Origin of the sequence: Solwaraspora sp. WMMA2065 (genome assembly GCF_030345075.1) — a bacterium.
Classification (GTDB): domain Bacteria; phylum Actinomycetota; class Actinomycetes; order Mycobacteriales; family Micromonosporaceae; genus Micromonospora_E.
Genome location: NZ_CP128361.1, coordinates 632,131 through 746,889 on the forward strand (window position 1 = coordinate 632,131; position 114,759 = coordinate 746,889).

The window sequence follows — 114,759 nt, forward strand, 5'->3', positions numbered from 1 at the left end:
CGGACTGCGGTCGGGATCCGGGCCGCCGGTGTCGTCCGGCCCGTCGTCGACCGGCCCCTGCCCGCCACAGCGGTGCGCCGGATCCGCTGACGCCTCGGCCAGCGCGGCGACCTGCCCGATTAGCGGATGGTCGGCCGGCAGGCGGGTGCGGCACAGGTCGATGGCGAGCGACAGGCTGACGTCGGACTCGGCGAGCCGGCCGCAGTCGCGCTGCATCGCGCCGAGCCGGGCCAGCATCTTGATCCCGGCCGGATGCCCCTCGCCGTACACCTCGCGGTGCAGTTCCCAGGCATCCTCCAGACGGTCCCGGGCGATGTCGCACTCGCCGCGAGCGAATTCGACGGTGGCGAGGTCCGCGTGGGCGGCCAGGACCCGGAGCGACTCGGGGCCGTCGATGGCGCAGAGTTCGTCGATCACCTCGCGGTACAGGTGCGCGGCGCGGGCGTCGCTGCCCACCCGGTGCAGGACGGCGGCGAGGGTGGCGGCGGCCCCGATGGTCCGCTCGTCCGCCGTGCCGTGCAGTCGCTGGTTCGCCGAGTACGCGTACGCCGCCCACGCCCGCGCCGCCGGCGCCTCGCCGAGCGCGACCGTCACCCGGGCCAGCAGTCCGGCGGCCTCCGCCTGTTCAGCGCTGGCGTGTGCGGGACGCGAGTCAGTGTCGGCCAACGCCGTGGCCAGCAGATTACGCGCGCCCGGCAGGTCGCCGACGCTGATCAGGCCGTGCGCCTGCGTGGTGATTTCGCCCAGGCCGAGAGACACGTCCCATCGTGCGTGTCCGACGACGGTCTGTACAAGGGTCTGATGTGGGACAGTTCGCTCATGATGGCGGATTGTTACCGGCCAGATGCTTGACTAACGCTTCGCTGATGATCCGCAGTTGATCGACCTGTTCCGGGGTCAACTGGTCGAACAGGTGTTGCCGGACCGCGTCGACGTGGCCGGGCGCGGCGGCGCTGAGGGCGGTGAAGCCGGGCTCGGTGAGCACCGCGAACTGCCCGCGCCGGTCGGTCGGGCACTCCTCACGGCGGACCCAGCCGAGCTGCTCCAGCCGGGACACGGCGTGCGACAGCCGACTGCGGGAGGAGTCGGTTGCGTCGGCGAGCTCGCTCATCCGCAGGGTGCGCCGGGGTGCCTCGGAGAGTCGGACCAGGATCTCGTAGTACGCGTGCGGTATCCCCGCGCTCGCCTGCAGTTCGCGGTCCAGGGTCGCGGCCAACGTCCTGGTGGCGTAGAGGTACGCGCGCCAGGTGCGCTGTTCGTCGTCGTCGAGCCAGCGGGTCATGACCACCATCATACCCGTAGTGGTTGAGCGTTGAACTAACTCGCGCTAGCCTTCACGACATGGGAATCCACCGTCTCAACCACGCCGTGCTGTACATCTCGAACCTCGACCGGAGCCTGGCGTTCTACCGGGACGTGCTCGGGTTCTCCGTCGTGCCGATGACCCCCGACGGCTTCTCCGGCGTGGTCTTCCTGCAGGCCCCCGGCTCCACCAACGACCACGATCTCGGCCTGTTCGAGATCGGTGGCCACGCCGCGCGGTCCGGCGCGGGTCGCGGCATGGTCGGCCTCTACCACCTGGCCTGGGAGGTGGACACGCTCGACGAACTCGAGGCGCTCGCCACCCGGCTCGCCGCCGCCGGCGCCCTGGTCGGCACCTCCGACCACGGGACCACCAAGAGCTTGTACGGCCGGGATCCGGACGGGCTGGAGTTCGAGGTCGTCTGGTTGGTCCCCGCCGACCGCCTCGACGAGCAGGCGATTGCCGCCCGCAAGCGGATCCGGCCGCTCGACCTGGCCCGGGAGAAGCAGCGGTACGGCGCCCGGACCCGCGGTGGCGTCGGCGTCTCGGTGCCGGGCTGACCGCGTAGCGAGCCGGAGCCGGCCCGCTGACTCCGGCTCCGACCGGCGACGGCGGCTCGGCCGGCCCCGCCCGCGCGGGCCGCGACCCGGGCCGGTAGAACGGACGCCATGACAGTCGAGCCGGCGGGGCGGGTCCCGCACGACCTGTTGCTCCGCCACCTGAGCACCTGGGTTCCCGCCGCGCTGCGCCAGGCCCGTCGCGCCACCTTCGTTCAGGCGTACCAGGGCCCGCCGGGCACCACCGCGGACGCTGCGCTGCGCGCCGTCGCCGACCACCCGGAACTGGTCACCGGCCGGCACCTGACGGTCGTCACCGTCACGTCCTCCGGTGCCCAGCCGGACCCGACCGGGCTGCCGGCGGCGGTGACGGCCCATCTGCTGCCCGGCGGTCCGGAGCTGCTCCCGGTGGCCGTGACCGCCGCTGCGGCCGCCAACGCGCCGCTGTTGTGCCACCTCGACCTGGCCGGTGGCCCGTTGCCCGGACCCGTCGTGTGGCGCGCGTCGACGGCCGGCCGCCCGGCCGAGCTGCTGGTGGTCGGAGCGGCTTCACCAGCTGAACTGCGCCGGGTGCTGACCGCAGCCGGCTTTCCGCTGGTCAGCGTCGTCGAGCTGGTGCCGGCCGGGGTGGCCGGGCAGGTCGACGGCGGCACGTCGTACCCGGTCGCCTTCGCCACCGGGTCCGGCAAACGCATCGAGGCGTTCAAGGAGGCGCTCTGGGAGGTCGGTCCGGCGGGGTGGGGGCTGCGTGCCGCCGACGATCCGCAGGCGACGGCCGTCGCCCGGCAGGAGCCGGACGCGGCCGTCGCCGGGCAGGAGCCGGACCACTGGCTCGCCTCGCTGCGCGACCGGCTGTACGCCCACCTCGTCGAGTGCGGCTCCCGGACCGTCGCCGAGCTGCGCAGCTTCACGGTGACCGGGACGGTCCACCGGGCCTCCGACGCCAACCGGGCGCTGGCCGGTCTGCTCGCCGCCGACCAGGTGCGGCGCTGGCCGGCGGACGGACGGTTGGCCGGCGACGTAAAGATCACCCCGACCGCCCCGGCTGCTGGCGGGCGTACTCCGTCCACCGCCTGACCAGCAGCGACGCGCCGGTGGCGAGCACTCCGACGCTGAACACCATCTGGACGCAGACCGCCGCGCGGGCGAGTTGGCCTTTGGCGTGTACGTCGCCGTACCCGATGGTGGTGAGCGTGCCGATCGCGAAGTAGAGCGCGTCGGTCTTCGTCGTCATGTCGATGAACTGAGCCGGGTCGCTGAACGAGATGACCAGGTCGGCCAGCGCGAACACGACCACTCCGCCGACCAGCGCGATCGCCAGCCGGGTGAGGCGTACGTCGGACGGATCGGCGGTGATCTGGTCGCGGATCTGCTGTAGCACCAGCGCGGCCACCAGTGTCACGCCGACGACGGTGATCACGGCGCGGACCGCGAGATGCATCCCCGTCACCCCCGGCTCCACCGGGACCAGGTAGTAGAGCAGGACCATCAGCAGGCAGATGGCGGTGGTACGCCGTACCTCGGCCCGGCGGGGATTCCGAGTACGGGACAGGGCATCATCTCCAGCTATATCGGACATAATATTATTATTCCTGCAGATCGAAGGCTCGGCGGGCGATCCCGCCGAGCCTTCGATTATTGTCCTGCGCCTGCGCCTGCGCGCTCAGCTACGCGACTTGTCCTGCCTCCATGAGAACGGGCCGGGCAGGTCGTACCGGTGCGCCTTGGCCCGCGAGTTCCACGACCATCGGCCGATCCGGATGGTCCAGGACGAGAACCCGTTCTCGGTGAAGTTCAACTGGAGCGGGCCGAACCGCTTCCGCTTGCGGAACATGACGCCCATCGCTCGCGCTCCCTCCGTCGACCGTCAGCAGGTGGGCTGCTCAGTTCCCCGTCGCGTCGATCGGCAAACCCGACCGTCCACATGCCTGGTTAGCGGGACTCCCAGGCGTCCGGCTTCAGCGTCAGCTTGCGGACGTGCGCCGGCATCCGGCCGGTGAGTACCTCGGCGAGGCTGACCTCGTCGACCACCTCGCGCAACGCGGCGCGTACCGCGATCCAGAGCCGGGGCAGGTTCTCCGCAGCACCGGCGTACCGGGTCTCCTCCGGACGTAGCCCGCGCACCCCGGCCAGCGGTCCGTCCACCGCCCGCAGGATCATGCCGATGGTGACGTCCCCGGGCGGTTGGCTCAGCGTGTAGCCACCCTCCGCGCCGCGCTGTGCCCGGACCACCCCGCCCCGGCGCAGGTCGGCCAGCACCGCCTCGAGGAATTTGCGCGGCATGTCCTGCTCGGCGGCGATCGCCTGGGTGGACATCAGCGTCGGGTACGCGGCAGCGAGGATCAGCGCTGCTCGTACCGCGTAGTCGCCGCGCGCGGAGATCTGCACGCCACCATCATGCCGGTTGCCGCGACCCGGTCGGTCACCGGTGGGCGTTCCAGCAGGTCGGCGCGGAAGCTCCCCGGACTGCACCCCACCTCGCGCTGAAAGAAACGGCCGAAGTTCGTCGGCTCGGGGAAGCCCAGCCGCGCACCGACCTGGGCCACCGGCAGGTTGGTCGCCGCGAGTAACCGCTTGGCCTGCAGCGCCACCCGGTCGTCGATCACCTGTTTGGCGGTCCGCCCGGTCACGGTCAGGCTGGCCCGGGTGAGGGTGCGGACCGCGCAGGACAGCCGTTCGGCGTACTCCTCGACCCGTCGGCTACGCGCGTGGTCCCGCTCCACCTCGGCCCGGAACCGCCGGAAGGTGTCCCACCTCGATGAACCCGCCCCGGTGGCTTCGTCCGCCCATGCGGGATAGTCACCGGGGCGATCATCTGTGGTCGGGGTATCGAGCGCTGGCGGGGAGTCGTACGGCAGCAGGGCGACCCGCAGCAGCAGGACCCGCAGTTCATGGCGGAGGAGTTCGTCAACGAGCGCCGTCCGCCGGGGCCGCTGGCTGTCCACGACGAGTTGGCTGACCTCGTTGATGATGGCGTCGGCGTCCTCACCGGTGAGCTGCCAGTGGGCGCGGGAGGTGGGCCGGTCCGGCATGCCTGGTGCCGCGGTCCATCGCACCAGGATCGCGTCCAGACCGTGCTGTCCGCCGGCCCGAACCACCTGCCCGGCGTGGGCCCACAGCAGGGTGCCGGGTCGGCATGGGTGGGCGACAAAGTCGATCTCGTGGCTGCCGTGACCGGCGGTGACCAGTAGCAGTTCGTCGTGGGGGAGCAACCGTGGTCGGGGTGGCACGTCGGCAGTCAGACTGTTACCGAGAGTAGTTGCGCTGATCGCTGGCCTCAGGGGATCCGGGTCGGACATCCGGCGGGCGAGCTGATCGGGCTGAACCATCGGTTTCGACGGTAACCGCAGCGCGCCGCAACCGCATCCCGACCACCGGCGGATCGTCGCGTCGTCCCAGCGGAGGCGCCGGGGTGCGCCGGTGGCCGCACCAGCGGCGGGAGTACGGCGCATCGCCGTACTCCCGTCACGCGAAACAGCCGCAGTCCCCGCCGGGTCGGGCGGAGTCGGGCCGTTCCGATCAGCGCCCGGCCAGCAGCCGGTTCACCGCGGTGTCCACGTCCAGGTGGTCGGACTCGTGGCCGCGGGGCACCACCACGTAGGTGCGGCGCAGAAAGCGGACCAGCACGCTGCGCGGCACCTCGAACAGCGCGTTGCCATCCGGGGAGCTCAGCGCGAGCGCCACGAAGTCGCCCCGGGGAGTCGTCCAGGGCCAGACCCGGACATCACCGATCCCGGCCGGTTCGTCGAGACCGGTCACCAGAAGCTCTCGGGCGAACGACCAGCTGACCGCTTCACCGCCGGCCGACTCCGCGTGGAAGAGTACGTGGACCGCGTACGGATCACTCGGTTCGTAACGCAGGCTGGCTCGTACCGGCAGCGCGGTAGCGTCAGGCGCGATGAGCCGTAGTGACGTCTCGACCTCGACGGTCGTTGGTCGGATGACACTCATGGACGTTCTCCCCCCGGCACCGCTGCGGGACGCCCGCCCCGCTTTCCCCATACTCCGGCCTTGCATTTGACTACGCTCCGTCTATCGCTGATCTCACCCAGTAGAGGGAAGCGGTTCCGGGATGCACCAAAAATGTCCATCTTGGGTGTCTTGTCCGGTTCTGCTTGGGTACTGGGACGTGCCCGGCGTCGGGTGGTTCAGACGTCGACTCACTCCGGTAACGTCCAGTGGTGCCCTGTGGTGACGGGGCGGGCGACAATGAGGGGCAAAATGGCCATAAAACCCTCCTCCGCCAAGCGGATGACCGAGAATTCAACACCGGGTCATGCGTCGTACGACCCGGCGGATGAGACTGTCGGACACGCCGAGTCGGGGGGAGACCAGGTGGGCAGTGACCCGATCGGACGTCCGAGTGGGCGCGGCGCTCCGGTCGCTGTCACCGATCGTCCCGAGCCGGAGGCACCGCGAACGTTGTCCGGGCTGCGCCAACGGATTCGGGTGACCCTCGCCCTGATCCGCTCCAATCCCACTGGCCGGATCGCCTTGAAGGTCGGCGTCGGCCTGCTCGGTGCTCTGATCGTGGTCCTCGGCCTGGTGCTGATCCCGCTACCCGGGCCGGGCTGGCTGATCGTCTTCGGCGGACTGGCGGTCTGGGGCGTGGAGTTCCACTGGGCCAAGCGGCTGCTCGCCTTCGCCCGACGGCACGTCCAGGGATGGACCCGGTGGGTTACCCGGCAGAGCTGGCCGGTGCGGCTGGGCATCGCCGGGGTGGGCCTCGTCTTCGTCGCGGTCGTGGTGATCTTCTCGCTGAAGGTCGGCCTCGGCATCGACGTGATCGCCAGCTTCCTGCGCTACCTCGCCACCACCTGAGCCGACCGCCACCCGGATGTGCGCCCGGGCGGGACGATCGGGTACAGTCATCCACGCTGAGGGCGATTAGCTCAGCGGGAGAGCGCTTCGTTCACACCGAAGAGGTCACTGGTTCGATCCCAGTATCGCCCACCATTTTTTGCACGAGCGGGGCCGGCAGTGGCGGCCTTGTCACGAGGAATCCGCGCACGGGCGGTCCGATCGGTTCGGCGTATGGCGTGCCGATCCCCTGATCCGGCGGTGATCCGCCGCCGGACCGGTGTCCCGGTCCATCCGCACTGATTGACGGGCCGGCGGCACGGTGTCGTACGGGTGGCGACCACCCTGCCCGCCCGGCTGATCAGTCCACAGGCTGCTTCGAGGGTGCGCGTCGACGATTGACAGACCACGCTGGTGTTGGCGAGACTGGACAGTGTATCGATTTACTGCGCACGGCCTGGCTGATTCCGATGGTGCCGTCCCGGTCTGCGGGGACTCGTCCTGCTCCGAAGGGAATTGATGATGAAGCTCATGCGGGTCGGCCCAAAGGGCAGCGAGCGACCGGTACTCCTCGTCGGGGGCCGTCACTTCGATCTGACCAGCGTCACCGCCGACATCGACCAGGCCTTTCTCGGCGGTGACGGCATGAACCGGGTACGCGTTGCCCTGGCCGCCGGGGATCTTTCAGAGGTCGATGTCCGGGGTGCCCGCGTCGGTGCGCCGATCACCAGGCCGGGCACGGTGGCCTGCATCGGGCTGAACTACTCCCGGCATGCTGCGGAGTCCGGCACCGCTCCGCCGGCCGAGCCGGTCGTCTTCCTCAAGGCTTCGAACACCGTGGTCGGGCCCTACGATGACATCGTGATCCCGAAGGGTGCGGTGAAGACCGACTGGGAGGTGGAGTTGGCGGTCGTCATCGGCCGGCGGGCACGTTACCTCGCGTCACCCACCGAGGCGGGCGACGTCATAGCGGGGTACGCCGTGTCCAATGATCTGTCCGAGCGGGACTACCAGATGGGTGATGCCGGCGGCCAGTGGGTCAGGGGCAAGAGTTGCGAGTCGTTCAACCCGCTGGGACCATGGCTGGTCACTGCCGATGAACTTGATGATCCGCAACGCCTCACGCTGCGCAGTTTTGTGAACGACCAGCCTCGTCAGCATTCCACCACACAGGACATGATTTTTGATGTGCGTCACCTGATCTGGTATCTGAGCCAGTATCTGGTGCTTGAGCCAGGTGACGTCGTCAACACCGGTACGCCGGAGGGTGTCGCGTTGTCTGGCCAGTTTCCCTATCTGCGCGTGGGGGATGTGGTGCGGGTCGGCATCGAAGGGCTGGGCGAGCAGCGCCAAGTCTGTCGCGCCGCCGATTGACTCCGCCGTCCGCCGTCGGTGCCGGTTATCGGAGCCGATGCTGGGCGCTTCTGCAAATACGCCCGATCTGACCTGCGGCGCCGGGGTCGGAAGCGACGCGAGGACGCCGCGCCGCCCGGGGTGTGAGCCCCCGGGCGGCGGCCGGCTTCAGGAGTGGGTAACGGTGATATCGAAAGTTCGGGTTTGCCCGTAGTTGTCGCCGCTGCACGGCGAAGAGTTTGAGCAGTTGGCCTGGGTGTAGGCGCCGGCTTTGAAGTAGGCGCCGGAGAAGTTTCTGGCGATGGTGGTCTGCAGGACGCCGTTGTAGTACGCCCTCACCTGCCCGCCACTGACCACGAACTTGGCCTCGAAGCGGGTGCCCAGCTGGTAGTTGCTGGTAACCAGCTTGTGATGGGTGTCATTGTCGTTGGTGACGTAAAGGCTGGTGCCCTCCAATCGGAAGACCGTGACGTCGTCGTCCGAATCGTGGATCTGGGCCACGACCACATGTGGCTTCGTCGATGGAAGCCTGTCGAACGCGGCGTCCACGACCATCGTGTGTGTGCCGGAGGTCGACGACCAGCTCGCGTGGGCGGCTCCGTTGTTCGCCATCTCACGCAGCTCCGACCGAGCGTAGCTGGAGCCGCCTGTGGTCACCCCGTTGACGGGGGAGCGGAACTGGACCGACTGGCACGAGTCCGCAGCGACGAAATAGGGGGAGATCTGAAAGTCGTTCAGGGCGGGTTGCTTGATTTCGGTCGGGCTGTCGGAGGAGCCGGTCGGCAGCGTGATCTTCCAATTGGTCAGGTCGAGTACGTCTGCCGGGACGGTGCAGTCGCCACCGCCCCCGTCGGCGCCGTAGACCTGCATCTCGGTGATGCTGTTCCAACTGTTGGCCGTGTTGCCGTAGCCAACGACGCGTACGTACCGGGCCGACCGGTCGGTGAAGTCGTGGTCCTCGACCTGTAAGGTGCTGCCGCTGCTCTGTCGCTGGGGGACGACAGTGATCCAGGAACTGGCGTCGGTTGAGGTCTGAACGGTGTAGGTGGCCCGGCGTTGGTCGCCTTTGTGCCAGGCGATGCCGACCGATCCGATCTGCTGGTTGGCACCGAGGTCGAGTCGGAGCCAGGAGCCGTCGCCCTGGGCGGACCAGCGAGTGGAGAGGCTTCCGTCAATGGCGTTGGCTGGCACGTTGCCGTCGTGGGAGCTGGCAGTCGCTGCCGTAACGGGCAGGCCGGTCGTGGCGTGCGCGGACAGTGCGGTCAGTGTGGAGCTGGCGACGACCACGGCTACGGGCAGCGCGAGGATTGCGATACGTCTCATTAGGGGTCCTCAGTAGTGAGAGTTCCTATATGTGAACTACGTCGCACTAGTGCCGAGTGACCATAGAAGAAGATGACTGGATGGTCAACGGCGTATTTCGAAGTTGTTAGATCCGACCCGTCAGGCCGGCGGTGGTCGCTGCCCGGATTGCGTCCGCGAGTTCACTGGCATGCGCCTCGGTCAGCTCGCCGTCGGTGACGCAGACGCCGATCGCGTCGTGCGGGCCGAGCTTGGCCGGGGCGGCGACCGCCACGCCGCGGCCGCCGTTCGGGCCGGCCGGCACCTGGTCGACAGCATGTCCACGCTCGACCACCCGCCGGAGCTCTTCGCGGAGCGCTGCGAGAGCGTCGGGAGGCAGGGTTGGTGAGGCGGACAGCATCCGTGCCAGTGACTCGTCGTCGTCGGCCACTCGGGCCAGTACGACGCGGCCGATCGCCGTGGCGTACGCCGGGGCCGGCCAGCCCGTCCGAAGCATCGGTGCCACGTCGACCTCTTCCCGCGTCAGCAGGGCGACCATGTGGCCACCGACCAGCCGGCCCAGTTGCACGGTGGTCTTGAGCCGGCGGTGCAACAGGTCCACGACCGGGGTGAGCCGGCGGACCGCGCGGTCGGTACGCAGGTAAGCTGCACCGGTCCGCAGTGCTTGGACGCCCAGCCCGTAGCGGGATCCTGCGGTGTCAGTCTCAACCCAGCCGCGCTGCACGAGGGTGTGGAGCAGTCCGTGCATGCTGCTCTTGGGGATACCCAGGGCGCGGGCGAGTTCCACGAGGGTGCGCCGGTCCGCGGTGGCGGCGAGTAGCTCCAGCAGCTCGACGGTGCGGTCTGCCGATTTGACCCGGGGGACGCCGCCTGTCGTCATCGTGGTACCCCTACTTCCTCACTTCCGGTACCGGGCCCGTCGAGGTGCGGACCACCAGCTCTGGGCGGAGCAGCAGCGACTGGCTCGGGCCGGATTCGGTGTTGTCGATCCGGTCCCGCAGGTGCCGGAACGCGGCTGCCGCCATCTCCGCGACCGGCTGACGTACGGTCGTCAGTGGTGGTGCGGCGAGGTCGGCGAGCACGATGTCGTCGAAGCCGACGACTGAGATGTCCTGGCCTACCCGGAGCCCGGCGTCCCGGATGCCGGCGCTGATTCCGAGGGCGCACATGTCGTTGATGGCGACGATGGCGGTGGGGCGGTCCGAGGTCCGCAGCAGCGCGTTCGCGGCGGTGCGACCGAGCCCGGCGGCGTCGAGATCTCCGTAGGGCTCCTGCTCTGCGCCACCGGACCAGACGATCGTTTCGGCCGGGTCCAGGCCGGCCTGCTCGAGTGCGTCGGTGAAACCCCGGAACCGTTCCCGGCGGTTCACGCTGCGCAGCGACCCCGAGACGAAGGCGATGCGTCGGTGGCCGAGCTGTAGCAGGTGGGCGGTGGCCAGGTGGGCGCCCACCACGTTGTCGACGCTGATGTTGACCAAGGTCCCCGGGTCACCGGCCTGAGCGGTGCGGTCGAACGCGACCAGGCTGAGCCCGGTCTCGACGAGTGGCAGTACGTGATCCAGCGAGGGCAGCGAGGAGCAGAGGACGACGCCCCGGATGCCGTCGGCCCAGAGCTCCTCGAGGTAGCGCCGTTCCCGGTCGGGTTCCCGTTCGCTGTTGCAGAGCAGGACGTGGTAGCCGTCGCTCAACGCGGCCCGTTCGAGGTAGCGGGCGAAGCTGCCCCAGAACGGATTGGCGACCGACGGTACGACGAGCCCGATCACCTGGATCCGGCCGGTGCGCAGTTGCCGGGCCGCCCGGTTTGGCCGGTAGCCGAGCCGGTCGATCGCGGCGGCCACCCGGATGCGGGTCTGGGGGAGCATGCGGCCGGGGCGTCCGTTGAGGAAGTTCGACACGGTGCTGGGCGAGACGCCCGCCTCGCGGGCTACCTGGTAGATCGTCACACCGCTCACGTCGCGTGCTCCCCCTTGTTGGCGATCTGAACCAGCCGAGTGTAGAGGTTTACCAGCTCGTGACCGCCCCTGGGCCTACCAGTAAAGCCGGTGTTTCGGTGCCGTGTCTAGCCATTGACATGTCTGTACCTCGCTCCTAGCCTTGCTGCAACGATCCACCAGTAAATCGATGCAAAGTCCTTCCTGCCACGAGCTAGATCGTGGTGTCGCAGCTACCCAGAAGCGGCGGAGCGCGCCGCGGGAGAGAAGGCCAGGATGACCAGAACCCGGGGGAGTCGGACCCGTGCGGTGACGATGGTGCTCGTCGCCGCGCTGCTCGCCACCGCGTGTGGCGGACCGGCGGGCACAACGGAGGGCGACGACCAGGCCAGCGGCACGATCCGGCTGTTGACGCCGATCTTTGAGGGCGCCGACGGCAAGACCGTGCTGGAGGAGCAGCTCGACGCGTTCAAGGAGGAGTACCCGGACATCACCGTCGAGGTCGACTACACCTCGTACGGCAAGCTGAACGAGAAGCTCACCACGTCGATCGCAGGCGGTCGGCCGTACGACGTGATGCTCATGGGGGTCGGTTGGATCCCGCCGTTCGCAGCCAAGGGCGCCCTGGCCGAGTTGGACGAGAACCAGCAGGAGCTCGCCGAGCGGTACAACGAGCGGGTCGTCGAGCCTGGCATCTACCAGGGCAAGGTGTACGGCCTGCCGATCATGTTGGACACCCGGTTCGGTCTGTACCGCAAGGACATCTTCGCCGAGGCGGGCATCGCCGCCCCGCCGAGCAACTTCGCCGAGCTGCGGGAGATCGGGCGCCAGCTGACCGTGCGAGACGCACGCGGCAAGCTTACCCGCGCCGGCGTGGACATCCTCTCCAACGATCTGCGCCAGACGTTCCTCCCGCTGATGTGGGCCAACGGCGGCGAGCTGTGGACCTCGGATGGGCAACCGGCCTTCAACAGCCCGGAGGCGGTCGGGGCGTTGCAACTGATGGCCGACATCATCCTCACCGACAAGAGCGAGGACTTCGGTTTCACTCAGCCCGGTGCCACCGGCCTGCCGCTGGCCCAGGGGCGGGCGGCGATGATGGTGGGGCACAACAACCACCTGCTGGCGATCGAGGAACAGGCACCGGAGCTGATCGAGGAAGACAAGATCGGCTTCTTCATGATCAGCAACGAGCGTCCCGCGATGTTCCAGGGTGGGACGCTGGCAACGGTCTCGGCCAAGTCGCAGCGTCCGGCGGCGGCCAAGGCGCTGGTCAGCTTCCTCACCGACGAACAGGCGTCGCTCGCCGCGAACGAGCAGCGGGGTAACGTGCCGGCCCTCAACAGCCTGTCCGACTCCGATTACGTACAGCGCAACCCGGCCGCGCAGTTCGCCATGGCGAACCTCGACGCCGCCTACTCCGAAGGCGGTGTGCCGGCCTGGTTGGAGATCCGGGGCGACTTCAAAGCGGCCATCGAGTCCGTCCTGCTGGGCCAGAAGGACCCGCAGCAGGCACTCGACGAGCTGGTGGCCAAGGCCCAGGCAGCGATCGCCAAGGGCTGACATGACCAGCACCCTCGAGACCGTGAGCGTGGCGTCCGCGAGTCGGGCGCCACGCCCGCCCCGCCGTCGCCGAAGGCTGGGTGCCGAACGTCGCCGCGCGGCGTACCTGATGCTGGCCCCGTCGGTCATCCACCTGATCTGGTGGATCGGCCTACCCGTGGTGGCCACGTTCGGCCTGGCCTTCACCGACTACGACATCATCGCCGGCACCGTCGAGTGGGCCGGCCTGGACAACTTCCGTCAGATCTTCGCCGACGACATCTGGAACCTGTCGATCTGGCACACCGTCGTCTTCACCTTCTTCACCGTTCCGGTGGCGATGGCGATCGCGGTGGTCATCGCGGTGCTGCTCAACCAGCGGATCAAGGCGCTGGCCTGGTACCGCGCGGCGTTCTTCATGCCGCACATCACCGCCACCGTCGCGATCGCACTGGTCTGGATGTGGATGTTCGAGCCCAACCTGGGACTGTTCAATCTGCTGCTGGGCTGGATCGGGGTCAACGGGCCGGCCTGGCTGTCGGACCCCGACTGGGCGATGCCGGCGGTCATCCTCGTCAGCATCTGGAAAGGCATCGGCCTGAAGATGCTCATCTACCTGGCAGCGCTGCAGAACATTCCGCACGACCTGTACGAGGCGGCGAATCTCGACGGTGCCTCCGGCCCCCGCAAGTTCTTCGCGATCACCCTGCCGTTGCTGAAACCCGCCACGTTCTTCGTCTTCATCGTCTCCATGATCGACGCGTTCCAGGTCTTCGACCAGGTGTACGTGCTGACTCCAGACGGCGGCCCGGCGAACTCGACGACCGTCATGACGTACGAGATCTACCGGACGGCGTTCGGCGAGTTCGACATCTCGGCGGCCTGTGCGCAGAGCGTGGTGCTCTTCGCCTTCCTGCTCGTCCTGACGGTGATCGGGCGCCGACTGACCGGGAAGGACGGCGATGAAGCGTAAGTTCGACGCCCGCTGGGTGCTGCACCTACTGCTTGGCCTCGGCGGACTCATCATGGTCGTTCCGTTCGTCTGGATGATCCTGACGTCGCTCAAGAGCCGCGCCGACATCGCCGCCTACCCGCCACAACTGCTGCCGACCGAATGGGTGTGGAGCAACTACCAGGCAGCACTGGACTACGCCCCGTTCGGGACGTACTTCCGCAACAGCCTGCTGATCGCCATCGGGCACACGGTGATCAACCTGATGCTGGCAACGATGGCTGGCTACGCGCTGGCCCGGGTTTCGTTCCGGGGTCGGACCGTGCTGTTCATGGCCATCCTCGCGATGATGATGATCCCGACCTACACGAAGATCGTCCCGCAGTATCTGATCGCCAAGGGGATGCCGTTCTTCGGCGGCAACGACCACCTCGGCCGGGGCGGCTACGGCTGGCTCGACTCGTGGTGGGTCCTGATCGTTCCGGGCGCGCTCACCCCGTTCGCGATCTTTCTGTTCCGGCAGTTCTACCTCTCTCTGCCCCGTGAGCTGGAGGAGGCCGCCCGAATAGATGGTATGGGGGAGTTCGGGATCTTCGCCCGGGTGATGACCCCGTTGGTGAAACCAGCCGTCGCGACGGTCGCCCTGGTTACCTTCGAGAACAGCTGGAACAACTTCCTCTGGCCGCTGCTGGTCACCACCCGCGACGACCTGCGGGTGATCCAGGTCGGTCTGGCGGCCTTTCAACAGGCCGAGCGGACCGAATGGTCCTACCTGATGGCCGGATCGACGCTGGCCACCGTACCGATGATCGTGCTGTTCCTGTTCGCCCAGCGGTACTTCGTGCAGGGCTTTGCCACCGCCGGAATCAAGTAAAGGGGTATCTCGATGAATATCGATCTAGCTGGGCGTCGGGCCCTGGTCACGGGTGCCGGCCACGGTATCGGAGCCGCTATCGCCGTAGCACTCGCCCGGGCCGGTGCGGACGTGGCCGTCCACCACGGACACTCCGCCGGTCCGGCCGCCGAAGTGGCCTCGGCCATCGAGACGCTGGGTCGCAAGACTGTCGTCCGGCAGGCCGACCTCACCCGGACCAGCGAGGTGGCCGATCTTGTCGGGGAGGCCACCAGCTTTCTCGGCGGTCTGGAGATCCTGGTCTGCAACGCGGGTGGAATGGTCGGCCGCAGCCCGGTGGCGGAGATGACCGACGAGCACTACGCCCAGGTCGTTGATCTCAACCTGGGTGCCACCTTCCGAACGGTGCGGGCCGCGATCCCGCACCTGCGGGCCGCCGGTACGGCGGGGCGGGTGATCACCATGTCGTCGTTGGCTGCGCACAACGGTGGCGGTGCCGGATCAGCGGTCTACGCGGCGGCGAAGGCGGGGGTGCGGGGCCTGACCAAGGGGCTCGCCAAGGAGTTGGCGACGACCGGGACCACGGTGAACGCGGTCGCCCCGGGATTCATCGGCGGCACCGCCTTCCACGAGACGTTCACCCCGGCACAGACTCAGGAAACGATCATCGCCGGGGTGCCGCTCGGTCGTGGCGGCCGGTCCGAGGACGTCGCCGGCGCAGTCGTGTGGCTCGCCTCCGAGTCGGCCTCCTACGTCACCGGGGCGACGATCGACATCGACGGTGGAGCCTGGTTCCGGTGACCGTGCCGACGCCGACCCTGCGTCCGCCGGTACTCCCGCCCGAGCGGGGCGGTTGGTGGCACGCGTACGTCTGCCCCGCGCACGGCGTGGAACTCGATCACGACCGGCTGCTCGACGGTGAGTTCCCGGATGCCGGCGCGCGGTGCCGCCACGGCTGCCGGATCGACGATCCGTCGGTGCGGGGTGGTTGGACCGTCCTGGCGCATCAGGCGAGTGCCCGGCGCATCCGGTTGCTCGCCCGGTCACCCCGGGACGACGACCGCCGCACGGCTGTCGACCTGCTGACCGCGTACGCCCGCCAGTACGCGGCACTCGGCGCGGCACCGCACGACGGAGCCGCCGGCTGGATGCTGCGTGGTCGGCTGTTCCATCAGGCGCTGACCGAGGCGATCTGGGCGGTGACCATCGGCCAGGCCGCCGCAGCGCTGCGGGCGGGCGGTGAACCACTGCCCATGGAGGTGAACGAGTTGCTCCAAGCCCTCGTCGAGGCGGCCGGGCAGGCCCGCCAAACGCTGGTCGACGCCGGCAAGTTCGAGTCCAACTACACCGCGTGGCTGATTGCCGCCGGCGCGGTCTGCTCGGGCCGCCCCGACTGGCTGACCGGTCGGCACGGGCTGTGTGACCACGTCTCGACGGCGATTCGTCCGGACGGGTGGGAGTGGGAGGCAGCCACCTACTACCACGGCTTCGTCCTGCGGGCGTACCTGTTGACGCTGCAGTCACTGCCGCAGACTCCGGTGCCACCGCAGACGCAGAGCCGACTCGCCGCCATGGCCACGGTGCTCGAGACCCTGGCCACCGACGGAGGTCTGCTACCAGCCCTGCACGACGGCCCGTACGACCGGCCACCGGCCCGGTACGAGCTGGACGAACTCCGGGAACTGCTGCCCCTGCTGGACCGGGGGCCGACGGAGCCGCAGCCGGTGACGATCTTTCCCGACGGGGGCTATGTGGTGCTGCGTGGATCGGGGCTGCACGCTGTCGCCGACTTCGGCCCGCACGGTGGCCCGCACGGGCACCGCGACAAGCTGGCCCTGTACCTGTACGGTGCCGACACTCCCTGGCAGCCCGACCCGGGTCAGGTGCCGTACGGCCACCGTGGCTGGCGGCACCACTACGCCTCGACCGCCGCCCATCCCACCTTCGCAGTCGACGGGCTCGAGCAGGCGGAGTGCACCGGGCATCTGATCGGGTACGACAGCAGCTCGGTCGCCATCGGCTGTGACACCGCGTATCCCGGGGTGACCGCCCGGCGCCACCTGACCCTGCGCGGCGGTGTGCTGGTCGACGAGCTGCGGGTGGAGACCGACCGGCCCCGCCGGATCAGCGCGCAGCTCAGACCGGATGTCGACCTGGCAATTCGGGCTACCGCCGACCGCACCCTGGAAACGGTCTGGCCCGGCCGGCAGACCCTGCGCGGCCGGCACACCGTCTCGGTCGACGCCGATGTCGTCTGCCGCCCCGGACCCGGACCGGCGGACGACCCGCAGCGTGTCCGCCGCTGGGTCGACTGGACCGCGAACGACGCGACCACGGTGACGTTCCGATCGATCTACCGGATGGAGAGCTGATGCAACCCCTGCTCATCGGTGACCGCCTCGGGCAACTGCGCGCGGCGCTCACCACCACCCACGCCGCCCAGTGGCGGCGGCTGTACGAGCAATGCGCCTGGTACCGCGGACAGAGTCCGCCCGCCGAGCATCCGACCGCGAGCATCACCTACCTCGGCCCGGCCGCGATGAACCTGGCCCTCGCCTACCGCCTCACCGGCCAGCCCGGCTACCTGCTCGAAGCCCGCCGCTGGATCGGTACCGCCGTGTCCTACCCGCACTGGGGCAAGGCGAAGATGCCCGACCACGACCTCGACGCGGGTTGGCTGCTGCACGGGCTGTCCCTGGCGTACTCCTGGCTGCGCGACGACCTGCCCGACGACGAGGCGGCGGCGCTGCGGGCGAAGCTCGCTCTGCAGGGTGAGCGCCTGTACGCCTTCGCCGTCGAGACCGAAGGCTCCTGGTGGTCGTCGAGCTACTGGCAGAACCACAACTGGATCTGCTACGCCGGTCTGGCCGCCGCCGGATACGTCCTCGACGAACCACGATGGAGCGACCGGGCACGGGAGAACCTCGCGACGGTGCTGGACCTGATGCCGGGCGACGGATCGGACTCCGAGGGTGTCGTCTACTGGCGGTACGGCGTGCCCTGGCTGGCCATCCACGTCGACCTGCTGCAACACGCTGAAGGCATCGACTGGTGGCGGCGCGGCGACTTTCTGAGTCGCACCTTCGAATGGCGGCTGCACCAGTGCGCCCCCGGCTTCGAGGAGAACATCGACCACGGGGACTGCCACGACCGCCGGTCCGGGCACAGCGTCGCGCTCTACTACAAGCTCGCCGCCGCGTACCGCGACGGCCGCGCCCGCTGGCTCGCCGACCACGTCGCCGATCGGCACTTCTGGCGGGAGGCGTACGCCTCCGGCGTCAGACCGGGCGTGATGCCGGAGGCCGGCTACGAACTGCTCTGGTACGACCCGCAGGTGCCGGCCGTGGAACCCGCCGACACGGTGCCGACCTCCGCTCATTTTCCCGACCTCGGACAGGTGACCGCCCGTACCAGCTGGCAGTCGGGCGCGGCCTTCGTCAGCTTCAAGGCGGCCCCCGGCGGGGGACACACCGCATGGGACACCGCCGAGCGGTTCCGCCGGGACAAGGGCTGGCAGACCCTCAACGCCGGTCACCACCACCCCGACGCCGGGGCGTTCGTGTTCGGCGCGCACGGCGAGTTCCTCGCCGTCGACGACGGGTACTGCAACCGTAAGCGGGCCGCCTACCACAACCTCGTCCTGGTCGACGGGCAGGGTTGGGCCGGCGAGGACCGCTACCAGGTCTACCAGGACCTGCCCCACGAGCGCCAGGCCCGCCTGCGGGACGTGCTCACCGGGGACGGGCTGGTGCACGCGACGGCCGAGTCTGCCGCGATGTTCGATCCGGCGCTCGGCGTCCGGCGCGTCGACCGGACACTTGTCTTCACCCCGGCCGGCCGGCTGGTCGTGCTCGACCTCCTCGCCGCCGACCAGCCACGCGAGTGGACCTTTCTGCTGCATTCGGACTGGCCGGCCGAGCTCGTCGGCGGCGACATCGTGCTCCGGTCCGGACCGGCGCAGGCGTACGTCCGCCAGGTCGTCCCGGACGCCGCCACCGTCAGTCAGGCGACGACGGAGATCGAGGCCAACCCCACCGGCAGTACGCCGAGTCTGCGGATCGTCCGCACCCTGCACACCGTTCGGGTCCAGGTGGCGCCGGTCGTCCGTACCCGGATCCTCACCAGCGTCGAACCGACCTGCGCGCTGGCCCCGCGCGCGGCCGTCGCCGAGCCGGTGGGCTGTGTCGAAGGAGTCGGGGTGCGGTTCGGGACCGACGGCGAGACGGTGCTGCTGGCGCCGGCCGACCGTCGGATCGACGGCGCCGACGTGCGGGCCGCCGCCGCCGCGGTGATCCTGTTGCCTGGCTCCGCCGACCGCCCGGCACAGGTGGGGGTGGTCGCGGCGACCCACGTGGACGTCGCTGGTCGCGATCTGGTACGCAGCGACGAACCGGTGACCGGGGTGCTGCCGTGGCCGGCCTGAGCGCCGCGCCGTCCGCCACCGGACGGGGGACGGCCCGGCGCCGAAGCGAGGTGGCGGCCGTCCAAGGTGGCTGGGCGGCCACCACGTTGCGGGTGCTGGAGTTCGGCGCCTACCCGGCGCTGGCGGGCTGTGCCCTGCTCCTGTTGAGTCTGGGCGTCGTCACCTGGCTTGCGGCGCTGGCCGCCACGGCACACGCGCTGCAGCAGTGGCGTACGGATGGACGGGCCCGGCCGTTCGTCGGTGCGCTGGCCATGTTCGGGCACTACTGGCGGCGGCTGTGGCGGCACTCGATCCTGCCCACGGTTGCCGCTGCGCTGTTGGCGGCCAACATCGTCTTCCTGGCCACCCGTTCAGGTGCCTACGCCGCAGCCCTGCTGGCCCTGCAGATCGGGCTGATCCTGGCACTGGTGCCGTACCACCTGGCACTGGCCGTCACCGCCGCCGGTGACCCCGACGGGGAAGCCGGACGCTGGGGACGTGCCGCGCTGCTGTTCGCCTTCGCCGCTCCCCGACGTGGGTTGGCCCTGCTCGCGGCTGCTGTCGCGGTGCCGCTCGTCACCGCGCCGCTCGCCTTCGGGCCGTTGCTGCTCGGTGCCACTCTGCCGCTGCTACTCGGCCTGCGGCTCGCGGACAGCACACGACGACGAGGCACCGTCACGGCGTGGGTCGGTACGACCGGCGACCGGTCCGATGCGGCTGTCGCGCGGGCGACGGAGCGTAACGGCAGACCCAGGGAGCGGGTTCGATGACCCTGACGATCCGTCCCGCCGCCGAGTGTCAGTTCGATCTGGTCTCTCTCGGTGAGGTGATGCTTCGTCTCGATCCCGGTGCGGGCCGGGTGACCGCACGCACCTTCGCCGTCTCGGAGGGCGGTGGCGAGTACAACGTCGCACGTGGGCTACGCCGGGCCTTCGGCCTGCGGACTGCCGTCGTCACTGCTCTGGCCGACAACGAGATCGGCCGGCTCGTCGAGGACCTGGTACGTCAAGGGGGAGTGGACACCTCGTTGATCCGGTGGGTGCCCTACGACGGAGTCGGCCGTACCGTCCGTAACGGGCTCAACTTCACCGAACGTGGCGAGGGTGTGCGCGCCGCGGTTGGCACCTCGGACCGCGGCCACACTGCGGTCAGTCAACTCGGCTCCGACCAGATCGACTGGGACCACCTGTTCGGCACCCTCGGGGTCCGTTGGCTGCACACCGGTGGCATTTACGCGGGCCTGTCCGGTGCCGCCGCTGAGACCGCATCCACCGCCACCGCCGCCGCCCGCCGGCACGGCACAGTTGTCTCGTACGACCTGAACTACCGGTCGAGCCTGTGGCGCGACATCGGCGGCCAGGACCGGGCCCGACTCGTCAACCACCGCATCGCCCGGACGGTCGACGTGCTGATCGGCAACGATGAACACTTCCGTACCGTTCTCGGCGCCGGCCGATCGGACTCCGGCGTGGACCATTGCGAAGGCCGGTGGGAGGTGCCCGGCGACCGGGTCCGTCCCGACCTGGGCGATGTCCAGACGTCGCTGGAGCAGGTAGCCCGGAGCTACCCCGATCTGTCGATCGTGGCGGCGACGTTGCGCACCGTGCGGTCCGCCTCGGTCAACGACTGGGGGGCCGTCGCCTGGTCCGCTGACGCCGGCCCCGTCGCAGCCCGGTACCGACCGGGTCTGGAGCTTCTGGACCGGGTCGGCGGCGGCGACGGCTTCGCCGCTGGCCTTGTCTACGGCCTGCTGCGGCTCGGCGACCTGCGCATCGGTGTCGAGCTCGGTGCGGCGTACGGCGCGTTGGCGATGACCACGCCGGGGGACGCATCGATGGCCGCTCTGGCGGAGGTCGAGGCATTGGCCGCCGGATCCAACGCCCGGGCACTCCGCTGAGTACCACCCGTCGTACGAGTGTCGTCCCAGGGCGAGGGCAGCCGGTGTCCTCCTCGGGGGACGCGCCGGCCGGCCGCCGGCGCATGCGGTGGTCGTCCGGCCTGCGGATCATGGTCGCCGACACGTTCCTCATGGGGCTCGGCTTCTACGCCCTGGTCCCGCTGCTGGCGTACCACCTCCTGAACGACCTGGGGCTCAGCATCGCGCTCACCGGGTTGCTCGCCGGGGTACGGTCGGCCAGTCAGCAGGGCATGATGCTCTGGTCGGGGATGCTGGCCGACCGGTTCGGTCACCGTCGGGCGATCTGCGTGGGTGTGCTGCTGCGTGCCGCCGGCTTCGCCGCGTTCGGTGTCGTGGACGCCGTACCCGGACTTGCGGTCGCCTCGGTCCTGGCCGGCCTGGGCGGATCCCTCTTTCACCCGGCCAGCTATGCCCTGTACGCCGAGCTGACACCGGCGCCGTTGCGTACCCGTGCCTACGCCGTGCGGGAGATGGCCAGTAACGCGTCCTTCGTCCTCGGGCCCGCACTCGGTGGCCTCCTCGCGGCCACCAACTTCCCGGCACTGTGCATCGTCGCGTCCAGCCTGTTTCTGCTCGCCGGTGCGATCACCTGGATCGGACTGCGACCCGACCCTCCTACCGCCGAAACGTCGGTACGGATGTCCTCCCTGCACCGGTTGCGGACCGTTGCCCGAGATCGCGGGTTTCGACGGTTCGTTGTGGTCAGTGCCTTCGCATGGGCGCTGTTCAGTCAGCTCTACCTCGCCGTGCCGGTGCGGGTCGGGCAGGTTCTGCCGGGAGCGACGTCGCTGGGCCTGGTCTACACCGTCGCGGCGGTCGTCATGGTCGTGGCGACCGTCCCGTCGACCCGCCTTGCCGAGCGGTATCTGACGACGGGCCGGACGCTCGCCGTGGCCACGGTCATGCTCTCTGCCGGTCTGTTGCTGCTGGGTGTGCTGCCGGGACCGGCTGGAGTGGTCACCGGTGTCGTCGTCTTCACGCTCGGGCAGGTCCTGCTGCTACCGACGGTCAACGGCACCGTTTCGCGGCTGGCCCCGCCGGGCGCGGTCGCGTCGTACTTCGGTGCGAACGGACTGGTGCTCTCCCTCGGTGGACTGATCGGCAACCTGGGCGGCGGGTGGCTGCTCGACCTCGGCGACGACACCGTGAACTGGCTACCGTGGACGGTGTTCGGCGGCTGGGGCGCGGCGGCTGCGGTCGCTTACCTGTTGGTGCTCCGACCGTCGACACCAGTCAGGAGCGATTGAGCGTCGATGCGGCGGCCCACCTGGCCGGCCGCACCGGCGCTCCTGCACCCCGACGGTCCGGACCGGGTGCAGCCGTACGCTGACTAGTACTTCGGGCTGGGACCGAAGCGGTTCGGGCCGGGGGTGCCGTCCTGCACGGTGAAGATCAGCATCACGAGGGGGCCGATAAGCGGGATCGGCGAGATCAGCACCCACCAGCCGGATCGTTCGGTGTCGTGCAGGCGGCGGACGGCGACCGCCAGCGAGGGCAGTGCGAGCGCGAGGAGGGCAACCACATAGAGAATGCCGAGGTTGCCTCCGTCCAAACCGGTCCCCAGCAGGAGGTCGAGGATCGACCCCACGATGGCGACGGCGGTCGAGAACAGGACGAACCACCAGTACTCGGCGCGGCGAGCCCGGCCGCTGAACCCTACGTACCGGGTCAGGGCCGAACGGACAGCTTCGGTGAACGACATGACGTTACTCCAGCATTGTGGACATACGAGCAGCGGTGCGGCATCAGGGTACGCGAGCGTCCGCCGCGCTCTGGCGTCTGATCCGTCAAACCCTGTCCGGGATGATCTCCCCGCACATCGAGCCCTCGGTCCCTTCGGTCGCAGCGTCGATCTCGAAGGTGTTCACCTGGATGCTGGGAACACCGCCTCGCCGTCTGCTGGTGCTGATAGCTTGTCCACCTTCTCCGTACTCCGCTGTACCAAACGTTCTTGCACGGCGGGCCGTTTGCTGGTCGACACCGCCCGGGTCGCGTCCGCCGAGGTCGCCCGGTGCGCACCGCCGGCTGCCGGGGTGGCCGCGACGCTCAGGCCGACCCGGTGAGGTTGTTGCACTCCGGGGCAAACCCGAGGTGCTTCCGAGGACGTGATGCCACAGGTGCATCTCGATGCATCTCTGGCATCAAGCTTAGCTGGTACCCCGACCCGGTGAGGTGACACTGCATCCACCGGCTGATGACCGGCAAGAGGAACGACGTCGACCCGGTCGAGGTCGAGCGGTGGATCACCGCCCGCATCGCCAAGCACAAGGGCAACCCGTCTTCGTCGAGCTCGGCAAGCGGCTCGCCGCCCGGCGCGAGAAGTACGCTCACGCGCAGCAGGCCAGTCTTGAATTCCTCAAGAAACTCTTCGCCCTCGCCCGTGACACCGTGGCTGCGGAAAAGGCCGCCGCCGAGGTTCCGCCCGAGGAGCAGGGGAAAGCGGCGCTCACCGAACTCTTCGAATCCCTCAAGGGCGAAGACACCCCCGATCATCGTCGATAACGAGGTCGACGAGGTCGACGAGGTGGTCCGCGCGGTCCGTTTCAGCGGATGGCAGGACACCTACGAGGGTGACCGTCTGGTCCAACAGGCACTGCGGAAGACCCTCTACATCAAGTTCAGGATCCGCGACAACGCCGTCTTCACCCGCGCACTCGACTACATCCGCGAGTACTATCAAGGCACGCCTTCAATAGAAGACTTGGTAACTACTCGTCTTGTCGTAGCTGGGGTTATCTGGCGCGGCGACAACCAGTAGCGTGGCAGGAGGTGCGATCCGGGGTGTGATCGCGTTTCCGTGCGACGAGGAGGTTCGGGATGGACCCCATGCCTGGGTTGACCTTCGGGCAGCGTCTGAAGGTCTACCGTGAACGATCCGGCAAGACCCGGGCCGTGCTTGGTGGCCTCGTCGGTCGCAGCGCCGAGTGGGTCAAGGCAGTGGAATCCGATCGAATCCTGCCGCCGCGCGTACACATGCTGGACCGCATCGCCCGCGTGCTGAAGGTGGATGTATCCGTGCTGGTCGGTGAGCTGGGCGGCCGCTCGGCCGTGGTGAACGGACCAGAGCATCCCGCACTGGCGTCGGTCCGTGACGCCGTGAATCGCACGGCACTGTTCAATGACGTCGCGCCACCGCCGCTGAACGAGATCCGCGAACGCCTCGCGGCGGCGTGGCGAGCACGCCATCAGGCGGCTGATCACCGTACGGTGCTGGGTGCACTGCTGCCCGAGCTGTTGCGGGATTTACAGCGTGCGGCGCTGACGTACCAGGGCGACGAGCGACGGCAGGCGCAGGCGCTGCTGTCGCAGGTGCTGGGGCTGGCGCAGATGTTCCTGGCTTACCAGCCGGCGGCGGAACTCCTGTGGCGCGTCGCGGACCGTGCGATGGTCGCGGCTCAGGAGTCGGGGGATACCGAAGCATTGGCGTGCGCCGGTTGGTTTCTATGTCAGGTGCACCGGGATGCAGGAGACTGGGACACCGCTATGGCAGTGACGCTGGATGTCGTTTCGACATTGAAACCCCAGATGGCCGAGTCGAGCGCGAACTTGCTCGCGTTGTGGGGAGCGCTGAACTTCGAGGCCGCCTACACCGCCGCCCGTGCCGGCGAGGAGGGCCGTGCCTGGCGGTACTGGGACCGCGCCGACCAGGTTGCTCAGCGACTTCCACAAGGCTTCTACCAGCAGCAGACGTCGTTTTCCCGGATCATCATGGGCGTGCATGCGGTGACGGTGGCCGTGGAGCTGCAGAAGTCCGGCGAGGCGGTGCGGCAGTCACGACGAATCGATCCTGCGGCAATCCCGTCGCGGCCCCGTCGAGCCCGACATCTGATCGAGGTAGCCCGTGGCCATCACGGCAAGGGCCACACCGAGGCGGCTGTGGCAACTCTGCGGCAGGCGTACGAGTCGGCGCCGGAGACGATTCGCTTCAACGGCTACGCCCGGCAGATCACCCTCGACCTGCTCGACGGGCCACGGGCGATGCGGGATGAGGCCCGTGACCTTGCGCTGAAGGTTGGCTTGCTCGCGTAGCTCGCCGTGAGCGCCGGCAATCACGACGAGCGGTGTTGACTGCGGCGACGCGGTACCAGGTACCGTCTGGCATGGCGGCGCGCCGGGAGGTAGAGGCCCCGACCGCGCCGCCGCCCAGCCTCTACCTGGGGAGACATCATGGATACGTTCGGATCACGGCTGCGGACATTTCGCGAACGCAGCGGTAAGACCCGGGCCGTGCTCGGCGGCCTCGTCGGCCGTAGTGCCGAGTGGGTCAAGGCCCTCGAATCCGGTCGGTTGCTTACCCCCCGGCTGCCGATGCTGCTGCGGCTCGCGGAAGTCCTGGACATCGACGACCTGTCCGTGCTGACGGGAGATCAGTCTCTTCCTGTAGCCTCAGTCACCCGTGCCGGCCACCCCGCCATCGACAGCATTGCTGCGGCAATGCACCGAACCACCCTTCCGGTCGGTGATCCGTTGGCGGCCGCTGCCCTTCGTGCTCGGGTGGACCAGGCGTGGATCGCCTGGCATCACGCCAGTGCTGAGCGGACTGCGGTTGCCGCGCTGCTGCCCAGGCTCCTTGTCGATGCCCGGCTCGCGGCACGTCTTCTCGACGGCGCCGATCGTCGACAGGCTGCGACCGAACTGGCTCGGGTCTACCATCTGGTGCAGTTGTACGCGGCGCACCAGCCACAGCCACAGCTGGTCTGGTTGGCGGCCGACCGGGCGATGCTGGCTGCCCAGGATGCGGACGACCCTGGCGCGATAGCTGCTGCCGCCTGGTATTACGCCCACGTGTATCGCTCCGATGGGCAGCCCGACGCCGCCGAGCAGGTGCTCGTGGACGCTCTCGATCTGTTGGACGGCAGCGGTGGTGACGATCAACTAGCCAGGTGGGGACAGTTGCAGCTGGGCTTGGCCCTGGGCCATGCGCGAGCCGGCCGGGCAGGGCAGGCCTGGCGCTACTGGGATTCGGCGGATTCCGTCGCACGTCGGCTGGGTACCGGGTACGTGCACCCGTGGTTGATGTTCGGTTCGGTGGTCGTCGACGCTTTCGGGGTGACTATCGGAATCGACCTTGCACGCCCGGGCGAGGCGGTGCGCCGGGCGACGGGGGTCGATTACTCGGCTTTACCGTCACGGACCCGGCGGTCCGGTGGACTGATCGACGCCGCTCGGGCGCATCTGATGCGACGGGACGAGGTAGCGGTGGTGCATCTTCTGGGCCGGGCCCTGCGCGAGTCGGTAGAAACTGTCCGCCACCAGCCGCACGCCCGGGGCATGGCCATGGAATTGGTAGGGCGAACCGGCGTGGTGGGCGAGGACGCCCGGGAACTCGCGCTGGCGATGGGAATCGATTGGTAGTTGTACCTGGGGTACAGATTGTCCCTCTTGGATGACCGGCCTGCTCATAGCGTGGTGTGTGGGCCCGACGCCGTACCCGCGATCGCCCTTTTCGCGCGTCGGGCCCGCCTAGCGGCGGCGGCCCAGGGCCGACACGGAGAGCCACCCCGGGTCGCCGCCCTCCACACGCCATGAGGGGGACATCGTGCTCGGAAAATGGTTTCAGCGGCCGGACGTCGTGATCGACGTGGTCTACCCGGTGCCGGGTCGTCGCCGGTACGCCGACCGGTGCGCGCCGCCGGACCGGCGGCCCGCCACCCGTACCGATCGGGCGGAGCGCCGTGGCGGTAACGCCGGCCGGCACTACCTGCCGTGACCGGGCCGGAGCCTTCCCGACCGCCGGAGCCGCTGCGGCCGCCCGGGTCGCATGAGCCGGCGCATGAGCCGTGTCGGCCTGCGTGGACGTGCGCGGTGTGCCCGGACGGCACGCCGTGGCCGTGTTCCCCGGCGCGGGTGCAGCTGACCGAGGCGTACGCCGTCGACCCGATCGGTCTGGCGGCGGACCTGGCGGCGATGATGCCGCGCGCCGCCGACGAGGCCGGCATCGTCGACCCGGCGGAGCTGCACGAACGGTTCGTCTCGTGGACGTTCGCCGGCGCGGCCGCGCCGGCACCCGAGGTGAAGCGGCGGTGACGGTCGACGGTGGCGCCGTACGGGTCCGTGACGACCTGCCGATCGGTCGCCGGGTGGCGCAGTGGCGGGCCCGGCGGCGGATGACCCAGCAGGTGTTCGCCGACCGGATCGGCAAGTCGAAAAGCTGGGTCGACAAGGTCGAACGCGGTGCCCGCCGGTTGGACAGGTTCTCGGTGATCCACCAGATCGCCGAGGTGCTGCGGGTCGACCCGGCCGAACTCGTCGGCGCGGCCGGGTCGACGACCCCGCCACCGGGAGTCGGTTCGGCGGCGCCCGGGGTGGAGGCGGTGCGCGCCGCCCTCGCCTGCTACGACATCTTCGGCGTTGCTGCCGTCGCCGACACCGGCACGGCACCGCCGGATGTCGGAGCGACCACCCGGCGGGTCGAGCATGCCTGGCTGGCGTACCGGCACGCCCACTACCCGCAGCTGCTGCGAATGCTGCCCGACCTGCTCACCGCCGCGCGGCGGCGGCACGCCGCCGACCCGGTCGGTGGCGCGCAACCGCTGGTGCAGGTGTACCGGATCGCCTCGTCGGTGCTGGTCAAGCTCGACGAAACCGACCTGGCCTGGTTGGCGGCCGACCGGGCGATGACGGTCGCGTCGACCGCCGGTGATCCGCTGCTGGCGGCGACGGCGGCGGTGCCGCTGGGGCAGACGCTGCGGGCGGTGGGCCACGGCAGGTTGGCGATGTCGGCGACGATCGCCGCCGCGCACCGACTCGACCCGGCCGGCCCGGCCGACGACGGTCCGCCGCCGCGGCTGTCGGTGTACGGCACGCTGCTGCTGCAGGCCGCGTTGGCCGCCGCCGAATGCGACGACGCCGCCGCCGTGCGGGAGCTGACCGGGCAGGCCGGAGACGTCGCTGACCAGATCGGCGACGGTCATGACCACCAGTGGAGCGGGTTCGGGCCGACGGCGGTCGAGCTGGCCCGGGTGGCGGCGGCCGCCGACCTCGGCGAGGCGGAAGAAGCGGTACGCCGGCATGCCGCGCTCGTGCGGCGTCCCGCCTGGCGCGGGTTGCCGGCCGAGCACCGGGCGGCGTACCTGGTCGACGTGGCGCGGGCGGCACTGCAGTCCGGTGACCTGGTCACGGCGGGCCGGTCGCTGGTCGACGCCGACCGGGTCGCGTCCGCCGAGGTCCGGCTGCGGCCGTCCGCCCGTACGGTGGTCGCCGAGGTCGCCCGGTGCGCGCCGTCGGCTGCCGGTGTGGCCGGGTTGGCCGCGACGCTCGGGCTGACCCGGTGAGGCTGTTGCACTCGTCCGGACCGCTGCTCTAGGGTCGCGCGGAAAGCGCTTGCCGACCCAGCGAGGAGGGCGCGTGCCGGCGACCAGTCCGAAGATCCACAGCGGCATGTGTTCCGTCACCCTGCGGCAGCAGCCGGCTTCGGCAGTGCTGGACGTCGCCGCACGGGCCGGCCTGCGTCGCGTCGAATGGGGCGCCGACGTGCACGTACCGCCGGGTGACACCCGCACCGCGACCTCGGTGCGCGACGCCGGCCTGGACCGGGGCGTCGGGGTCGCCTCCTACGGCTCCTACTTCCGGGCCGGCTCCGACCCGGACGAGGACTTTCCGGCCGTACTCGCCAGCGCGGTCGCGCTCGGCGCACCCCGGATCCGGATCTGGGCCGGCACGCTCGGCTCCGCGCAGGCCAGCGCCGACGAGCGCCGCGCGGTCGTGACCGCCACCCGGGCCGCCGCGCATCTGGCCGCCGACGCCGGCGTCACCCTCGCCTTCGAATACCACTCCGGCACGTTGACCGACACCGCCGAGTCGACGCTGCGGCTGCTCGCCGACGTCGACCATCCGGCGGTACGCACGTACTGGCAGCCGCCGCTCGACCTGCCCGACGCCGCCGCCGTCGACGACCTGCGGCAGGTGATGCCCTGGGTCGACGCGGTGCATGTCTTCTCCTGGTGGCCCGGCTACCAGCGGCTGCCGTTGACCGCCCGCGATCGACTCTGGCGCGACGTTCTCGCCGAGCTGCGCGGTACCGGCCGCGACTTTGACACCCTGCTGGAGTTCGTGATCGACGACGATCCCGACCGGGTCGCGATCGAAGCGGCGACGCTGACCCGACTGATCACAACGGACCGTCGTGCCGGCTGAGCCAGACCCGGCGGCAGCAGCGGCAACGGCCGGGCCCGGACCGCTCGCCCGTCGGTGGGCGGCGCTGGACCCGCAGCTGCGGACGGCAGCGCTCGGCCGGGCACGGCAGGTGTACGACATCGGCGGCACCGGCCGGGCGGCCTGGCCGCACGTCGACGACGTCACCGAGCGGGCCATCGTGGCCGCCGCCGAGGCCGACCGGGGCACCGCCTGGCCCCGACTGCTGCTGTCCGACTACGCCCGCTACTGGCGCGACGGGGTCCGGACAGCGTACGAGCAGCCCGCCGGTGGGCTGCGGCGGCGTACCGCCACAGCCGCGCTGGCCGCCGCGCTGCACGGCCAGCCCTACCTCGACGAGGCCGCCGACGGGCTGCTGCAGCTCTGCGAGCAGACCACCTGGTGCTGGGCCGCGCACGAGCAGTTTGCCGCCGACCGCCGGCACGTGGTGCCCGACGTCGACCGGCCGTACCTGGACCTCGGGGCCGCCGAGACGGTGGCCGTGCTTGCCTGGGCCGACCTGATCCTCGGCGCGACGCTCGACGAGCGCACCCCGGGGCTGCGCCAGCGGATCCGCCGGGAGACCCGCGCCCGGGTGATCGAGCCGTTCCTGGGCAGCCGTGACTGGCACTGGCTCGGCCTGGACGGGCACCTGCACAACTGGAACCCGTGGATCCACGGCCATCTGCTGGCCGCCGCGTTGTTCCTGGTCGACGACGCGGACATTCGGACCCAGGTGGTCGACCTTGTCGTCGACGGGCTCGACCGCTACCTCGGCTCGCTGCCCGCCGACGGCGGCTGCGACGAAGGGTACGCGTACTGGTGGAACGGCCCGGCCCGGCTGGCCGAAGCGCTCGACCTGCTCGACCGGGTCCTCGACGGGCGGTTGGATCCGTGGCGGTGGGCGCCGCTGCCGCAGCTGGCCCGCTACCCGCACCGGATGGCCCTCGGCGGCGGCTGGTACGTCAACGTCGGCGACGGCCCGGCCCGGCCGAGCGACGCGCAGCCGTGGCAGGTCCTGCACCGCTGGGGCCGGGCCACCGGCGACCGGCAGGTGATCGACTTCGCGGCCAGTCACCGTACCCTGGGCGAACCGGCCGTGACGGTCGCCGCCGGGCTGGGCCGGGCGGTACGCGGGCTGACGGATTCGCGGTGGTTCACCCAACCACCGACCGCTCCGCCGCTGCCGGTCACCACCTGGCTGCCCGACCTGCAACTACTGGTCAGCCGGGAACGGGCCGGCAGCTCGGCCGGGCTGACCGTCGCGGTCAAGGGTGGGCACAACGACGAGAACCACAACCACAACGACGTCGGCTCGTACCTCGTCGCCCTGGACGGGTGCCCGGTGCTGGTCGACCTCGGCCAGCCCACCTACACCGCGATCTCGTTCACCGACCGCCGGTACGAACAGTGGGTCACCCGCAGCCAGTGGCACAACCTGCCGGTCGTCGGCGGTCACGGTCAGGCCGCGGGCCGCGACTTCCGGGCGTCGGCGGTCGCCGTCGACACCGGTGCCGACGCCGACGCGCTGCGCCTCGACCTGGCTGGTGCCTACCCGCCGGAGGCCGGCTGTCGGTCCTGGCGGCGGCAGGTGCGGCTGGACCGACGCCGGTCGACGGTGACCGTCACCGAGCGGTGGCGCGTCGACGACCCGACCGGGCTGCGGCTGCACCACGTCCTCGCCGGCGAGCCGCTGGCCCACGTCGCCGGGCGGCTCGCCGTACGGGCCCTGGCCGGCGGGATCCTCATGCTGACCTGGGAACCGCAGCTCGGTGCCGGTCGGCTGGACCGGCAGCCGGTCGACGACCCGCTGCTGCGCGACGTCTGGGGCGACGCCGTGCACCGGCTGGTGCTCACCCTGCCGGCCCAGCGGACCGGCTCCGTCACCGTGACCGTCTCCGGAGGTCCCGAATGAACGCCGATGACCAGGCTGCCGAGGAGCAGATCGCCGACGACCGGCGGCTGTCCCCGTACACCGGTTACACCCGCGCGCACTGGGGGGCGGCCGCCGACCGGATGCTGCTGGCGCTGCGTCCGTACGCCTCGCCCGACCACGCCCGGATCGACCTGCCCGGCCGGCCGAGCGCCTACGGCCCGGACAGCGACTCGCTGGAGGCGTTCGCCCGGTCGTTCCTGCTGGCGGCGGTGCGGCTACGCGGCGAGGCCGGCGCCGACCCGCACGGGCTGGCCGACTGGTACGCCGCCGGGCTGCGCGCCGGCACCGACCCGACCTCGCCGACCGCCTGGCCCCGCCCCGACCGGCTGGACCAGGCCAAGGTCGAAGCCTGCTCGATCGCGCTCGGGCTGCACCTGACCCGCCCCTGGCTGTGGGACCGGCTCGACGAGGCGACCCGGCAGCGGACCGTCGACTGGCTCGGCAGCGTCGTCGGGCAGCGGTACCCGCCGATCAACTGGGTGTGGTTCCAGATCGTCGTGGAGACCTTCCTGCGCTCGGTCGGCGGCCCCTGGTCGACTGAGGACATCGAATCCGGGCTGCGGGTGCACGAGTCGCTGTACCGGGCCGACGGCTGGTACTCCGACGGACCGGAGCGGTCCTACGACCACTACGTCGGCTGGGCGTTGCACGTCTATCCGCTGCTCTGGGCCGACCAGGCCGGTGAGCTGTGCCCCGACGGGCTGCGTCAGGCGTGGCGTCAGCGGCTCGCGGCGTTCCTCGACGACGCGGTCCGGCTGATCGGGGCCGACGGGTCGCCGCTGATGCAGGGCCGCAGCCTGGCGTACCGGTTCGCGGCGGCCGCACCGCTGTGGGTCGGGGCGATGACCGGCGCGACCGAGGTGGCGCCGGGGGTGTTGCGCCGGGCGGCGAGCGGGATGCTGCGTCACTTTCACGACCACGGGGCACCGGACCGGCGTGGCCTGCTGCCCATCGGCTGGCACCATGAATGGCCGGCGATGGCCCAGTCGTACTCGGGGCCCGGGTCGCCGTACTGGGCGGCGAAGGGGATGCTGGGGCTGGCCCTGCCGGCCGATCATCCGGTGTGGACGGCGACCGAACAGCCGTTGCCGGTCGAGCGGGCGGACCTGCTGGTGGCGGTGCCGACGCCGGGCTGGCTGGTCACCGGCACCCGCCGTGACGGTGTGGTCCGGGTGGTCAACCACGGCACCGACCACTCGGTGCCCGGCGACGAGCGCGCCGACTCGCCGCTGTACGCCCGGCTCGGCTATTCGACGGCGACGATGCCGCCGCTGACCGGGGCCACCGTTGGCGACCCGTCGGACAATTCGGTCGCCGTCGTCGACGCGACGGGCCGGCGCAGTCACCGCAACGGGTTCGTGACGGTCGACTGCCGGCTGGTCGACGGGGTCGGTTGGGCGGTGTCGCGGGCCGACGCCCACTGGGTCGACACCGACGATGACGCCGGCCCGGACCACGGGTCCGGCCGGCGGGGCCGGCTGCGCCGGGGCCCGGTGGTGACGGTGGCCTCGGCGGTGCGCGGCCCGACCGAGGTGCGGCTGGCCCGGGTCGACTCCGCCGACGGTCTCGACGGCGGCACCGGGCTGGAGTTCAGCGGCTGGCCGGTCGCCGGTGACGTACCGCCGCCGGCGCGTACCGGCGACGACCCGCCGGTGTCCGTCGTGGCCGGTGCCGCGGTGACGTCCCGGCTGGTCGGCCTGACCGGCTTCGAGCATGCGCTGGTACGCCGCGAGCGGGGTACCTCGCCGCTGGGTGATCAGGTGGCGGTGCCGGTGTTGCGGACCGCCGCCGCGCCGACACCCGGCCGGGTGTACGTCGCCGCCGTGACCCTGACCGGCGCCGGGGGAGACCCGGCCGACGCGGCGGTGCCGGTGGTGACGGTGACGGCCGGCGGCGCGGGCGACTCGGTCGACATCCGCTGGCCGGACGGTCACGCCTCGACGCTGCTGCTGCCGGCCGCGCCGGGGTGAGCTCAGCGGGTCGGCCGGGGCGTGGACGAGTCACGGATCACCAGTTCGGGGGTGATCAGCACCCGTTGCACGGGGCGGCGTCGGCCCTCGACCAGCCGGGCCACCATCAGCTCGACCGCCACCCGGCCCACCTGGCTCTTCGGTGGGCGGACGGAACTGAGCGCCGGCTCGGCCAGGTGTGCCACCTCGTCGTCGTAGGAGACCAGGGCGAGCTGGTCGGGGATCGGCACGCCCTGCTCGGCGCAGTACTGCGCGACCGACATGGCGTCCGGGTCGCCGTGCACGATCAGCGCGGTGACGCCTTCGCGGCGGCACCGCCGCAGCACGTCGCCGATGATCCCCCGGTGCCCCGGGGAGTCCAACGCGACCGCCTCCCGGATGACCAGGTCGGCGGGCAGGCCGAGGTCCGCACAGGCCAGCGCCCAGCCCTGGGCGAGGTGGGCGGAGGTGGGGCTGCCCTTGGACAGCACCAGCCCGATCCGGCGGTGACCGTGTTCGTGCAGGTGCCGTACGGCCATCTCCAGGCCGAGGGCGTGGTCGCTGCGGACCCATTCGAGCTGGCGCAGGGTCGGGGTCCACCGGGGGGCCTGCCGTTCCACCAGGATCGTCGGCACCGGCAGGTTGCCGATCCAGGCGATCATGTCGGCGGTGCCGTCGGTGTCCAGGCTGGGTGCCAGCAGCAGACCCTGCACCTGCTGCGCGTCGATCAGCCGGGTGATCTGCCGGCGGTCCTCGGTCGGGTCGTAGCTCGACCCGCGCAGCTGGATGTGCACGCCGAGCGAGGCGGCGGCGCTGCGGGCGCCGGTGACGATCTGCGGCCAGTAGTAGTCCAGTGACGGCACGACCATGCCGATGGTGAACCGGGTCGGTGCCACCCGGGGCCGTCGCGGTGCGGGCCCGAGCTGGGTGGGCAGCGTGGCGCCACCGTGCACCCTGGTCAGCAGGTTGCTCTCGGCCAGGGCGGCGATGTCGCGCCGGACGGTCAGCTCGCTGACCCCGAGCAGCGGGGCGAGGTCGGCCACTCGTACCGAGCCGTGTCGGCGCAACTCCTCCAGCAGCCGCTCCCGGCGCTGCAGGTTGAACATCCGATCCGCCGGCATGGGCACTCCCGTCCATGTTCGTTCGCGAACGTTTCCGACCGAATGAGATCGGCTGGTAGCGAGCATGTTCACCGAAGGTTAACCATGTCACATCGGCGAATCCAGCAGGTCCCCACGACGTCGGACGTCGGCCGGAGATTCGCCACCCGAGGAGACACGTTGACGGTGCACACCCCGCCGCAGGCGCTCGTCGTGATGGACCGGGACTCCTACCGGGCCCACTTCGACGAGGCTCGGCTGGAGCGCCTCGGCCGCGTCGTCGTCCTGGCCGATCCGGTCTGGGCCGACGAACTCGACTCGCCTGCCGTGCGCGCCCGACTGGCCACGGTCGAGACGCTGGTGACGTCCTGGGGAGCACCCCCGCTGACCAGGCAGCGGCTGGACACCGCGCCGGCCCTGCGCGCCGTCTTCCACGCCGCCGGCAGCGTCCGCTCCCTGGTGACCGACGAGGTGTGGCGGCGCGGCATCCAGGTCAGCACCGCCGCCGACGCCAACGCCGTGCCGGTCGCCGAGTACACCCTGGCCGCGATCATCTTCGCCGGCAAGAAGGTGCCGTTCATCGCCGCCGACCCCGACCGGGCGTACCGGGGATGGAGCCACCACCACGGGCACGGCGACCTGTCCAACTACCGCCGGACCATCGGCGTCGTCGGCTTCTCCCGGATCGGCCGGCGGGTCGTCGACCTGATCGGCTGCCTCGACTCGGCCCGCTGCCTGGTCGCCGACCCGTACGCCGACCCGGCCGAGGTCGCCGCAGCCGGCGCGACCCTGGTCGAGCTGGCCGAGCTGCTGCCGCACAGCGACATCCTCACCCTGCACGCGCCCGAGCTGCCCAGCACGCACCGCATGATCGGCGCGGCCGAACTCGCGCTGCTGCCCGACCACGCGACCGTGATCAACACGGCCCGGGGCAGCCTGGTCGACCCGGCGGCGCTCGCCGCCGAGTGCCGCTCCGGCCGGCTGTACGCGATCCTCGACGTCACCGACCCCGAACCGCTACCCGTCGACGCCGCCCTGCGCGGCAGCCCGAACGTCATGGTAAGCCCGCACCTGGCCGGTTCCCTCGGCACCGAGATCCACCGGCTTACCGACCACACCCTCGACGAACTCGTCCGCTGGACCGTCGGGGAACCGCTGCATGCCGAAGTCACCCCGGACGCGTTCACGTTGCACGCCTGACCGGCCGGGCTCCGTACCCCCACGAAACCCCGCACCCTCCGCAAAAGGAGTCACCTGATGAACCGACACACCGGCAGGATGAACCGACACATCGGCAGGGCGGTGGCCGCCGCCACCGCACTGGTTCTCGTCACCGCCGGCTGCGGCGGTGGCGACGAGCCGGCCGTCGGCGACGACGGCCGCGAGATCCTCACCATCGCCCTGTGGAACTACGACAGCACCCCCGAGTTCGCGGCCCTGATCGACGGGTTCGAGGCCGCCCACCCGGACATCGATGTGCAGCCGGTCGACATCCTCGCCGACGACTACTCCGAGAAGGTCACCACCATGCTGGCCGGCGGTGACCAGACCGACGTGCTCACCATGAAGAACGTCACCGACTACTCCCGCTACGCGCTGCGTGGCCAGTTGGCGTCGGTCGCCGACGAGGCGGCCGACCTCGACCAGAGCAAGTATCTCGGCCTGGAGCCGTTCGACCTCGACGGGGACTACTTCGCGCTGCCGTACCGGCAGGACTTCTGGGTGCTGTACTACAACAAGGCCATGCTCGCCGACACCGGCGCCGACCTGACCAGCCTCACCTGGGCCGAGTACGCCGACCTGGCCAAGCAGCTGACCAGCGGCAGCGGCCAGGACACCGTCTACGGCACCTACCACCACACCTGGCGCTCCATCATCCACTCGACGGCGGCGGCGCAGAGCGGCGGCGACCTCGTCGGCGGCGAGTACGGCTTCCTCAAGGACCGCTACCAGATGGTGCTCGACCTGCAGGACGCCGGTGCCACCCTGCCGTGGGCGACCGCGTCGACGCAGAAGGTCCAGTACCACACGATGTTCTCCACCGGGCAGGCCGCGATGCTGCCGATGGGCACCTGGTACGCCGCCCGGTTGATCGAGGAGAAGAAGGCCGGCGACATCGACGTCGACTGGGGCATCGCCCCGCTGCCGCAGGTCACCGAGGGCGGCCCGGTCACCACCTTCGGCTCGCCGACCGCGTTCGCGGTCAACAACAAGGCCCGCAACTCCGAGGCCGCCCGGACCTTCGTCGCCTGGGCCGCCGGCCCCGAGGGCGCGGCGGCGATCGCCAGCATCGGCGTCTACCCGGCCTACTCCGACGAGACGATCACCGAGACCTACTTCGGTGTCGACGGCATGACCAACGACGAGGTCGCCCAGGCGGCGTTCCAGCCCGACGAGGTGATGCTGGAGATGCCGGTCAGCGAGAAATCCTCCGATGTGGATGTCATCCTCACCGAGGAGCACGAGCTGATCATGATCGGCGAGCGGTCCGTCGACGACGGGCTCGCCGAGATGGGCGAGCGGGTCACCTCCGAGGTCGACTGACCCGCACCATGGCGATCCACACCCCGATCGACACCGTACGCACACCGGCACCCGGCGGTCCGCCGCCGGGTGCCGGTGCGGCACGTCGGCTGCGCCGACGCAACACCCTGGCCGGCTGGAGCTTCATCCTGCCGAACTTCGTCGGCTTCGCCGCGCTCACCCTGGTGCCCGTCGTCGCCGCGCTGGCGCTGGCCTTCATGGAGTGGAACTCCTACAGCACCCCGGAATGGGTCGGGCTGGACAACTTCCGCCGGATGGTGGGCAGCGAGACCTTCTGGACCGCGCTGTACAACACCACCTACTACGCGCTCGGCCACATCCCGTTGACCCTGGTCGCCGCGCTCGGCTTCGCCGTACTGCTCAACCGGGCGCTGCGCGGCGTACGGTTCTTCCGTACCGCGTTGTTCTTCCCCTACATCACCGCGCTGGTCGCGGTGGCCGTGGTGTGGAACATGCTGTTCAACCCCGACGCCGGGCCGGTCAACCAGCTGCTGCGGGCGATCGGCGTCGACAACCCGCCGGGCTGGACCACCTCGACGACCTGGGCGATGCCGGCGGTCATCATCACCAGCGTCTGGCGGGACATGGGCTACTACATGGTGCTCTACCTGGCCGGGCTGCAGACCATCCCGGCCGAGCTGTACGAGGCGGCCCGCACCGACGGGGCGTCGGCCTGGCAGCGGTTCCGACACATCACCGTGCCGTCGCTGCGGCCCACCACCTTCTTCGTGCTGATCATGCTGACCATCTCCAGCTTCAAGGTGTTCGACCTGATCCAGGTGATGACCGAGGGCGGTCCGGGCCGCGCCACGCTGGTGCTGTCGCAGCTGATCTTCCGGGAGGGGATCACCCAGGGCCGGTTCGGCTACTCGTCGGCGATCGCCATGGTGCTGTTCGTGGTCGTCCTGGTGATCACCGTGGTCCAGTTCCAGCTGCAACGGAGGGGGGAACGATGAGCCTCGCCGTGCTGCGCCGGGCCGTCCTGCAGGTGCTGCTCACCGTCCTCGGCCTGGCCGTGCTGGTGCCGTTCGCCTGGATGCTGGTCTCCTCGGTCAAGCTGGACTCGCAGGTGCTCACCGTGCCGATCCAGTGGATTCCGCAGGAGTTCCACTTCGACAACTACGTCCGCATCTGGGACCGGATCCCGCTCGGCACCTACCTGTACAACTCGATGTTCCTCAGCGTCACCATCACCTTCCTTCAGGTGCTCACCGGCAGCTTCGCCGCGTACGGCTTCGCGAAGATCAGCTTCCCGGGCCGAGACCTGCTGTTCCTCGCCTACATCGCCACGATCGCCGTGCCGTGGCAGGCGTACATGGTGCCGCAGTACATCATCATGGAGCGGCTCGGCCTGGTGAACACCCACCTGTCGCTGATCCTGCTGCAGGCGTTCGGGGCGTTCGGCGTGTTCCTGATGCGGCAGTACTACCTGACCATCCCCGACGAGCTGACCGAGGCCGCCCGCATCGACGGCCTCAACGAGTACGGCATCTGGGCGCGGATCGTGCTGCCGTTGTCCAAGCCGGCGCTGGCCAGCCTGGCGCTGCTCACCTTCGTCAACACCTGGAACGACTACATGGGACCGTTCATCTACCTGACCAGCAACGACCTGTGGACCGTACAGATCGGGCTGCGGACCTTCATCGGGCTCTACGAGGCCGAGTACGCGATGATCATGACCGGTTCGGTGCTGTCGATCCTGCCGATCCTGCTCGTCTTCCTGTTCGGCCAGCGCTACTTCGTGCAGGGCATCGCCACGAGTGGGTTGAAATGACGGCGGCCGGGGTGCGGCAACCCGTCCGGCAACCGCTGCGGCCCTCGCTGGCCGCGCGGGTCAACGTCGGCGCGGACACCTGGTCAACGATCTGGTCACTGGTGCACCGGGTGCTGGTGGTCAACCTCGGGCTGGCCATCACCAACCTGCCGCTGCTGGTCGCGCTGGCCGTGGTCGCCCAGCCGTGGCGCTACCCGGTCTTCTTCGGGCTGCTGTCGGTCAGCATCGGGCCGGCGGTCGCCGCAGCGTTCGGCTACCTGCGGCAGGCCGAGGACGACGACCGGGCACCCGTACGTGAGTACTTCCGCGCGTACCGGCGGAACTTCGCCGCAGCGACGCGGCGCTGGGCGGCGGCGACGGTGCTGGTGGCGGTCCTGGTGACCGACATCGTCTGGCTGCACGACGCCGGCGCTGCGGCGGTGCTCGTACCGCTGCTGGTGGTGCTGACCGTGCTGGTGGCCGCCACGACGGTCCTGCTGCTGGCCCTGGTCGAGCTGGCCCCGGACCTGGGCGTGCGCGCGGCCGTCCGGGCCGCGGCCTGGACGGCGGTACGCCGGGCGCCGCTGGGCCTGCTCAGCCTGGTCGTGCTGCTGGCCGCCCTGCTGTCGGTCAACCAGGCGCCGCTGCTGGCGCTGGCGACGCTGCCCGGCTGTGCGCTGCTGGTCGTCTGGGTCAACAGCCGCGCCGCACTGTCCGATGCCCTGCCCCTTGAATCGCCTCGGACGTACTAGCGTCGAGGGCGTGCGGAGTAACGATGAGAGCTACGAGCCGCTGACGGTGGCGGGGCTGGGCGTGCGGCTCGTCGGCGCTGACGAGGCGCGACGGTGGCGGTTGGTGGCGGAGTTCCTTGAGGAGCACCGCTGGGAGCCGGCGCAGGAGCGGGCCGCTTTGCTGGAGCAGGAGCCGGCTGTCACCGGTGACGAACACTGGGACGTGTTCCTGACCGCGTTGACGGAACACCTGGCGACCAAGGATGGTAGCAGGGCACCGGCATGGGTGGAAACACGATCACTGCGCCGGTTCTGGTTCCCGTTCAACACGCGGGCCGCGCGGGTCGACGCGGTGGTGCACGCCCCGGCAGCGTTCCGCCGTCGTGGGGTCTACGTCCACTGACCTAAACTTTGGCCGTTTTGCTGGCTTTGGGTGGGTCGATCTGGGTGATGGTTATCTCGTAGGTGACGTCGCGGGTGCGTTGTGTTCGTCGTTGTCGTTTGGTGCGGGGGCCGGTGCGGGTGCGGGTGGGCCGGTTGCGGGGTTGGGCGGCGATCGCGGTGAGCAGGGTGGTGGCGGGGTCGGGGTCGTCGTGTCCGCAGTTGACGCAGGGTGCGGAGTCCTGGCTGGCGAGGTGTGCGCGGGTCAGGGCGAGGACGGTGGCGAAGCTGACCGCGTCGGGGTCGATGTTCAGGTCGACGGCGGTGGTCACGGCGAGTCGGACGAGGGCGTTGTAGACGGTCAGTAGCGCCCAGAGTTCCTGGTGGGCCAGTTCGGGGGTCTGTCCGCGTGGTCGGGTGCCGGGTCCCCGCAGGGTGGTCTTCAGTCGTCCGTAGGTGAGTTCGATCTGCCATCGTTCGGCGTAGAGCGCGGCGAGGGCGGTGGCGGGGTGACGGTGGTGGTCGAGCAGGGTGGTCAGGACGCGGTAGCGACTGTGGGTGGTGCGGCCGGCGCGGTCGCGGGTGGTGACGGTGAACTCGACCAGACGGGCGAGTGTCGGACGGAGTCGGGGCAGACCCCGGTCGGCGCGGGTGGTGCGGCGGCGGGACAGCATCGCGTCGGACTCGGCGAGTCGCACGAGCGCGGAGCCGTCCGGGAGGACCTCGACCAGGCGGGCGGGCAGGCTCCGCGCGCCGTTCTTGACCCGCCACAGCAGGTGCGCCCCGGTGGCGGCCGCCCGCGTCCAGCGGTCCATGGAGAAGAAGCCCCGGTCGGCGAGGTTGATGGTGCCGGGTTGGAGTTGGCCGATCAGGTCGTCGGCGAGGGCCTGTTCGCTGGTCCCGGAGGAGGCGATACGGGCGGCGAGGATCCAGCGGATGCCGCAGGCGACCAGGGCGACCATCCGGGCTTGCGGGAACCGGCCGCCGGTCGGGGTGGTGAACCCGGCCCGGATCCGCGCCGTGTCGGCCAGGTCGAACACAGTGCCGTCGATCGCGGTGACCAGCAGACCGAACGCGTACGACTCGGGCCCGAACGTCGGTGTGGACCGGGCGCCGGTGGTGAACACCCGCTGGTGCACCGCCGCGGGGAGTCTGCCCCGGGCCTTCGACACCGCCGCCGCGGTCGGGGTGCCCTCCACCCGGGTCCGGGGGATCCGTGAGGTCACCCGTGCGGTCACCACCGTCGTGCTCTCCCGCCGGAACAGGCACAGCCCGAGCACGATCATCACCGTGACCGCCCCGGTCAGCACCCGCCGCCGGGCGTCGACGTGCCCCACTACGGCCTGCGCCCGCTCGATCAGTGCGGCATCGGCCAGGAGCGGCCACAACCGGCCGGTCACCTGCTCGTCGAGGGTCCCGACACCGGCGGGCCCGGCGATCACCGCTGCCCGCAGCGTCTCCCGCTGATCGGCGGCCTGTCGCACCGCACCGGCGGACAGCATGGCAGAATCCGACACCGAAGCTCCTGGTTGGAACATGTTGATCTAGTCAATCCATGTCCTACCAGGAGCTTCTTCACGTCCCGCACCCGACCCACACTCACCCCGAAACCGGCGCTATCACCCACAAAACGACCAAAGTTTAGGTCAGTGGGCCGTGCGTAACTCGACGATCTAGATATTGATCGATATTGGTACTGGTGGGCACGGGCTTTATTGTGGCGCTGCCATCAAGACCAGCGGAGATGGTGCTCGGCGCAGTGTCGTGTTCGGCCGTTGGGTGTGATCGAGGTTGTTCAGACGGTGATCCGGTCTCCGTGGTCCAGGACGCGACCCGCAGTGGTCCGTCGGTCGATCCCCGCCGGAGTATCGTCTGAGCTGATGGCGGTTGTGGATATCGGTTCGCGGAAGGCCATCGACGTTTTCGATCTTGGTGGTGACCGTCATGCCGCGTATCGTCGACCCACGTCTCCCGGCCACCCTGCGTGCGCTTCGTGAGCAGGCTGGCCTCTCTCTGCGTGATCTTGCGAAGCGGGCGTACTCAAGTCGGTCTCACCTGCATGACATTGAGCAGGGGCGCAAGTCGCCGCCTCCGGATCTGATGGTGCGTCTCGATGAGGCGCTGGGCGCGGGTGGACATCTCGCCGGGATGGTGCGTGATGATCCGGCGGGTCTGTCGGGGGAGGAGCAGCAGCGACTCCGCGCTGCCATCACGAGGCCGCGTCGGATCGACGCGGGAACGATCGACTCCCTGGCGGCGGTGCTTGCTCATCAGCGGCGGCTCGAAGACGTGGTCGGGTCGGCGGCGGTGGTCAGACCGGTGCTTGCGCAACTGTCAGCCATCGAACAACTCGTCAACGGTGCCCGGCGCGACAAGCACTGGCCGCGGCTCGTCGATGTCGCTGGCCAGTGGGCTCAGTTCGGCGGCTGGTTGTCCGCTGCGACCGGCGATCATGCGAGCAGTCGCGCGTGGTATCTCCGTGCTATGGAGTGGGCTACGGAGGCAGGCAATCCTCACCTGACGGCTACATCGCTGAGTATGCGTGGGCACCTCGCCTGGATGCGTGGCGAGACAGCCGCCATGGTGGAGCTGTCGCGTGCCGCTGCATGGCAGCCGGCCAGCCCTGGTGTACGGGGCGTTGCTGTTCAGCAGGAGGCTCGCGGTCTAGCAATTCTGGGTGACGCTGAAGGCGCTGATCGACAGCTCGACAACGCTCAAGAGCTGACAGCCCGAGCCGCTGACGCACGAGACCGCGAGCCTGACTGGCTGTACTTCCATGATCCGACGTACCTGATGATGCAACGAGGCTTGGCGCAGCGGTACTTGCGCCGATACGACCGCGCGGTGGAGCTGTTGCAATCAGGCTTGGATCAGCTGCCCGGCGAGGTGCGTCGATCGGACTGGGTCGGTTGGTACGTGTGCCAGTTGGCTGCGACACATGTGGCGGCGGGTGATCGGGACGTCGCTGCATCGTGGATCGCGGAGGCGCGAGAGATTGCTGACTCGACGGGGGCGAAGCGCCTCGCTGGGGAAGTGGCACAGGTCGAGCGGGAGATCGATTGCTGACCGCTGTCTGCCGGTCTGCGGACGCCGGTAAGACACGCACACTGTAGACCTTCACTTCACGTGCCGGGCAGGCTACTCGCAGAGGTTGCGCCGTCGCCTCCCGTATCGGGTGGTGAGTTCGGCGGTGGCGCGGCCTCGCGTTAGCTGGGCCCGGCGTCGCATCCCGTGATCGCCCTTTTCGCGCGTCGGGCCCGCCTGCTGGGCGGCGGCTCCGGGGTTGTCGTGGAGAGCCACCTCGGGTCGCCGCCCTTCCAACTCTTGTTGAGGGGGCAGCGTGTTCGGGAAGTGGTTTCAGCGTGCGGACGTGCCGGTGGATGTGGTGTATCCGGTGCCGGGTCGGCGGCGGTTCGCCGACCGGACGGTGCCGCCGCCGGACCGGCGGCCGGCGACTCGTACGGATCGGGCGGAGCGCCGGGGTGGTAACGCCGGCCGGCACTACCTGCCATGAGGACACCCGGAAGCGGCAAGGAGCCGGTGCATGAGCCGGTGCGGCCGTCGTGGTGTTGCGCGGTCTGTCCGGACGGGACGCCGTGGCCGTGCCCGCCGGGCCGGACGCAGTTGGCGGAGGCGTACGTGGGTGAGCCGTTGGCGTTGTCGGTCGACGTTGGCGAGCTGCTGACGACCGCAGCCGAGGAGGTCGGGATCACCGATCCGGCCGAGTTGTACGAGCGTTTCGTGTCCTGGACCTGGATCGACGCGGGTAGCAGGCGATGAGCGTGGCCGTCGGGCGTCGGATCGCGCTGTGGCGGGTACGGCGGCGGATGACCCAGCAGGTGCTCGCCGACCGGGTCGGCCGGTCGAAGAGCTGGGTGGAGAAGGTGGAGCGTGGTGTCCGGCGGTTGGACCGGTTTTCGCTGATCCGGCAGGTCGCCGAGGTGCTGCGGGTCGACCCGGCGGAGTTGGTCGGCCCGGACCGGCCAGCGGAGGCCGGTGGGGCGGTCGACGGGTTGGCGGCGGTCCGAGCGGCGCTGGCCAGCTACGAGGTGTTCACCGCCGCCGACGGCGGACCGGCAGGGGAACGCGAGGTCACGCAGCGGGTGGAGCATGCGTGGTCGACGTACCAGCATGGGGATTATCCCCGGTTACTGCGGACGGTGCCGGAGTTGCTGGACGCCGCCCGGCGGGTGCACGCCACCCGGCCTGCGCCTGGGGGCGGGGTTGTTGGTGCGGGCGTACCGGATTATCGCGCTCGTGCTGGTGAAGGTGGGTGAACCCGGGCTGGCCTGGTTGGCGGCCGATCGGGCGCTTGCCGTGGCCGGCATCGGTCGAGTGCGGCACGGTGTACGGGACATTGCTGGTGCAGGCCGGGTTGGCCGCTGCCGGCTGCGGCGAAACCCGGAGTGTCGACGAGCTGCTCGGCCGGGCCGCTGACGTCGCTGGCCGGATCGGCGACGGGCTGGACCACCGTACGGCGAGCTTCGGCCCGGCGGCCGTCGAGCTGGCGCACGTCGTGGCGGCCATGGAGTCGGGCGACGCCCGGCAGGCGGTACGCCGACACGAAACGGCCACCCGGCGGCAGATATGGCGCGGGCTGCCGGCGGAGCACCGCGCTGCGTATCTGGTGGACGCCGCGCGGGCGTACCTCGACGTCGGCGACTTCACGGCGGCGGGACGGTGGTTGGTCGAGGCGGACCGCGTCGCACCGGCTGAGATCCGCTGCCGGCCCGCCGTCCGTACGGTCGTGGCTGAGATTGCCCGGTGCGGGCCGGACACGGCCGGTGTCGCCCGGCTGGCGACGGCGCTCGGCCTGACGACCGGCGTCTCGTGACGAGGGAACCTGTATGACCCTCAACCCGCCAGTTTTACGACAGTGCAGGTTCCCTCGTCGGCGTCGGCCGGGCAGTGTCACCGCGTTCCTCGGTGAGGTGGAAGGCACTGATCCATGCCTCGGTACGCGCGCGTTCGGTCGCCAGCGCGGCGTCGTCCCCATCGTGTAGTTCGCTGCGGACGTCGTCCCAGTCGTGGAACTCGGTCATTGCCTCTCCTGCCACTTCGCCATCTTGTACCACCTTGACCAGTTGTCGGCCTTGTTGCCGGATGGTCAGGCCGTGAGGAACTCATCGCGATCGGCGAGGCCAAGTGGCAGGAGACCGTCGGCACCGGCCACCTGCAACGCCTGGCGCACATCCGTAGCCTGTTGCGTGGCCGCGACAGCGTCCGGGCCGACCGGTGCCGGCTGCTGCTGTTCAGCGGCGGCGGCTTCCTGAGCGAAGAACGTCAGCTCGACCGTCCGGCCTGACCCAGCACCCGGAGCAGGTCCTCGACCAGGTCCTCGGCGCTGGCGCGGCCCTTTCCGTCGGCTGCCAGGTGGCCGGTGATGGCCAGGTCGGCGGCGCCGTGCGCCAGCGCGCGGACCAGAGCGGCGGCCCGTTCCGGGTCACCTGCGGGCAGGGCCCCGGCCGCCTGGGCCTCGGCGGTCAGCTCGACGAGTCGCCGCCAGGTGGCGCCGGCCCGCTCGTGCAGGTCGGCGGAGGCGTGCATCGACCACCCGTAGACCAGCGCGAACCGTCGCGGATGGTGCTGTGCCCAGCGTACGTAGTCGAGCAGGACGTGTCGCAGCAGCGCGGCGGCCTCGGTCCGTGGCGTCGGTGTCGCCGTCATGACCCGTTCGAGCCGGTCGAATTCCTGGATGGCGACGGCCTCCAACAGCGCCTGCTTGTCGGTGAAGTGCTTGTACGGCGCGTTGTGTGACACCCCGGCCCGACGTCCAACCTCCCGCAGGGTGACCCGCTCCGGGCCGCCCTCGTCGAGCAGTGCGGTCGCTGCGGCGACGAGGTCGTCCCGGGTGCTCATCGTCCGATCCTAGATCAGGTTGACGCTGTCAACCTGGGCGACGTAAGGTCAGGTTGACAACGTCAACCTGTCGAAGGGTTCACTCTGATGAGAACCGTCGTCATCACCGGGGCCACCACCGGCCTCGGGCTGCGCGTCGCCGGGCGGCTCGCCGCCCAGGGCTGGCACGTCGTGCTCGGTCACCGGGCAGAGAGCCGGGGAGAAGCGGCGGCCCGGCAGATCCGTCGCCGGACCCCTGCGGCGAGCCTCGAACTGCTCCGGATCGACCTGGCCGACCTGCGATCGGTCGCCGACGCGGCCGAGGAACTGCGCCGGTCCGGGCAGCGTCCGCCGCTGCATGCCATCGTCGGCAACGCCGGCATCCAGGTCATCGACGGGGTACGCCGGTCCGCCGACGGCTACGAGCTCACCTTCGCCACCAACCACCTCGGTCATCACCTGCTCGTCACCGGGCTGCTGGATGACCTGGCCGCCGGGGCCCGGATCGCGATCGTCAGCAGCGGCACCCACTGGCGGGAGAAGAGCATGGGCTTCCCGGAACCGCGCTGGACAAGTGCCCGCGAACTCGCCGACCCGTCCGACGCCGACGCGACCCCGACGGCGGGCCGGGTCCGCTACTCCACCTCGAAGTTGGCGAACATCTACTTCGTCTACGAGCTTGCCCGCCGACTGGACGGGCGGCCGATCAGCGTCAACGCGTACGACCCGGGGCTGATGCCCGACACCAGCCTCTCCCGCGACTACCCGACGCTCGTCCGGACCGGCTTTCGGATGGCCGCTCCGCTGATCAGCGCATTACTGCCCGGCGCGCGCAGCTCCCGGGCCTCCGCCCGGCACCTGGCCGACCTGGTCGCCGACGCCCGGTTCGAGGGCACCACCGGTGCGTACCTGGAGGGTCCGAAGATTGCTCCATCCTCACCCGAGTCGTACGACGTCGCCCGGGCGCGGCGGCTCTGGGACGACAGCGAGCAACTGATCGACCAGGCGCTCGCCCGCCGTTGAGTCGGGTGGGGCCGGTCCGGGTCGCCTCACCAGCTGCCATGTTACGGTTGATGTTCGGGAAGTCCTGAACATTCGTGATGATGGCGTTCTTCGATGGTGGCGGTCCTCATGATGGGGCGTTCTCGGCGAGGAAGGAGATGCACGTGGATCCGGACGCCGGGCGGCGGTACGCCGAAGAGGTCGGTGTCGCCCTCGCCCAGATGGGCACCACCCCTGCGTTCGGCAAGTTGCTCGGCTGGCTGCTGATCTGCGACCCGCCGGGCCAGACCACCGCGCAACTGTGCGAGGCGGTCGGGCTGTCCAAGGCATCCGTCTCGGCCGGGATGCGGGCGCTGGAGCAGTCCGGCATGGTGCGCCGGGTGCCGACCAGCGGCCGGGGCCACGCGTACGAGATGCACCCGGACGCCTTCGCCCGGGCGATCGACCCCACCGACAAGATGCGCACCTTCATCGACCTGATGCAGCGTGGCATCGATCTCGTCGGCGACGCGGACGCCCCGGAGGCGGACCGGCTCCGGCACACCCGCGACTTCTACACCTTCATGATCGAACGGACGCCCGCGCTGATGGAGGAGTTCCGGCGCCAGACCAAACGGGACGTGTGACGGTGCGGGTCCTGATCGTCACCGTCGGATCCCGCGGTGACGTCCAGCCGTACCTGGCGCTCGGCACCGGGCTGCGGGCGGCCGGTCACGACGTCACCCTGGCCACCTGCGCCCGATTCCGGTCCTTCGTCACCGACCACGGCCTGGCGTACGGTCACCTCGGCGACGAGATCCTGCAACTGCTCGACTCGGCGGCGGGTCGCGCCGCGATGGAGGACACCACCGGACTTCTCGGCTCGGTCAAGACCAACATCCGGCTGGCCCGGCGGGCCAACCCGATCAACCGGGGCCTGCTGGCCGATGTCTGGCAGGCGGCCCGCCAGGCCGACCCGCAGGTGATCGTCTACCACCCCAAGGCGCTGGCCGGCCCGCACGTCGCCGAGAAACTCGGCGCGCCGGCGGTGCAGGCGGTCCCCGTTCCGATGTCCGTGGCGACCGGCGACTTCCCGCTGATCGGCGCACCTGCGCTGCCGCTCGGCCGCGCGTACAACCGGCTCACCTACCGGCTCGTCGGTGCCGGCTACCGGATGTACGACGGCATGGTGAACACCTTCCGCCAGGAGACGTTGTGCCTGGCCCGACGTAGGGGTGCGGCCCTGGCCACCCGGCTGCCCGACGGGCGGCCGATCCCGGTGCTGCACGCGGTCAGCGGTCATGTGCTGCCGCGCCCGGCCGACTGGCCCGGGCACGCCCAGCTCACCGGATACTGGTTCCTCGACGATGCCACCGGCTGGCAGCCACCGGCCGAACTGGTCGACTTCCTCGACGCCGGCGACCCACCGGTGTACGTCGGCTTCGGCAGCATGGCCGGGCGGGATCCGCAGCGCCTCACCCGCGTCGTCGCCGAAGCGCTGCGCCTGGCCGGCGTACGCGGCATCGTCGCCACCGGCTGGGGCGGGCTGGACGCGGCTGGCCTGCCGGGCAACGTCCTGCCCATCACCCAGGCACCGCACGACTGGTTGTTTCCCCGGGTGTCCGCCGTGGTGCATCACGGCGGTGCCGGCACCACCGCCGCCGCGCTGCGCGCCGGCCGGCCCTCAGTGATCTGCCCGTTCATCCTGGACCAGTTCTTCTGGGGTCGGCGAGTGGCGGCGCTCGGCGCGGGCAGCGCCCCGGTTCCGCAGTCGACGATCACCGCGCAGCGGCTCGCGGCCGCGATCCGCCAGGTCAGCACCGACGTCGATGTCCGGGATGCGGCGGCCGGGTTGGGGCGGCGGCTCACGGCCGAGGACGGCGTCGCGAGCGCGGTGGCGCGGATCGAAGCCGCAGCGGCGTGACCGACCCCGAATCGTCGACGTTCACGGTCCCGAGTCGGGTTCAGGCGCACGATGAACCAGATCGCGTGCACGGCCCGGTCGCTGCGGCTCTCCAGCAGGTGCGGGCGGGACGAGTCGAACACCATGCTGTCCCCGGCGCCGAGCACGACCTCCTGGAAGCCGACCTGGCAAGGTCAGCTCACCCTCCATGATGTAGGCGTGCTCGTGGCCGGTGTGCCGCTGGACCCGGCCGGACACACTGGACTTCGCCCCCGGTGGGTAGGCGACCGCGACGGGTTGCCGGCCCCAGTTCGAGGACGGCGAGTTCATCGAGTCCCGTCGTCCCTGAGGGTTCGTGATCTGCTTCTGGCCACCACGCGTCAGGGGCGAAGGTGTGCCCGTATGCATAGCCGACTACGTCGGTGCTGATCTCCACGACGATGGTGGAGAAGCCGGGCCGGGAGGACTCCTCTAGAGGTCTACGAGATGCGGGCGATAGTGAGGCAGGTCGGCTGGAGCGGACGGACGTGAACAGCGGCAGTGCCGTGGCAACGACCTGGCAGGCATCAGTCTGGTTACCTTCGACCAGCAACAAGAGGCCGAGGCGGACGCTGTAGTAGGCGCGGCTGCGCTGGGACTTGAATCATCCATCCACAGCGGATCGCATCGCACTGGCGGCCTGCTCGGGTCGGTGAGGGGGTGTCGTGTACGGGAAGTGGTTTCAGCGTGCGGATGTGCCGGTGGATGTGGTGTATCCGGTGCCGGGTCGAGCGGCGGAGCCGCGTCGCCGCAGGTCCGGGAGGTGTACGGGACGTTGCTGCTGCAGGCCGGGTTGGCCGCCGCCGGCTGCGGTGAAACCTGCAGCGTCGACGAGCTGATCGCACAGGTTGATGAGGTCACCAGGCAGATCGGGGACGGCCCGAACTACCTGCAGGCGAGTTTCGGACCGGCCGCCGTCGACTTCAAAGCGGGGGGACGGTAGTTGGTCGAGGCGGACCGCGTCGTACCGGCTGAGATCCGCTGCCGGCCCTCCGCCCGTACCCTCGTGGCGGAGATTGCCCGGTGCGGGCCGGACACTGCCGGCGTTGCCCGGCTGGCGACGGCGACCGGGCTGACGACCGGCGCCTCACGACGAGGGAACCGCTATGCCCCTTGAACCGGCGGGTTGAGGGTCATGGCGGTTCCCTCGGTGGCGTCGGCCGCCGTGCCGAGTACGCGGATCTGGTCGCCGGGCCGGATGACGCCACCGACCACGACGCGGGCGTAGAGGCCACGCAGCCGGGCCTGGCGACCCTGCTCACTCCAGACCAGCTTGTGCGCGTCCCGCCCGTAGCGGTTGGCGAACTTCGCACACCCGTTGTGCGGTTCGGCCGTCACCTCGATGACCGCCTCGTCGCCGACCGCCAGCCGGGTGCCGGCGGGCAGTGCGTCGGTGTGCAGGTCGAGATCGGCGAAGAGCTGGTCGCCGGCCAGCCCCCAGTGCTGCGGGTCGTCGCCGGCGACCAGCCGGACGAGCCGGGAGTTCATCACGGTGAGCTGCCGATCCGGGTGCGCCGACCCGTCACTGGTCTTCGAGCTGCCGCGCTGCGCCCAGCTGTCGCCCACCAGCCCGTCGGTGATGTCGAGCGTCCCTTCGGCCAGCAGCTCCCGCTCGTCGACGGCTGGCCGGCGGACCACGAGGTCCAACCTGCCGGAGCCGCGTGGGGAGCGGGCCACCTCCGTGAGCCCGGCGGTGAGCTCGGCGGCGGGCAGGTGACGGGGCGCCGTGGTGTGCGCCGTGGGCCGGTCCATGCCCGTAGTGTGCCAGAGCTTTTTCGCGTCGTCGCCTGCTGTCTGGCCGACCGCGTTCCCGCCGACTGAAGCTTCGTGATCGGTTCTGTTTCTTTGTGACCACCTTGCGCCGCCGCGCAGGGCGGCCGGCTGCGGTTACTGGCACCACGATGCCAACCGGGACTACCTGAGGGCGCACCTGGCCCGTGCGGTGTGGTCGATTGTGATCGGACGCGATCGAGTCTGTTCATTCCTGTTATTGACTGGTGTCTTTCGATCGATTTACTGTCGCGAGACCAGCCGTGCATCGGACAGAAACATGCGGTCGGCAGAAGGAGACATTCATGGGACGTGGATCGGCCGTCGCAGCCCTGCTCGTGCTCGGGATGATCGCGCCAGCTCAACTGGTCGGTGGTACGTCTACCGCTGCGGCTGCACCTGCGGCTGCGGCGACCGTCGACATCACCGTGGACGCGAGCCTCGTCGCGGCCGACAACGTCAACGGCCTGACCTTCAAGGGCTTCGGTGTGCTGAGCGCGAACAGCACCAGCGCCGTGCTGATGGACTACAAGGCCCAGCACCCCGAGACCTACGCGCGGCTGCTGCGGGTTCTCTTCGGGGGCGACCGACCCGTCATGAGCCACGTCAAGATCGAGATGGGCAACGACCGGAACAACTCGACCGGACCCGACCCGGCCACCATGCGCCGGGAGACCGAGCCGGCGAACGTGGCCCGGCACCCGGGCTTCCAACTGGCCGCCGACGCCAGGAAGGTCAACCCCGACGTCAAGGTCAGCATCCTGCGGTGGAACGCGCCGGCGTGGGCGAACACCAACGACAAGATCTACACCTGGTACAAGAACACCATCCTGGCGGCCTACCGCGAGTACGGCTTCATGGTCGACTACGTCAACCCCGGGGTGAACGAGCACACGGCCGATCTCACCTGGACCAAGCAGTACGCGAACCAGGTGCGCAGCGACACCACCGGCTACGTCAGCGACGATCCCGCACTGGCCGGCTTCCGTCCCGGCGAGGCGCAGCTCTACCACCAGATCCAGGTCGTCATCTCCGACGAGGTCGGCATCGGCAGCTTCGGCGGCGCGATGGTCGGCGACGCCGAGCTGCGCGACGCAGTCGCGGTGGCCGGCTACCACTACAACACGAACGACGACGGTCAGCAGAACTTCACCCGGCTTGCCGAGCAGTTCGACAAGGAAATCTGGAACAGCGAAGCGCAGGCCACCTTCAGCAACTCGTCCTTCCGACAGAACAACAACACGGCAGACCCGACCGTGCCGGGCACCGGCATCGGCGGCACGGGCAGCGCGCTGGAGATGGCCAACACCATCGTCAAGGGCTTCGTGATGTCGCGGCGGACGCACTTCGTCTACCAACCCGCCATCGGCTCGTTCTTCGAAGGCGGTCAGTACTCCTTCAAGGAGCTCGTGTCCGCCCGCGACCCGTGGTCAGGGTGGATTCACTACGACGCGGGACTCGCCGTGCTGCAGCACTTCACCAGCTTCGCGCAGACCGGTTGGGAGAACGACTCCAACACCGCCGGGGTCTGGCGGGCTGTCCCGCAGGCCAGCGCCTCCACCGCCACCGGCACCAACCCGGTCGTCGGGCGCAACGGTCAGCCCAACTACCTCACCATGGCCGCGCCGGACCGGTCAAACTTCTCGACCGTGATCGTCAACGACTCCGAGTACGCACGGACCTATGAGATCACGCCGGTCGGCTTCGATCTAGGGGTCGACCCGAAACTCGCCGTCTGGCAGACCCGGGCTACCGGCGGCGGCGAGGCGTTCGACGCCAACTACAAGCGCCACGTCGCCGATGCGGTACCCGGCGTCACCGGCGGCTACCAGGTCAGCGTCGAACCATACTCCATCGTCACCGTCACCTCGCTCGACGTCACCGCAGATCCGGAGTGGGCCACGCCGCTTCCGGTCGAGGGCGAGCGCACGGTGCTCGACGCCGACCCGGAGCACGGCGTGCTGTGGGCCGACGACTTCGACTACGTCGGCCGGACCGTGCCGGTGATCGGTCCGGGTGGCGTCGTCACGAGCCAGACCGAGAGCTTCATCGACTCCCGTGGCGGCGACACGGGCGCCATCCCGCTGTACACCTGGGACCGGAACGGTGCCTTCGAGACGGTGCGGACCGGCGACGGGAACAACGTGCTGCGCCAGCAGATCGACCGGGCGACGACCGGTGTCGGCGGTGCCTGGAACAGCGCCGATCCCGTCACCGGCGTCGGTGATCTGCGCTGGACCAACTACCAGGCGGGCGTCGACGTGCGGTTCGACCGGGGCCCGGCGTCGGACAACTACGCGGCCATCGGCGCGCGTTCGACCGGCGGCGGCAGCTCACACAGTCTGAGCGGCACACCCTATGCGTTGCTGCTGGCCTCCGACGGGACCTGGCAGTTCCGCCGTACCGGTAGGACGATCTCCGGCGGGACCGTCGCCGGATTCGACGCCACCGCCTGGCACCGGTTGGCGATCCGGGTCGCCGGTCACCAGATCACCGGCTTCGTCAACGGCGACCAGGTGTTCAGCTGGACCGACGACCTGCCGTACCTGTCCGGTCGCGTCGACCTCGCCAGCGGCTTCCACCACACCCGGTTCGACAACCTGACGATCGAGCGGGTGCCGGGCCACCTGCCGTACTACCGCGAACTCCTCGACAACCTGGAGATGAACGACCTGGCCGACCCGCCGGCCGCCCGGCTCGCCTACAGCGGAGACTGGCGGCACGCCAACGGCGGCAGCATGTACGAGTATCATCGCTCGTCGTCGACCAGTCGGGGGCCCGGTGCCTCCCTCGCGTACACGTTCACCGGTTCCGGGATCGACGTCATGGGAGTCAACGACGGCAGCGCCCGGCTCGACGTGCGGGTCGACGGCGAACTCGTCGCGACGAACCTGCCGACCAGGTCCGTCACCAACTTCCAGCAGACCGTGGCCGTGCGAGGACTGCCGTGGGGTCGGCACACTGTGACCTTTGAGGTGATCGCCGGGACGCTGGTGGTCGACTCGGTCGGTGTCCTGGGGACGCCGGCAACCGAGCCGGCGTCGAGCGATGCTGTCAGCCAGGCGTTGGCGGTAGCCTCGCGGATCGAGCGGACCGAGGACTTCACCGACCGGGACTGGGCGCTGCTGCAGTCCACCATCGCGATGGCCGGTCGTGCGGTGGCTGACCCGGCGGGTTATCGGCTCGACGGGGAGGGCGCCCGGCAGATCGTCTCCCGGCTTCAGGCGGCCAGCTACCCGCTGGCCAATCGGGTGGCCGCGCTGCCGCAGGTCTGGCGGGCGACCTTCCTCGGCCAGGTGCCGGGCGACCTGCCGGCGACGCTGCCCGCCGCGCTCACCGACGGCACCACCCGGGATCTCGCGGTGACCTGGGATCTCGACGGACTCGACGTCAGCCAGGCGTGGACGACGGTCGCCGTCCGGGGCAGCCACGGTGGTGCCACCACGACCGCCTGGGTCGAGGTCGTGCCGCCAGGGCTGAGGTACTTCGCGGACGTCAACGGGACCGCAACCGGCACCCTGGGCTACAACTCGCCGGCCCACGCGGCGGTCGCCGAACTGCTGGGCGACGATCTGCGCAACGGCGCACCCGACCAGGTCCTCGAAGGCGATGCGACCTGGGGCCTCGGGGCGTACAACGCCGCCGGCGACCGTGACATCCGGTACAAGGGGATCGTCGCTGGTGACTACAGCAAGACGACCACCACGGGGGTGTACACGGCCAACCAGGTGGGGGCGATCCTCAGCTACACCTTCACCCTGCCGGCGGGTCGCCACACGATCGTGGCGGGCAGCCACTCCTGGTGGCCCGGCAACAGTCGCGGCTACGACGTGTTCCTGGACTATGACGGTGCCGCGCACCAGGTCGGAGCGCAGGTCACCCTCGACACCGCCACGCCGTCGAGGGTGTTGAGCTACGACATCGACCTGGCCGCGGCCGGACCGGTGACCATCCGGCTGCGGGCGACCAACAACCAGTCGCCGATGCTGTCGTGGGCCGCTGCGGTCGAGGGGGTCTACTCCGTGTCGTACGACGTCAACGGCGGCATCGGCACGGCACCCGAGGCGCGCAATGGTTTGTTGCGGACCGATGCTGGTCTGGACGCGCCGGGCACCGGTCTGCGCAGGCCCGCGTTCGAGTTCGCCGGTTGGAACACTGCCGCCGACGGCAGCGGCACCACGGTGACCGCCGCGACCGAGGTGTCGGCCCTGGCCCAAACCGCGGCGACGCTGTACGCCCATTGGACGCCGGTGGTACCCACCTGGGAGCCGTCGCAGGTTTACACCGAGGGTGATCTCGTGTACCACGCCGGCCGTGCGTACCAGGCCCAGTGGTGGACGAGGAACCAGGTACCGGGTGCCACGCAGCGGGGTGCCTGGGCCGAGCTCGGTGCCTACCAGCACTGCGGCAGCGATTTCTACCCGGAGTGGACGTCGTCGTGGATCTACACCGGCGGCGAGACCGTCGAGCATGACGGGCAGCTGTGGACCGCACAGTGGTGGACGCGGGACCAGCAACCTGCCGCCTCCGGGTGGGGCCCCTGGAAACGGGTTGGTGCCTGCTGATCCCGCTCCGCCCGCCCGTCCCGCGCCGATCATGTCTGCCGGCCCCGGCCAGCTCGTCGACGGCCGGTGTGAGCGCGGTCCGGGCGCGGCGCAGCACCGTACGGTCGTCGAGGGCGATCGCGGCCTGTGCGGTGAGGCACCACAACGCCTCGGCCAACGGGTCGCGCGCTGGGTCCGGGGTCTGCCGCAGCGCCGTCGCCGCGTCGGCCGGCCGGTCCCGCGTCAGCAGCAGGACCGGGCGCGCCCAGGGCCGGTAGCGACCCCAGCCGGTGTCGTCGTCGAAGCGGATCGCCTCGCCGTGCCAGACCAGCAGGCACAGCAGCGCCAGTGGGAGCAGATCCCGTTCACTCTATCGATGTTGCCAGTAGGTGGATCTGTTCGGCAAACGCGAGTATTCGCAGATGCCGGAGACGAGGTGAGGACGCCCTGGAATTGATCTTCGAATTCGGCGTCCCCTTCGTGAAGAATACTCTGATGGTCCAGGTCTCACCGCCGTTGTCGCGCGACCCGTCACGTCGCGCGTCACGCACTTCACCGTAACGGCGGGTTTGAGCGGGCGGTCCTGGGGCAGATCAACCGACTGGACACCGTACGCGAGTGAGAGGAGCCGCAGATGGCGACGACACTGCAGGGCAAACGGGTCGCCTTTCTGGCCGCCGACGGGGTGGAGGAGGTCGAGTACACCCAGCCACGCGAAGCGGTCGAGGCGGCCGGTGCCGCCGTCGAACTGGTGTCGGTCCAGCCGGGCGAGATCCGGGCCTTCAACCACCTGGACAAGTCCCGGACGTACCCGGTGGACCTCACCGCGGACAAGGCGGATCCGGATGCCTACGACGCGTTGGTGCTGCCCGGCGGGGTGGCGAACCCGGACCTTCTGCGTACCGACCCGGACGCGGTCGGCTTCGTCCGGGCGTTCTTCACCGCAGGCAAGCCGGTCGGGGCGATCTGCCATGCGCCGTGGACGATGATCGAGGCCGGGGTGGTGCGGGGCCGCACCATCACCTCCTGGCCGAGTCTGCGTACCGACCTGACCAACGCCGGGGCGACCTGGGTGGACACCGAATGCCAGGTGGACAACGGTCTGGTCACCAGTCGCAAACCGGACGACCTGCCAGCGTTCAGCGCCAAGCTCGTCGAGGAGATCGCCGAAGGTGGGCACTGAGCCTCCTCGGTGGCCATCAATGACCGACGGCAGCCGGTACGGGCGCGTCGTTGAGCCCGTACCGGCTGCCGGTCCGCCGCCGTGAGCCCGGCGGCGCGTCGGTGACCCGCGACGACCGCGGGGGTGGCGTCAGCGCCGGTCCACCGCGCCGGCGGGGGACAGGTGCCGGGCGTACGCCTCGGTGGTGAAGAACGCCGGCAGGTCCTCGCCGAGCGCCGTCTCCTCGACGATCCGGGCCGCCGCCTCGGCGCGGTCGCGGTCCGGACCGTCCCGCCCGTCGACCAGCGCAACCAGCTCCCCGGCCAGGACCGACCGGACTAGGTCCTCGGTGACGCATCCACCGTCGGCCAACGGGGTGCCGTGGTGCAGCCACTGCCAGACCTGACAGCGGGCGATCTCGGCGGTCGCCGCGTCCTCCATCAGGTTCCACAGGGCCACTGCGCCGGCACCGCCCAGCCAGGCATCGACGTACCGCAGCGCCACCGCGACGTTGGCGCGGACCCCGGCCGCCGTCACCTGGCCGGGCGTCTTGTCCACGGCCAGCAGGTCGGTCGCGGTCACCGCCACCTCCTCGCGCAACCGGTCGACCTGGTGCGGACGGTCGCCGAGCACCGCGTCGAAGACCTCCCGGCAGGTCGGCACCAGGCCCGGGTGGGCCACCCAGGAGCCGTCGAAGCCGTCGCCGGCCTCGCGTTGCTTGTCCGCCCGCACCTTGCCCAGCGCGGCCTCGTTGACCTGCGGGTCCCGGCTGGGGATGAAGGCGGCCATCCCGCCGACGGCATGCGCGCCGCGTCGGTGACAGGTCCGCACCAGCAGTTCGGTGTACGCCCGCATGAACGGCACCGTCATGGTCACCTCGGCGCGGTCCGGCAGCACGAAGTCCGGCCACTGCCCGAAGTTCTTGATGATGCTGAAGGTGTAGTCCCACCGGCCGGCGTTCAACCCGGCCGAGTGCTCCCGCAGCTCGTACAGGATCTCCTCCATCTCGAACGCGGCGGTGATCGTCTCGATCAGCGTGGTCGCCCGGATGGTGCCCTGCGGCAGGCCGAGCCGGCGCTGGGCGAGGACGAACACGTCGTTCCACAGCCGCGCCTCGCGGTGGCTCTCCAACTTCGGCAGGTAGAAGTACGGCCCGGCACCGGCGTCGAGCTGCCGGTGGGCGCAGTGGAAGAAGTACAGCCCGAAGTCGACCAGGCTTGCCGAGATCGGCCGCCCGTCCACCACGATGCCCTTCTCCACCAGGTGCCAGCCGCGTGGACGGACCACGATCGTGGCCGGCTCCTCGCCGAGGGCGTACCGCTTGCCGCGCTCGTCGGTGAAGTCGATCCGCCGGTCGAGGGCGTCCATCAGGTTCAGCTGCCCACCGATCACGTTGCGCCAGGTCGGGCTGGTGGCGTCCTCGAAGTCGGCCAGCCACACCTTCGCGCCCGAGTTCAGCGCGTTGACGGTCATCTTCCGGTCGGTCGGTCCGGTGATCTCCACCCGCCGGTCGACCAGCCCGGGTGCGGGCGGGGCGACCCGCCAGGTCGGGTCGGTGCGGATGTGTTCGGTCTCCGGCAGGAAGTCGGGCAGCTGGCCGGAGGCGTACCGGGCCCGCCGGGCGCGGCGGGTGTCCAGCAGCGCCACCCGCCGGGCGGCGAACTCGCCGTCCAGGGCGATCAGGAACTCCAGCGCCTCGGCGGAGAGCACCTCGTCGAACCGGTCGGCCATCGGACCGAGAATCTCGTACCTCACGCGAACTGCTCCTCCTCGGTCGAGCCGCGCAGCGCGGTGGTCTCGCCGGCCGGGTTGAGCACCGTCGAGATCAGGTCGAAGTAGCCGGTACCCACTTCCCGCTGGTGTTTCACGGCCGTGTAGCCGGCCGGTTCGGCGGCGAACTCGCGCTCCTGCAGCGACACGTACGCGCTCATCCCGTCACTGGCGTAGCCGCGCGCCAGGTCGAACATCGAGTAGTTCAGCGCGTGGAAGCCGGCCAGGGTGATGAACTGGAACTTGTACCCCATGTGGCCCAGCTCCCGCTGGAACTTGCCGATGGTCGCGTCGTCGAGGTGCTTGCGCCAGTTGAACGACGGCGAGCAGTTGTACGCCAGCAGCTGGTCCGGGTACTCGCGCTTGATCGCCTCGGCGTACCGGCGGGCGACCTCCAGGTCCGGGGTGCTGGTCTCCATCCACAGCAGGTCGGCGTGCGGCGCGTAGGCCAGGCCTCGGGCGATGCACGGTTCGATACCGTTGCGCACCCGGTAGAAGCCTTCGGCGGTGCGCTCGCCGGTGACGAACGGCCGGTCCCGCTCGTCGATATCGGTGGTGAGCAGGGTGGCGGCCTGCGCGTCGGTGCGGGCGATGACCACGCTCGGCACGCCGGCCACGTCGGCGGCCAGCCGGGCGGCTTCGAGGGTACGGATGTGCGCGCCGGTCGGGATCAGCACCTTGCCGCCCAGGTGGCCGCACTTCTTCTCGGCGGCCAGCTGGTCCTCCCAGTGCACCCCGGCCGCGCCGGCCGCGATCATCGCGGTCATCAGCTCGTACGCGTTGAGCACGCCGCCGAAGCCGGCCTCGGCGTCGGCGACGATCGGGGCCAGCCAGTCGGTCGCCGGGCCGTCCCCGCCGCCCGGCCCGGCACTGTCGGGTCCGGCGCCGTCCGCACCGCTCTCGGCGGTGCTGATCTGCGCTGCCCGTAGCAGCGCGTTGTTGATCCGGCGGACCACCGCCGGCACCGAGTTCGCCGGGTAGAGGCTCTGGTCGGGGTAGGTGTGCCCGGCAAGGTTGGCGTCGGCGGCCACCTGCCAGCCGGACAGGTAGATCGCCTTCAGCCCGGCCCGGACCATCTGCACCGCCTGGTTGCCGGTGAGCGCGCCGAGGGCGTGGACGTGGTCCTCGCTGTGCAGCAGCTGCCACAGCCGCCGGGCGCCGTGCCGGGCCAGGGTGTGCTCCTCGGTGATGGCGCCGCGCAGCCGCACCACGTCGGCGGGGCGGTAGCTGCGCCGCACCCCGTGCCAGCGCGGGTCGGTGTCCCATTCGTGTCGCAACTGATCCACTGCGCTCTGCACGGTCTCCACTGCGGTGTGCATCGTCGTCTCCTTCGGGTGGCGTGCGACCAACGGTCACACGACGCAGGCGACTGGTCGAGAGACGGAAGTAGCCAATTACTGAAAAGTCGTCGGCCCATTTTGCCAACTTGCAAAAGCATCTCTTCGCAGCCCTGCTAATGCTGGCCGGGCGCGTGTTAACGTTGGCGGATCGCAGCCGGGACGAGCGTGGAGGTGAGGGCGATCGCCAAGACCTTCGCCGGTGCCAGACTGCGCCGGATGCGTGAGGACCGGGGAATCAGTCAGACCGAGTTGGCCCGGCAGCTCAACATTTCACCGAGCTATCTCAACCAGATCGAGCACGATTCCCGGCCGTTGACCGTCGCGGTGCTGATGCGGATCACCGAGGTCTTCGGCGTCGACCCGACCAGCTTCGCCCCGCACGACACCCCGCGACTCGTCGCCGGGCTGCGCGAGGCGCTCGGCTCCCGCACTGGCATCGGCGACCTGACCGAGTTCGCCTCCCGGCTGCCCGAGGTGGCCGAGGCGGTGCTCGACCTGCACCGTCGTTACCAGCAGGCCGACGAGCAGCTCTCCGAGCTCGTCGGTGACCGGGAGCGGGTCGGCCACAGCCCGCACGACCAGGTCACCGAGTTTTTCTACCGGCGGCAGAACTACGTCCCGGCGGTCGACGAGGCCGCCGAGCGGCTGTCCGACCAGATCGGCATCCGCCGGGGCGAGGCGCGGGCGGCGCTGCGGGACCGGCTGGCGCAGCGACACGGCGTACGGATCTCCCGCGACGACGCCGACTCCCTCGGCGGCGAGCTGCACCGCTACCGGCCGCAGACCCGCACCCTGCACCTGTCCACCTCGCTGCGACCCGGACAGGAGGCGATCCGGATGGCCGCGCAGATCGCCCTGCTGGAGTACGCCGACGTGATCGACGAGATCATCGAGGAGGAGAGGTTCGATGACGTCCAGACCCAGATCCTCACCCGGGTCGGCCTGGCGAACTACTTCGCCGCCGCGCTGATCCTGCCGTACGAGCGGTTCCTCACCGCCGCCGAGACCCGTCGCTACGACATCGACCTGCTCGCCGAGCACTTCGCGATGGGCTGGGAAACGGTCTGCCACCGGCTGAGCACCCTGCAACGGCCCCGCTCGCGCGGGGTACCGTTCTCGTTCGTCCGGGTCGACCGGGCCGGCAACATGTCCAAGCGCCAGTCGGCGACCGGGTTCCCGTTCTCCCGTACCGGCGGCACCTGCCCACTGTGGAACGTCTACGAGGCGTTCGGCTCGCCGGGCCGGGTGGTCACCCAGGTCGCCGCGATGCCGGACGGCCAGCGCTACCTGTGGATCGCCCGGACCGTCATCCGCCACCACGGCGGCTACGGTCAACCCGGCAAGGTGTACGCGATCGGACTCGGCTGCGAGACCCGTCATGCCGGTCGGCTGGTCTACTCGGCCGGGATGGACCTGCACGCCGCCGACGCCGCCACCCCGATCGGCCCCGGCTGCAAGACCTGCGAACGGATGACCTGCCCGCAGCGGGCCGCCCCGCCGATCAGCCGGCGGCTCGACGTCGACGAGAACCGCAGCACCTTCATTCCGTACCCGCTGCGGGACTGACCCGTACCGCCGGGGGACCGGACGGCGTGACCGCGCCGTCCGGTCCCGCAGCGGACACGGCGCAGATTCAGGAGACCCCGATCCGCTGCCACTGCTGGTTGCCGCCGGTGCCGCAGGTGTACTGGATCACCCGGGCGCTGTCGGCGGTGGAGTACCCGGCGACGTCGAGACACTTGCCGCTGTGCCGGGCCACGATCCGCTGGTAGCCGGAGCCCGCGTCGACCAGTTGCCACTGCTGGTCGGTGCGGCCCGGCTGGCAGGCGTACTGGGCGACGGCGGCGTGGTCGGCGGTGGAGCCGTTCGACACCGTCAGGCAGCGGTCGCTGTGTCGGGCCACCAGCTGGTGGTAGCCGGTACCCAGGTCACGTAGTAGCCAGTGCTGGTTGCCGCCGTTGTGGCAGCCGTACTGGGCGACGCCGGCGCCGTCCGTAGTGGACTCGTTGAGCACGTCGAGGCACTTGCCGCTGTGCCGGGCCCGCAGCGTCTCGTAGGCGTACCCGCCGCCGACGCCAGTGACCTGCCCGGTCGCGGTGTCGATACTGATCTGTGGATGCCAGGCCATGCTCAGCGACGTGTTCGACGGGAAGGTCAGCGGTAGCCAGACGTAGCGGGACTCGTTGACCCGGCCGCCCCAGGCGCTGGCCCAGCGGTCACCGAGGTACAGGTACGAGGTGGTGGCGGTGCCCTGCACCGGCAGGACGTAGGCCGGCTGCGAGCCGTAGGTGATGCTGTCACCGAACGTGGTCGGGGCGGTCCAGGTGCCGGTGATGCTGTAGGCGGTGGCGTACCGGGCCTGGTTGGGCTGCCAGCCGGTGGCGCCGGAGGTGACCAGGAAGTAGACGCCGTTACGTTTGAACATGGCCGGCGCCTCCCGGTAGTTGCCCGGCCACAGGGTCTGCACCAGGGCGGCGACGCCGGTGTAGTCGGGGGTCAGCCGGTAGATGTTCAGGTCCGCGTTGACCCGGGTCGAGGAGATCAGGTACGCGGTGCCGTCGTCGTCGCGGAACACGGTCATGTCCCGCGAGTCGTACCCGAGCGGCCGGAAACTGCCCAGGTACGTGTAGTCGCCGTCGACGGTGTCGGAGGTGGCCACCGCCACCCGGGCCTGGCCGTAGTCGACGCCGTTCTCCCAGTGCATCCAGAGCACGTACTTGCCGGTGGCCGGGTTGTAGAGGATCTTGGGGCGCTCGATGTTGGCGACGGCGAGCTCCGGGCTGCTGGACTGTCGCAGCACGTGGTTGCGCAACTCCCAGGTGCGCAGGTCGGTTGACCGGTAGACGGAGACGTACCGGAAGGTGTGGTCGTCGTGGCGGTTCTCACCGAACCAGTAGTAGTACCCGCCCACCTTGATCATGCCGCCGCCGTGGGCGTGGACGCCGGCGCCGGTGGTGTCGGTGAACTGGGTGGCATTGGTGACGGTGACCGGTGCGGCGGCGGCCGGTGCGGCGGCGAGCGCGAGCGCGGCGACCAGCATGAGCGGGACGGACAGGGCGGCGCAGGCGGTGCGGACCAGGCGCCGCCGCCAACGGCGGGGGTGTTCCCCGGGGCGGGGTGCGGCAGGCATCGGCTGCCTCCTTCGGGGTGGCCGGATGTGGCGTCGCGGACGTACGGCACCACGTGTGTCGATCCAGACTAGGCGTAAAAGCGATATGAATCGATGGCATGGCTCGCTGGTCACCTGTGGATCGTCGTACGGTCGTACCGACCGCCGACCAACCGACGCTCGATTCTCGACTCTCAACCTCGACCACGATCCTGACAGGAGCATCCGGTGTCCGACGCCCCGAAGACCGCGAACACGGCCGAGCCACTGCACCCGCTACTCGCCGACCGGTGGAGCCCGCGTGCCTTCGACCCCGAGCACCGGCTCACCGACCGGCAGCTGACCGCGCTGCTGGAAGCCGCCCGCTGGGCACCCAGCTGCGGAAACAGCCAACCCTGGCGGTTCGGCGTGGTCCGCCGTGGCGACGCCGCCCACGTCAGCCTGCTCGCCGCGCTCGACCCGGGAAACCGGGTTTGGGCGCACGCCGCCGCCGCGTTGATCGTGGTGGCCGCGCAGACCGTCGCCGACAGTGGCGCGAGCCGCCCGTGGGCCGCCTACGACACCGGACAGGCGGTCGCGCACCTGTCGATCCAGGCCCAGCACGAAGGGCTCGCCGTGCACCAGCTCGCCGGCTTCGACGCCGAACGGGTCGCGGCGCTGCTGCCCACGGCGGCGGTCACCCCGCTGGTCGTCGTCGCCGTCGGTCGCCGGGCCGCCACCATCGAGCTCGACGAGCCGCTCGCCACGAGGGAGCGCGCCGCCCGGCACCGGCTGCCCGTCGCCGACCTGCTGCTGTCGGTACGCCCGTCGTCGGTGCCCGACCCCGTGTGACCGTCACCCCGGTTGACCTGGGTGGCTAGCATTTCGCGGGACCGGTGCGCCGAGCCGGCCGAGTCGGGCGCCGACCGAGAGCTGCGGAAGGGGAACCGTGTCACGGGTCCAACAAGGTATACGCAACGCCGCCTATGCGATAGCCGAGGGTGGCGATCCACGTCAAATGGCCATGGCCGAGCTGCGCCGCCGTGGCAGTGCCGGCACCGGCGGGGCCGGCGGCGGTCAGCCGGTTGAGGACGGGATGGACCCGGTCGACTTCCCGGCGGCCCGTGACCTCGGTGGGAGCATCGACACCGTCATGGAACAGCGCCGGGTGCCGCTGGACGACGCGGGGGAGGTGCTCAACCGCAGCGAGCAGCGGCGCGGCGAGGGCGGGGCGGCGCACGTCATCTGCCCGATGGTGATTCCGCGCGGCCGTTCGCTGCTCACCATGCTGCCGGTGTCGCTGCTGCTGGTGCTCGGCGTACTCGGCTCCGCGGTGGTCTCGGTCGCCGGTGGCAACCTGTTACTCAACCCGTTGTTCGGGATCCACTACTGGGTGCTGTCGCTGTTCGCCGTCGGCTTCGTCTGGTGGCGCCAGGGCATGGTGATGGTGCCGGACGGCTGCGCCGCGTTGATCACCCGGTTCGGCAAGCTGGAGCAGGTCGTCGGCCCCGGCCGGGTGATCCTGCTGAACCCGTGGAAGCGGGTGTCGTACATCGTCAACACCACCCGCGAGTACCCGTTCAACGCACCGGTGCGTGAGGCCCCGACCAAGGGCGGCGTGAAGGCGTCCATCGACCTGTTCATCCAGTTCCGGATCAGTGACCCGGTGGAGTTCGTCTACACCCTCGGCGCGGTCCGCGGCTTCGAGGAGAAGCTCAGCAACGCGGTCAGCGAGACCATCCGCAGCCTGATCTACGAACAGCAGGCCGCCGACATCTACAACATGGTCGGCGAGGACACCGGCCGCCTGCTGGAGCAACTCAACCAGCAGTTCCTCCCGGCGGTCGAGCTGACCAACGCCAACATCACCCACGCCGAGCCGTCCGACCGGGAGTACCGGATGGACCTCGCCGCGCCCGAGATGGTGCGGGTCGCCAAGGACGCCTACACCCACCAGTACGCGTTGCAGCTGCGCAAGGAGCAGGACGAGGGCGACCTGACCAAGGAGCTGGCCACCCTGCACGAAACCCTGTCCGGCATCCAGGCCGAGATCGCCCAGTACCAGGCGCAGATGGACACCGCGGTCGAGCGGGAGACCAACCGCGCCGAGGCGCTCGCCCGCCAGCGGTACGTGCTGGCCGAGTCCGAGGCACGGGCCAACGCCGCCCTGCTGGAGGCGCAGGCCCTGGACATCCGGGCGGTCACCGCCGCCGAAGCACCGGAGATCCTCGACTACCGCTACCAGCGGGAGGTGCTCGACACCCTGGAGGAGGTCGCCGACCACCTGCCCCGGCTGGTGCGCATCGGCGGCTCCACCGACCCGGACGGCGCGGTGGGCGTGGACCTGCTGAAACTGGCCCGCGAACTGGTCGGCGAACGAGGTGCCGAACTGTTCAGCGAGACCGACATGGCCACGATGCGCACCCGGCTGACCGAGGTCGCCGCCCGGATCGCCGAACGCGAGCCGGAGATCGCCGCACTGCGCGAGGCCGACCAACCGACCGTTCCGGGCACCGACGCCGGCGTTTCCCTGGCCCCCGGTGCGCCGGAGCCGACCGACGACGAGACGGAGGCACAGCGGTGATGAGCAAACTCAGCGGCGGCAGGTCGGTCATCTCCGAGGCGGTGGCACCGTGGAGCGAGCTCGCCCAGCTGCTGCGCGGCGGTGACGCGGGCAGCCTCGTACCGGTGGTGATCCCCAAGCACCGGCGCCGGCTCGGCTGGATGGTGCCGCTCTGGCTCGGTCTGCTCGCCCTGCTGTCCGGCGTGATGTTCACCCTGAACGGGGCCGACGGGCTGGTCGGCGCCGCGTACGGCGCCCTCGCCACAGCCAGCTATCTCGCTGGCGTGGCGCTGCTGCTGCTCGGCGCGCTCTGGTGGTGGCGGTCGTCCATCGTGGAGATTGAACAGGGCACTCATGGGGTGCTGACCCGCTACGGTGCGGTCGTGCGCACCCTGGAACCGGGCCGGCACTACCTGTGGCATCCCTGGTCTCGGGTCGACTTCGTCGTCGACGTGGCCACCGAGATTCCGTACTCGGCGCCGGTGATGGCCTGCCCGACCCGGGAGAACGTGCCGCTGCGCTCGATCGAGTTCTTCATGAAGCTGCGGATCACCGACGCGGTGCTGTTCGTCCGGGCCATCGGCGCCGGCAACTTCGACCTGGTGCTGTCCAGCGCCGTGCAGGACGCCATCCGGCAGCGGGCCCGCCAGGTGCAGACCGAACGGGCGTACGACCTGCGTGGCTCCGACGTCGCCGACATGCAGGAGCTGCTCAACCGGCAGCTGTCCCGCTACGGCGTGCGGATCACCGGCTGCAACATCCCCGACGTGCAGCTGCCCACCCAGTACCAGCAGCACCTGGCCACCCGGGAGCGGGTCGCCAAGGAGCACGCCGCGTACGAGCAGGAGTGGGGGCTGACCCGCAAGCGGCGCATCGACAGCCTGCAGATGGACATCGAGCGGGCCAAGAAGGTGCGTGACGCCCGGTTCGTCGAGGTCAAGGCGGCCCTGAACAAGGCCCGTGAGCAGGTCGCGCAGCTGTTGGAGGAGCAGGAGACCAACGCGCAGCGGGTCCGGTTCGAGATCGAGACCCGGGGCCGCAGTGGGCTGATCGCCGCCGAGAACGAGGCCAAGGCGCAACGCCGGCTGGCCCAGGCGTACCGGGACAACCGGGCGGTCCTGCAGTACGAGCTGGCGCTGCGCCGGCTGGAGGTGGGCGCTGCGCTCGCCGGCAAGGCCCCGCAGCCGGTGGTGGTACGCACCGACGGTACCGGCGGCGGGGACGTCTCGGCACTGTCCACCCTGCTCACCGCGCAGTTGCTGCCGCGTACCGTTGCGTTGCCGGCCCGCGGCGCCGCCGCGAGCGCAGACGACGCCGACTGACAGACCCGATCGACTCGCGATCGGCGTGACCGGGCGGTCGGACCGGAAACGGTCCGCCCGCCCGGTGGCTCGGGATCAGGCGAGGGCGGCGCTGATGTTCTCCGCGTTGGTGCGGAACACCGTCAGCAGGTCCAGGTCGTCACCGGGGTAATTGATGATGTCGACCCTGGCGGCCCCTTCGACGTCTGGGTTGGCTCCGGGCAGGTGCGCGTTGGCCAGCACCACGGTCGGCTCTGCCGCAGTCAGTTCGGCCAGTTGGCTCGCGGTGACCGGCTGCGGGCCGTAGGTACCGGCGACCTGCAGACCGGCGAACTCCGCCCAGTACGCGATGAACAGCTGGGCCACCGCCGTTCCCGGCTCCGGCGCGGCCGTCTTGACCTGCTCGGACAGCTCCGCGTAGGTGCTGTCGAACTCGGCGAGCCAGGCGGTGGCCGCGTCGGCGGTGCCGAACAGCGCACCGAGCCGGTTCACTTCGGCGGTGATCGCAGCGGGAGTGTTCTCCAACTGTACGGCGATCAGCTCCGCGTCGCCGCCGGCAGCTTCGGTCAGCCGGTCGGCGAATCCGTCGAACTCGGCATACAGCACGTAGTCGGCGTCGGCGACGGCGGCCAGGTCACTGGGCTTCGGGTCGTAGTCCGGCGGATGCTGCACGTTGGCCGGGGCGATCACCGTGATGTCGGCGACCCCGGCGGCCCTGGCCAGCGCGCCGACCCAGGTGGTGGAGGCGACGATCGCCGGCCCGCCGGCCGGGGGGCCGTCGGCGTCCGGCGCGGTCTGGCCGGCGTCAGTGCTGCCACACCCGGTCGCCGACAGGGCGAGTGTGGTCGTCGCGGTCAACGCGACGACGGTTCGTGACCAGCGCATGCAGTGCTCCTTCAGGGATGAGATAGGTGAGCAGGGTCAGGGTGCCGGCCACCAGGACCAGGACGGGGCCGGGTGGCTGGTCGAGCAGCAGCGCGGCGGTGAAGCCGACCGCGTTGCCGAGTACGCCGAAGGCGACCGCCCAGGCGGCCATCGAGGTCAGCGACCGACCGAGGTTGCGGGCGGCCAGGGCCGGCAGGATGGTCAGCGCGTCGACTAGCAGCGCGCCGGTGAGCCGGATGGAGGCTCCGATCGCGACCGCCACGACGATGAGCAGCGCGAGCATCAGGCCGCCGGCGGCCACACCGGAGCACAGCGCCAGTTCGCGGTCGAACAGCAGCAGTGCCAGCTGCCGCCGGTATCGCCAGAACAACAGGTGCACGGCGACGGCGAGGACCGTCAGCACGACCAGGTCGACGTCGCGGGTGGCCAGGATCGACCCCCACAGAAGCTCGAACGCACCGGTGGCGTTCACCCCGGACACCGACAGCACCAGCAGCGCGGTGGCGATCGCGAAGGTCATCAGCAGGCCCATCGCGCCGGGCAGCCCGGCCGGCCGGCGGGCCAGCGGGGCGACTCCGGCACCGGCCAACCCGCAGGCCACCAGCCCGCACAGCATCGGGTCGAGCCCGACGAGCAGACCGACGGCGATGCCGAGCAACGCCACGTGCATGATCGCGAACCGGACGGCGATGATGTCCAGACCGACGATGAACACCCCGACGATCGGCAACCCGACGGCGGCGACGGCCAACCCGATCGCCGACCGCTGGACCGCCGGCAGGGCCAGCAGCTCGAGGAAGTGCTCCACCTGGTCAGACCACCCGTAACGTGCCGGCGGCCATCTCGGCGACCCGGTCGCAGGCACGGGACATCGCCCGGTCATGTGAGACGACGATGACGGTGACCGGCAGCCCGGCCAGCAGCCCGGCGACCTGTTCCTGACCGCCGAAGTCGAGCGCGGCGGTCGGTTCGTCGGCGAGCAGCGCACGGGCCCCAGCGGCGACCGCGCCGAAGGCCCGGGCCAGGAACACCCGCTGCAGTTGCCCGCCGGAGAGCGTGTGCAGTGGCCGGTCGTCGAGACCGCCGACACCGAGGGCGTCGGCCGCGTCGGCGGCGGCTGCCGGTGCGCCGCCGCTGGCCAGCAGTTCCTGGACCAGCAGCGGGAAATGCCCCGGGGTGAGCCGCTGCGGCACCCAGGCCACCTCGCGGCGTCGTCGTGCCCAGCCGTCGCGGCCGGCCGCGACCACGCCGTCGACCGAGACGGCACCGGCGGCCAGCGGGTGCAGCCCGAGGACGGTGCGCAGCAGCGTCGTCTTGCCGGAGCCGTTCGCTCCGGTCAACGCCACGTGCTCGCCGGCGTCGACGGCGAGGTCCACCGAGTGGACCACCGTGCGTCGGCCGTACCGGCAGGTCACGCCGCTGAAGGTGACGGGAGCACCGCCGGCCGGTCGCGCCACTGCCGAGGCGGCGGTGGCTGATGGTCGGGTCATCGGGGCGATCCGGCGGTGAGCTGCTCCCGCAGCCACCGCTTGTCCACCTTGCCGGCCGGCGACAGGGGCAACGCGTCGAAGATCCGCAGGTGCTCCGGCAACTTGGCACGTTCCAGGCCGTGCGTCTCGGTCAGGTAGCTGGTGAGTTCGTCGAGGGTTGGTGCGGACGCCCCGTCGCGCAGTGCCAGGCAGGCTGCCATCCGTTCACCCATCAACCGGTCCGGTACTCCCACACAGGCGACCTGACGCACCGCCGGGTGCTGTGCCAGGAGCAGCTCCACCTCGACCGGTGAGAGGTTGCGCCCACCCCGGATGACGATCTCGTTGCGCCGGCCGACCACATGGAGGAAGCCGTCCGGGTCGATCCGACCGAGATCACCGGTGCGCACCCAGCCGCCGTCGGTGCGGTACCGGGCGTCGAACTCGGCGTCGACGTAGCAGTGCGGGCTCATCGGCCCGAGCCCCCAGATCTCGCCGACGGCGCCCGTTGTGACGTCGCGGCCGTCCTCGCCGACGATCCGGACCGCCGCGACCGCCGGGTTGGGCCGGCCGACCGCGTCGTGCACCGCGGCCGGTGAAGCGGCCGGGTCGGTGGTGCAGTTGACCCCGTCCGCCGAGCCGTAGCAGTTGACGTAGGCGCAGCCGAACCGGTCCCGGCAGGCGGCCACCGTCGCCGGGTCGACCCGGGAACCGCCAGCCACTACGGCCCGCAGCGTCGAGGTGTCCACGTCGGCTACGGCGGGATGGTCCAGCATCATGGTGAACATCGTCGGCACCCCGAACACCAGGTGCGGGCCGTGCCGGTCGATCAGGTCGAGCGCCCCGGCGGCGTCGAACCGGGACTGCACCAGCAGGGTCCCGCCGAACCGTGCCACGGTCACCGCCGACCCGGACGACCCGAACGACGACGCCAGCGGCACCAGGAACAGGTTACGCATCGGACCGGGCCCGGTGTGCAGCGCGCCGATGAACGTGCCCCGGCCGCCGGCAAGGGCCTCGTGTGAATAGACGATCATCTTTGGGGCGGCCTCGGAGCCGGAGGAGACCAGGATCCGAGCGGGGGCGTCCGGCGCCACCGGCGGCCGGTGCGACAACGCGGTGCCGTCGACGGCCAGGCTTTCCAGACTGTCCGGGCCACCGGTCCCGGCCACCAGCACGATGCGCAGGTCCGGCAGGTCATCGCGCAGCCCGGCGAGCACATCGGCGTACCCGACGTCGCCGAACTTGTGGGCCACCACGACGGCGGCGGCGCGGGACCGGCGCAGCAGGGTCAGGGTGTCCCGGCGGCCCCGACCGATCGGGTACGGCAGCACGACCGCCCCGATCGCGGCTGCGGCGAGGTCCACTGCCACCGCCCGCCAGCTGTTGGGCAACTGGACGGCGATCACCTCGCCCGGCCGGACGCCGGCGGTGTGCAGCGCGCCGGCCAGTCGGTTCACCCGGTCGGCGAGCTCCGCGTACGAGTGGGTGCCGTCGTCGTCGATCACCGCTGCCCGATCCGGCGCGGCGGCGACCTGTCGGGTGAACAAGGTGTACAGGTCGGCGTCGGGGTAGTAGCCGGCATGGCGCCACCAGCGGCGCAGCTCGGCGGGGACCAGGTCGGTGGCGGTCAGCACGGTCACCGGAAGAACCTCCAGGGGGGTGTGACGAAGGCGCAGCCGTCGATGTCGAGCAGCGCTGCCAAGGTGGGGTCGGCGGCGAGCAGGCCGGGCTCCGGGCAGACCGGCACCGCGGCGACGCCGCCGGCCCGCAGCTGCCCGACGGCGTCGGCGACCGGTAGCTCGGCCAACCGGTCGAGCGCACCGGCCAGGCCGGCCCCGCCGGTGATCCGGGCCAGCGACGTGGCCGTGGTGCCCTCGGGTACGGCGAGGTGCCCCCCGGCCGCCGGCAGCGGGCCGTCGAGCGGACCCCCGCGCGGGTGGGCCGGCTGCTCACCGCGCAGTACCGGTCCCTGCAGCACACCGGCGGCCGACAGCAGACTGCTGTCCACCCGTTGGCCCCGGCCGTCGCGGTGCCCGGCGACGAGTCCGGCGAGGACACCCTGGGCGGCGACCAGCCCACCGAGCACGTCCAGCATGGTCATCAGCGAACCTGCCGGAGGCTCACCGGCCGGCCGCAGCTGGGCGCCGAGCCCGGCGTACGCCTGCACCATGAAGTCGGTGCCCGGGGGCGGATCCGATCCGCGCGCGTCACCCCAGCCGGAGGCGTACGTGTACACCAGCCGTGGGTTGGCCGCCCACAGGTCACCGGCGTCCAGCCCCAGCCGCGCGGCCTTGCCCGGTGCCCAGTTGTGCAGGAACGCGTCGGCGGACGTGGCCAGCTCCCGGACCGTGGCCCGGCCGTCCGGGCTGCGCAGGTCGGCCTCGACGATCCGCTTGCCCCGGTTGAGCGCCAGAAACCGGGCCGAGCAGTCACCCACCATCGGCGGCATCCCCCGTAGCGGATCGCCGCCGGCCGGTTCGATCCGGATCACCTCGGCACCGAGCAGCCGCAGCACCTGCCCGGCGAGTGGCCCCTGGATCCGTCGACCTGCCTCGACCACGCGCAGGCCGGTCAACGGTCCGCCCCCGGTGCCCCCGGCGGCACCGCCTGAGTCGACGCCGACGGCTCGGCGCTGCGGTCCAGCCGCGATCGTCCAGGGTGGTGTGTCGGCTCCCGGCAGGTAGTTGTCGCGGCTCCGGTCGGCATGGCCCCGTACCGGCTGGACCGCTACCCCGGCGGCTCCGGCCAACTCCTGCAACCGGGCCAACGGCACGGCGGCGACGGCGGCGTGCAGCTGCGCCGGCAGCGGAGCGGTCGCAGTCGCGTAGCGCAGCACGAAGGCCCGCCACGCGCGGGCCGCGACGGACGGCTCGACACCGAGACCGGTCCACAACTGATGCCACGGTGCCGGATCGAGGGTCTCCAACTCCACCCACACCCCGTCGGCGCAGACGAACGGGGGCGGCGAGCCAGCCGCGGTCGGTGCCTCGACGTACTCCGGATCGTCGGCACTGCCGGCGGCAAGGTACTGCGACACGGTCAGCAGCGCCGCCCCGGCCACCGGCACCCGCACGCTCTCAGGCGCCGGGCCACCGCGCAACCCGGCCAGTAGCGCGGCCAGCACCCCCTGCCCGGCGACCACCGCGGCGGCGGTGCCGACGTAGTCCAGGCTGATCCGTGCCGGCCCGCCCCGGGCCCGGCCGTGCACCGCCATCAGACCGTACCGGGCCTGAGCCGTCACCTCGTCCAACTCGGCCGGCCGCCCGGCGCCACCGGCCGGGTCCGCTGGCTCCGTCCAGTCCAGCTCGATCGGCAGCTGCGCCTCGTCCGGCCCAATCAGCCGCAGCGGCCCGGCGTCGCTGACCCGGTCGGCACCGAGTTCGACGAGGTGACGGGCGAGTACCCGGTGCGCGGCGGTGCCCCCAGCGCCGGCCAGCCGGTGACCGGCCAGCGGACCGGCCGGAACTGGAACGCCCTGCGGTCCGACTACGGTACGGGTGCCTTCGGCATCAACTGTCACGTCTGCTGTAGTCGCATGGGTCGTCTGTCCAGTTCCCGGGCGCTGCGATTTCCAGCTGTCCGATCACGATGGTGCGTTTGGGAGGTTCGCCGTGCATGTCCTTCAGCCTCAGGTGGCGGAGTTCGTCCGCAGCCAGGTGATTCCCGCCGAGGCCGCGCTCGCGGCCGGCGGTGAGCAGGGCCGGGCAGCGCTGGGCGCGCTGCAGCAGCGGGCCCGTGCCGCCGCGCTGTGGGCGATCCCGTTGCCGGTGGCACTCGGCGGGCAGGGGCTGGGACTGACCGACTACGCGGGGATCGCCGAGGCCGAGGGGTACAGCGACTACGGCCCGGTGGCGCTCGGCTCCGATTCGCTTCTCGACGCCACGATGCTGGACACCTACGCGACGGCGGCGGTGCGTGACCGGTACCTGGGCCCGATGGTCGCCGGCAGATGCCCACCCAGCTTCGCGATGACCGAGCCGCAGGTGCCCGGGACCGACCCCGCGGCCCTGCGGACCAGTGCTGTCCGCGACGGCGACGACTGGGTGATCACCGGCCGGAAGTGGTTCACCAGTCGGGCCGCGGACGCCGGCTTCACCACCGTCGTTTGCCGAACCGGACCGGGGTCGGCCGACGACGACCCGACCGGTCGGAGCTCCCTCAGCCTGCTTCTGGTGCCGACCACCGCACCCGGCTACCGGATCGTCCGTCAGCTGCCGGTGCTCGGCGCCGGTGGGCAGTACGAGATCGCCTTGGACGGGGTCCGGGTGCCTGGCGACCACCTGATCGGCGCCGCCGGGGCCGGCCTGCGGATCGTCGCCGGCCGGCTGTCGCTCGGACGTACCCTGCGGTGCCTGCGGTGGCTCGGCCAGACCGCGCGAGCCTTCGACCTGATGTGCCGACGGCTGACCGGGCGCCAGGTCGGTACGGCGGTACTCGCGGACAAGCAGCTGCTGCACGGCTACGTCTTCGACAGCCACGCGGAGCTGGCCGCCGCCCGAGCTCTCACCCGGGCCGCCGTCGCGGCTCTCGCCGCCGGGGGCGACGCGCGGACCGCCACCGGCACCGCGAAGGTCGTCGCCGCCCGGGCGTTCCATGCCGTCGTCGACCGCGCCGTGCAGGCGTACGGGGCCGAGGGGCTCACCGACGACACCCCGCTGGCCATGCTGTTGCGCGCCGCCCGGGCGGCGCGGATCCTCGACGGCCCGGACGAGTTGCACGTCACCACCGTCGCCACCCGGCTGCTCGCCGACTACCAGGCGACCAACGGTGGCGTGGCGGACTGCGCGGCCAGCGCCGCGGCCAGGAAGTAACTGCCCCAGACGACCTCGTGCCGGGGCGCGACGGCCCTGTCCAGGTCGTAGCATCCGTCGCGTAACGTGCCGTCGGCGGCCAGGTGACCGGTGACGAGGGCAGCGGTCGTCGCGGTGGCGGCCGACCGGTAGCGGGCCGCCCACGGCGCGGGCCGTCCGCCGAGTGTCCACAGCGCGGCGGCGGCGATCGCCGCCGCCGAGGTGTCCGGCGGCGCACCGGCGCGACCGACCACCGCCGGCGGCACCCGGGACGCCGATCCGTTCTGCCCGGTGACCGCCAACCAGTGGTCGGCGGTGCGCCTCGCCACCTCGGTGAAGTCGCCGCCGAACCGGTCGGCGGCCACCGCGAAACCGAGCATCCCCCAGGCCTGCCCACGCGTCCACATCTCGCCGTCGGTCGACGGTGCACCCACGGCCGGTAGTTCGCGTTCGGCCAGCACCTGACCGTCGGCGGCCACCAGCAGGGTGGCGCAGCTCGCGGCGTGGCGTCGGGCCAGCTGCCGGGCTCCGCTCAGCGGCCCGTCGGCCCAGCACAGCAACGCCACCACGGCGGCCAGTGCGTCGATGCCGATCCGGGGCGTCGGTGGTCCACCGAACGCCGACCCGACCGGGAACACACCGGGACCGGCGTCGAACGACCCGGCGAGCGCACGAGCACCGGTCAGGGCGACCCGGGTCGCCGTCGTGTCCCGGCAGATCCGTCCGCCGACCGCGGCCGCCCCGTACCAGAACGTCATGGCCCGGGTCACGGTGTCGTCGCCGGCCCGTGCGGCGAGGCGTCCGGTCATCTCGGTCGCGGCGGCCCGGCAGGACGGGTCGCCGCGGACCGCGGTCCCCAACCAGTGGAGCCCGGCCCAGAAGCCGCCGGTCCAGGACCCGCGTCGGGTGCTCGTCCAGTCGCCGCTGGCCGGGTCGGCGTAGAGCGGGAACCGCTCGCCGACCACGGCACGGACGTGCGGCAGCCGGTCCAGCATCGCGTTCAGCGCGGTCCGGGGCTGCGGTGTGCCGACCCCGACCGGCGGCCGGGGTCCCGGCGGCGCGGTCACGCCGGCACCGGTTCGGCGGCGGTGCGGCTCCTCAGGCGCAGCCCGGCGAGCGCGGCGACGGCGAACACTACGGCGACCGCACCCCAGGCGAGCGGGTAGCCGCCATTGTCGGCGAGCAGACCGAAGCCGGTCGGCCCCACCACGAAGCCGCTGAAGAAGCCGGTCGAGACCAGCGCCGAGGCATGACCGGCCGGAGCCTTGCGGCGCACCACGGCGAGCATCGACACCGCGTTCGCGCCGGTGGCCGTCATCCCCACCCCGATCGCACCCAGCCACACCAGCGGCGTCCACTGCCCGGCCAGCAGCACCAGCGCGGCCGAGACCGCCGCCGCGGCCGACAGCAGTGGCAGTGCCGAAGTCACCACCGGAAGCCGGTCCGCCCAACGGGTCCACCACAGCCGTCCGAACACGCCGGCGGCGCCGAACACCGCCAACAGCGCGCCGGCCGACCAGCCGGCCAGTTGCAACTGCTGTACGCCGTACAGCGGCAGGTAGGTGTTGACCGCGGACAGGCCGGTGCCCAGCAGCAGCGAGTAGCCCATCAGACCGGCGACCTCCGCCGGTGGTCGTGACCACTGCCACCACGGTCCGGCCGGTGTGTCCCGTCGGGGTGGCCGGGGCACCTGCCACCACACCACCGCGAACAGCCCCACCGCGAGCAGGCCGGCCAGTCCCAGCGCCGTACGCCAGCCCGAGGCGGCCGCGACCGATGGCAGCGCCAGCCCGCAGATCACCGCGGCGAGCTGCACACCGGACTGTTTCACCCCGACAGCGGTGCCCCGCCGGGGTGCGGGTACCACTGTGGCCACCAGCACGTTGGTCGCGGGGTTCGCCAGCGCCATCCCCAGCCCGGCGACGGCGACCACCGCGACCAGCACCGGGTAGCTGCCGGTGACCGAGCCCGCCAGGAGCGCGGCCGCGACGACCGTCGCCAACCACAGCAGCCCCCGCCGGGGCCCGACCGCGTCGACCAGCCGTCCGGCCGACAACGACACCACCGCCGCCACCGCGAACGCGACCGTCACCGGGACGCCTACCGCCGCTCGTGACACGCCCAGGTCCTCGGCCAGATACGGGCCGAGCGCACTGACCGCGTACAGCGGTAGCATCGACACCGCCATCGCCCATGTGGTTACCATCGTCGATGTCCGCCACCGCGTGGCCATCCGACGCCTCCCTTCATCGCCGCAACATCAGTCGGCCCGGCGAACCGTCGGGTTCCCGTTATCGTCGCCGGTCGTCGATCGATGATCGACCGACACACCGCGCAGGGCAGACGACAACTGGCGCGTCCCGGCGAGCTGGCTCGCCGAGACGCGATATCGCCGCCGAGAACGAGGCCAAGGCGCAACGCCGGCTGGCCCAGGCGTACCGGGACAACCGGGCGGTCCTGCAGTACGAGCTGGCGCTGCGCCGGCTGGAGGTGGGCGCTGCGCTCGCCGGCAAGGCCCCGCAGCCGGTGGTGGTACGCACCGACGGTACCGGCGGCGGGGACGTCTCGGCACTGTCCACCCTGCTCACCGCGCAGTTGCTGCCGCGTACCGTTGCGTTGCCGGCCCGCGGCGCCGCCGCGAGCGCAGACGACGCCGACTGATCGACCGACCGAGGTCCGACCCCGGTCCGGGTACGGTGCATCCACCGCACACCGGACCGGGGAGGACGACATGACAATGGACGGATGGGTCGACGGTGGGTTCACCAACCCGGTGCTGCCCGGCTTCCACCCGGACCCGAGCGTCTGCCGGGTCGGCGACGACTACTACCTGGCCTGCTCCAGCTTCGAGTACTTTCCCGGCGTACCGATCCTCCACAGCCGCGACCTGGTCAACTGGACCCAGATCGGCAACGTGCTGGACCGCCCCGAGCAGCTGGCCATCCCCGCGTCGGCACCGTCGTCCGGCGGGATCTACGCACCCACCCTGCGCCACCATGACGGCCGGTTCTGGCTGATCACCACCAACGTGGCGGACGGCGGCGGCAACCTGCTGGTCTCCGCCGCCGACCCGGCCGGTCCGTGGTCGGACCCGGTGCCGCTGCCCGGCGTGGCCGGCATCGACCCCGACCTGGCCTGGGACGACGACGGCAACTGCTGGTGCACGACCGCTGGCGTCGGGCAGGTCCGCATCGACCCGCGGACCGGTGCCGCGCTCGGACCGACCCGCCGGCTGTGGTCCGGCACCCCGGGAGCCCAGGCACCGGAAGCCCCGCACCTGTACCGGATCGGTGCCTACTGGTACCTGCTGATCGCCGAGGGTGGTACCGAACGCGGCCACGGTATCTCCGTCGCCCGGGGCCCGGCACCGGACGGCCCGTTCGAGCCGTGCCCGGCGAACCCGATCCTCACCCACCGCGGCACCGACCTGCCGATCCAGAACACCGGTCACGGCGACCTCATCCAGGCACCGGACGGCTCCTGGTGGCTGGTCCTGCTCGGCGCCCGACCGCGCGGCGGCACCCCCGGCTGGCACGTGCTCGGCCGGGAGACGTTCCTCGCCCCGGTCGACTGGGTCGACGACTGGCCGGTCGTCGGCGCGCTCACCGAGCGGATGACCGCCCCGCGCTGGCCGGCGGAGCCGGTGACACCGCCGCCGACCCGCGACGACTTCGACGGCGACCGGCTGCACCCACGGTGGCTGTCGGTGCGGTCCCGGCCCGCCGACGCCTGGTCGACGAGCCGGCCGCCCGGCTGGCTGACCCTGCACGCGCGCGGCGCGTCGCTCGACGCCCCGGACGTCACCTTCGTCGGCCGCCGTCAGCAGCACCTGTCCTGCCGGGTCCGGACCCTGATCGACCCGGGTGCCGGCCGGGGCGGCCTGGCGGTGCGGATGGACGAGAACCACCACTACGCGGTCGAGGCCGGCGGCGGCGGGGTGCACGTCGCGGCCCGGATCGGCCCGCTGCGGCCGGTGCTGGACGCCCGACCGGTGCCGCCCGGGCCGGTGGTGCTGCGGGTCGACGCCGTCCCGTCGCCGACCTGGCATCCTCGGCAGGGGCCGGACGTGCTGCGGCTCGGCCTCGAAACCGCCGACGGTGAGTTCACCGTCCTGGCCGAGCTCGACGGCCGTTACCTGTCGACCGAGGTCGCCGGAGGCTTCACCGGCCGGGTGATCGGCATGTACGCCGCCACCGGCACGGTCCGCTTCGACTGGTTCGACTACCTCCCGGACCACGGCTGCCAGGTGTGACGGCTACCGCCATCGTCGCTGGTCACAGCCGGGGTGGCAGGTGTGACCGGCGTCCTTGGTGCCGATGATCACCGGTGGTTAGCGTGACCGGATGGTCTCACCCGGCACGGCCCGCGCCGACAGCCCGGCCGGTGTCCCACGGCCGCAGATCCCGCTGCTGCTCGGCGCGGTCTTCCTGGTCTTCCTCGGTCAGATGTCGATGAACCCGATCATCGCTCCGCTGGCCCGGGAGATCGGCCTCGCCGAGTGGCAGGTCGGGGTGACGATCAGCATCTCCGCGTTGACGGTCGTGGCCACCAGCCAACTGTGGGGGCGCCGGTCCCAGTCATGGGGCCGCAAGCCGGTGCTGGTCGCGGCGTTCACCCTGGCCACCCTGACGATGGCGTTGTTCGCGCTGCTCGCCGACCTCGGCATGCGGGGCGTCGTGACCGGCAGCACGTTGTTCCTGCTCTTCGTGGCGTTCCGGGGCGTCGGGTTCGGAGCCGCGCTCGCCGCCGTGCCGCCGACCGCGCAGGCGTACATCGCCGACGTCACCGACGACCAGTCCGCCCGGGTCAGGGGGATGGCCGGGATCGGGGCGGTGCAGGGCGTGGCGATGGTCGTCGGCGCGCTGGTGGGTGGGCTGCTCGCCGGGTTCGGGCTGATGGCTCCGCTGGTGGTGGTGCCGGTGCTGCTGGCCGCCGGGCTGGTCGTCGTCGCGGTGCGGCTACGCCGGGAGCACCGTACCGAGCTGATCGAGGAGCCGGTACGGGTCAGCGCGTGGGACGCCCGGGTGTGGCCGTACCTGCTCGCCGGGTTCGGCATGTTCACCGCGCTCGGCTTCATCCAGGTGGTCAGCGGATTCCTCGTCCAGGACCGGTTCGGACTGGATGCGGAGGCGACCGGGTTGATCGCCGGTACGGCGCTGCTCGCCGCCGGTGTCGGGATGGCGTTCGCGCAGACCGTCGTGGTGCCGCGTAGCGGCTGGCGGCCGGCGAGGCTGCTGCGGGTCGGCGGTGCTGTCGGGCTGGTCGGGTTCGCTCTGCTGGTGCCCGACACGCACATCGCGTTCCTGGTGGTCGCGATGGCCATGATCGGACTGGGTCTCGGTATCGCGATGCCCGGCTACGTCGCCGGTCCGACGCTGGCGGTTCGCCGCGAGGAACAGGGCGGGCTGGCCGGCCTGATCGGTGCCACCAATGGGCTCACCTTCGTGCTCGCACCGACCGCCAGTACGGCGTTGTACGCGGTCTGGGCGCCGCTGCCGGTACTGATCGGTGCTGTCGTGATGGCATGCATCACGGCCTTCGTCCTGATCCATCCCGCGTTCCGCTGACGCGTCGCGGGCCTCGATGATGCCCAAGGGATCAGCGCGGTCATCGTTGCGCGGCCCTATCCCCGGCGTCGACGAGCAGGGTCCCCCAGGTCGACCCGGCCGGGCAGCAGACTCCCGGTTGTTGACGTGATGACATCTATCAATATGATGTGTGGAAAGCGCTTTCACGCACCTCACCGCAGGCCACCGAGGTTTAGGAGGTGACTCGGCCGACCGGCCGGCACCGGCTGGTCGGCGGATGCCAACTGCTGTCTCATCGTCGAACCTCACCCACCAGTGGTCCCGGTCGTCAGTGGGCGTGCTGCCCGCCGGTAACCGCTGGATCGACCATCAGGAGAATCCATGACTCGACACCTCCGACGGCCGGCGTGGCCGGTGGCGGCCGTGGCCACCGTGGCTCTCACCGCGGGGATGACCGCGGTGACCACCCTGTCGGCCAGCGCCGCCAGCGGCTGCCAGGTCACGTACACCGTCGCCGCGCAATGGCCGGGTGGCTTCGGTGCCAACCTCGCCGTGACCAACCACGGTGCGCCGATCAACGGCTGGACGCTGAGTTGGACTTTCGCTGCCGGCCAGGCAATCACCCAGTCCTGGGGATTCACTGCCGACCCGGCCAGTGGCACCGTCGTCCTGCGAAATGTCAGCTACAACGCGTCGATCCCTACCGGCGGCACTGTGACCGGGGGATTCAACGGCACCTGGAACAACTCGTCGAACCCAGTGCCGACGACCTTCACTCTCAACGGCACGGTCTGCAACGGACCCGTTCCCACCAGCCCGCCACCGACCACCGCGCCGCCACCGACCACCGCGCCGCCACCGACGACTGCGCCGCCACCGACGACTGCGCCGCCACCGACGACTGCGCCGCCACCGACGACTGCGCCACCGGTCAACACGCTTATCGTCGCGACCAACGGAAACGACGCGAATCCTGGCACACTCGGGGCTCCACTGGCGACCCTGGCTCGGGCGGTGACCCTGGCTTCCCCCGGCACGACGATCGCCATGCGGGGCGGCACCTACCAGTTCAGCACCAACGTGCGAATCATGAAGGACGGCACATCAGCCAACCCGTACACGATCACCAGCTACAACCGGGAGCGGGTGGTTCTCGACGGGGAGAACCTGCCGCACACCCCGGCCCCGGTCGGTGGCAGCATCCCCAACCTCGAGCGTGGCGTGCTGCACATGGAGGCCGACCACTGGCGGGTACGTGACCTGGAAATCATTCACGGGCCATACGCCATCTTCTGCCGCGACTGCAGCAACAACGTCTTCGAACGTCTCGTTACCCGCGACAACTACGAGTCCGGCCTGCAGATTCAGGGCGCCGCGAGCAACAACCAGGTGATCAACCTCGACTCGTACGGCAACCGGGATCCACGCAAGAACGGCGAGAGCGCCGACGGCCTGGCCATCAAGGAGGGCTCCGGCAACGGCAACGTGGTACGCGGAGCCCGGCTGTGGAACAACTCCGACGACGGTTTCGACGCCTGGGAGTTTGCCTCTCCGATCCTCGTCGAGGACTCTGCGGCCTGGGGTAACGGCTTCAACCGATGGGGTCTGCCCAACTACAGCGGCGACGGCAACGGGTTCAAGATGGGCGGCGGTGACCCCGACCCGGCAGCGAACCACACCATCCGTAACAGCTTCTCGTTCAGTAACGCGGTGAGCGGGTTCATCGACAACGGCAACCCGGGCACCATCACGGTGGACCGCACCACGGCCTGGAACAACGGCGACAGCGGGTACAAGTTCGCGAACTCGACCTCGCGGTTGACCGCGAACCTCGCGGTCAGCAACGGGGCGGGGGTGTCGCTGGGCAACTCCACGGCGACCGGGAACTCGTGGAACATCAAAAGCTCCTGGAGCAACTCGGATCTGCTCAGCACGGATCCTTCGGTGCTGATCGGGCCGCGCGCCACGGACGGCGGGATTCGGAGCTCCGCCTTTCTGCAACCACGCAGTTACCCGAACCTCGGAGCACGTAGCTGACGGACGGACGGGGAAATCAGCATTCTATAGCAAATGCACCAAATCACCGTACGCCTGGCGGGTCCTGCACCCGCCGGGCGTACGGCATGTTGTCGTCGACGGGTTGGCGATATATCGTCGGTGTATCGACAAAGCATCGTTGGAGGCAGCCATGAAGTTCCACCACCGGTTCCACGGCGGACCGCAGGCATGGATGCGGGGCGGATTCGGATTCCCGCCGTTCGGTCCCGGTCCCGGCCCCGGCTTCGGTCCCGGTCCCGGTCCCGGTCCCGGCTTCGGCGCAGGGCCGGGCGGCGGCCCGTGGCGGGGCCGGGGCGGCGGCCGCGGCCGCCGCCGGCCGAACGTGCGTGCCGCCGTGCTCGCCCTGCTCGTCGAAGGACCAATGCACGGGTACGAGATGATCCGGGAACTCGACTCCCGCACCGGCGGTGCCTGGCGACCGAGCCCGGGATCGATCTACCCCACCCTGCAACTGCTCGAGGACGAAGGGCTGGTCGTCGGGACCGTGGACGCGGCCGGCGGCAGCCGCCGGCAGTACGCGTTGACCGACGCCGGCCGCCCCGAGGCCGAGCAGGCCGCCGAGCAGGCGCCGTGGACGCAGTTCGCCCCGGAAACCGTGGAGAGCTGGCACGACGTGCGCGAATCCGGTATGCAGACGTTGCACGCGCTGCGCCACGTGATGATGAACGGCACCGCCGAGCAGCGGGAGCGGGCCCTGGCCGTACTCGACGAGACTCGCCGCAAGCTGTACGCCATCCTGGCCGACTCCGAGTAGGTCGCCGGTCACCGCAGGATTCGTAGGGATCGGCTGTCGATCCGGCGGCCCGCCGATCGTCGTCATGGCGTACGGCAACGCCACTACCTGCGAGGAGCCCGACATGAAGTACATGCTGTTGTTCGTCAGCCCGCCGACCGACGGCCCGGACCAGGCCGGGGCGCAGTGCACGGTCGAGGACTGGATCGCCTACGACAAGCAGATGAAGGACGCCGGCATCTGGGTCAGCGGCAACGCCCTGGCGGACCTGACCACCTGCACTTCGGTCAAGGTCGACGCAGACGGTCAACGGATCGTCACCGACGGCCCGTTCGCTGAGAGCCGCGAGGTGCTCGGCGGCTACGACATCATCGACGTACCGGACCTGGACGTCGCGCTGGACTGGGCGGCCCGCTCGCCCGGTGCCCGGGACGGGGGATCGGTGCAGGTGCGTCCGGTCGCCGAGTTCGGGATCTGATCCCCCGATGGCCGGCGTCGAATCGCCCGACGACCCCGCCGCGCCCGCGAGGGGTGCCGATCCGGAAACGGCGAGGGGTGCCGATCCGGAAACGGTGCGGGGTGCCGATCCGGAAACGGTGCGGACCTCGGTGGCGGCCGTGTTCCGCGAGGAGCACGGCCGGCTGCTCGCCACCCTGGTCCGCCGCTTCGGTGACCTGCACCTGGCCGAGGAGGTGGCGGCCGAGGCCGTCGAGGCGGCTCTGACGCACTGGCCGGTCTCCGGCGTGCCGACCCGCCCCGGGGCGTGGCTGCTGACCACCGCCCGGCGTCGCGCGGTGGACCGGATCCGCCGTGACCGGACGCTGGCGCTGCGCCTGGCGGTGCTGCAGGCCGAGGCGGACCGGGCCGACCCGGCGCCGGCCGCCGACATCGACCCCGACCTGCCCGACGACCGGCTCGCGCTCTTCTTCACCTGCGCCCACCCGGCGTTGCCCGCGCCGGACCGGGTGGCGCTGACCCTGCGCCACCTCGGCGGGCTGACCACCGCCGAGGTGGCCCGGGCCTTCCTCGTGCCGGAGGCGACGATGGCCCAGCGGATCGTCCGGGCGAAACGCAAGATCCGCGACGCGCGCATTCCGTTCCGGGTGCCCGGTGTCGACGAGTTGCCGCAGCGACTCCCCGGCGTGCTGCAGGCGGTGTACTCGATCTTCACCGAGGGCTACGCGGCGAGCTCCGGTCCGCACCTGCAGCGCCTCGACCTGGCCGAGGAGGCCGTCCGGCTGGCCCGCATCCTGCACCGGCTGCTCCCGACCCAACGGGAGACCGCCGGCCTGCTCGGGCTGCTGCTGCTGGTCCACGCCCGTCGGCACGCCCGGACCGGCCCGGACGGGGCGCTGGTGCTCCTCGACGAGCAGGACCGGCGGCGGTGGGACCGACCGATGATCGCCGAAGGCTGCGGGCTGGCCCGTACGGCGTTGACCGGTGGCCCGCCCGGACCGTACGGGCTGCAGGCCGCGATCGCCGCGTTGCACGACGAGGCCGCCGACGTCGCCGGCACCGACTGGCCGCAGATCGTCGCCCTGTACGACGTACTGGCGCGGATCGCGCCCTCGCCGGTGGTCGACCTGAACCGGGCGGTGGCGGTGGCCATGCGCGACGGCCCGGCCGCCGGGCTGGCCATTCTCGACGAGCTGGCCGCCGACCCTCGGCTGCGCTCGCACCACCCGTTCCCGGCGGCCCGGGCCGAGCTGCTGCAGCGTCTCGGCCGGTACGCCGACGCGGCCGACGCCTACCGGCAGGCGCTGGAGCTGGCCGGCACCGAGCCGGACCGGGAGCACCTGCGGAGTCGGTTGGCTGCGGTACGGGCGGCGACCGCCGCGACGGACTGAGCCGGTCCCGGCGCCCGGTCCCGTCACCTCCCGACGGTGTCGGTCCGTTCGCCGAGACTGACGGCAGACCTTTCTTCCTCGGCCGAGTAAGCAGCTGAATACGTGTTCGGTGGATCGTTGACACTCTGCGAAGAGATAAGTCAGACTTTTGCCGGGAGGTCGACATGAGCGAGCTGCGACGACTGGCGGTCATCAACTCCGACGCGAAACGGGCCCCGGTCCTGCCCGATCCACCTGGACTCGTCACCGAACTGCTCGACCCGCGCCTGCGGCGGTTCGCCCGTACCCCCTACGAACACCTGCTCACCGAGGTCGGCACGGTCGACGTCGCCGAGGCGGCGATCGCCGCCGGCTGCGACGCCGTCTACATCGACACGTTCGGCGACTACGGCGTGGACCGGCTGCGGGCGGCCACCACGGTGCCGATCGTCGGTGCCGGCGAGGCGACACTGGCCTGGGCCGCCGCACTCGGTCGGCGGTTCAGCATCGTCACCGTCTGGCCGGCCTCGATGGACTACCTCTACGCGCAACGACTGGCCACCTGCCCCGGTGGCGAGCTCGCCGCCGGCGTGCACTACCTCTCCGACGAGACCGAGCTCGACCTGGTCGGCACCGACAGCGGGGTCAAGGCCCGGATGGGTCGGGGCGAGACCGACGTGGTCGCCGCCATCACCGAGGCGTGCCTGCGGGCCGCCGACGCCGATGGCACCGACCTGATCTTCTTCGGCTGCACCTGCATGACCCCGGTCGTCGAGGAGGTCGGGCACCGGACCGGGATCGAGATCCTCGACCCGTCCGTCGTCGGCCTGCGGGCCGGGCACGCCGCCGCGCTCGCCGCCACCGGTGCGCCAGCGCGGACCGGCCGGCTCGGCGCGGTCACCGCCCTGGTAGACGCCTACCTGGGTGTGGACGCGACGGCCGGGGCCAGTTGTTCGGTCGACGCCGACGGCTGCGAGGTCTGCGCCGTCACCTCGGCCTCGGCGTCGTGACGCCGCTGTGTCGGCGGGTCGGCATCGACCTGCCGGTGATCGCTTTCAGCCACTGCCGGGACGTGGTGGCGGCGGTGAGCCGGGGTGGTGGACTCGGGGTGCTCGGCGCGGCCTCGATGTCCCCGGAGGATCTCGAGCAGGATCTCGCCTGGCTCGACCGGGAGTGCGGGCGTACGCCGTACGGTGTCGATCTGCTCTTTCCCGCCACGACGGCCGGTGACGACCCGGCGGACCTGCTCGCCCAGATCCCGGCCGGGCATCAGGAGTTCGTCGCCGGGTTGCGGACCCGGCTGGGCATCCCGCAGCGGCGCAGCGCACCCGGGCGGACCCGGCTGGGTGGGATGCCGACCGAGATCGACCATCTGATGACCCACGCGAACGCGTACGCGTTGTGGGAGGTCGTCCAGGCCCACCCGGTCCGGCTGGTGGCCAGCGCCCTCGGGCCGCCGCCCGCCGCGGTGCGGGCCGTCGCGACCCGGCGCGACATGCTGGTCGCCGGCCTGGTCGGCGACCAGCGACACGTCCGTCATCAGCTGGCCGCCGGCGTCGACGTGATCGTCGCCCAGGGCTACGAGGCGGCCGGACACACCGGCGAGACCACCACGATGGTGCTGGTGCCGCAGGTCGTGGCGGCCGCCGGTGAGGTGCCGGTGGTCGCCGCCGGCGGCATCGCCACCGGCCGTCAGGTGGTCGCCGCACTGGCACTGGGCGCGCAGGCGGTGTGGACCGGCTCCATCTGGCTCTCCACCGCCGAGAGCGATCTCGACCCGGTGGTCAAGGACAAGATCGTGACGGCGGCGGCGACCGACACCGCGAAGACCACGTCGTACACCGGTAAGCCGACCCGACAGCTGACCACCGCGTGGACCCGGGCCTGGCAGCAGCCGCCGGCGCCGGCGCCGCTGGCCTCACCGGTGCAGCAGCTCCTCGCCCGTGACGCCGTCGTCAGCTCGTTCGAGCATCAGGTGACCCCGGTGATGGGTTCGGCGGCGGGCCAGGCGGTGGGCCTGGTCGACCGGGTGCGCTCCGTCGCCAGTGTGCTGGACGACCTGCGGACCGGCATGGCCGACGCGGTCGGCGACATCGCCGCCCTGGCCGATGACGACGCCAGTGACGTCGGTGACGCTGCCGCCCGCGACGGCGACTGACCCGGCGGGCGCGACGGCGACTGACCCGGCGGGCGCGACGGCGACTGACCCGGCGGGCGCGACGGCGACTGACCGGCGGCCGCGCGGCCCTTCACCGCCGACGGCGGCGGCGGGCGTCCAGGGCGGCGGCACCCAGCGTGTACGTGCTGAGCAGGGCGATGATCCCGGTCGCGACGGTCAGCACCGCTGACAGCGAGGTGCCGGTCAGCGCCGCGCCGCTGAGCAGTGCGCTGCCGCCGAGCGTGGTGAAGGCGGCCACCATCCACGCCGCGTAGATCTCCGCCCGCCGGTGCGTCGGTGCCGACTCGCCGATCAGTCGGGTGGCGCCGAGCAGCGTCAGCCCGCCCCCGAAGCCGACCAGCACCGCGCCGGTGACGGTGGCCGCCGGGTCCTGAAGATGCAGGGCCAGCGCGGTGGCCCCGGCGCCACCGGTGATCGCCACTACGCCCAGGCAGATCGACCGGGTCGAGTCGAGTCGGTTGAACAGCAACTGGGACAGCAGCGTCATACCGATCAGCAGGGTGAGCAGTCCGCCGGTGCCGCCGGCGGCGGTGACGCCGGCACCTTCGGCGAGGATCCGCGAGCCGAAGGTGCCGAACAGGGCCATGCACCCGTTGAGGGTCATCAGTGAGCAGGTGGCGACGCTGAACGGCAGCAGGATGGCGCGGGGGACCCGGACCGGCCGGACCAGCCGGATCCGTCGCGTCGTCCGACGGTCGGCCGGGGTGCGGACCAGCAGGATCAACGGCACCAGGGCGGCCACGCCGATGACGACGAACGGCAGCACCAGCGGGTAGCGGGTGTGGTCGGCCAGCAACCCGGACATCAGCGGTGCCAGGCCCATGCCGAGGGTGGTGCAGACCGAGTGGGTCAGGCTCCCCGCACGGGTGCCGCGAGGATGGAAGTCCAGCAGCGCGGCGGCGGTGGTGGCGCTGACCATCCCGGTCGCCATGCCCTGCACCACCCGCCCGGCGACCAGCGCCGGCAGCGACGCCGCGGTCGCGGTCACCAGGCACGCCGCCAGGACCAGCGCGACCCCGCCGAACATCACCGCCCGTCGACCGACCAGATCGGACAGACCGCCCAGTAGCGTCACGACCAGGATCACCCCGACGGGATAGCCGGCGAACGCGACGGCGACCTGCGCCGGCGTCAGCTGCCACCGGTCCGCGTAGATCGCGAACAGCGGGGTGGCGGCGAAACTGCCCAGCACGGCGACGAGGATCAGCGCGCCGGAGGCGGCAGCCATCCTCGCCGACGGACGTCGTGGGGTTTCCTCCAGCGCAGAGGTCGACACCGGCCACCGCCTTCCGGACAAAAGTCTGATGAATGAGGTCCGAGGCTGTCAAGGTCTTGCCAGACGAGGGTTCCCACCTGCAGAGTGTGGCCTGGAACTGCTGCTTGCTCGGCGGGCGACGAGGTTACACGGCGGAAACAGTGTTGGCGTCAAGGACTGTTGTCCAGTGTCTTTACGCCTAACGTCAGACATATTAGGTTGAGGCACTGGGCGTACTCGCCGCCAGTGGCGGGAGGTGGAGGTGCACCGATGACAGTCACGATCGTCGACGCCGGGAACGTGCCGTGGGTCAACGGCGAGCAGGTCTACGACTCGATGGAGCCCGCCTTCCGCGACAACTTCGGCGGCGACCCCGACCAGGTGCGTGAACTGCTGTCCCGGTACTGGATGCGGTCGCTGTGGCTGGACCGGGACACCACCCGCAGGATCGACCACATCCGGGCCGTCGCCGGCTACCGCGATCTCAGCGAGGCCTACCACGACAGCGTGGAGGAGGCGTACTTCCTCGACGGTGTGGTCGACCTCAGCGCCGAGGGACGGCTGATCGCCGGCGACTACTTCTGGCGTCCGCCGGGCTGGGTGCACAAGGCCAGCAGCGACGAGGGCTTCACCGCGATCCTGTGCATGGAGGGCGCGGTCGCCACCGAGGGCAGTGACCGGGTGACCCGGGTGGTCTGCCCGGACGACCAGGCCGGCGTGCGGGCCCGGGCAAACGGGGCAGCCGGGGCGGCCGACGACGTCGGCCCGCGCGGCTACCTGCGGCGGGTCGAGTCGCGGCAGCTGCCCTGGGCACCGTTGACCGCCCGGTGGTCGGGTGTCGACGCCGAGGTGGTCGGGCTGCCGTCGCCCGACACCGGACCGACACCGGTGGGCCGGCCGCTGAGCCGCAACGTGGTCACCGGGGCGTGCAGTGCGCTGGTCCGGCTGCCGGCCGGCTACACCGGTACGCCGCAGCCGGTCGACCGGGAACGGTTCCTCGTCACCACCACGGGGACCCTGACGGTCGCGGGGCAGCCGCTGACCGCCTGCTCGCTGATACACCTGCCGGCCGGTGCCACGCCGCCGCCCATCGTCGCCGACACCGACGTCGAGCTGTTCGTCAAGATCGGGGAGGCGACGGCGTGACCGACGTACGGTTCGCCACCGACGACCAGGTGATGACGATCGTCCTCGACGGCCCGGAGACGATGAACAGCCTGACGCCGGCGGCGATCGCCGGACTGGACGCCGCCCTGGCCGCCGCCGAGGTCGATCACACCCTGCGGGCCGTGGTGATCACCGGAGTGGGGGACCGGGCGTTCAGCGTCGGGATGGACATCGACTTCCTGGAATCCTGCTTCGACGACCCACAGCGGATCTTCCTGCCGTTCCTGCGCTCGTACCATGCGGTACTGCGTCGCATCGAGCAGCTCGGCGTACCGGTCGTCGCCCGGGTCAACGGCCTCGCCCGCGCCGGTGGCTTCGAGCTGATCCTGGCCTGTGATTTCGTGATCGCCGCCGACGAGGCGAAGGTCGGCGACATCCACCTGGAGTTCGGCATGCCGCCCGGTGCCGGCTCCAGCCAGCGTGCGCCGCGCAAGCTCGGCGACCAGCGGGCCAAGGCGCTGATGCTCACCCCGCTGTGGCTGCGCGGGCCGGAGCTGGTGCAGTGGGGTGTCGCGCTGGCCAGCGCACCCCGGGCGCAGCTGGACGACGAGGTCGGCAAGCTGCTGTCGTCGCTGCGCGGCCGGTCCCGCCCGGCGATGGCGATCACCAAGCGGCTGCTCAACTCGGTGCACACCATGACGCTGGAGGAGGGCCTGCGCTACGAGCGCGAGATGTTCTCCCGGCTGCACGAGGAGGTGCCCGAGGTGGCCGAGGGCTACCGGGCGTTCGTCGACAAGCGCGAGCCGGTCTGGGGGGACGTCGATGTCCGCGGCCTTGCCTGAACCGCCGGCCCCGCCCTCGCCGTCGGCGGATCCGCCGTCGGTCACCGTCACCGCGGAGCTGGTCGACACCCTGATCAGTCGGGGCGGCTACACCCATCCGCTGTTCAACCCGCCGGACCCGGGCAGTGGCGGTGGCCCGCCGCTGCCCGGCCAGGCGGTGCTGCTGCTGATGGGCGGCCTGGCCGAGCAGTCCGGCCAGCTCGACGACGCGATCGCGCTGCTGGAGCTGCGCCGGATGCGGTTCCATCAGCTGGTCCGGGCCGGCGCCACGCTGCGGGTGCGGATCGAGCGCCTCGCCAGCCGGAGCACCTCCAGCGGCAAGGTCGTGGCCGAGCTGCGGTGGACCGCCGTCGACGCCGACGGTGCGCCCGTGGCCGAGGCCGAAGCCGTCATGCTGATGAACGAATCGGGAAAGGCGGACCCAAGGTGACGGGTGTGCAGCTCAACATGGCGGCCGGGATCCGGGAGTTCGGCCGCGCCACGCCACGCCGGATCGCGGTGGTCGACGGCGACCGTGAGGTCACCTTCGGTGCCCTGCACCAGCGGTCGAGCCAGCTGGCCAGTGCGACCCTGGACCGGGGGTTGGCGCCCGGGGAGCGGATCGCGGTGCTGAGCAACAACCGGTACGAGTACTTCGAGATCTCCGCGGCGATGGCCAAGGCCGGTATCCCGACGGTGCCGCTGAACCCGCGCAACAACGTGACCGACAACGCGTACATCCTGGCCCACTCGGCCGTCCAGGGGATCATCGTCGCCGACGACCTCGCCGACCGGGTCGACGGGCTGCTCGACGGGCTACGGCTGGTGCTCAGCTTCGACGGCGGGGTGGGCGAGCACTACGGGACGTTCCTCGACGGTGGGCGGGCGGTCGACCCGCAGGTGCCGGTCGACGAGCTGGATCCGTTCTGTGTCACGTACACCTCCGGCACCACCGGGCGACCCAAGGGGGTGCTGCTCACCCACCGGGGCCGGGTGCTGACCGCGTTCGGGGTGGGGCTGGACTACGGGCTGGGCCCGAACCGCAGCACGATCGCGGTGGCGCCGATGTACCACGGCGCCGGCTTCGAGTTCGCGTACGCGGCACCGATGCTCGGCGGCTCCTGCACGGTACTGCCGAGCTGGGATCCGCAGCGGCTGCTCGACCTGATGGTGAGCAGCCGGGCGGAGACGGTCTTCCTGGTGCCCACCCACGCCCAGCACATCCGCCGGTTCTGTCCGGAGCCGGCGGCCCGCTACGACCTGTCGGCGCTGAAGACCCTCTACTTCAACGCCGCCGCGTTGCCGGTCGCGCTCAAGGAGTGGGTGATCGAGGCGTTTCCCGGCGTGGAGGTGCACGAGCTCTACGGGTCGACGGAGTGCTCGATCGTGACCAACCTGCGGCCGGAGTTCGCGCTGGACCGGGCGGGCAGCGTGGGTCATCCGTGGTTCTGGAACGAGGTACGGCTGGTCGACGAGGACGGGGCGCAGGTCGGCCCGGGTGAGCCCGGCGAGCTGTACGCGCGTTCGCCGCTGCTGCTGACCGGCTATCTCAACGACGAGGAGGCGACCCGGGCCGGGTACGACGCCGACGGCTTCTTCTCGGTCGGCGACATCGCGGTCCGTGACGAGGAAGGCTTCATCTCGATCGTCGACCGGAAGAAGGACATGATCATCGCGGGTGGGGTGAACATCTTCCCCCGCGAGATCGAGGAGGTCATCGCGCGGCACGGGCCGGTGGACGAGGTCGCGGTGGTCGGCGTTCCGGACGAGGTGTACGGCGAGCGGATCGCCGCGTTCGTGGTGAGCCGTGCCGGCCAGCAGATCGACGTCTCCACGCTGGATGGCTACGTACGGGAGCACGTGGCGCGGTACAAGGTTCCCCGGGAATGGCACGTGGTCGACCAGTTGCCGCGCAACCCGAGCGGGAAGATCCTCAAGCGGACGATCCGCGACGAGTACGTCAGTCAACCTGGTAAGGGTTGATTGTAGGCGCCTTCTCTTCCAATGTCTGACCAATGTGGGTGGGACGGTTTTCGTCGCTGTACCCGTATTGAAACGCGGCGCTGCCCGCTTGTTGCGCTGCTGCCAGCGGTGGAGATTGTGTCAGTACGGTAAAACTCTGACTTTTAGTGGACTGGCTGGTCAGAGGCCGTTAGTGTCATCCGCACCAAGGTCCCGATGCGGCTCGCGGCTCACCTGTCGACCGCACGGACTTCGTGATCAGGAGGCCATCGTGTCCCACTTCAATAGTTCCGGTGTCGCCCTCTCCCGTCGCTCCGTGCTCGCCGGTCTCGGCGGCGCGTTCATGGGCGGCGTACTGCTGACCGCCTGCGGCAGCGACGACTCCGACTCCGGTTCCACCGGCGCCGCCGACGGCGACCTCACCACGATCCGACTCGCCGGACTACCGGCCTCGGCGCTCGCCGCGTTCAAGCTCGCCATGTCCGACGGTGCCTTCGAGGCCGCCGGCCTCGACATCCAGTACGAGGAGTACGCCGAGGCGGCCGCCGTCTACACCGCGTACCGGGCCAACGAGGTCGACGGTGGCCTCGGCGGCATCCCGTCCACCGCCAACCTGGTCGCCACCGGCGTCGACCGCAAGGTCGTCTGCGCGCTGCAGCGCACCACCAACGGCATCCTGGTGCGCGCCGACAGCGACATCCAGTCCCTCGGTGACCTGCGTGGGCGCAAGCTTGGTCTGTTCGGCAGTGCGATCGGTTCCTCCACCAACCAGTTCTTCGCACTCTGCCGCGAATACCACGGCTTCAACCCCACCACCGACTGCGAGGTGCAGTACGGCGCCCCGAACCTGATGGCCGAACTGCTCGGCCAGGGCGACGTGGACATGGCACTGGTGATCGACCCGGCCGGTGCGGACCGGGTGGTCAGCGGCGAGTACCGGTCGCTGGGCGACCTCGGCGTGCTGCTGGAGGAGGCCACCGGGCTGCAGGCGTTCACCGCCGGCTGGGACTTCGCCACCGACTTCATCGACGCCAACCAGGAGGCCGTGCAGGCCTTCGTCGACGTGAACCTCGAGTACCAGACCCGGTTCAACGGCGACCAGTCGCTGTGGGACAGCGCCCTGCGGGAGTTGTACGAGATCGACGACCAGGCAGTGCTCGACGTCATCTGGGAGAACCAGCGCGGCCGGCTCGTCGAGCAGTGGGGCGAGCAGGAGAAGCAGCAGGCCGCCGAGCTGCTCACCTTCCTGAGCGACAACGGTGAGCCGGAGTTCCTGCCCGAGGTGCCCGACGGGCTGTTCGTCTGACGTCGACCACCCCCCGCCTCGCGAGGAGACGCACGATGACCCTGTCCGAAACCACCCAGCCGGCGCAAGCGACGGCCGGAGCGGCGGATCGTGGCGCGGCGGGTGGCCGCGGTGGCGGTGGGCGCGGTGGTGCCCACCGCTTCCTGCGGCACGGCGTCTCGCTGCGGATCGCCTCCGTGTTCATGCTGATCGTCATCTGGTGGCTGGGTTCACTGGCCGTCGGTGAGCGGATCCTGCCGACCCCGTGGACCACCGCGTCGGCGTTGGTGACCAGCGTGCAGGAGACGGTCTTCTGGACCGACCTGCAGGTCACCATGGTCCGGATCCTGATCGGCTTCGCCGCCTCCATGGTGCTCGGTGTGCTGGTCGGTCTGGTGATGGGGCTGTCCCGGATCGCCGAAGGGCTGCTGGACATCTGGATCGCCGTCGGCCAGACCATCCCCAGCCTCTGCTGGGTGATCGTCGCGTTCATCATGTTCGGCCTCAACGACACCGCCACCGTCGTGGCGATCACCCTGACGTCCTTTCCGATCATCGCGATCAACATGTGGTCCGGGGTCAAGGCGATCGACCCCCGGCTCGGCCAGATGGCCCGCACTCTCGGTGCGTCGCGGGGCCTGCGTACCCGGGAGGTGACCCTGCCCCAGGTGCTGCCGGCGGTGATGGCCTCGGCCCGGTTCGGGTTCGGCATCGTGTGGAAGGTCGTCGTCCTCGCCGAGCTGCTCGGCCGCACCGACGGCATCGGCTACCGGCTCAACTACTGGTTCCAGCTCTTCCGGATGGAACAGGTCTTCGCACTCACGCTGTTCTTCTCGATCCTGATGGTGGTGCTGGAGTTGGCGGTGTTCAAACCGATCGAGGCCAAGCTGTTCCGCTGGCGTCCGGAGGGGGCCCGATGAGCGCCGACGCCCGGATCGTCATATCCGACCTGGTCAAGGGCTTCCACACCCGCAACGGCTTCATCACGGTCATCGAGCGGATGAACCTGGAGATTGCCGACGGCGAGTTCGTCGCGCTGGTCGGACCGTCCGGTTGTGGCAAGTCGACCGTGCTGAACATGCTCAGCGGGCTGGACACCGACTTCACCGGCACAGCCGAGATCCGCAGCGGGGCACCGGGGGTGCAGTTCAGCTACGTGTTCCAGGAGCCGCGGCTGCTGCCCTGGAAGACAGTCCGGCAGAACGTCGAGTTCGCCCTGAAGGCGACCGGGGTGGACCGGGCGCAGTGGTCCGACCGGGTGATGCCGGTGCTGCGTCGGGTCGGACTGGCCGGCTTCGAGAACCACTATCCGCACCAGATCTCCGGCGGCATGCAGCAGCGCACCGCGCTAGCCCGGGCGTTCGTGCTGGACGCGCCGGTGATGCTGATGGACGAGCCGTTCAGCGGGCTGGACGAGTTCACCGCCCGCAGCCTGCGTCAGCTGCTGCTGGAACTGCGTACCCAGACGGCGGGCAAGGCGTTCGTCTTCGTCACCCACAACGTGTTCGAGGCCGCGGTGCTCTCCGACCGGGTGGTGCTGATGTCCAACCGGCCGTCGACCGTACGCCGGGTGGTCGACGTCGAGGTGCCGTTGCCGCGCAGCTACGACGATCCCCGGCTGTTCGACGTCAGCCGCGAACTCACCCACGAGATCATCTCGACGATGACCGCCACCGACGACGGTGGTCTCGTCGTCGACGAGGCACACACCCGACTCGCCGGGCCGGGTGCGTCGTGACCGGCGCGCTGCGACCCCGGCTGCCGACCGCGTTCGCGGCCGGGGCGGTGCTGCTCACCCCGGCCCGGACGCTGACCGACGGAGACTTCGCCGCGATCGTCAACGTCTCCTGGGAGAACGGCCCGCTGCACACCGACGCCGAGTACATGCGCGGCACCGGGTTCGGCCGGCCGATCCTGGGCGGGCCGTGCCTGATCGCGCTCGCCGCCGGGCTCACCTCGACCACCATGTACGCCGCCTGGTACGCCGCCGGCCTGGACTGCCACGCCGCGCTCGGCATCGACGAGATCCGTTACACCGGGCCGGTGTCCGCCGGTGACACGCTACGCGTGCGTATCGAGGTGACGCGGTTGGAGCCGACCCCGGGCGGGCGGATGTACGTGGGCGTGGTGCACGACGACGTACGCAACCAGCGGGACGAGACCGTCCTGCGGATGACGCGTTCCTACCTGCTGCGCCCACTGCCCGAGCCCGAGCCGGAGTCCGAGTCCGATTCTGCGCCGGGCGTCGGCGCGGCAAACCCGGAGCAGCCGTGAAACCGCCGTCGACCAGCACCCTCACGCTGACCCGGCACGGGCGGGTGCTGCTGGTCACCCTGGACCGGCCGCACCGGCTCAACGCCTACGACCGGGTGATGGTCGACGAACTGCGGCGTACCTGGCGCTGGTTCGGTGCCGACGACGGCCTGCACGTCGCCGTGCTGACCGGAGCCGGCGAGCGCGGCTTCTGCACCGGCTTCGACGTCGACGACACCCTCGACGCCGGGGTCACCAGTCCGTCGCTGGACCACGCCGGCCGGGTCGCGTTGACCGCCCGCGACCTGGGCGTCTACAAGCCGGTGGTGACGGCGGTCAACGGGCACTGCTGCGCCGGTGGTTGGCACTTCGTCAACGACGCCGACGTGGTGCTCTGCACCGAGACGGCGACCTTCTTCGACACCCACCACGACGTGGGCCTGGCCAACCCGGTCGAGGCGGTCGGCGCGCTGGGGCGGCTGCCGCTCGGCGAGCTGATGCGGATGGTGCTGACCGGGCGCGCGTACCGCATCGACGCCCGCCGGGCGCTGGAGCTCGGTCTGGTGACCGAGGTGACCGCTCCCGCCGATCTGGTGGACCGGGCGTTGGCCATCGCCACCGAGATCGCCCAGCATCCGCTCGACGTGCTGACCACCACGGTGGAGACGGTGTGGACGGCGGTGCAGGCGCAGCGGTCCGCGGCCGAGGCGTTCGGGTTGGCGATGCTGGCCCGCTCCGACGCCTCGACCGCCCGGCGCGGCGAGTCCATGCGGGAATTCCGGCACTGAGGGGCACGATGGACTACGGGATCTTCAGCCACATCGAACGGCTCGACGACCTCGAGCGTGACCTGCGGGCCGCCGACGCCGACGGGATCGCCAGCTACTGGCTGACGCAGGGCTTCGGGCACGACACGCTGACCGTGATCGGCGCGTACGGTCGGCAGCTGAGCCGGCTGCGGATCGGCACCGCCGTGGTGCCGGTCTACCCGCGTCACCCGATGGCCCTGGCCCAGCAGGCGCTCACCACCAACATGCTGCTCGGCGGCCGGTTGGTGCTCGGCGTCGGGCCGTCGCACCCGCAGGTGGTCGAGCCCTGCTGGGGGATGTCCTACGAGCGGCCGGCGCGCTACATGCGCGAGTACCTGACCGCGCTGACCGGCGCGCTGACCCAGCGGGTCCGCTACACCGGTGAGGTGATCACCGCCCGGGGTGACCTGACGATCAGCGGCGACCCGCCGGCACCGGCGGTGATGGTCTCCGCGCTGGGCCCGAAGATGCTGGAGCTGACCGGTGCCCTTGCCGCCGGCACGATCACCTGGATGGTCGGCCCGCGCACGCTGACCGAGCTGACCGTACCGGCGATCACCGCCGCCGCGCGGACGGCTGGTCGGCCGGCCCCCGAGATCGTGGTGACCGCCGCGGTCTGCGTCACCGACGACCCGACCCGGGCCCGCGCGGCGATCGACCCGGTGCTCGGCTGGTACGACGACAAGCCGTCCTACCGGGCGATGCTGGACCGCGAAGGTTTACAGCGGGCCAACCAGATGGCGATCGTCGGTGACGCAGACGAGGTGCGGGCCGAGATCGACCGCTATGCGCGGGCCGGGGCGAGCACCTTCGCGGCCCAGTTCTACGGCACCCCGGAGGAACGGGCGGCAACGCGGGCGCTGATCGGCGAGCTGGCCGGGACCACCCGTTCGACCGGGGATGGCCGACAGTGACGCGGATCGGCGTCCGCCATGCCCTACCGTGGTGGTTCGCGACGAATCCGCACTCCGGTGTGCGGGTCCGAAAGGATGCGGAGCCGAAGTGACCATGGCCAAGGACGTGACGCACGAGCCGGCGAGCCGGTCGGAAAAGGCGATCCCGGGGCACCGCCGGGATCCTGGGGTGCTCGGGGTGACCCGGGTCCAACCCGCGTACCAGCAGGTCGCCGACCAGTTGCGGGAGCGGATCCTGGACGGGTCGCTGACCGCGGGGGACCGGTTGCCGACCGAGGTCGAGCTGTCGGAGATCTTCGGGGTCAGCCGTAGCACGGTACGGGAGGCGTTGCGGGTGCTGGCGTCCAAGGATCTGATCCGCACCACCCGGGGAACCACCGGCGGCACCTTCGTGGCCCGGGTGCAGTTCGACCAGGTGAGCGAGTATCTGGAGATGAGCTTCGGGCTGATGTCCGGGGCCCGGGACATCACGTTGGACAACCTGCTGGAGGCGCGGGAGTGCCTGGAGGTGCCGGCGGCCGGGCTGGCCGCGCTGCGCCGCGCCGACGAACATCTGGTGCTGATGCGTCAAGCGGTGGAGCGGGAGAAGTCGACCCGGGCCCGCGGCCGCAAGTTCCGTGAGCACCGGACCTTCCACGGGGTGCTGGTCGAGGCGACCGGTAACCAGCTGCTCGGGGTGATGGCCGAGCCGGTCTTCCGGGTGCTGCAGGCGCGGACCGCCGACCGCGACATGCCCGCGGAGTACTGGAGCCAGATCGACGCCGAACACACCGAGATCTGCGGCTATGTCGAGGCCGGTGATGTCGAGGGTGCGCAGGCGGCGATGCGGGCCCACCTGGGTACCGTCCGCCGGGCGTACGACGGACACTGAAGACAAACTCACAACTAAATACCTGATGTTTCGGAACTACGCCCTGCTGTCGTGCTGAGCAGGGCGTTTTCGTTGGCCTGGTTGAGTTGCTGGCCCTTGACTCGTAAAAGTCAGACAAATAAGCTGGTGGCAGTTCACGGGCGGGCGAGAGGATCGGTCGATGTCGGTACGGCAGGGGTGGACCGGACGCTTCTTTGAAGACTTTGGCGTCGGCGACGTCTATCAGCATCCCCTCGGGCGCACCGTGTCCGAGGCGGACAACACCTGGTTCACCCTGTTGACGATGAACACCAGCCAGATGCACTTCAACACCGAGTACGCCGCCCGGTCGGAGTTCGAGCGGCCACTGGTCGTCTCCACCCTGACCCTGGCCATCGCGGTCGGGCAGAGCGTCACCGACCTCACCCAGAACGCCTTTGCCAACCTCGGCTGGAACGAGATCGTCCTGCCGCACCCGGTGTTCGCCGGCGACACCCTCTACAGTGAATCGTTGGTACTCGACAAGCGTGAATCCGGGTCCCGCCCGTACGCCGGGATCGTGACGGTCCGCACCCGCACCCTCAACCAGGACGGCGCACAGGTCTGCGCCTTCAAACGCACCTTCTACGTCTACAAGCGTGGCGCCAAGCAGGTCGAGGGAATCTTCCCGGCCGCCGCCACCCCGCTGTCGCTGGAGAACGAGGCGACCGGATGAGCCTGCGCCTGACCTACCAGCCCTGGGGAGAGACCCTCGCCGAACTCGCCGCCGCCGGCCGTCGCGCCGAGCAGGCCGGCGCCGAGGTGCTCTGGGTCTCCGAACTGCACCGTAGCGCAACCGGCACCGCCGCCGCGCTGGCCGGCACCACCACGACCGCCCGGATCGGCACCTCGATCGTGCTGGCCTTCACCCGCAGCCCGATGATCACCGCCTTGGAGGCGCTCGACCTCGACGAGCTCTCCGATGGACGGTTCATCCTCGGCCTCGGCTCCGGCGTCCGGCGACTCAACGAGGACTGGCACCACGTCGACTTCGGCAAACCCGTCGCCCACCTGCGGGAGACCGTCCGCAACATCCGGCACTTCTGGGCCAACTGCGCCACCGGCGAACCGATGATGCTCGACGGCGAGTACGAGCCGATGCGCATCCGCGGCTACGAACGCCCGTTCCCGGTGCCGCCGGCCGGCATCCCGGTCTACCTGGCCGCGATGGGGCCGCTGATGACCCGGCTGGCCGGGCAGATCGGCGATGGCTGGATCAGCCACGAACTCTGCTCTCCGGCGTACCTGGCCGGGCAGATCCTGCCCGACCTGACCGCCGGCATCGACCGGGCCGGCCGGACCCGCGCCGACCTCGACGTCGTCGTCTCCGCCTGCTGCTCGGTCGCCGACGACCGGGCGTTGGCCCGCCGCCGCGCCGCCGGCCTGGTCGGCTTCTACGCCACCGTGCGCACCTACGCCGACTTCTTCGCCTTCCACGGCCTCGCCGACGACCAGCAACAGGTGATCGACGCGTTCCGGGCCGGCGCCGGCGCCGACCACCTCGCCGACTCCGTCAGCGACCGGATGGTCGACACGCTGACCCTGGCGGGTGACCGCGCCGAGGTTGCCGAGCGGATCGCCGGGTACGCGGGCATCGCCGACTCGGTCAAGTTGAGTCCACCCACCCACGGGCTGCCCGCCGCCGAGACCCGAGCCGCCCAGGACGAGATCATCGCGCTGATCGCCGAGCTGACGGGAGCCGCAGCATGACGCCGCTGGCCGACATCCGGATCATCGCCGTGGAGCAGTACGGCGCCGGCCCGTTCGGCACCGTACACCTGGCCGACCTCGGCGCCGAAGTGATCAAGATCGAGGATCCACGGGCCGGCGGCGACGTCGGCCGCTACGTGCCGCCGTACGCCGAGGACGAGGACTCGCTGTTCTTCGAGACGTTCAACCGCAACAAACGCAGCCTGTCACTGGACCTGACCACCGACGCCGGCCGCGAGGTGTTCGAGAAGCTCGTCGCCGTCGCCGACGTCGTCTACTCCAACCTGCGTGGCGACGTGCCGGAGAAGATGCGAATTCGCTACGACGACCTCAAGCACATCAACCCGCGGATCGTCTGCGTCTCGCTGACCGGCTTCGGGATGACCGGCCCGCGTCGGGCCGAACCCGGCTACGACTACATCCTGCAGGGACTCGCCGGCTGGATGGAGCTCACCGGTGAACCCGACGGACCACCGACCAAGTCCGGACTGTCCCTGGTCGACTACTCCGGCGGGTTCGTCGCCGCCATCTCGCTGCTCGCCGGGGTGCACGCCGCCCGCCGCGACGGCGTCGGCATGGACTGCGACGTCAGTCTCTACGACACCGCGATCTCGATGCTCACCTACCCGGCCACCTGGCATCTCAACGCCGGCTTCCAGCCGGCCCGCACCCACCACTCGGCGCACCCGTCGCTGGTGCCGTTCCAGGTCTTCCAGGCCAAGGATGGCTGGATGGTGGTCGGCTGTGCCAAGGAGAAGTTCTGGACCCGGCTCGCCGACGTCGTCGGCCACCCCGAATGGGCCGCCGCCGGATCGCCGTACGGGACCTTCGGCACCCGCCGCGACAACCGCGACGAGCTGCTCGCCGAACTGGAGCAGATCTTCCGGCAGCGCACCGTCGAGGAGTGGCTGACCCAGCTGTACGCTGCCGCGATCCCCTGCGGGCCGATCAACGACGTGCCGGCGGCGCTGGCCGAGGAGCACACCGCCGCCCGGGACCTCGTGGTCACCACCGAACACCCCCGGTTCGGCACCGTGGCGCAGCTCGCCAGCCCGGTGCGGGTCGGCGCCGAACCGCCCGCGTACCGCCGCGCGCCGCAACGCAACGAGGACTTCGCCACCGTCACCGGCGACATCCTCGGGCTCGACCCGCAGACCCTGGCCGAGTTGACCGCCGCCGGCGCGTTCGGCACCCCCCGTAGCCCCGGCCCGGCCGCCGCCGGTTCCGAGGACACCGCCCGATGACCGGCCCGCCATGATCGCCGCAGCGCTCGCCGACTGGGCGACCGGACCGCTCGACCCGCCGGCGGCGGTCCGGCGGGCCGCGCTACGGCACCTGCTCGACGGCCTTGGCACCGCCCTGGCCGGCCGGCGCGGCGGCACCGTCGACCCGGCGCTGCACGTCGCCCGCGACCTCGGCGGCCCACCGGAAGCCACCCTGCTCGGTGGCCGGGACACGATCGGTGCCCCCGCCGCCGCGCTGGCCGCCGGCGCCATGGTGCACGCGCTCGACTTCGACGACACCCACGCCGCCGGCCTGGTGCACGCCACCGCCGTGGTGCTGCCCGCCGCCTTCGCCGTCGGCGAGCAGGTCGGCGCCAGCGGCCGCGACGTACTGCACGCCGCCATCGCCGGGTACGAGACGGTCTGCCGGGTCGCCGCCGCCGCCCCGCACGGCTTCCACGCCCGCGGCCTGCACGCCACCATGGTCGCCGGGGTCTTCTCCAGCGCGCTGGTCACCGCCCGGCTGCTGCGGCTGGACGCCGCCCGCGCCACCGACGCGCTCGGCATCGCCGGCAGCCAGGCCGGCGGGCTGCTCGCCTTCCTGCACACCGGGGCGGCCACCAAACAACTGCACCCCGGCTTCGCCTCGCACGCCGGCATCCTCGCCGCCCGGCTCGCCGCCGCCGGCGCGGCCGGCCCGGCGAACGTCTTCGACGGCCCGCACGGCGTCTTCGACGCCCTGGCCGCCGGCCCCGTCGACCCGGCGTCGATCATCGCCGGCCTCGGCCAACGCTGGGAAACCCTCCGGATCGGCATCAAGCCCTACCCGGCCTGCCAGCTGTCGCACGCCGCGATCGACGCCGCCCGCGCCGCCCGCCGCCAGCCCGGTTTTCCCGCCGACCCGGCCGCGATCGCCCGGATCGACGTCGACGTGCACCCCGACTCGGCACCCACGGTCTGCGGGCCCGGCCGGGACCTGACCCGGCCGGCCACCCCGTACGCGGCGAAGTTCTCGCTGCCGTGGAGCGTCGCCGCGACACTGCTCGACGGCGACCTGACCACCGCCAGCTACCGGCCCGACGTCATCGACCGCGCCGACGTGACCGCCCTCGCGGCCCGGCTGCACTGGCGGATCGTCGCCACCGGTGGGCACGCCGCCGACGCCCCCGGTGCCGTCGTGGTCACCCTGGCCGACGGCACGACCGTACGCGGCGCGGTGCCGCGCAGCGGCGGCGGCCCGGACACCCCGCTGACCGACGACGAACTGGCCGCCAAGTTCCTCGGCAACGCCGGCCCGGCCGGCGCGCCCGTCGTCGACCTGCTGCGCCGCCTCGACGACCTCGACGACCTCGACCCGATCATGGCGGCGCTGGCCGCCGCCGGTGACTGACCAGGGAGACGCCCGTGCCGCCCGCCGCGATCCGACCCGCCGACTTCCCCTGGTTCCCGTACGACGGGTTCACCTTCTGCCTCGGGCTGGCCGACGGCGACGCCGCCTGGACCTCCGGGCACACCGCCGCCGCGCTCGACACCACGCTCGGCAAGATGACCGTCGGCGGTGACCTGGCCACCCAGACCGCCACCGCGTACCGCAAGGTGCTGACCATCCTGGAAGCCGCCGGCTACGGACCGGCCGACGTCACCCGGGTGACCGAGAACGTCACCGTGGCCGGCCTCGACGACTACGCCGCCGCGGCCGCCGTGCGCGCCGAGGTGTTCGGCGAGCACCAGCCGGTGGTCCGTACCGTCGTGGTCGAGCGGCTGGTCCGCCGGGCCGCGCTGATCGAGATCGAACTGCACGCCGTCGTCGGCGGCGGCCAGTTGCTTGTCGCCAGCGAACCGCGAGCCGCCGGCAGCTGGGTGCCCTCACCGGTGCGCGGCGGCCACGACGGTGCCGTCTACCTGCCGACCATGCTGCCGGTCGACGCCACCGGCGAGGTGGTCCACCCGGGCGACTTCGTCAGCCAGTACGCGTACTGCCTGGACCGGGCGCAGGACCTGCTCGTCGCCGCCGGTCTGTCGCTCGACGCCGCCGTCACCACCTACGACTACTCCACCCCGGCGACCCGAGAGGTGTACCGCAGAACCCACCGGGTCCGCGCCGAACGGCTCGGCGGTGCCGGCGTCTACCCGGGAGCCGGTGGCATCCTGATGAGCCGGCTGCACCATCCCGATGCGCTGGTCGCGATCGACGTCACCGCGTCGCGGCATCCGCTGGAACTGGTCAACCCCGGCTGGTCGCGGTACGACTCGCTGACCTACGCCCCCGGGGTGAAGGCCGGCCGGACCCTGTACATGTCCGGTTTCGCCGCCCTGGACATGCGGACCCAGCAGGCACTGCACCCCGACGACATCGGCGCGCAGGCCGAGGTTACCTACGGGGCGATCCGTGAACTGCTCGACCACGCCGGGCTCGGCCCGCAGGACCTGGTGGAGACCACCGAATTCTGCGTCGCCTCGGCGATCGGCGACTACCGGGCGGTCGCCGGGGTACGCGAGCGGCTGCTCAGCCCGCCCTGGCCGGCGTCGACCGGGGCGATCTGCGCGGCGCTGCTGCGCCCCGAGTTCCTGCTGGAGGTCTTCCCGACCGCCGTCTACCCCGAGCCCGCCGACGAACCGGCCGAGCTGGCCGTCGACCGGGTCGAGCCCGCCGACGGGCCGAGCACCGCTGGAGGTAGCTGATGGGTCTGCTCACCGACGAGCTGCGGGCGCTGCTCGGCACCCGCAAGGTCTACACCGCGCCGGAGGCGCTCGGCGCCGCCGCCGGGCGCTACTTCGCGATGGCGGTCGGCGACGACAATCCGATCTACCGCGACGGCGACTACGCCCGGGCGCACGGCCTGCCCGGGGTGACCGCCCCACCGACGCTGATCTGCGAGACCGGCCAGTACACCGGGCTGCCGATGGCCTCCGACGGCTACGCCGGCCACTCCTGGCACCTGGACGTGCCCGGCACCCGGCAGGTACGCGGCGGCAACACGTACACCTTCCACCGGCGGGTCCGTCCCGACGACGTGATCACCGCGACCTGGGAGATCCACGACCTGACCGAGAAACGCACCCGGGGCGGCGGCGACATGCTGGTCGTCGGCTCCCGGGCCACCTACACCAACCAGCACGGCGAACTGCTGGCGGTCAACGAGGAAACCATCATCCTGGTCGCGATGGGCGGTGATCCGACGTGATCGCGCAGGTCGGTGACACCCTGCCGGGGCTGGAACGCACCATCGCCCTGGCCGACATGGTCGCCTACGCCGGCGCCACCTGGGACTGGTACCGGCTGCACTACGACCCGGAGTTCGTGGCGGCCGCCAAGGTGCCCGGCCCGGTCGTCGACGGCCAGGTCTTCGGCGCGCTCTTCGTCGAACTGGTACAGGACGCCTTCGGGCCGTACTGCTTCGTGCGGCAGCTCTCCTTCACCTTCCGCAACCTGATGTTCGCCGGTGAGACGGTGCGTTGCACAGGCACGGTGGTCAAGGTCGACGGCGACCGGATCGAGGTCGAACTGGCCGCCGTCATCGCCGCCAGCGACTACGGCCCCGAACGTCCGGCGGCCCGGCCGGCCCGGGCTGTCGTCCTGCTCGGCACCGCCGACGGACCAGGCGCGGGCACCGCCGACGGTGTGCCGTGACCGGGCGGGACCGGGCGGCGGTGGCGATCGTCGGGGCGGCCGAATCCGACCTCGGGGTCACCACCGCGTCGACGCTGACCCTGCAGACCCAGGCGGTCACCCGGGCGTTGGCCGACGCCGGGCTCACCCTCGCCGACGTCGACGGGCTGGCCACCACCGGCATCTCCCGCTTCTCGACCACCGCGCTCGCCGACCACCTCGGGCTGCGGCCCCGCTGGGTCGACGCCAGCTTCGTCGGCGGCAGCGCCGCCGAGATGATGGTGGCCCGCGCCGTGCAGGCCATCGACGCCGGCCAGGCCAGCGTCGTGGTGGTCAGCTTTGCCTCCAACCAGCGGTCGGCACGGTCGCGCAGCCTGGCCGGGGTGATCGAGGAGCACACCCCGGAGGCGCAGTTCGAGACGCCGTACGCGCCGCTGTTCCCGATCTCCTACTACGCGATGGCCGCCCAGGCGTACCTGCACCGCTACGGCGGCAGCCCGGAGCAGCTGGCCGAGATCGCCGTCGCCGCCCGCGAATGGGCCCGGCTCAACCCGGCCGCCTACCGCCACGGTGCGCCGCCGCTGACCGTCGACGAGGTGCGGGCCGCCCCGACGGTCTGCACCCCGCTGACCGTCGCCGACTGCTGCCTGGTCACCGACGGCGGCGGCGCGATCGTCCTGACCAGCGCGGACCGGGCCCGTGACCTGCGCCGGGTCCCGGTCGCGGTGCTCGGCTACGGCGAACGCTCCACCAACACGTCGATGACCGCCGCCGACGACATCCTGGACACCGGGGCCCGCGAGGCCGGCGCGGAGGCGTTCGCCCGGGCCGGGATCACCGCCGCCGACGTCGACGTGCTGCAGGTGTACGACTCGTTCACCATCACCGCCGCGCTCAGCGTCGAAGCTCTCGGTTTCTGCGGCGAGGGCGAGGTGCTCGACTACATCGCCGGCGGCCGGATCCGCCCCGGCGGTGACCTGCCGCTGGACACCTCCGGCGGCGGGTTGTCGTACTGCCACCCCGGCCAGTTCGGGGTGCTGCTGCTGGTCGAGGCGGTCCGCCAGCTGCGCGGCGAGGCCAGTGCCCGGCAGGTGCCGGGCGCGCGGATCGCCGTCGCGCACGGCACCGGCGCGATCCTGTCCACCCACGCCACCGTCGTGCTGGGGGTGTCGTGATGAACCCGCTGCCCGAGGTACCACCCGCCGACGACCTGACCGCCGACTGGTGGCAGGCGACCTGTGAACACCGCCTCGTGCTGCAGACCTGCACCGGCTGCGGTCACCATCAGCATCCGCCCCGCGCGGTCTGCGTCCGCTGCGGCGACACCACGCGGCTCGGCTTCACCGAAGCCAGCGGCGACGGCACCGTCGACACGTTCACCGTCGTGCACCGGGCGCCGCGCCGCGACCTGGCGGTGCCGTACACCATCGCCCGGGTCCGGCTCGCCGAAGGCCCGCTGCTACTCACCCGCCTCGACGGCTTCAGCCCCGGCACCGGGCCGGACGATGACGCCGACGATGCCGGCTGGCGGATCGGCGACCCGGTCACCGTCGACTGGGTCGACCTGCCCGACGGCCGCGCCCTGCCGGTCTTCCGTCGACCCACGCCACGCCGACCCACGCCGGCCGATCCCCGCTGAGCCCGCCGACCACCCAGGAGACCCCGATGGACTTCACCCTCACCGAGGAACAGCGCGAGTTCCAGCAGCTGCTGCGCTCCTTCGTGGACCGCGAGATAATCCCGGTGGCCCGGGAATGGGAGCAGACCGGCCGCTACCCGACGGAGATCGTCAAAGGCATGGCCGACATGGGCCTGTTCGGCGTCACCGTCCCCGAGTCCTACGGCGGCCTCGACCTCGATCCGGTGTCGTTCGCCCTGGTCTTCGAGGAGATCTCCCGGGGCTGGATGGGCATCGCCGGCATCCTCGGCAGCCACTCGCTGGCCTGCCGCATGATCGCCATGCACGGCACCGAGGAGCAGAAGCAGGCGTACCTGCCCGCTCTGGCCACCGGTGAACGGCGCACCGGCATCGGGCTGACCGAACCCGACGCCGGCACCGACCTGCAGGGCATCCGCACCACCGCCCGCCGCGACGGCGACCACTACGTGGTCAACGGCACCAAGATCTGGATCACCAATGCCCGGTACGCCGACCCGCTGCCGGTCCTGGTCAAGACCGACCCGCAGGCCAGCCCGGCACACAAGGGCATGAGCATCCTGCTGATCGACGCCGACCTGCCCGGCTTCACCGTCACCAAGGACATCCCCAAACTCGGCTACAAGGGCACCGAGTCCTGCGAGATCCTGCTCGACGACGTCCGGGTGCCCGCCGACCGGCTGCTCGGCGGCGTCGAAGGGATCGGTCTCAAGCAGGCGCTGTCCGCCCTGGAATGGGGCCGGGTCAACATCGCCGCCCGGTCGGTCGGCATCGCCCAGCGGGCCCACGAGGAGGCCCTCGGTTACGCCCGCCAACGTAAGGCGTTCGGCAAGCACATCGCCGAGTTCCAGGCCATCCAGCTCAAGCTCGCCACCATCGCGACCCAGGTGCAGGCGGCCCGGCTGATGGCGTACTGGTCGGCCGACGCGGTCCGCCAGGGTCGCGCCGACGCGCAGACCGGCATGGCGAAGATCTTCTGCTCGGAGGTCGCCCTGGAGGCCGCCATCGACGCGATGAAGATCCACGGAGGTTACGGCTACTCGACCGAGTTCGAAGTGGAGCGGCTGTACCGCGACGCGATCCTGATGAGCATCGGCGAAGGCACCAACGATGTGCTGCGTACCGTCGTGGCGAAGGCCCTCGTACGTGGCGAGGTGACCGTCTGATGGGCGACCCGGTGCCCCCCCGGTCCTACCTGTACGTGCCCGGCCACGCCGCCGACAAGCTGGCCAAGGCGGCGCGGCGCGGCGCCGACGCGCTGATCGTCGACCTGGAGGACGCGGTGCCGCTGGCCGGCAAGGCCGCCGCCCGCGAGGCCGTCGTCGGCTGGCTCACCGCCGGACCCGGCGACCTGCCGATCTGGGTACGGGTCAACTCCGGCCCGCTGCGCGACACGGACCTACGGGCCGTCGCCGGCCAGCCGGGGCTCACCGGCGTGGTACTGGCCAAGGTCGGCACTGCCAGCGAGGTCGCTGCCGCCGCCCGGGTGCTCGCCGACGCCGCCGACCACGACACGCTGCTGATGCCGATGGTGGAGACCGCCGCCGCGCTGCTCGACATCGCGGCCATCGCCCGGCAGCCCCGGGTGTACCAGCTGCAGCTCGGTGAGGTCGACCTGGCCGGCGAACTCGGCCTGGAACCGGGCGCCGACGACGCCGAACTCGCCCCGACCCGCAGCCAGGTCGTGGTGGCCAGCGCCGCCGCCGGCATCCACCCGCCGGTCGGCCCGGTTTCCCGGATCACCGCCGACGAGGCGGCGCTGGACGCCTCGACCCGCCGGCTGCGCCGGCAGGGCTTCGTCGGCCGGGCCTGCATCCACCCGAACCAGCTGCCGGTGGTGCATCACGTCTACACGCCGACGGCCGCCGAGATCCGGGCGGCCCGCGACACCATCGCCCTGCTCGAGGCGGCCACCGCCGACGGCACTGGCGTGATGCTGGACGCGGCCGGCCGGCTGGTCGACGCGGCGGTGCTGCGTGGCGCCCGCCGTACGCTGACCCTGGCCGAACGGGCGGGCCTGGGATGAGCGGCGGCAACCGTGCCCCACGCGCTCCACGGCCGGAGCAGGTCGACCTGACCGCGGCGCGGCATCCGTGGCAGGAGGTGCCGATGCCCGGTGCCAACCTCGGTTTCCACCTCACCCGGCTGGCCTCCCGGTCGGGGGCGTTCGTCGTGCACGGCCACTTCCCGCCCGGTTTCTCCCGCGACGTCGCTGGCGGCTACCTTGTCGACGAGGAGTTCGTCGTGCTCGCCGGGGAGCTGCACCTCGGTGACGCCACCTACCGGCGTGGCGACCTGACCTACATCCCGGCCGGCGCGGTCCGGACCCGGATGACGGCACCCGGCGGTGCCACCGTGCTCGCCTGGTTCGGCGGCCCGGCGGTGTTCCATCCCGCCGACGCGCTGCCCGCCGGTGCCGCGCCGGTCGCCGAAACCGTCCACCTCGGACCGGGAGCCGCACTGCCGGACCTGCCCGGTGCCACCTGGACGCCCGGCGATCAGATCCCCGGCGGGGCCACCGGGGACGTGGTCAGCGCCGACCTGTCCGGCTGGCGGCGACTCGGCACCGGACCGGCACCACGGCCGGGCGACTACGTCCGAGTGGAGAAGTAGCCGGATGGGCGCTCCGGTCTTCACCCAGCGGTGGCTCGGCATGCAGGGCATCTTCGGCGGCTTCGTCCTCGGCCGGGTCGTCGAGGCCGCCGACAGCGTCGACGGCTTCGCCCCGCAGGCCGTCACCATGCACTTCGTGGCCGGGGTGCGCCCCGGTCCGGTGGAGCTGATCACCGAGACGCTGCACCGGGGCCGGTCCACCGCCAGCCTGCGGATCACCCTGGCCCAGCAGGGCCGGGCCCGGGTGCATGCGCTGGCGTCCCTGGTGCCGGTCGGGCAGGAGTTCAGCTGGCGTCGTCGCGAGGATCCGGCACCGTGGGGCGACCCCGAGCAGTTGCCGGCGTACGCGCCCCGGCACCGGCCGCTGGCCTACAGCGCCCAACTGGACGTGCGGGCCGCCGGCCCGCCGAGCCTCACCGACGGCACCGCCGCCTGGGTCCGCATCTCGCCGCAGACCGATCTGGGTGAGACGCTCGGCCCGCACGCCGTCGCCTCGGTCTACCTCGACGCGCTGCCGCCGGGGCTGTTCGCCCTGGCCGAGCCGCCGCACTTCGTGCCCTCGGTGGACTTCACCATCCACTTCGCCCCCGACCTCGGTGACGTCGCCGGCCAATGGCACCACGTGACCAACCGGACGGTCTGGTCGACGGCCGGCTTCTGCGTCGACGAGTCGACACTGCACGACCGGGCCGGTAACCCGATCGCCCAGCTCCGTCAAGGTCGGGCGATCCAGTGGCGGGATCCGCGCCCCGACCGGGTGCAGGCCGACGCCGCGTCGCCGGGAGCCGCCGATGGCCGGTGACAACCGGATCCTCGCCGGCCTCGACCTGGACGCCACGTTTCTCGCGGAGGAGCATCGGGCGCTGCGCACCCTCACCCGCCAGGTGGTCACCCGCGACATCGTGCCCGCCGCGCCCGACTGGGAACGGCAACGGCGGGTGCCACCCGCAGCCTTCGCCCGCCTCGGTGAGCTCGGCCTGCTCGGGTTGTCGTTTCCGCCGGAGCTCGGCGGCGGGGGTGCCGGCGTCCGGGGCGCGGTGGTGTTCAACGAGGAACTGGCCCGGTCCACCTTCGGCGGGGTGGCCAGCTCGGTCGGTACCCACACCGACTTCTCGGCGCTGCACCTGGCGCGCGCCGGCACGGCCGGGCAGATCGACCGTTGGCTGCCGGGGATCCTGGCCGGGCGTACCGTCGCCGCGCTCGCGGTGACCGAACCGGACGCGAGCTCCGACCTGACCCGGCTGGCGGTACGGGCCCGCCGCAACGGGGACAGCTATCAGCTCGACGGCACCAAGACGTTCATCACCAACGCCAACATCGCCGGGATCTTCCTCGTCGTGGCCCGCACCGGCGGACCCGGTCGGCACGGACTGTCGCTGTTCGCCGTCGAACGAGACACCCCCGGCCTGGCCAACGGGCGCACCTTCGACAAGTCCGGCTGGCACAGCTCCGACACCGGCGAACTGGTCCTCACCGGCTGCCGGGTGCCGGCGTACGCCCGGATCGGCGCCGAAGGAGACGGCTTCGCGCTGATGATGGCCGGCCTCGACCACGAGCGGCTCTGCCTGGCCGCGCAGGCGGTCGGGCTGGCCGAGGCGGCGTTGGCCGCGGTCCTGGCCTCGGTGCGGCTCCGACCCGCGTACGGCGGGGTGCTCTGGGACAAGCAGGCGATCCGGCACCGGGTCGCCGACCTCGTCGGCCGGCTCGCCGCCGGCAAGACGCTGCTGTACCACGCCGCCACGCAGGCCGACCGGGGTGCCGACACGCGGGCGTACGCCGCCGTGCTCAAGTCACAGCTGCCGGAGCTGGCCAACGAGATCGCGTACAGTGCGGTGCAGTTTCTCGGCGGTGCCGGGTTCGTGCAGGACGGACCGGTGGAGCGGATCGCCCGCGACGTGCGGTTCCTGGCCATCGGCGGCGGCTCCACCGAGGTGATGCGCGACGAGGTGGCCCGCCTGCTCTGACCAGGCACGCACAGTCCTCACTACCTGGCGATCAGACTTCAGGCGCGTCAAGAAGGTCGCTGGATGCTGGCGGCATCCGAAGGATCTTGGTGGTAAACATTCACCTCTTGTGAGGGCGCGGGGTCAGCCCTGGAGGATGTGGGCGGTCTGCGGCATCCAGGGGTTCCCTGTGACGGCGTCGCGGAGTGCGGTCATGGCGTTGACGCCGTGTTTGACCGCAGTGGATAGGTAGCTGCGGATGGTCAGCCGGTCGCGGGTGGCTTTCTCGCTGGTGAGCCGGCCGGAGATCTTCTGCTGGGTCTTGTTCGGCCGTAGGTCACGCTCGGCGAGGTTGTTCGTCGGCGGAATGGTGGTGTCGTAGCAGAACCGCAGGACGTCGTCGTGGCGGTGGTGGAGATCCTCGAGTAGGTTGCGGCCGGGCGGCTGCCTGTCGCGGGGGCCGCCGACGCGGGGGACGTCCTTACGGCCGACGATCACGCCGTCGCGGAACTCGCGGACCAGCGGGTCACGCACGGCGGGGTCGATCTCGGCCTGTCCGGCGGCGCGGGCGAGGTTCGCGGCGTGGATCAGGCCGCGTAGCGCCCGCTGGCACTGGACCGGCCAGACGTGGTCGGGGTAGGTCTCGGCCGCGTCTTCGAGATCGCGGAGCAGATGTGCGCAGCACAGTTGGTGCCGCACCCCGTCGGCGAAGTTGCCGGCCTGGTCGTAGACGGTGTACCGGTCGTGCACGGCGACCCCGGTGAACGCCGGCCCGATCCCGATGGTGCGGAACTGTTCGCCGCTGCGACGCTCAGCCAGCGCGTACAGGGTGTACCGGCCGGTCGACGCGGACCATACGTACCCGTTGCGGCCCGCGGCACCCGCTCGGATCGTGGTCTCGTCGAAATGGACCACCTCGGCCAGGGTGATCAACGCCTTGATCATCGTGACGATGTCGGTCACCGCCGCCGCGACGGCGGCGAGGACCTTGTGGACGAACCCGGCCGACACGCGGGTGCCGGCCAGATCGGCGATCAGCCGCACGCACCGCTCGACCGGCACGTGCTGCACGATCAGCAGGTACACGGCGAGAGCGCGCAGGTTCGCCCCGTACACCCGGGTGTTACCCACCCCCGCCTGCTTCGGCGGGGCGGCGACGTGCTTCCGGCCGCAGCCGCACCGGACCCGGTACTGCCGGTACTCCACCGTCGACGCGGTGACCAGCGGCACGTCGGTGACCTGACTGGCCGACACCACCCCCTCGTCGACAGCCCCCGCCAGGTCCGTCCCGCACTCGCACGGCCCGCACGGACGCTGGTCAACCACCCGGACGTCGGCCTCGTCCAACCAGGGCAGATACGATCCCGGCGCACCGGGCTGTCTACCTCGCCCCGGCTTCTTCCCGCCCGAGCGCCCACCGCCGGCGGGCTTGCTCCTACCCGACCGGCCAGGCAGATCATCGGTCGAGGGCGGCATCGAGGAGTTTCGGCTGTTCCGCGAGATCAACCGCTTGATCTGCTCCAACTCCGCACGTAGCCGTTCCACCTCGGCCGTCTGATCCGCCAACTGAGCGGCCTGATCACGGACCACCGCGATCAGCTCGTCCCGCGACAGCGCCTCCGGATCAACCACCCGGGCACAAGATCACGATCGGTCCGAGACGGCAACCACCCCCAGCTCGGCCCGGCGAGTCACGCTACCCAACAGCAAACCCGCCAGCAAGACGTGAATGTTTACTCTTGGTGAAGCGGGTGCGGACATCCTGATCGGCGATCTTGAGTAGGTCGTCGAGAGCCGCCTGCATCGCCAGACTGGGCTGCGTGGGCTGCCTGTGGTCCTCCCACGCGGTGACGGTCGAAGTGGCGACGCGAATCCGTTCGGCGAACGCTTCGACGCTGAGCCGCAATGCCTCTCTCAACGCGAGAACTTCCTGCCTGCCCCATCGAGCGATCGTGAGCGCGCATTCACAGCCGGCTGAACTGGCCATCCATCCGTCAGCCGGATACGTCGGCGCGGCTGCCTGACGGCGTCGCAGTCTGTCCTGTTCGGCGGCCCACGTTCGATGTGCCCGGAGCGTGTTGACCAGGGTGTGGAGCTTGTCGAACGCATCCACCAGCGTTCCTCCGGCGCCAAGTTCGCGATCGGCTCGTTCCCAGAAGCTACGGGGTATTGATTCTCGGCCGATCTCTACATTAGCTACTGCACTTCGGGAGTAGGCGGTCCGCTTGGCGAGGGCAGCCTGGGTCATGCCGGCTGCCTTGCGCCAGTGAGCTAGTCGACGACCCAACGATTTTTGCACCTCGCGAATCTGTTCAGAAGTAACCGTCCCGAGGGCCGAGTCCATTTGATCACCTGTCTCGTCTGCCGAGAAATGCGTACGAGTGCGACCTGTCGCCGTTTTGCGTCGCGGCCTACTGTCCGATAGTGCGGCAGCATCGTACGATGTAGGCAAGTGTCAGGCCGCGATGCCTACGTGGACTCGCTGGTGGCGCATAAGGGAGGATCAACGCATGGCCGGTTTCACTCCACCGACGCCTCGGTCTCGCCGTCTCGGCAGGGAGCTGCGGCGACTACGCGAGGCACGCAGTCTCACGCAGGGAGACGCGGCCAAGCTGCTCAAGTGCTCGCAGCAGCGGATCGCCCGTATCGAGTCCGGCGACATCAAGCCGCGTCCGCGCGATGTGCTGGAGATCCTCGTCGCCTACGGCGTCCCACACGACGAAGAGCACGGGCTGGCGCTCCGTAACATGGCCGAGCAGGTGCGGGAACAGGGCTGGTGGCAGCGGCTCAACACGCTGCCGGCCCGCTACGCCACGTTCATCGCCTACGAGGCTGAGGCTACGGATCTTCGGCAGTTCCAGCCGACCCTCATCCCTGGGCTCATCCAGACCCGCGCGTACGCCGAATCGGTGATCCGCATCGGTCGGGAGACCGACCAAGAGGAGATCGTTCAGCGTGTCGAGGCGCGTCTCAAGCGTCAGGAGGTGCTGACGCTGCGCCAGCCGCCGCTTCGGCTGCAGGCGACCATCACGGAGCAGTCGTTGATGTTGGAGGTCGGCGACGTCAATCTTCGTCGCGAGCAACTGGACCACCTCATCAAGGTCTCCGCGCTACCCAACGTCACCGTGCAGGTCCTGACGCTCGCCGCCGGTGCCCACCTCGCCGTGCACGGTGGGTTCGAGGTCCTGACGTTCGTGGATGGTGATCCGCCTCTTGGCTACATTGAGACCCTGGCGGGAGAATTGTTCCTGGAGTCGCCAGAGGAGATTCGGCGGCTCACGGGCGTGTTCGATCACCTGCTCTCCCTGGCGCTGTCGCCCAGGGAGTCGATCCGATTGATTCAGGAGAAAAAGGATGGACTCGGTTAAGTGGTTCAAGTCCAGTCGATCCGGCAACAACGGGTCGTGTGTGGAGGTCGCTGACCTGGGCGGGAACGCTGTCGGGGTAAGGGACACCAAGGCCCGGGGGCAGGGGCCGATCCTGACGTTCACACAGGTTGAGTGGCAGGCGTTCATCGGTGGCGCGAAGCTCGGGGCGTTCGACTTGACCGACTGACTCAACCGCGACGCTCGTCGACGAGATGGCAGGCGGCCAGGTGACCGTCGCCGCGTACGGTCAGGGCCGGATCGTCGACGGCGCAGCGGTCGAACGCGGCCGGGCAGCGGGTCCGGAACCGGCAGCCGCTCGGCGGATCGGCGGGGGAGGGGACAGCGCCCTGCAGGATGATCCGCTGGCGGGAGCGTTCGGCGACCGGGTCCGGCACCGGCACCGCCGACAACAGCGCCCGGGTGTACGGGTGGGCCGCCCGGGTGAACAGGGTGGCCCGGTCGGCGATCTCGACGATCCGACCCAGGTACATCACCGCGATCCGGTCGCTGAGGTGCCCGACGGCGGCCAGGTCGTGGGCGACGAACAGGTACGCCAGCCCGAGCGAGTCGCGCAGGTCCTCCAGCAGGTTGATGATCTGCGCCTGGATCGACACGTCCAGGGCGGCGATCGGTTCGTCGGCGACGATCAGGTCCGGCTCCCCGGCCAGCGCACGGGCGATCCCGATGCGCTGGCGCTGCCCGCCGGAGAACTCGTGCGGATGCCGGTTGGCGTGGTCGGGGTCCAGGCCGACCAGTTCCAGCAGCTCACCGACCCGGTGCCGGCGGGCCGTCGCGCCCTTGTGCAGGCCGTGCACGTCCAACGGCTCGGCGATGATCGCACCGACCGACATCCGTGGGTCGAGTGAGGCGTACGGATCCTGAAAGATCATCGTCAGGTGCCGGCGCATCGCCCGCATCCGGCGCAGACCGAGCGCGGTCAGCTCGACGTCGCCCAGGGTGACCGTGCCGAAGGTGGGCTCGACCAGCCGCAGCACCGCCAGCCCGGTGGTGCTCTTGCCGCAGCCGGACTCGCCGACCAGGCCGAGGGTCTCGCCGGCGGCGATGTCGAAACTGACCCCGTCGACGGCCCGAATCGGCTGGGCCGACCGGCCCATGCCGCGCTGCGGAAAGTGCACCTGCAGGTCGGTCACCCGCAGCAGCGGCCCATGCTCAGCCATCCTGGCCTGCCGGTACGTCGTAGAAGCAGGCCACCCGGTGCCCGCCGGCGGCAACGGTACGCAGCGGCGGCACCTCGCTGGCCGCCCGCTCGTCGTGCCGGTAGCCGCAGCGCGGGTGGAACGCGCATCCGGGCGGCAACGCCGTCGGGTCCGGTGGCTGGCCGCCGATGGTCGCCAGCCGACGTGGCCGCTCGACGCCGACGCGCGGCACCGCCGACAGCAACCCGATGGTGTACGGGTGCCGGGGTGCGGCGTACAGGTTGTCGACGCCGGCCTCCTCCAGGATCCGGCCGGCGTACATCACCGCGACCCGGTCGGCGATGCCGGCCACCACCCCGAGATCGTGGGTGATCCACACGACGGCGAGCCCGAGCCGTTGCTGCAGCCCGGCGACGACGTCGAGGATCTGTGCCTGGGTGGTGACGTCCAGCGCGGTGGTCGCCTCGTCGGCGAGCAGCACCCGTGGCTCGCAGGCCAACGCCATGGCGATCATGACCCGTTGGCGCATGCCGCCGGAGAACTGGTGTGGGTAGTCGTCGAGCCGGCGGCGGGCGTCCGGCAGGCCGACCTGGTCGAGCAGGTCGGCCGCCCGGTCCCGGGCGGCGGCACCGGTGGCGTGGCCGTGCAGCACGATCGGCTCGACCAGCTGCGACCCGATGGTCTTTACCGGATTCAGCGACGTCATCGGGTCCTGGAAGACCATCGCGATCTGGTTGCCCCGGACCCGGCGCAACTGCCGTTCGTCGAGGGCCAGCAGGTCGGTGCCGTCCAGCAGGGCCTGCCCACCGACCCGGGCCGGCTCGTCGAGCAGCCCCATCACCGCCAGCGCGGCGACCGTCTTGCCGGAACCGGATTCGCCGACGATGGCGAGGGTCTCGCCGGCGTGCACGTCGTAGCTGACCCCATTGACCACCCGGGCGACGCCGCGTCGGGTGCCGATGCGCACCGTCAG

At 70.9% G+C, this 114,759-nt stretch carries 111 protein-coding genes, 1 tRNA gene and 1 pseudogene (2 of these 113 cut by a window edge); 82 read left to right on the forward strand and 31 right to left on the reverse strand.

Annotated features, from left to right (window positions below; genetic code table 11):
- Positions 1–759, reverse strand: a pseudogene (locus O7610_RS02885) (tetratricopeptide repeat protein) (its annotated part extends 135 nt beyond the left edge of the window); the annotation flags it as partial.
- Positions 760–817: 58 nt separating this feature from the next.
- Entirely contained in the window at positions 818–1,291 is a 474-nt protein-coding gene (locus tag O7610_RS02890; RefSeq protein WP_281555532.1) for a MarR family winged helix-turn-helix transcriptional regulator, read from the reverse strand.
- Positions 1,292–1,341: 50 nt separating this feature from the next.
- Between O7610_RS02890 and O7610_RS02895 the strand changes: the two genes are divergently transcribed.
- Positions 1,342–1,863, forward strand: a complete 522-nt coding sequence (locus O7610_RS02895) for a VOC family protein (protein ID WP_281554203.1) — start codon at positions 1,342–1,344, stop codon at positions 1,861–1,863.
- A gap of 108 nt (positions 1,864–1,971) precedes the next feature.
- Positions 1,972–2,937 (forward strand): hypothetical protein, encoded by a 966-nt coding sequence (locus O7610_RS02900; RefSeq protein WP_281554204.1) that lies wholly within the window; start codon positions 1,972–1,974, stop codon positions 2,935–2,937.
- On the opposite strand, the gene O7610_RS02905 is transcribed toward O7610_RS02900, so the two are convergent.
- From O7610_RS02905 to O7610_RS02925, 5 genes are all read right to left on the reverse strand, one after another.
- Complete coding sequence (locus O7610_RS02905; protein ID WP_289212574.1) at positions 2,888–3,439, reverse strand: potassium channel family protein; 552 nt, start codon at positions 3,437–3,439, stop codon at positions 2,888–2,890. The two genes, O7610_RS02900 and O7610_RS02905, sit on opposite strands and share 50 nt — an antisense overlap.
- 84 nt (positions 3,440–3,523) lie before the next feature.
- Positions 3,524–3,703 (reverse strand): DUF4236 domain-containing protein, encoded by a 180-nt coding sequence (locus tag O7610_RS02910; protein WP_281554206.1) that lies wholly within the window; start codon positions 3,701–3,703, stop codon positions 3,524–3,526.
- An 89-nt stretch (positions 3,704–3,792) separates the two neighbouring features.
- Positions 3,793–4,248 (reverse strand): RrF2 family transcriptional regulator, encoded by a 456-nt coding sequence (locus O7610_RS02915; RefSeq protein WP_123600883.1) that lies wholly within the window; start codon positions 4,246–4,248, stop codon positions 3,793–3,795.
- Complete coding sequence (locus tag O7610_RS02920) at positions 4,203–5,189, reverse strand: helix-turn-helix transcriptional regulator (protein ID WP_281554207.1); 987 nt, start codon at positions 5,187–5,189, stop codon at positions 4,203–4,205. The genes O7610_RS02915 and O7610_RS02920 overlap by 46 nt, the downstream gene beginning before the upstream one ends.
- 190 nt (positions 5,190–5,379) lie before the next feature.
- Entirely contained in the window at positions 5,380–5,811 is a 432-nt protein-coding gene (locus tag O7610_RS02925) for an SsgA family sporulation/cell division regulator (RefSeq protein ID WP_281554208.1), read from the reverse strand.
- A 384-nt stretch (positions 5,812–6,195) separates the two neighbouring features.
- On the opposite strand from O7610_RS02925, the gene O7610_RS02930 reads away from it, so the two are divergent.
- The 3 genes from O7610_RS02930 to O7610_RS02940 all read left to right on the forward strand — a co-directional run bounded on the left by O7610_RS02930 (position 6,196) and on the right by O7610_RS02940 (position 8,034).
- Entirely contained in the window at positions 6,196–6,681 is a 486-nt protein-coding gene (locus O7610_RS02930; RefSeq protein WP_475048460.1) for a TIGR02611 family protein, read from the forward strand.
- Positions 6,682–6,741: 60 nt separating this feature from the next.
- Positions 6,742–6,816, forward strand: a tRNA-Val gene (locus tag O7610_RS02935).
- A gap of 363 nt (positions 6,817–7,179) precedes the next feature.
- Complete coding sequence (locus O7610_RS02940; RefSeq protein WP_348650089.1) at positions 7,180–8,034, forward strand: fumarylacetoacetate hydrolase family protein; 855 nt, start codon at positions 7,180–7,182, stop codon at positions 8,032–8,034.
- A gap of 147 nt (positions 8,035–8,181) precedes the next feature.
- Here the strand turns inward: O7610_RS02940 and O7610_RS02945 are convergent, their stop codons facing one another.
- From O7610_RS02945 to O7610_RS02955, 3 genes are all read right to left on the reverse strand, one after another.
- Complete coding sequence (locus tag O7610_RS02945; protein WP_289212575.1) at positions 8,182–9,300, reverse strand: polysaccharide lyase family 7 protein; 1,119 nt, start codon at positions 9,298–9,300, stop codon at positions 8,182–8,184.
- Between the two features lie 142 nt (positions 9,301–9,442).
- Positions 9,443–10,195 carry an IclR family transcriptional regulator gene (locus O7610_RS02950; RefSeq protein WP_281554210.1) on the reverse strand — a complete coding sequence of 251 codons (753 nt, stop codon included), beginning with the start codon at positions 10,193–10,195 and terminating at the stop codon, positions 9,443–9,445.
- Between the two features lie 10 nt (positions 10,196–10,205).
- Positions 10,206–11,267 carry a LacI family DNA-binding transcriptional regulator gene (locus tag O7610_RS02955; protein ID WP_281554211.1) on the reverse strand — a complete coding sequence of 354 codons (1,062 nt, stop codon included), beginning with the start codon at positions 11,265–11,267 and terminating at the stop codon, positions 10,206–10,208.
- A gap of 255 nt (positions 11,268–11,522) precedes the next feature.
- Between O7610_RS02955 and O7610_RS02960 the strand changes: the two genes are divergently transcribed.
- The 9 genes from O7610_RS02960 to O7610_RS03000 are packed head-to-tail and all read left to right on the forward strand — an operon-like array spanning position 11,523 to position 22,160.
- Positions 11,523–12,809: an ABC transporter substrate-binding protein gene (locus O7610_RS02960; protein ID WP_281554212.1), complete on the forward strand. Its 1,287-nt coding sequence runs from the start codon at positions 11,523–11,525 to the stop codon at positions 12,807–12,809.
- 22 nt (positions 12,810–12,831) lie between these two features.
- Positions 12,832–13,761: a carbohydrate ABC transporter permease gene (locus tag O7610_RS02965; RefSeq protein ID WP_281554213.1), complete on the forward strand. Its 930-nt coding sequence runs from the start codon at positions 12,832–12,834 to the stop codon at positions 13,759–13,761.
- Positions 13,751–14,614, forward strand: a complete 864-nt coding sequence (locus O7610_RS02970; RefSeq protein WP_281554214.1) for a carbohydrate ABC transporter permease — start codon at positions 13,751–13,753, stop codon at positions 14,612–14,614. The genes O7610_RS02965 and O7610_RS02970 overlap by 11 nt, the downstream gene beginning before the upstream one ends.
- Before the next feature lie 12 nt (positions 14,615–14,626).
- Positions 14,627–15,394 carry an SDR family NAD(P)-dependent oxidoreductase gene (locus O7610_RS02975; RefSeq protein WP_281554215.1) on the forward strand — a complete coding sequence of 256 codons (768 nt, stop codon included), beginning with the start codon at positions 14,627–14,629 and terminating at the stop codon, positions 15,392–15,394.
- On the forward strand, positions 15,391–16,965 hold the full coding sequence (locus O7610_RS02980) for a heparinase II/III domain-containing protein (protein ID WP_289212576.1): 1,575 nt from the start codon (positions 15,391–15,393) through the stop codon (positions 16,963–16,965). Before O7610_RS02975 ends, O7610_RS02980 begins: the two co-directional genes overlap by 4 nt.
- Positions 16,965–19,016 carry a DUF4962 domain-containing protein gene (locus O7610_RS02985; RefSeq protein ID WP_289212577.1) on the forward strand — a complete coding sequence of 684 codons (2,052 nt, stop codon included), beginning with the start codon at positions 16,965–16,967 and terminating at the stop codon, positions 19,014–19,016. Before O7610_RS02980 ends, O7610_RS02985 begins: the two co-directional genes overlap by 1 nt.
- Entirely contained in the window at positions 19,004–19,765 is a 762-nt protein-coding gene (locus tag O7610_RS02990) for a hypothetical protein (RefSeq protein WP_289212578.1), read from the forward strand. The genes O7610_RS02985 and O7610_RS02990 overlap by 13 nt, the downstream gene beginning before the upstream one ends.
- Positions 19,762–20,892, forward strand: a complete 1,131-nt coding sequence (locus O7610_RS02995; RefSeq protein ID WP_289212579.1) for a sugar kinase — start codon at positions 19,762–19,764, stop codon at positions 20,890–20,892. Before O7610_RS02990 ends, O7610_RS02995 begins: the two co-directional genes overlap by 4 nt.
- Positions 20,893–20,936: 44 nt before the next feature.
- Entirely contained in the window at positions 20,937–22,160 is a 1,224-nt protein-coding gene (locus tag O7610_RS03000) for an MFS transporter (protein WP_289212580.1), read from the forward strand.
- An 83-nt stretch (positions 22,161–22,243) separates the two neighbouring features.
- Here the strand turns inward: O7610_RS03000 and O7610_RS03005 are convergent, their stop codons facing one another.
- Positions 22,244–22,615 carry a DUF805 domain-containing protein gene (locus O7610_RS03005; RefSeq protein ID WP_281554221.1) on the reverse strand — a complete coding sequence of 124 codons (372 nt, stop codon included), beginning with the start codon at positions 22,613–22,615 and terminating at the stop codon, positions 22,244–22,246.
- A gap of 536 nt (positions 22,616–23,151) precedes the next feature.
- On the opposite strand from O7610_RS03005, the gene O7610_RS03010 reads away from it, so the two are divergent.
- The 10 genes from O7610_RS03010 (at position 23,152) to O7610_RS03055 (ending at position 32,952) form a co-directional block, all read left to right on the forward strand.
- Positions 23,152–23,415, forward strand: a complete 264-nt coding sequence (locus O7610_RS03010) for a hypothetical protein (RefSeq protein WP_289212581.1) — start codon at positions 23,152–23,154, stop codon at positions 23,413–23,415.
- 22 nt (positions 23,416–23,437) lie between these two features.
- Positions 23,438–23,671: a hypothetical protein gene (locus tag O7610_RS03015; RefSeq protein WP_281554224.1), complete on the forward strand. Its 234-nt coding sequence runs from the start codon at positions 23,438–23,440 to the stop codon at positions 23,669–23,671.
- A gap of 59 nt (positions 23,672–23,730) precedes the next feature.
- A complete protein-coding gene (locus O7610_RS03020) occupies positions 23,731–24,942 on the forward strand; it encodes a helix-turn-helix domain-containing protein (RefSeq protein ID WP_289212582.1) in 1,212 nt (403 codons plus the stop codon).
- Positions 24,943–25,080: 138 nt separating this feature from the next.
- Positions 25,081–26,268 (forward strand): helix-turn-helix domain-containing protein, encoded by a 1,188-nt coding sequence (locus tag O7610_RS03025; protein WP_281554226.1) that lies wholly within the window; start codon positions 25,081–25,083, stop codon positions 26,266–26,268.
- A gap of 184 nt (positions 26,269–26,452) precedes the next feature.
- Positions 26,453–26,623, forward strand: coding sequence for a hypothetical protein (locus O7610_RS03030; protein ID WP_281554227.1), 171 nt, complete (start codon positions 26,453–26,455; stop codon positions 26,621–26,623).
- 137 nt (positions 26,624–26,760) lie between these two features.
- Positions 26,761–26,940, forward strand: a complete 180-nt coding sequence (locus O7610_RS03035) for a hypothetical protein (RefSeq protein ID WP_289212583.1) — start codon at positions 26,761–26,763, stop codon at positions 26,938–26,940.
- The gene (locus tag O7610_RS03040) at positions 26,937–28,187 is read left to right on the forward strand and encodes a helix-turn-helix domain-containing protein (RefSeq protein WP_289212584.1); all 1,251 of its coding nucleotides are present in this window, start codon (positions 26,937–26,939) and stop codon (positions 28,185–28,187) included. Before O7610_RS03035 ends, O7610_RS03040 begins: the two co-directional genes overlap by 4 nt.
- Before the next feature lie 73 nt (positions 28,188–28,260).
- Positions 28,261–29,049, forward strand: coding sequence for a sugar phosphate isomerase/epimerase family protein (locus O7610_RS03045; protein ID WP_289212585.1), 789 nt, complete (start codon positions 28,261–28,263; stop codon positions 29,047–29,049).
- The gene (locus tag O7610_RS03050; protein ID WP_289212586.1) at positions 29,039–30,961 is read left to right on the forward strand and encodes a heparinase II/III domain-containing protein; all 1,923 of its coding nucleotides are present in this window, start codon (positions 29,039–29,041) and stop codon (positions 30,959–30,961) included. Before O7610_RS03045 ends, O7610_RS03050 begins: the two co-directional genes overlap by 11 nt.
- On the forward strand, positions 30,958–32,952 hold the full coding sequence (locus tag O7610_RS03055; protein ID WP_289212587.1) for a DUF2264 domain-containing protein: 1,995 nt from the start codon (positions 30,958–30,960) through the stop codon (positions 32,950–32,952). The genes O7610_RS03050 and O7610_RS03055 overlap by 4 nt, the downstream gene beginning before the upstream one ends.
- A 2-nt stretch (positions 32,953–32,954) precedes the next feature.
- Here the strand turns inward: O7610_RS03055 and O7610_RS03060 are convergent, their stop codons facing one another.
- Positions 32,955–34,052, reverse strand: coding sequence for a LacI family DNA-binding transcriptional regulator (locus O7610_RS03060; protein WP_281554235.1), 1,098 nt, complete (start codon positions 34,050–34,052; stop codon positions 32,955–32,957).
- A 165-nt stretch (positions 34,053–34,217) separates the two neighbouring features.
- Here O7610_RS03060 and O7610_RS03065 point away from each other — a divergent pair, with 165 nt between their 5' ends.
- The 6 genes from O7610_RS03065 to O7610_RS03090 are packed head-to-tail and all read left to right on the forward strand — an operon-like array spanning position 34,218 to position 39,462.
- Entirely contained in the window at positions 34,218–35,231 is a 1,014-nt protein-coding gene (locus tag O7610_RS03065; RefSeq protein WP_281555535.1) for a hydroxyacid dehydrogenase, read from the forward strand.
- A gap of 57 nt (positions 35,232–35,288) precedes the next feature.
- Positions 35,289–36,575: an ABC transporter substrate-binding protein gene (locus O7610_RS03070; RefSeq protein ID WP_289212588.1), complete on the forward strand. Its 1,287-nt coding sequence runs from the start codon at positions 35,289–35,291 to the stop codon at positions 36,573–36,575.
- A gap of 8 nt (positions 36,576–36,583) precedes the next feature.
- The gene (locus O7610_RS03075) at positions 36,584–37,531 is read left to right on the forward strand and encodes a carbohydrate ABC transporter permease (RefSeq protein ID WP_281554237.1); all 948 of its coding nucleotides are present in this window, start codon (positions 36,584–36,586) and stop codon (positions 37,529–37,531) included.
- The gene (locus O7610_RS03080; protein ID WP_281554238.1) at positions 37,528–38,349 is read left to right on the forward strand and encodes a carbohydrate ABC transporter permease; all 822 of its coding nucleotides are present in this window, start codon (positions 37,528–37,530) and stop codon (positions 38,347–38,349) included. Before O7610_RS03075 ends, O7610_RS03080 begins: the two co-directional genes overlap by 4 nt.
- Positions 38,350–38,360: 11 nt before the next feature.
- Entirely contained in the window at positions 38,361–39,080 is a 720-nt protein-coding gene (locus O7610_RS03085) for a DUF624 domain-containing protein (protein WP_289212589.1), read from the forward strand.
- A 10-nt stretch (positions 39,081–39,090) separates the two neighbouring features.
- Positions 39,091–39,462, forward strand: coding sequence for a hypothetical protein (locus tag O7610_RS03090; RefSeq protein ID WP_289212590.1), 372 nt, complete (start codon positions 39,091–39,093; stop codon positions 39,460–39,462).
- A gap of 1 nt (position 39,463) precedes the next feature.
- Here the strand turns inward: O7610_RS03090 and O7610_RS03095 are convergent, their stop codons facing one another.
- The gene (locus tag O7610_RS03095) at positions 39,464–40,957 is read right to left on the reverse strand and encodes an IS4 family transposase (protein ID WP_289212591.1); all 1,494 of its coding nucleotides are present in this window, start codon (positions 40,955–40,957) and stop codon (positions 39,464–39,466) included.
- A 427-nt stretch (positions 40,958–41,384) separates the two neighbouring features.
- Here O7610_RS03095 and O7610_RS03100 point away from each other — a divergent pair, with 427 nt between their 5' ends.
- The 5 genes from O7610_RS03100 to O7610_RS03120 all read left to right on the forward strand — a co-directional run bounded on the left by O7610_RS03100 (position 41,385) and on the right by O7610_RS03120 (position 44,274).
- Entirely contained in the window at positions 41,385–42,506 is a 1,122-nt protein-coding gene (locus O7610_RS03100; protein ID WP_289213559.1) for a helix-turn-helix domain-containing protein, read from the forward strand.
- A gap of 304 nt (positions 42,507–42,810) precedes the next feature.
- On the forward strand, positions 42,811–42,954 hold the full coding sequence (locus tag O7610_RS03105) for a hypothetical protein (RefSeq protein ID WP_289212592.1): 144 nt from the start codon (positions 42,811–42,813) through the stop codon (positions 42,952–42,954).
- Positions 42,951–43,220, forward strand: coding sequence for a hypothetical protein (locus O7610_RS03110; RefSeq protein ID WP_289212593.1), 270 nt, complete (start codon positions 42,951–42,953; stop codon positions 43,218–43,220). The genes O7610_RS03105 and O7610_RS03110 overlap by 4 nt, the downstream gene beginning before the upstream one ends.
- Complete coding sequence (locus tag O7610_RS03115; RefSeq protein ID WP_289212594.1) at positions 43,217–43,717, forward strand: helix-turn-helix domain-containing protein; 501 nt, start codon at positions 43,217–43,219, stop codon at positions 43,715–43,717. Before O7610_RS03110 ends, O7610_RS03115 begins: the two co-directional genes overlap by 4 nt.
- A 68-nt stretch (positions 43,718–43,785) precedes the next feature.
- Complete coding sequence (locus O7610_RS03120; RefSeq protein ID WP_289212595.1) at positions 43,786–44,274, forward strand: hypothetical protein; 489 nt, start codon at positions 43,786–43,788, stop codon at positions 44,272–44,274.
- Positions 44,275–44,308: 34 nt separating this feature from the next.
- Here the strand turns inward: O7610_RS03120 and O7610_RS03125 are convergent, their stop codons facing one another.
- Together O7610_RS03125 and O7610_RS03130 are read right to left on the reverse strand one after the other, a co-directional pair.
- A complete protein-coding gene (locus tag O7610_RS03125; RefSeq protein ID WP_289212596.1) occupies positions 44,309–44,482 on the reverse strand; it encodes a hypothetical protein in 174 nt (57 codons plus the stop codon).
- Between the two features lie 241 nt (positions 44,483–44,723).
- Entirely contained in the window at positions 44,724–45,299 is a 576-nt protein-coding gene (locus tag O7610_RS03130; RefSeq protein ID WP_289212597.1) for a TetR/AcrR family transcriptional regulator, read from the reverse strand.
- 87 nt (positions 45,300–45,386) lie between these two features.
- On the opposite strand from O7610_RS03130, the gene O7610_RS03135 reads away from it, so the two are divergent.
- The 4 genes from O7610_RS03135 (at position 45,387) to O7610_RS03150 (ending at position 49,144) form a co-directional block, all read left to right on the forward strand.
- On the forward strand, positions 45,387–46,301 hold the full coding sequence (locus O7610_RS03135; protein ID WP_289212598.1) for an SDR family NAD(P)-dependent oxidoreductase: 915 nt from the start codon (positions 45,387–45,389) through the stop codon (positions 46,299–46,301).
- Between the two features lie 143 nt (positions 46,302–46,444).
- Positions 46,445–46,906: a GbsR/MarR family transcriptional regulator gene (locus tag O7610_RS03140; RefSeq protein ID WP_281554248.1), complete on the forward strand. Its 462-nt coding sequence runs from the start codon at positions 46,445–46,447 to the stop codon at positions 46,904–46,906.
- The gene (locus tag O7610_RS03145; protein WP_281554249.1) at positions 46,903–48,183 is read left to right on the forward strand and encodes a glycosyltransferase; all 1,281 of its coding nucleotides are present in this window, start codon (positions 46,903–46,905) and stop codon (positions 48,181–48,183) included. The genes O7610_RS03140 and O7610_RS03145 overlap by 4 nt, the downstream gene beginning before the upstream one ends.
- 781 nt (positions 48,184–48,964) lie before the next feature.
- On the forward strand, positions 48,965–49,144 hold the full coding sequence (locus O7610_RS03150) for a hypothetical protein (RefSeq protein WP_289212599.1): 180 nt from the start codon (positions 48,965–48,967) through the stop codon (positions 49,142–49,144).
- Between the two features lie 161 nt (positions 49,145–49,305).
- Here O7610_RS03150 and O7610_RS03155 read toward each other — a convergent pair whose 3' ends face one another.
- Positions 49,306–49,953: an MOSC domain-containing protein gene (locus tag O7610_RS03155; protein ID WP_281554251.1), complete on the reverse strand. Its 648-nt coding sequence runs from the start codon at positions 49,951–49,953 to the stop codon at positions 49,306–49,308.
- 323 nt (positions 49,954–50,276) lie between these two features.
- On the opposite strand from O7610_RS03155, the gene O7610_RS03160 reads away from it, so the two are divergent.
- Both O7610_RS03160 and O7610_RS03165 read left to right on the forward strand, forming a co-directional pair.
- The gene (locus tag O7610_RS03160) at positions 50,277–54,536 is read left to right on the forward strand and encodes a carbohydrate-binding protein (RefSeq protein WP_289212600.1); all 4,260 of its coding nucleotides are present in this window, start codon (positions 50,277–50,279) and stop codon (positions 54,534–54,536) included.
- 613 nt (positions 54,537–55,149) lie between these two features.
- The gene (locus O7610_RS03165) at positions 55,150–55,698 is read left to right on the forward strand and encodes a type 1 glutamine amidotransferase domain-containing protein (protein WP_289212601.1); all 549 of its coding nucleotides are present in this window, start codon (positions 55,150–55,152) and stop codon (positions 55,696–55,698) included.
- 129 nt (positions 55,699–55,827) lie between these two features.
- Here O7610_RS03165 and aceB read toward each other — a convergent pair whose 3' ends face one another.
- Together aceB and aceA are read right to left on the reverse strand one after the other, a co-directional pair.
- Positions 55,828–57,432 (reverse strand): malate synthase A, encoded by a 1,605-nt coding sequence (gene aceB, locus O7610_RS03170; RefSeq protein ID WP_289212602.1) that lies wholly within the window; start codon positions 57,430–57,432, stop codon positions 55,828–55,830.
- On the reverse strand, positions 57,429–58,766 hold the full coding sequence (gene aceA, locus O7610_RS03175; protein ID WP_281554256.1) for an isocitrate lyase: 1,338 nt from the start codon (positions 58,764–58,766) through the stop codon (positions 57,429–57,431). The genes aceB and aceA overlap by 4 nt, the downstream gene beginning before the upstream one ends.
- Before the next feature lie 192 nt (positions 58,767–58,958).
- Here aceA and O7610_RS03180 point away from each other — a divergent pair, with 192 nt between their 5' ends.
- Positions 58,959–60,353 (forward strand): short-chain fatty acyl-CoA regulator family protein, encoded by a 1,395-nt coding sequence (locus O7610_RS03180; RefSeq protein WP_289212603.1) that lies wholly within the window; start codon positions 58,959–58,961, stop codon positions 60,351–60,353.
- Between the two features lie 67 nt (positions 60,354–60,420).
- On the opposite strand, the gene O7610_RS03185 is transcribed toward O7610_RS03180, so the two are convergent.
- Complete coding sequence (locus O7610_RS03185; RefSeq protein ID WP_281554258.1) at positions 60,421–61,917, reverse strand: RICIN domain-containing protein; 1,497 nt, start codon at positions 61,915–61,917, stop codon at positions 60,421–60,423.
- A gap of 207 nt (positions 61,918–62,124) precedes the next feature.
- Here O7610_RS03185 and O7610_RS03190 point away from each other — a divergent pair, with 207 nt between their 5' ends.
- From O7610_RS03190 to O7610_RS03200, 3 genes are all read left to right on the forward strand, one after another.
- Complete coding sequence (locus O7610_RS03190) at positions 62,125–62,727, forward strand: nitroreductase family protein (protein WP_289212604.1); 603 nt, start codon at positions 62,125–62,127, stop codon at positions 62,725–62,727.
- A 166-nt stretch (positions 62,728–62,893) separates the two neighbouring features.
- Entirely contained in the window at positions 62,894–64,459 is a 1,566-nt protein-coding gene (locus O7610_RS03195; RefSeq protein WP_289212605.1) for an SPFH domain-containing protein, read from the forward strand.
- Positions 64,459–65,760 carry an SPFH domain-containing protein gene (locus O7610_RS03200; protein WP_281554261.1) on the forward strand — a complete coding sequence of 434 codons (1,302 nt, stop codon included), beginning with the start codon at positions 64,459–64,461 and terminating at the stop codon, positions 65,758–65,760. Before O7610_RS03195 ends, O7610_RS03200 begins: the two co-directional genes overlap by 1 nt.
- A 75-nt stretch (positions 65,761–65,835) precedes the next feature.
- Here the strand turns inward: O7610_RS03200 and O7610_RS03205 are convergent, their stop codons facing one another.
- The 5 genes from O7610_RS03205 to O7610_RS03225 are packed head-to-tail and all read right to left on the reverse strand — an operon-like array spanning position 65,836 to position 71,616.
- Positions 65,836–66,624 carry a metal ABC transporter solute-binding protein, Zn/Mn family gene (locus O7610_RS03205; RefSeq protein WP_281554262.1) on the reverse strand — a complete coding sequence of 263 codons (789 nt, stop codon included), beginning with the start codon at positions 66,622–66,624 and terminating at the stop codon, positions 65,836–65,838.
- On the reverse strand, positions 66,545–67,432 hold the full coding sequence (locus O7610_RS03210) for a metal ABC transporter permease (RefSeq protein ID WP_281554263.1): 888 nt from the start codon (positions 67,430–67,432) through the stop codon (positions 66,545–66,547). Before O7610_RS03210 ends, O7610_RS03205 begins: the two co-directional genes overlap by 80 nt.
- 4 nt (positions 67,433–67,436) lie before the next feature.
- A complete protein-coding gene (locus tag O7610_RS03215; protein ID WP_281554264.1) occupies positions 67,437–68,114 on the reverse strand; it encodes a metal ABC transporter ATP-binding protein in 678 nt (225 codons plus the stop codon).
- Entirely contained in the window at positions 68,111–69,736 is a 1,626-nt protein-coding gene (locus tag O7610_RS03220) for a class I adenylate-forming enzyme family protein (protein WP_281554265.1), read from the reverse strand. The genes O7610_RS03215 and O7610_RS03220 overlap by 4 nt, the downstream gene beginning before the upstream one ends.
- The gene (locus tag O7610_RS03225; RefSeq protein ID WP_281554266.1) at positions 69,733–71,616 is read right to left on the reverse strand and encodes a CoA transferase; all 1,884 of its coding nucleotides are present in this window, start codon (positions 71,614–71,616) and stop codon (positions 69,733–69,735) included. The genes O7610_RS03220 and O7610_RS03225 overlap by 4 nt, the downstream gene beginning before the upstream one ends.
- Positions 71,617–71,707: 91 nt before the next feature.
- On the opposite strand from O7610_RS03225, the gene O7610_RS03230 reads away from it, so the two are divergent.
- On the forward strand, positions 71,708–72,907 hold the full coding sequence (locus O7610_RS03230; protein WP_289212606.1) for an acyl-CoA dehydrogenase family protein: 1,200 nt from the start codon (positions 71,708–71,710) through the stop codon (positions 72,905–72,907).
- Here the strand turns inward: O7610_RS03230 and O7610_RS03235 are convergent.
- The gene (locus O7610_RS03235; RefSeq protein WP_281554268.1) at positions 72,847–73,953 is read right to left on the reverse strand and encodes a hypothetical protein; all 1,107 of its coding nucleotides are present in this window, start codon (positions 73,951–73,953) and stop codon (positions 72,847–72,849) included. The genes O7610_RS03230 and O7610_RS03235 overlap by 61 nt on opposite strands.
- Positions 73,950–75,074, reverse strand: a complete 1,125-nt coding sequence (locus O7610_RS03240; protein WP_281554269.1) for an MFS transporter — start codon at positions 75,072–75,074, stop codon at positions 73,950–73,952. Before O7610_RS03240 ends, O7610_RS03235 begins: the two co-directional genes overlap by 4 nt.
- 23 nt (positions 75,075–75,097) lie before the next feature.
- Between O7610_RS03240 and O7610_RS03245 the strand changes: the two genes are divergently transcribed.
- The 9 genes from O7610_RS03245 (at position 75,098) to O7610_RS03285 (ending at position 85,189) form a co-directional block, all read left to right on the forward strand.
- Complete coding sequence (locus O7610_RS03245; RefSeq protein ID WP_289212607.1) at positions 75,098–75,547, forward strand: hypothetical protein; 450 nt, start codon at positions 75,098–75,100, stop codon at positions 75,545–75,547.
- A gap of 70 nt (positions 75,548–75,617) precedes the next feature.
- Complete coding sequence (locus tag O7610_RS03250) at positions 75,618–77,138, forward strand: glycoside hydrolase family 43 protein (protein WP_281554271.1); 1,521 nt, start codon at positions 75,618–75,620, stop codon at positions 77,136–77,138.
- Between the two features lie 91 nt (positions 77,139–77,229).
- A complete protein-coding gene (locus O7610_RS03255; RefSeq protein WP_289212608.1) occupies positions 77,230–78,453 on the forward strand; it encodes an MFS transporter in 1,224 nt (407 codons plus the stop codon).
- Positions 78,454–78,795: 342 nt separating this feature from the next.
- On the forward strand, positions 78,796–80,451 hold the full coding sequence (locus O7610_RS03260; protein WP_289212609.1) for a right-handed parallel beta-helix repeat-containing protein: 1,656 nt from the start codon (positions 78,796–78,798) through the stop codon (positions 80,449–80,451).
- Between the two features lie 151 nt (positions 80,452–80,602).
- Positions 80,603–81,226 carry a PadR family transcriptional regulator gene (locus O7610_RS03265; protein ID WP_281554274.1) on the forward strand — a complete coding sequence of 208 codons (624 nt, stop codon included), beginning with the start codon at positions 80,603–80,605 and terminating at the stop codon, positions 81,224–81,226.
- 103 nt (positions 81,227–81,329) lie between these two features.
- Positions 81,330–81,683 carry a YciI family protein gene (locus O7610_RS03270; RefSeq protein WP_289212610.1) on the forward strand — a complete coding sequence of 118 codons (354 nt, stop codon included), beginning with the start codon at positions 81,330–81,332 and terminating at the stop codon, positions 81,681–81,683.
- Between the two features lie 130 nt (positions 81,684–81,813).
- Complete coding sequence (locus O7610_RS03275) at positions 81,814–83,052, forward strand: RNA polymerase sigma factor (protein ID WP_289212611.1); 1,239 nt, start codon at positions 81,814–81,816, stop codon at positions 83,050–83,052.
- A gap of 164 nt (positions 83,053–83,216) precedes the next feature.
- Entirely contained in the window at positions 83,217–84,041 is an 825-nt protein-coding gene (locus O7610_RS03280) for an aspartate/glutamate racemase family protein (RefSeq protein ID WP_281554277.1), read from the forward strand.
- Positions 84,038–85,189: an NAD(P)H-dependent flavin oxidoreductase gene (locus O7610_RS03285; protein ID WP_281554278.1), complete on the forward strand. Its 1,152-nt coding sequence runs from the start codon at positions 84,038–84,040 to the stop codon at positions 85,187–85,189. Before O7610_RS03280 ends, O7610_RS03285 begins: the two co-directional genes overlap by 4 nt.
- Before the next feature lie 91 nt (positions 85,190–85,280).
- On the opposite strand, the gene O7610_RS03290 is transcribed toward O7610_RS03285, so the two are convergent.
- Positions 85,281–86,486, reverse strand: coding sequence for an MFS transporter (locus tag O7610_RS03290; protein ID WP_281554279.1), 1,206 nt, complete (start codon positions 86,484–86,486; stop codon positions 85,281–85,283).
- Positions 86,487–86,735: 249 nt separating this feature from the next.
- Here O7610_RS03290 and O7610_RS03295 point away from each other — a divergent pair, with 249 nt between their 5' ends.
- The 25 genes from O7610_RS03295 to O7610_RS03415 all read left to right on the forward strand — a co-directional run bounded on the left by O7610_RS03295 (position 86,736) and on the right by O7610_RS03415 (position 109,282).
- Complete coding sequence (locus O7610_RS03295) at positions 86,736–87,611, forward strand: cupin domain-containing protein (RefSeq protein WP_281554280.1); 876 nt, start codon at positions 86,736–86,738, stop codon at positions 87,609–87,611.
- Positions 87,608–88,414: an enoyl-CoA hydratase/isomerase family protein gene (locus tag O7610_RS03300; RefSeq protein ID WP_281554281.1), complete on the forward strand. Its 807-nt coding sequence runs from the start codon at positions 87,608–87,610 to the stop codon at positions 88,412–88,414. The genes O7610_RS03295 and O7610_RS03300 overlap by 4 nt, the downstream gene beginning before the upstream one ends.
- Positions 88,407–88,844: a hypothetical protein gene (locus O7610_RS03305; protein WP_281567382.1), complete on the forward strand. Its 438-nt coding sequence runs from the start codon at positions 88,407–88,409 to the stop codon at positions 88,842–88,844. Before O7610_RS03300 ends, O7610_RS03305 begins: the two co-directional genes overlap by 8 nt.
- Complete coding sequence (locus O7610_RS03310) at positions 88,841–90,376, forward strand: class I adenylate-forming enzyme family protein (protein WP_281554283.1); 1,536 nt, start codon at positions 88,841–88,843, stop codon at positions 90,374–90,376. The genes O7610_RS03305 and O7610_RS03310 overlap by 4 nt, the downstream gene beginning before the upstream one ends.
- 250 nt (positions 90,377–90,626) lie before the next feature.
- Positions 90,627–91,661: an ABC transporter substrate-binding protein gene (locus tag O7610_RS03315; RefSeq protein WP_281554284.1), complete on the forward strand. Its 1,035-nt coding sequence runs from the start codon at positions 90,627–90,629 to the stop codon at positions 91,659–91,661.
- 35 nt (positions 91,662–91,696) lie between these two features.
- Positions 91,697–92,560 carry an ABC transporter permease gene (locus tag O7610_RS03320; protein WP_281554285.1) on the forward strand — a complete coding sequence of 288 codons (864 nt, stop codon included), beginning with the start codon at positions 91,697–91,699 and terminating at the stop codon, positions 92,558–92,560.
- Positions 92,557–93,378, forward strand: a complete 822-nt coding sequence (locus O7610_RS03325; RefSeq protein WP_281554286.1) for an ABC transporter ATP-binding protein — start codon at positions 92,557–92,559, stop codon at positions 93,376–93,378. The genes O7610_RS03320 and O7610_RS03325 overlap by 4 nt, the downstream gene beginning before the upstream one ends.
- Positions 93,375–93,914 carry a MaoC/PaaZ C-terminal domain-containing protein gene (locus O7610_RS03330; RefSeq protein WP_281554287.1) on the forward strand — a complete coding sequence of 180 codons (540 nt, stop codon included), beginning with the start codon at positions 93,375–93,377 and terminating at the stop codon, positions 93,912–93,914. The genes O7610_RS03325 and O7610_RS03330 overlap by 4 nt, the downstream gene beginning before the upstream one ends.
- Positions 93,911–94,681 carry an enoyl-CoA hydratase/isomerase family protein gene (locus tag O7610_RS03335; protein ID WP_281554288.1) on the forward strand — a complete coding sequence of 257 codons (771 nt, stop codon included), beginning with the start codon at positions 93,911–93,913 and terminating at the stop codon, positions 94,679–94,681. Before O7610_RS03330 ends, O7610_RS03335 begins: the two co-directional genes overlap by 4 nt.
- 8 nt (positions 94,682–94,689) lie before the next feature.
- Entirely contained in the window at positions 94,690–95,616 is a 927-nt protein-coding gene (locus O7610_RS03340; protein WP_281554289.1) for a TIGR03564 family F420-dependent LLM class oxidoreductase, read from the forward strand.
- 94 nt (positions 95,617–95,710) lie between these two features.
- Entirely contained in the window at positions 95,711–96,487 is a 777-nt protein-coding gene (locus O7610_RS03345; RefSeq protein ID WP_281555537.1) for a FadR/GntR family transcriptional regulator, read from the forward strand.
- Between the two features lie 160 nt (positions 96,488–96,647).
- A complete protein-coding gene (locus O7610_RS03350) occupies positions 96,648–97,181 on the forward strand; it encodes a MaoC family dehydratase (protein WP_281554290.1) in 534 nt (177 codons plus the stop codon).
- Positions 97,178–98,215, forward strand: a complete 1,038-nt coding sequence (locus O7610_RS03355) for an LLM class flavin-dependent oxidoreductase (RefSeq protein ID WP_281554291.1) — start codon at positions 97,178–97,180, stop codon at positions 98,213–98,215. The genes O7610_RS03350 and O7610_RS03355 overlap by 4 nt, the downstream gene beginning before the upstream one ends.
- Positions 98,212–99,459 carry a CaiB/BaiF CoA transferase family protein gene (locus O7610_RS03360; protein WP_281554292.1) on the forward strand — a complete coding sequence of 416 codons (1,248 nt, stop codon included), beginning with the start codon at positions 98,212–98,214 and terminating at the stop codon, positions 99,457–99,459. The genes O7610_RS03355 and O7610_RS03360 overlap by 4 nt, the downstream gene beginning before the upstream one ends.
- A gap of 10 nt (positions 99,460–99,469) precedes the next feature.
- Entirely contained in the window at positions 99,470–100,828 is a 1,359-nt protein-coding gene (locus O7610_RS03365; RefSeq protein WP_281554293.1) for an MmgE/PrpD family protein, read from the forward strand.
- 14 nt (positions 100,829–100,842) lie between these two features.
- A complete protein-coding gene (locus O7610_RS03370) occupies positions 100,843–102,120 on the forward strand; it encodes a RidA family protein (protein ID WP_281554294.1) in 1,278 nt (425 codons plus the stop codon).
- A complete protein-coding gene (locus tag O7610_RS03375; RefSeq protein ID WP_281554295.1) occupies positions 102,120–102,623 on the forward strand; it encodes an FAS1-like dehydratase domain-containing protein in 504 nt (167 codons plus the stop codon). Before O7610_RS03370 ends, O7610_RS03375 begins: the two co-directional genes overlap by 1 nt.
- The gene (locus O7610_RS03380) at positions 102,620–103,069 is read left to right on the forward strand and encodes a MaoC/PaaZ C-terminal domain-containing protein (protein WP_281554296.1); all 450 of its coding nucleotides are present in this window, start codon (positions 102,620–102,622) and stop codon (positions 103,067–103,069) included. The genes O7610_RS03375 and O7610_RS03380 overlap by 4 nt, the downstream gene beginning before the upstream one ends.
- A complete protein-coding gene (locus O7610_RS03385) occupies positions 103,066–104,223 on the forward strand; it encodes an acetyl-CoA acetyltransferase (RefSeq protein ID WP_281554297.1) in 1,158 nt (385 codons plus the stop codon). Before O7610_RS03380 ends, O7610_RS03385 begins: the two co-directional genes overlap by 4 nt.
- Positions 104,223–104,687 (forward strand): Zn-ribbon domain-containing OB-fold protein, encoded by a 465-nt coding sequence (locus tag O7610_RS03390; protein ID WP_281554298.1) that lies wholly within the window; start codon positions 104,223–104,225, stop codon positions 104,685–104,687. The genes O7610_RS03385 and O7610_RS03390 overlap by 1 nt, the downstream gene beginning before the upstream one ends.
- A gap of 26 nt (positions 104,688–104,713) precedes the next feature.
- Positions 104,714–105,871, forward strand: a complete 1,158-nt coding sequence (locus tag O7610_RS03395; RefSeq protein WP_281554299.1) for an acyl-CoA dehydrogenase family protein — start codon at positions 104,714–104,716, stop codon at positions 105,869–105,871.
- A complete protein-coding gene (locus O7610_RS03400; RefSeq protein ID WP_281554300.1) occupies positions 105,871–106,731 on the forward strand; it encodes an HpcH/HpaI aldolase/citrate lyase family protein in 861 nt (286 codons plus the stop codon). Before O7610_RS03395 ends, O7610_RS03400 begins: the two co-directional genes overlap by 1 nt.
- The gene (locus O7610_RS03405) at positions 106,728–107,318 is read left to right on the forward strand and encodes a hypothetical protein (protein ID WP_289206801.1); all 591 of its coding nucleotides are present in this window, start codon (positions 106,728–106,730) and stop codon (positions 107,316–107,318) included. The genes O7610_RS03400 and O7610_RS03405 overlap by 4 nt, the downstream gene beginning before the upstream one ends.
- Before the next feature lie 4 nt (positions 107,319–107,322).
- Positions 107,323–108,120, forward strand: coding sequence for a thioesterase family protein (locus O7610_RS03410; protein ID WP_281554302.1), 798 nt, complete (start codon positions 107,323–107,325; stop codon positions 108,118–108,120).
- Positions 108,110–109,282: an acyl-CoA dehydrogenase family protein gene (locus O7610_RS03415; RefSeq protein ID WP_281554303.1), complete on the forward strand. Its 1,173-nt coding sequence runs from the start codon at positions 108,110–108,112 to the stop codon at positions 109,280–109,282. Before O7610_RS03410 ends, O7610_RS03415 begins: the two co-directional genes overlap by 11 nt.
- A 123-nt stretch (positions 109,283–109,405) precedes the next feature.
- On the opposite strand, the gene tnpC is transcribed toward O7610_RS03415, so the two are convergent.
- Together tnpC and O7610_RS03425 are read right to left on the reverse strand one after the other, a co-directional pair.
- Complete coding sequence (tnpC, locus tag O7610_RS03420) at positions 109,406–110,893, reverse strand: IS66 family transposase (protein ID WP_281551243.1); 1,488 nt, start codon at positions 110,891–110,893, stop codon at positions 109,406–109,408.
- Positions 110,894–110,957: 64 nt separating this feature from the next.
- Complete coding sequence (locus O7610_RS03425; RefSeq protein ID WP_289212612.1) at positions 110,958–111,605, reverse strand: helix-turn-helix domain-containing protein; 648 nt, start codon at positions 111,603–111,605, stop codon at positions 110,958–110,960.
- A gap of 166 nt (positions 111,606–111,771) precedes the next feature.
- Between O7610_RS03425 and O7610_RS03430 the strand changes: the two genes are divergently transcribed.
- Positions 111,772–112,629, forward strand: a complete 858-nt coding sequence (locus O7610_RS03430; RefSeq protein WP_281554305.1) for a helix-turn-helix domain-containing protein — start codon at positions 111,772–111,774, stop codon at positions 112,627–112,629.
- Positions 112,616–112,816, forward strand: coding sequence for a DUF397 domain-containing protein (locus tag O7610_RS03435; protein WP_281554306.1), 201 nt, complete (start codon positions 112,616–112,618; stop codon positions 112,814–112,816). Before O7610_RS03430 ends, O7610_RS03435 begins: the two co-directional genes overlap by 14 nt.
- Before the next feature lies 1 nt (position 112,817).
- Here O7610_RS03435 and O7610_RS03440 read toward each other — a convergent pair whose 3' ends face one another.
- Positions 112,818–113,807: an ABC transporter ATP-binding protein gene (locus O7610_RS03440; RefSeq protein ID WP_421357035.1), complete on the reverse strand. Its 990-nt coding sequence runs from the start codon at positions 113,805–113,807 to the stop codon at positions 112,818–112,820.
- Positions 113,800–114,759, reverse strand: partial view of an ABC transporter ATP-binding protein gene (locus O7610_RS03445; protein ID WP_281554307.1) — the 3' portion only. The gene runs 63 nt beyond the window's last position; only the last 960 of its 1,023 coding nucleotides appear in the window; the start codon falls outside the window, past its right edge — the gene reads right to left on this strand; the stop codon is at positions 113,800–113,802. Before O7610_RS03445 ends, O7610_RS03440 begins: the two co-directional genes overlap by 8 nt.

Bases quoted from the DNA above. Each gene is read 5' to 3' on its own strand.
- O7610_RS02890 (WP_281555532.1), bottom strand. From the start codon at position 1,291: ATGGTGGTCATGACCCGCTGGCTCGACGACGACGAACAGCGCACCTGG.
- O7610_RS02895 (WP_281554203.1), top strand. From the start codon at position 1,342: ATGGGAATCCACCGTCTCAACCACGCCGTGCTGTACATCTCGAACCTC.
- O7610_RS02900 (WP_281554204.1), top strand. From the start codon at position 1,972: ATGACAGTCGAGCCGGCGGGGCGGGTCCCGCACGACCTGTTGCTCCGC.
- O7610_RS02905 (WP_289212574.1), bottom strand. From the start codon at position 3,439: ATGTCCGATATAGCTGGAGATGATGCCCTGTCCCGTACTCGGAATCCC.
- O7610_RS02910 (WP_281554206.1), bottom strand. From the start codon at position 3,703: ATGGGCGTCATGTTCCGCAAGCGGAAGCGGTTCGGCCCGCTCCAGTTG.
- O7610_RS02920 (WP_281554207.1), bottom strand. From the start codon at position 5,189: ATGGTTCAGCCCGATCAGCTCGCCCGCCGGATGTCCGACCCGGATCCC.
- O7610_RS02925 (WP_281554208.1), bottom strand. From the start codon at position 5,811: ATGAGTGTCATCCGACCAACGACCGTCGAGGTCGAGACGTCACTACGG.
- O7610_RS02940 (WP_348650089.1), top strand. From the start codon at position 7,180: ATGATGAAGCTCATGCGGGTCGGCCCAAAGGGCAGCGAGCGACCGGTA.
- O7610_RS02950 (WP_281554210.1), bottom strand. From the start codon at position 10,195: ATGACGACAGGCGGCGTCCCCCGGGTCAAATCGGCAGACCGCACCGTC.
- O7610_RS02960 (WP_281554212.1), top strand. From the start codon at position 11,523: ATGACCAGAACCCGGGGGAGTCGGACCCGTGCGGTGACGATGGTGCTC.
- O7610_RS02970 (WP_281554214.1), top strand. From the start codon at position 13,751: ATGAAGCGTAAGTTCGACGCCCGCTGGGTGCTGCACCTACTGCTTGGC.
- O7610_RS02975 (WP_281554215.1), top strand. From the start codon at position 14,627: ATGAATATCGATCTAGCTGGGCGTCGGGCCCTGGTCACGGGTGCCGGC.
- O7610_RS02985 (WP_289212577.1), top strand. From the start codon at position 16,965: ATGCAACCCCTGCTCATCGGTGACCGCCTCGGGCAACTGCGCGCGGCG.
- O7610_RS02995 (WP_289212579.1), top strand. From the start codon at position 19,762: ATGACCCTGACGATCCGTCCCGCCGCCGAGTGTCAGTTCGATCTGGTC.
- O7610_RS03005 (WP_281554221.1), bottom strand. From the start codon at position 22,615: ATGTCGTTCACCGAAGCTGTCCGTTCGGCCCTGACCCGGTACGTAGGG.
- O7610_RS03020 (WP_289212582.1), top strand. From the start codon at position 23,731: ATGGACCCCATGCCTGGGTTGACCTTCGGGCAGCGTCTGAAGGTCTAC.
- O7610_RS03025 (WP_281554226.1), top strand. From the start codon at position 25,081: ATGGATACGTTCGGATCACGGCTGCGGACATTTCGCGAACGCAGCGGT.
- O7610_RS03055 (WP_289212587.1), top strand. From the start codon at position 30,958: ATGAACGCCGATGACCAGGCTGCCGAGGAGCAGATCGCCGACGACCGG.
- O7610_RS03060 (WP_281554235.1), bottom strand. From the start codon at position 34,052: ATGCCGGCGGATCGGATGTTCAACCTGCAGCGCCGGGAGCGGCTGCTG.
- O7610_RS03070 (WP_289212588.1), top strand. From the start codon at position 35,289: ATGAACCGACACACCGGCAGGATGAACCGACACATCGGCAGGGCGGTG.
- O7610_RS03075 (WP_281554237.1), top strand. From the start codon at position 36,584: ATGGCGATCCACACCCCGATCGACACCGTACGCACACCGGCACCCGGC.
- O7610_RS03080 (WP_281554238.1), top strand. From the start codon at position 37,528: ATGAGCCTCGCCGTGCTGCGCCGGGCCGTCCTGCAGGTGCTGCTCACC.
- O7610_RS03100 (WP_289213559.1), top strand. From the start codon at position 41,385: ATGCCGCGTATCGTCGACCCACGTCTCCCGGCCACCCTGCGTGCGCTT.
- O7610_RS03110 (WP_289212593.1), top strand. From the start codon at position 42,951: ATGAGGACACCCGGAAGCGGCAAGGAGCCGGTGCATGAGCCGGTGCGG.
- O7610_RS03115 (WP_289212594.1), top strand. From the start codon at position 43,217: ATGAGCGTGGCCGTCGGGCGTCGGATCGCGCTGTGGCGGGTACGGCGG.
- O7610_RS03125 (WP_289212596.1), bottom strand. From the start codon at position 44,482: ATGACCGAGTTCCACGACTGGGACGACGTCCGCAGCGAACTACACGAT.
- O7610_RS03130 (WP_289212597.1), bottom strand. From the start codon at position 45,299: ATGAGCACCCGGGACGACCTCGTCGCCGCAGCGACCGCACTGCTCGAC.
- O7610_RS03135 (WP_289212598.1), top strand. From the start codon at position 45,387: ATGAGAACCGTCGTCATCACCGGGGCCACCACCGGCCTCGGGCTGCGC.
- O7610_RS03155 (WP_281554251.1), bottom strand. From the start codon at position 49,953: ATGGACCGGCCCACGGCGCACACCACGGCGCCCCGTCACCTGCCCGCC.
- O7610_RS03160 (WP_289212600.1), top strand. From the start codon at position 50,277: ATGGGACGTGGATCGGCCGTCGCAGCCCTGCTCGTGCTCGGGATGATC.
- O7610_RS03165 (WP_289212601.1), top strand. From the start codon at position 55,150: ATGGCGACGACACTGCAGGGCAAACGGGTCGCCTTTCTGGCCGCCGAC.
- aceA (WP_281554256.1), bottom strand. From the start codon at position 58,766: ATGCACACCGCAGTGGAGACCGTGCAGAGCGCAGTGGATCAGTTGCGA.
- O7610_RS03185 (WP_281554258.1), bottom strand. From the start codon at position 61,917: ATGCCTGCCGCACCCCGCCCCGGGGAACACCCCCGCCGTTGGCGGCGG.
- O7610_RS03195 (WP_289212605.1), top strand. From the start codon at position 62,894: ATGGCCATGGCCGAGCTGCGCCGCCGTGGCAGTGCCGGCACCGGCGGG.
- O7610_RS03200 (WP_281554261.1), top strand. From the start codon at position 64,459: ATGAGCAAACTCAGCGGCGGCAGGTCGGTCATCTCCGAGGCGGTGGCA.
- O7610_RS03205 (WP_281554262.1), bottom strand. From the start codon at position 66,624: ATGCGCTGGTCACGAACCGTCGTCGCGTTGACCGCGACGACCACACTC.
- O7610_RS03215 (WP_281554264.1), bottom strand. From the start codon at position 68,114: ATGACCCGACCATCAGCCACCGCCGCCTCGGCAGTGGCGCGACCGGCC.
- O7610_RS03240 (WP_281554269.1), bottom strand. From the start codon at position 75,074: ATGGCGGTGTCGATGCTACCGCTGTACGCGGTCAGTGCGCTCGGCCCG.
- O7610_RS03245 (WP_289212607.1), top strand. From the start codon at position 75,098: ATGTCCGCCACCGCGTGGCCATCCGACGCCTCCCTTCATCGCCGCAAC.
- O7610_RS03250 (WP_281554271.1), top strand. From the start codon at position 75,618: ATGACAATGGACGGATGGGTCGACGGTGGGTTCACCAACCCGGTGCTG.
- O7610_RS03255 (WP_289212608.1), top strand. From the start codon at position 77,230: ATGGTCTCACCCGGCACGGCCCGCGCCGACAGCCCGGCCGGTGTCCCA.
- O7610_RS03260 (WP_289212609.1), top strand. From the start codon at position 78,796: ATGACTCGACACCTCCGACGGCCGGCGTGGCCGGTGGCGGCCGTGGCC.
- O7610_RS03265 (WP_281554274.1), top strand. From the start codon at position 80,603: ATGAAGTTCCACCACCGGTTCCACGGCGGACCGCAGGCATGGATGCGG.
- O7610_RS03270 (WP_289212610.1), top strand. From the start codon at position 81,330: ATGAAGTACATGCTGTTGTTCGTCAGCCCGCCGACCGACGGCCCGGAC.
- O7610_RS03280 (WP_281554277.1), top strand. From the start codon at position 83,217: ATGAGCGAGCTGCGACGACTGGCGGTCATCAACTCCGACGCGAAACGG.
- O7610_RS03295 (WP_281554280.1), top strand. From the start codon at position 86,736: ATGACAGTCACGATCGTCGACGCCGGGAACGTGCCGTGGGTCAACGGC.
- O7610_RS03320 (WP_281554285.1), top strand. From the start codon at position 91,697: ATGACCCTGTCCGAAACCACCCAGCCGGCGCAAGCGACGGCCGGAGCG.
- O7610_RS03325 (WP_281554286.1), top strand. From the start codon at position 92,557: ATGAGCGCCGACGCCCGGATCGTCATATCCGACCTGGTCAAGGGCTTC.
- O7610_RS03340 (WP_281554289.1), top strand. From the start codon at position 94,690: ATGGACTACGGGATCTTCAGCCACATCGAACGGCTCGACGACCTCGAG.
- O7610_RS03345 (WP_281555537.1), top strand. From the start codon at position 95,711: ATGGCCAAGGACGTGACGCACGAGCCGGCGAGCCGGTCGGAAAAGGCG.
- O7610_RS03350 (WP_281554290.1), top strand. From the start codon at position 96,648: ATGTCGGTACGGCAGGGGTGGACCGGACGCTTCTTTGAAGACTTTGGC.
- O7610_RS03355 (WP_281554291.1), top strand. From the start codon at position 97,178: ATGAGCCTGCGCCTGACCTACCAGCCCTGGGGAGAGACCCTCGCCGAA.
- O7610_RS03360 (WP_281554292.1), top strand. From the start codon at position 98,212: ATGACGCCGCTGGCCGACATCCGGATCATCGCCGTGGAGCAGTACGGC.
- O7610_RS03365 (WP_281554293.1), top strand. From the start codon at position 99,470: ATGATCGCCGCAGCGCTCGCCGACTGGGCGACCGGACCGCTCGACCCG.
- O7610_RS03375 (WP_281554295.1), top strand. From the start codon at position 102,120: ATGGGTCTGCTCACCGACGAGCTGCGGGCGCTGCTCGGCACCCGCAAG.
- O7610_RS03390 (WP_281554298.1), top strand. From the start codon at position 104,223: ATGAACCCGCTGCCCGAGGTACCACCCGCCGACGACCTGACCGCCGAC.
- O7610_RS03395 (WP_281554299.1), top strand. From the start codon at position 104,714: ATGGACTTCACCCTCACCGAGGAACAGCGCGAGTTCCAGCAGCTGCTG.
- O7610_RS03400 (WP_281554300.1), top strand. From the start codon at position 105,871: ATGGGCGACCCGGTGCCCCCCCGGTCCTACCTGTACGTGCCCGGCCAC.
- O7610_RS03405 (WP_289206801.1), top strand. From the start codon at position 106,728: ATGAGCGGCGGCAACCGTGCCCCACGCGCTCCACGGCCGGAGCAGGTC.
- O7610_RS03410 (WP_281554302.1), top strand. From the start codon at position 107,323: ATGGGCGCTCCGGTCTTCACCCAGCGGTGGCTCGGCATGCAGGGCATC.
- O7610_RS03415 (WP_281554303.1), top strand. From the start codon at position 108,110: ATGGCCGGTGACAACCGGATCCTCGCCGGCCTCGACCTGGACGCCACG.
- O7610_RS03425 (WP_289212612.1), bottom strand. From the start codon at position 111,605: ATGGACTCGGCCCTCGGGACGGTTACTTCTGAACAGATTCGCGAGGTG.
- O7610_RS03430 (WP_281554305.1), top strand. From the start codon at position 111,772: ATGGCCGGTTTCACTCCACCGACGCCTCGGTCTCGCCGTCTCGGCAGG.
- O7610_RS03435 (WP_281554306.1), top strand. From the start codon at position 112,616: ATGGACTCGGTTAAGTGGTTCAAGTCCAGTCGATCCGGCAACAACGGG.
- O7610_RS03440 (WP_421357035.1), bottom strand. From the start codon at position 113,807: ATGGCTGAGCATGGGCCGCTGCTGCGGGTGACCGACCTGCAGGTGCAC.